This window comes from Mycobacterium sp. NPDC049093, from assembly GCF_040704635.1.
GTDB lineage: Bacteria > Actinomycetota > Actinomycetes > Mycobacteriales > Mycobacteriaceae > Mycobacterium.
The window spans coordinates 398,134-513,476 of the sequence record NZ_JBEZJS010000006.1 but is presented as its reverse complement, the minus strand read 5'-3'; the positions used below and the strand labels follow the sequence as shown (position 1 = coordinate 513,476).

The 115,343-nt window shown below is 67.0% G+C and carries 94 protein-coding genes, 2 tRNA genes and 3 pseudogenes (2 of these 99 only partly in view); 61 read left to right on the top strand and 38 right to left on the bottom strand.

Annotated features, from left to right (window positions below):
* The 7 genes from AB0876_RS25635 to AB0876_RS25605 form a co-directional block, all read right to left on the bottom strand.
* Positions 1–302, bottom strand: the 5' portion of a protein-coding gene (locus AB0876_RS25635; RefSeq protein ID WP_491841307.1) for a rhodanese-like domain-containing protein. The gene continues 295 nt to the left of window position 1, outside the view; the window shows 302 of its 597 coding nt (coding positions 1–302); it begins with the start codon at positions 300–302; its stop codon lies off the left edge, out of view.
* On the bottom strand, positions 302–1,513 hold the full coding sequence (locus tag AB0876_RS25630) for an NAD(P)/FAD-dependent oxidoreductase (RefSeq protein ID WP_526043251.1): 1,212 nt from the start codon (positions 1,511–1,513) through the stop codon (positions 302–304). The genes AB0876_RS25635 and AB0876_RS25630 overlap by 1 nt, the downstream gene beginning before the upstream one ends.
* A gap of 41 nt (positions 1,514–1,554) precedes the next feature.
* On the bottom strand, positions 1,555–2,934 hold the full coding sequence (locus AB0876_RS25625; protein WP_491841309.1) for an MBL fold metallo-hydrolase: 1,380 nt from the start codon (positions 2,932–2,934) through the stop codon (positions 1,555–1,557).
* Between the two features lie 145 nt (positions 2,935–3,079).
* Complete coding sequence (locus tag AB0876_RS25620) at positions 3,080–3,793, bottom strand: sirohydrochlorin chelatase (protein WP_491841310.1); 714 nt, start codon at positions 3,791–3,793, stop codon at positions 3,080–3,082.
* A 7-nt stretch (positions 3,794–3,800) separates the two neighbouring features.
* Positions 3,801–4,502, bottom strand: a complete 702-nt coding sequence (locus tag AB0876_RS25615; RefSeq protein ID WP_491841311.1) for a phosphoadenylyl-sulfate reductase — start codon at positions 4,500–4,502, stop codon at positions 3,801–3,803.
* An 8-nt stretch (positions 4,503–4,510) separates the two neighbouring features.
* A complete protein-coding gene (locus tag AB0876_RS25610; RefSeq protein ID WP_491841312.1) occupies positions 4,511–6,199 on the bottom strand; it encodes a nitrite/sulfite reductase in 1,689 nt (562 codons plus the stop codon).
* Between the two features lie 122 nt (positions 6,200–6,321).
* Complete coding sequence (locus AB0876_RS25605) at positions 6,322–6,426, bottom strand: Ms4527A family Cys-rich leader peptide (protein WP_526043250.1); 105 nt, start codon at positions 6,424–6,426, stop codon at positions 6,322–6,324.
* Between the two features lie 93 nt (positions 6,427–6,519).
* On the opposite strand from AB0876_RS25605, the gene hemW reads away from it, so the two are divergent.
* From hemW to AB0876_RS25590, 3 genes are all read left to right on the top strand, one after another.
* A complete protein-coding gene (hemW, locus tag AB0876_RS25600) occupies positions 6,520–7,692 on the top strand; it encodes a radical SAM family heme chaperone HemW (protein WP_491841313.1) in 1,173 nt (390 codons plus the stop codon).
* A gap of 138 nt (positions 7,693–7,830) precedes the next feature.
* Complete coding sequence (locus AB0876_RS25595) at positions 7,831–9,219, top strand: salicylate synthase (RefSeq protein WP_526043249.1); 1,389 nt, start codon at positions 7,831–7,833, stop codon at positions 9,217–9,219.
* Between the two features lie 240 nt (positions 9,220–9,459).
* On the top strand, positions 9,460–14,652 hold the full coding sequence (locus AB0876_RS25590) for a type I polyketide synthase (RefSeq protein ID WP_526043248.1): 5,193 nt from the start codon (positions 9,460–9,462) through the stop codon (positions 14,650–14,652).
* Here the strand turns inward: AB0876_RS25590 and AB0876_RS25585 are convergent.
* On the bottom strand, positions 14,649–16,730 hold the full coding sequence (locus tag AB0876_RS25585) for a maleylpyruvate isomerase N-terminal domain-containing protein (protein ID WP_526043247.1): 2,082 nt from the start codon (positions 16,728–16,730) through the stop codon (positions 14,649–14,651). The two genes, AB0876_RS25590 and AB0876_RS25585, sit on opposite strands and share 4 nt — an antisense overlap.
* A gap of 133 nt (positions 16,731–16,863) precedes the next feature.
* A complete protein-coding gene (locus AB0876_RS25580) occupies positions 16,864–18,513 on the bottom strand; it encodes a (2,3-dihydroxybenzoyl)adenylate synthase (protein ID WP_491841317.1) in 1,650 nt (549 codons plus the stop codon).
* Positions 18,514–18,607: 94 nt separating this feature from the next.
* Here AB0876_RS25580 and AB0876_RS25575 point away from each other — a divergent pair, with 94 nt between their 5' ends.
* The 9 genes from AB0876_RS25575 (at position 18,608) to AB0876_RS25535 (ending at position 39,451) form a co-directional block, all read left to right on the top strand.
* Positions 18,608–22,123: a non-ribosomal peptide synthetase gene (locus tag AB0876_RS25575; protein WP_491841318.1), complete on the top strand. Its 3,516-nt coding sequence runs from the start codon at positions 18,608–18,610 to the stop codon at positions 22,121–22,123.
* Between the two features lie 94 nt (positions 22,124–22,217).
* Positions 22,218–22,943, top strand: coding sequence for an AMP-binding protein (locus tag AB0876_RS25570; RefSeq protein WP_491841319.1), 726 nt, complete (start codon positions 22,218–22,220; stop codon positions 22,941–22,943).
* Positions 22,940–23,686, top strand: coding sequence for a thioesterase II family protein (locus AB0876_RS25565; protein ID WP_491841320.1), 747 nt, complete (start codon positions 22,940–22,942; stop codon positions 23,684–23,686). The genes AB0876_RS25570 and AB0876_RS25565 overlap by 4 nt, the downstream gene beginning before the upstream one ends.
* On the top strand, positions 23,676–25,016 hold the full coding sequence (locus tag AB0876_RS25560) for a beta-ketoacyl [acyl carrier protein] synthase domain-containing protein (RefSeq protein ID WP_491841321.1): 1,341 nt from the start codon (positions 23,676–23,678) through the stop codon (positions 25,014–25,016). Before AB0876_RS25565 ends, AB0876_RS25560 begins: the two co-directional genes overlap by 11 nt.
* Positions 25,013–28,051 (top strand): mycobactin polyketide synthase MbtD, encoded by a 3,039-nt coding sequence (mbtD, locus tag AB0876_RS25555; protein WP_491841322.1) that lies wholly within the window; start codon positions 25,013–25,015, stop codon positions 28,049–28,051. Before AB0876_RS25560 ends, mbtD begins: the two co-directional genes overlap by 4 nt.
* A 1-nt stretch (position 28,052) precedes the next feature.
* Positions 28,053–33,515, top strand: coding sequence for a non-ribosomal peptide synthetase (locus AB0876_RS25550; protein WP_526043287.1), 5,463 nt, complete (start codon positions 28,053–28,055; stop codon positions 33,513–33,515).
* Complete coding sequence (locus tag AB0876_RS25545; RefSeq protein WP_526043246.1) at positions 33,512–37,936, top strand: amino acid adenylation domain-containing protein; 4,425 nt, start codon at positions 33,512–33,514, stop codon at positions 37,934–37,936. Before AB0876_RS25550 ends, AB0876_RS25545 begins: the two co-directional genes overlap by 4 nt.
* The gene (gene mbtG, locus AB0876_RS25540; RefSeq protein WP_526043245.1) at positions 37,933–39,261 is read left to right on the top strand and encodes an NADPH-dependent L-lysine N(6)-monooxygenase MbtG; all 1,329 of its coding nucleotides are present in this window, start codon (positions 37,933–37,935) and stop codon (positions 39,259–39,261) included. The genes AB0876_RS25545 and mbtG overlap by 4 nt, the downstream gene beginning before the upstream one ends.
* Positions 39,239–39,451: an MbtH family protein gene (locus AB0876_RS25535; RefSeq protein WP_526043244.1), complete on the top strand. Its 213-nt coding sequence runs from the start codon at positions 39,239–39,241 to the stop codon at positions 39,449–39,451. Before mbtG ends, AB0876_RS25535 begins: the two co-directional genes overlap by 23 nt.
* A gap of 13 nt (positions 39,452–39,464) precedes the next feature.
* On the opposite strand, the gene AB0876_RS25530 is transcribed toward AB0876_RS25535, so the two are convergent.
* The gene (locus tag AB0876_RS25530) at positions 39,465–39,779 is read right to left on the bottom strand and encodes a type II toxin-antitoxin system VapB family antitoxin (protein WP_003879636.1); all 315 of its coding nucleotides are present in this window, start codon (positions 39,777–39,779) and stop codon (positions 39,465–39,467) included.
* Between the two features lie 204 nt (positions 39,780–39,983).
* On the opposite strand from AB0876_RS25530, the gene hrcA reads away from it, so the two are divergent.
* The 11 genes and pseudogenes from hrcA to era all read left to right on the top strand — a co-directional run bounded on the left by hrcA (position 39,984) and on the right by era (position 49,047).
* Positions 39,984–41,015, top strand: a complete 1,032-nt coding sequence (gene hrcA, locus AB0876_RS25525) for a heat-inducible transcriptional repressor HrcA (protein WP_064877965.1) — start codon at positions 39,984–39,986, stop codon at positions 41,013–41,015.
* 43 nt (positions 41,016–41,058) lie between these two features.
* Positions 41,059–42,201 carry a molecular chaperone DnaJ gene (dnaJ, locus tag AB0876_RS25520; protein ID WP_491841327.1) on the top strand — a complete coding sequence of 381 codons (1,143 nt, stop codon included), beginning with the start codon at positions 41,059–41,061 and terminating at the stop codon, positions 42,199–42,201.
* A 16-nt stretch (positions 42,202–42,217) separates the two neighbouring features.
* Positions 42,218–42,967, top strand: coding sequence for a 16S rRNA (uracil(1498)-N(3))-methyltransferase (locus AB0876_RS25515; protein WP_491841328.1), 750 nt, complete (start codon positions 42,218–42,220; stop codon positions 42,965–42,967).
* Positions 42,968–43,005: 38 nt separating this feature from the next.
* The gene (locus AB0876_RS25510) at positions 43,006–43,728 is read left to right on the top strand and encodes a hypothetical protein (RefSeq protein ID WP_498887033.1); all 723 of its coding nucleotides are present in this window, start codon (positions 43,006–43,008) and stop codon (positions 43,726–43,728) included.
* 164 nt (positions 43,729–43,892) lie between these two features.
* Positions 43,893–44,603, top strand: a pseudogene (locus AB0876_RS25505) (PhoH family protein); the annotation flags it as partial.
* Positions 44,592–45,422 (top strand): annotated as a pseudogene (locus AB0876_RS25500) (LAGLIDADG family homing endonuclease); the annotation flags it as partial. The pseudogenes AB0876_RS25505 and AB0876_RS25500, both read left to right, overlap by 12 nt.
* A 255-nt stretch (positions 45,423–45,677) precedes the next feature.
* Positions 45,678–46,019: pseudogene (locus AB0876_RS25495) on the top strand (PhoH family protein); the annotation flags it as partial.
* Entirely contained in the window at positions 46,016–46,552 is a 537-nt protein-coding gene (ybeY, locus tag AB0876_RS25490; RefSeq protein ID WP_055115434.1) for an rRNA maturation RNase YbeY, read from the top strand. The pseudogene AB0876_RS25495 and the gene ybeY, both read left to right, overlap by 4 nt.
* On the top strand, positions 46,549–47,841 hold the full coding sequence (locus tag AB0876_RS25485; protein WP_491841331.1) for a hemolysin family protein: 1,293 nt from the start codon (positions 46,549–46,551) through the stop codon (positions 47,839–47,841). The genes ybeY and AB0876_RS25485 overlap by 4 nt, the downstream gene beginning before the upstream one ends.
* A complete protein-coding gene (locus AB0876_RS25480; RefSeq protein WP_491841332.1) occupies positions 47,834–48,151 on the top strand; it encodes a cytidine deaminase-like protein in 318 nt (105 codons plus the stop codon). Before AB0876_RS25485 ends, AB0876_RS25480 begins: the two co-directional genes overlap by 8 nt.
* Positions 48,148–49,047 carry a GTPase Era gene (era, locus tag AB0876_RS25475; protein WP_491841333.1) on the top strand — a complete coding sequence of 300 codons (900 nt, stop codon included), beginning with the start codon at positions 48,148–48,150 and terminating at the stop codon, positions 49,045–49,047. Before AB0876_RS25480 ends, era begins: the two co-directional genes overlap by 4 nt.
* Before the next feature lie 16 nt (positions 49,048–49,063).
* Here era and AB0876_RS25470 read toward each other — a convergent pair whose 3' ends face one another.
* The gene (locus tag AB0876_RS25470; RefSeq protein ID WP_491841334.1) at positions 49,064–50,563 is read right to left on the bottom strand and encodes an amidase; all 1,500 of its coding nucleotides are present in this window, start codon (positions 50,561–50,563) and stop codon (positions 49,064–49,066) included.
* 63 nt (positions 50,564–50,626) lie between these two features.
* Between AB0876_RS25470 and recO the strand changes: the two genes are divergently transcribed.
* From recO to AB0876_RS25450, 4 genes are read left to right on the top strand one after another with little or no spacing between them, the layout of a single operon-like run.
* Positions 50,627–51,478, top strand: coding sequence for a DNA repair protein RecO (recO, locus tag AB0876_RS25465; RefSeq protein ID WP_491841335.1), 852 nt, complete (start codon positions 50,627–50,629; stop codon positions 51,476–51,478).
* A complete protein-coding gene (locus AB0876_RS25460) occupies positions 51,417–52,307 on the top strand; it encodes a decaprenyl diphosphate synthase (RefSeq protein WP_491841336.1) in 891 nt (296 codons plus the stop codon). Before recO ends, AB0876_RS25460 begins: the two co-directional genes overlap by 62 nt.
* A 1-nt stretch (position 52,308) precedes the next feature.
* Positions 52,309–52,755, top strand: a complete 447-nt coding sequence (locus AB0876_RS25455) for a hypothetical protein (protein ID WP_491841337.1) — start codon at positions 52,309–52,311, stop codon at positions 52,753–52,755.
* On the top strand, positions 52,752–53,156 hold the full coding sequence (locus AB0876_RS25450) for an NUDIX hydrolase (protein ID WP_491841338.1): 405 nt from the start codon (positions 52,752–52,754) through the stop codon (positions 53,154–53,156). The genes AB0876_RS25455 and AB0876_RS25450 overlap by 4 nt, the downstream gene beginning before the upstream one ends.
* Positions 53,157–53,233: 77 nt before the next feature.
* Here AB0876_RS25450 and AB0876_RS25445 read toward each other — a convergent pair whose 3' ends face one another.
* Both AB0876_RS25445 and AB0876_RS25440 read right to left on the bottom strand, forming a co-directional pair.
* Positions 53,234–53,632 carry a Fur family transcriptional regulator gene (locus AB0876_RS25445; RefSeq protein WP_491841339.1) on the bottom strand — a complete coding sequence of 133 codons (399 nt, stop codon included), beginning with the start codon at positions 53,630–53,632 and terminating at the stop codon, positions 53,234–53,236.
* Positions 53,629–53,997 carry an ArsR/SmtB family transcription factor gene (locus tag AB0876_RS25440; RefSeq protein ID WP_491841340.1) on the bottom strand — a complete coding sequence of 123 codons (369 nt, stop codon included), beginning with the start codon at positions 53,995–53,997 and terminating at the stop codon, positions 53,629–53,631. The genes AB0876_RS25445 and AB0876_RS25440 overlap by 4 nt, the downstream gene beginning before the upstream one ends.
* A gap of 97 nt (positions 53,998–54,094) precedes the next feature.
* Between AB0876_RS25440 and AB0876_RS25435 the strand changes: the two genes are divergently transcribed.
* Entirely contained in the window at positions 54,095–55,492 is a 1,398-nt protein-coding gene (locus AB0876_RS25435) for a glycine--tRNA ligase (protein WP_491841341.1), read from the top strand.
* Between the two features lie 120 nt (positions 55,493–55,612).
* On the top strand, positions 55,613–57,016 hold the full coding sequence (locus AB0876_RS25430) for an FAD-dependent oxidoreductase (protein WP_491841342.1): 1,404 nt from the start codon (positions 55,613–55,615) through the stop codon (positions 57,014–57,016).
* Here AB0876_RS25430 and AB0876_RS25425 read toward each other — a convergent pair.
* Positions 57,009–58,046 carry an alcohol dehydrogenase gene (locus AB0876_RS25425; protein ID WP_491841343.1) on the bottom strand — a complete coding sequence of 346 codons (1,038 nt, stop codon included), beginning with the start codon at positions 58,044–58,046 and terminating at the stop codon, positions 57,009–57,011. The two genes, AB0876_RS25430 and AB0876_RS25425, sit on opposite strands and share 8 nt — an antisense overlap.
* A 212-nt stretch (positions 58,047–58,258) precedes the next feature.
* Here AB0876_RS25425 and AB0876_RS25420 point away from each other — a divergent pair, with 212 nt between their 5' ends.
* Positions 58,259–58,840: a TIGR03086 family metal-binding protein gene (locus tag AB0876_RS25420; protein ID WP_491841344.1), complete on the top strand. Its 582-nt coding sequence runs from the start codon at positions 58,259–58,261 to the stop codon at positions 58,838–58,840.
* Here AB0876_RS25420 and AB0876_RS25415 read toward each other — a convergent pair.
* From AB0876_RS25415 to AB0876_RS25395, 5 genes are all read right to left on the bottom strand, one after another.
* The gene (locus tag AB0876_RS25415; RefSeq protein ID WP_491841345.1) at positions 58,827–59,828 is read right to left on the bottom strand and encodes a zinc-binding alcohol dehydrogenase family protein; all 1,002 of its coding nucleotides are present in this window, start codon (positions 59,826–59,828) and stop codon (positions 58,827–58,829) included. The genes AB0876_RS25420 and AB0876_RS25415 overlap by 14 nt on opposite strands.
* Before the next feature lie 4 nt (positions 59,829–59,832).
* Positions 59,833–60,333: a DUF302 domain-containing protein gene (locus AB0876_RS25410; RefSeq protein ID WP_491841346.1), complete on the bottom strand. Its 501-nt coding sequence runs from the start codon at positions 60,331–60,333 to the stop codon at positions 59,833–59,835.
* Positions 60,330–61,346: an alcohol dehydrogenase catalytic domain-containing protein gene (locus tag AB0876_RS25405; protein ID WP_055115391.1), complete on the bottom strand. Its 1,017-nt coding sequence runs from the start codon at positions 61,344–61,346 to the stop codon at positions 60,330–60,332. The genes AB0876_RS25410 and AB0876_RS25405 overlap by 4 nt, the downstream gene beginning before the upstream one ends.
* Positions 61,346–62,029, bottom strand: coding sequence for an SDR family oxidoreductase (locus AB0876_RS25400; protein ID WP_055120381.1), 684 nt, complete (start codon positions 62,027–62,029; stop codon positions 61,346–61,348). Before AB0876_RS25400 ends, AB0876_RS25405 begins: the two co-directional genes overlap by 1 nt.
* A gap of 66 nt (positions 62,030–62,095) precedes the next feature.
* Positions 62,096–64,792: a helix-turn-helix transcriptional regulator gene (locus AB0876_RS25395; RefSeq protein ID WP_491841405.1), complete on the bottom strand. Its 2,697-nt coding sequence runs from the start codon at positions 64,790–64,792 to the stop codon at positions 62,096–62,098.
* Between the two features lie 54 nt (positions 64,793–64,846).
* Here AB0876_RS25395 and AB0876_RS25390 point away from each other — a divergent pair, with 54 nt between their 5' ends.
* Positions 64,847–65,302 (top strand): winged helix-turn-helix transcriptional regulator, encoded by a 456-nt coding sequence (locus AB0876_RS25390; RefSeq protein WP_029121335.1) that lies wholly within the window; start codon positions 64,847–64,849, stop codon positions 65,300–65,302.
* Here AB0876_RS25390 and AB0876_RS25385 read toward each other — a convergent pair.
* Entirely contained in the window at positions 65,289–66,110 is an 822-nt protein-coding gene (locus tag AB0876_RS25385; RefSeq protein ID WP_029121336.1) for an alpha/beta fold hydrolase, read from the bottom strand. The two genes, AB0876_RS25390 and AB0876_RS25385, sit on opposite strands and share 14 nt — an antisense overlap.
* A 159-nt stretch (positions 66,111–66,269) precedes the next feature.
* On the opposite strand from AB0876_RS25385, the gene AB0876_RS25380 reads away from it, so the two are divergent.
* The 4 genes from AB0876_RS25380 (at position 66,270) to AB0876_RS25365 (ending at position 69,082) form a co-directional block, all read left to right on the top strand.
* Positions 66,270–67,133, top strand: coding sequence for an alpha/beta fold hydrolase (locus AB0876_RS25380; protein WP_055115387.1), 864 nt, complete (start codon positions 66,270–66,272; stop codon positions 67,131–67,133).
* A gap of 9 nt (positions 67,134–67,142) precedes the next feature.
* The gene (locus tag AB0876_RS25375; RefSeq protein WP_491841347.1) at positions 67,143–67,862 is read left to right on the top strand and encodes a hypothetical protein; all 720 of its coding nucleotides are present in this window, start codon (positions 67,143–67,145) and stop codon (positions 67,860–67,862) included.
* A 124-nt stretch (positions 67,863–67,986) separates the two neighbouring features.
* The gene (locus AB0876_RS25370) at positions 67,987–68,187 is read left to right on the top strand and encodes a hypothetical protein (RefSeq protein WP_491841348.1); all 201 of its coding nucleotides are present in this window, start codon (positions 67,987–67,989) and stop codon (positions 68,185–68,187) included.
* Between the two features lie 64 nt (positions 68,188–68,251).
* On the top strand, positions 68,252–69,082 hold the full coding sequence (locus AB0876_RS25365; RefSeq protein ID WP_491841349.1) for an alpha/beta fold hydrolase: 831 nt from the start codon (positions 68,252–68,254) through the stop codon (positions 69,080–69,082).
* 200 nt (positions 69,083–69,282) lie between these two features.
* On the opposite strand, the gene AB0876_RS25360 is transcribed toward AB0876_RS25365, so the two are convergent.
* Complete coding sequence (locus tag AB0876_RS25360; protein WP_491841350.1) at positions 69,283–71,313, bottom strand: TPM domain-containing protein; 2,031 nt, start codon at positions 71,311–71,313, stop codon at positions 69,283–69,285.
* A 59-nt stretch (positions 71,314–71,372) separates the two neighbouring features.
* Between AB0876_RS25360 and AB0876_RS25355 the strand changes: the two genes are divergently transcribed.
* A complete protein-coding gene (locus AB0876_RS25355) occupies positions 71,373–72,650 on the top strand; it encodes a deoxyguanosinetriphosphate triphosphohydrolase (protein WP_491841351.1) in 1,278 nt (425 codons plus the stop codon).
* On the opposite strand, the gene AB0876_RS25350 is transcribed toward AB0876_RS25355, so the two are convergent.
* The gene (locus AB0876_RS25350; RefSeq protein ID WP_526043243.1) at positions 72,647–73,486 is read right to left on the bottom strand and encodes an alpha/beta fold hydrolase; all 840 of its coding nucleotides are present in this window, start codon (positions 73,484–73,486) and stop codon (positions 72,647–72,649) included. The two genes, AB0876_RS25355 and AB0876_RS25350, sit on opposite strands and share 4 nt — an antisense overlap.
* 73 nt (positions 73,487–73,559) lie before the next feature.
* Between AB0876_RS25350 and dnaG the strand changes: the two genes are divergently transcribed.
* Positions 73,560–75,458, top strand: coding sequence for a DNA primase (dnaG, locus tag AB0876_RS25345; RefSeq protein WP_526043242.1), 1,899 nt, complete (start codon positions 73,560–73,562; stop codon positions 75,456–75,458).
* Positions 75,459–75,520: 62 nt separating this feature from the next.
* Positions 75,521–75,817, top strand: coding sequence for a DUF7155 family protein (locus AB0876_RS25340; RefSeq protein WP_088304415.1), 297 nt, complete (start codon positions 75,521–75,523; stop codon positions 75,815–75,817).
* Here the strand turns inward: AB0876_RS25340 and AB0876_RS25335 are convergent.
* Positions 75,814–76,086, bottom strand: a complete 273-nt coding sequence (locus AB0876_RS25335) for a hypothetical protein (protein ID WP_064877924.1) — start codon at positions 76,084–76,086, stop codon at positions 75,814–75,816. The two genes, AB0876_RS25340 and AB0876_RS25335, sit on opposite strands and share 4 nt — an antisense overlap.
* A gap of 175 nt (positions 76,087–76,261) precedes the next feature.
* On the opposite strand from AB0876_RS25335, the gene AB0876_RS25330 reads away from it, so the two are divergent.
* Positions 76,262–76,334: transfer RNA gene (locus AB0876_RS25330), tRNA-Asn, on the top strand.
* Positions 76,335–76,355: 21 nt separating this feature from the next.
* Here AB0876_RS25330 and AB0876_RS25325 read toward each other — a convergent pair.
* On the bottom strand, positions 76,356–76,670 hold the full coding sequence (locus AB0876_RS25325) for a hypothetical protein (RefSeq protein ID WP_039323062.1): 315 nt from the start codon (positions 76,668–76,670) through the stop codon (positions 76,356–76,358).
* Between the two features lie 134 nt (positions 76,671–76,804).
* On the opposite strand from AB0876_RS25325, the gene AB0876_RS25320 reads away from it, so the two are divergent.
* On the top strand, positions 76,805–77,296 hold the full coding sequence (locus AB0876_RS25320) for an LppP/LprE family lipoprotein (protein WP_491841353.1): 492 nt from the start codon (positions 76,805–76,807) through the stop codon (positions 77,294–77,296).
* Between the two features lie 6 nt (positions 77,297–77,302).
* Here AB0876_RS25320 and AB0876_RS25315 read toward each other — a convergent pair whose 3' ends face one another.
* Positions 77,303–79,225, bottom strand: coding sequence for an acyl-CoA dehydrogenase family protein (locus AB0876_RS25315; protein ID WP_526043241.1), 1,923 nt, complete (start codon positions 79,223–79,225; stop codon positions 77,303–77,305).
* A gap of 97 nt (positions 79,226–79,322) precedes the next feature.
* Between AB0876_RS25315 and AB0876_RS25310 the strand changes: the two genes are divergently transcribed.
* Together AB0876_RS25310 and AB0876_RS25305 are read left to right on the top strand one after the other, a co-directional pair.
* Complete coding sequence (locus tag AB0876_RS25310; RefSeq protein WP_526043240.1) at positions 79,323–80,057, top strand: VIT1/CCC1 transporter family protein; 735 nt, start codon at positions 79,323–79,325, stop codon at positions 80,055–80,057.
* Complete coding sequence (locus tag AB0876_RS25305; protein WP_526043239.1) at positions 80,057–81,118, top strand: esterase-like activity of phytase family protein; 1,062 nt, start codon at positions 80,057–80,059, stop codon at positions 81,116–81,118. Before AB0876_RS25310 ends, AB0876_RS25305 begins: the two co-directional genes overlap by 1 nt.
* 36 nt (positions 81,119–81,154) lie before the next feature.
* On the opposite strand, the gene AB0876_RS25300 is transcribed toward AB0876_RS25305, so the two are convergent.
* The 3 genes from AB0876_RS25300 to AB0876_RS25290 are packed head-to-tail and all read right to left on the bottom strand — an operon-like array spanning position 81,155 to position 83,611.
* On the bottom strand, positions 81,155–81,832 hold the full coding sequence (locus AB0876_RS25300) for a YoaK family protein (RefSeq protein WP_526043238.1): 678 nt from the start codon (positions 81,830–81,832) through the stop codon (positions 81,155–81,157).
* Between the two features lie 54 nt (positions 81,833–81,886).
* Positions 81,887–83,107: an MFS transporter gene (locus AB0876_RS25295; RefSeq protein ID WP_526043237.1), complete on the bottom strand. Its 1,221-nt coding sequence runs from the start codon at positions 83,105–83,107 to the stop codon at positions 81,887–81,889.
* An 18-nt stretch (positions 83,108–83,125) separates the two neighbouring features.
* Complete coding sequence (locus tag AB0876_RS25290; RefSeq protein WP_526043236.1) at positions 83,126–83,611, bottom strand: MarR family winged helix-turn-helix transcriptional regulator; 486 nt, start codon at positions 83,609–83,611, stop codon at positions 83,126–83,128.
* Between the two features lie 97 nt (positions 83,612–83,708).
* Between AB0876_RS25290 and AB0876_RS25285 the strand changes: the two genes are divergently transcribed.
* Positions 83,709–85,754, top strand: a complete 2,046-nt coding sequence (locus AB0876_RS25285; RefSeq protein WP_526043235.1) for an ABC transporter ATP-binding protein — start codon at positions 83,709–83,711, stop codon at positions 85,752–85,754.
* Positions 85,751–86,593 (top strand): energy-coupling factor transporter transmembrane component T family protein, encoded by an 843-nt coding sequence (locus AB0876_RS25280; protein ID WP_491841361.1) that lies wholly within the window; start codon positions 85,751–85,753, stop codon positions 86,591–86,593. Before AB0876_RS25285 ends, AB0876_RS25280 begins: the two co-directional genes overlap by 4 nt.
* Here AB0876_RS25280 and AB0876_RS25275 read toward each other — a convergent pair.
* The 4 genes from AB0876_RS25275 to AB0876_RS25260 form a co-directional block, all read right to left on the bottom strand.
* Positions 86,483–87,448 (bottom strand): DUF4349 domain-containing protein, encoded by a 966-nt coding sequence (locus tag AB0876_RS25275; protein WP_491841406.1) that lies wholly within the window; start codon positions 87,446–87,448, stop codon positions 86,483–86,485. The genes AB0876_RS25280 and AB0876_RS25275 overlap by 111 nt on opposite strands.
* An 88-nt stretch (positions 87,449–87,536) precedes the next feature.
* Complete coding sequence (locus tag AB0876_RS25270; RefSeq protein ID WP_491841362.1) at positions 87,537–88,862, bottom strand: ABC transporter substrate-binding protein; 1,326 nt, start codon at positions 88,860–88,862, stop codon at positions 87,537–87,539.
* Positions 88,863–88,938: 76 nt separating this feature from the next.
* Positions 88,939–89,751, bottom strand: coding sequence for a carbohydrate ABC transporter permease (locus AB0876_RS25265; RefSeq protein WP_491841363.1), 813 nt, complete (start codon positions 89,749–89,751; stop codon positions 88,939–88,941).
* The gene (locus AB0876_RS25260; RefSeq protein ID WP_055115342.1) at positions 89,738–90,610 is read right to left on the bottom strand and encodes a carbohydrate ABC transporter permease; all 873 of its coding nucleotides are present in this window, start codon (positions 90,608–90,610) and stop codon (positions 89,738–89,740) included. The genes AB0876_RS25265 and AB0876_RS25260 overlap by 14 nt, the downstream gene beginning before the upstream one ends.
* Before the next feature lie 187 nt (positions 90,611–90,797).
* Here AB0876_RS25260 and AB0876_RS25255 point away from each other — a divergent pair, with 187 nt between their 5' ends.
* Complete coding sequence (locus AB0876_RS25255; RefSeq protein WP_491841364.1) at positions 90,798–91,580, top strand: cutinase family protein; 783 nt, start codon at positions 90,798–90,800, stop codon at positions 91,578–91,580.
* A 49-nt stretch (positions 91,581–91,629) separates the two neighbouring features.
* On the opposite strand, the gene AB0876_RS25250 is transcribed toward AB0876_RS25255, so the two are convergent.
* Entirely contained in the window at positions 91,630–92,616 is a 987-nt protein-coding gene (locus AB0876_RS25250; protein WP_491841365.1) for an NAD-dependent epimerase/dehydratase family protein, read from the bottom strand.
* Between the two features lie 102 nt (positions 92,617–92,718).
* Positions 92,719–94,386, bottom strand: coding sequence for a sulfatase-like hydrolase/transferase (locus AB0876_RS25245; protein ID WP_491841366.1), 1,668 nt, complete (start codon positions 94,384–94,386; stop codon positions 92,719–92,721).
* 71 nt (positions 94,387–94,457) lie between these two features.
* On the opposite strand from AB0876_RS25245, the gene AB0876_RS25240 reads away from it, so the two are divergent.
* From AB0876_RS25240 to AB0876_RS25225, 4 genes are read left to right on the top strand one after another with little or no spacing between them, the layout of a single operon-like run.
* Complete coding sequence (locus AB0876_RS25240; protein WP_491841367.1) at positions 94,458–95,975, top strand: TldD/PmbA family protein; 1,518 nt, start codon at positions 94,458–94,460, stop codon at positions 95,973–95,975.
* A complete protein-coding gene (locus tag AB0876_RS25235) occupies positions 95,972–97,333 on the top strand; it encodes a metallopeptidase TldD-related protein (protein ID WP_491841368.1) in 1,362 nt (453 codons plus the stop codon). The genes AB0876_RS25240 and AB0876_RS25235 overlap by 4 nt, the downstream gene beginning before the upstream one ends.
* Before the next feature lie 23 nt (positions 97,334–97,356).
* On the top strand, positions 97,357–98,067 hold the full coding sequence (locus AB0876_RS25230) for a YwaF family protein (RefSeq protein ID WP_491841369.1): 711 nt from the start codon (positions 97,357–97,359) through the stop codon (positions 98,065–98,067).
* A gap of 7 nt (positions 98,068–98,074) precedes the next feature.
* Positions 98,075–98,917, top strand: a complete 843-nt coding sequence (locus tag AB0876_RS25225; protein WP_491841370.1) for a carboxymuconolactone decarboxylase family protein — start codon at positions 98,075–98,077, stop codon at positions 98,915–98,917.
* 53 nt (positions 98,918–98,970) lie between these two features.
* On the opposite strand, the gene AB0876_RS25220 is transcribed toward AB0876_RS25225, so the two are convergent.
* Both AB0876_RS25220 and AB0876_RS25215 read right to left on the bottom strand, forming a co-directional pair.
* Positions 98,971–100,011 (bottom strand): threonine aldolase family protein, encoded by a 1,041-nt coding sequence (locus AB0876_RS25220; RefSeq protein WP_491841371.1) that lies wholly within the window; start codon positions 100,009–100,011, stop codon positions 98,971–98,973.
* An 18-nt stretch (positions 100,012–100,029) separates the two neighbouring features.
* A complete protein-coding gene (locus AB0876_RS25215; RefSeq protein ID WP_491841372.1) occupies positions 100,030–100,410 on the bottom strand; it encodes a phage holin family protein in 381 nt (126 codons plus the stop codon).
* A 94-nt stretch (positions 100,411–100,504) separates the two neighbouring features.
* On the opposite strand from AB0876_RS25215, the gene AB0876_RS25210 reads away from it, so the two are divergent.
* A tRNA-Ile gene (locus tag AB0876_RS25210) sits at positions 100,505–100,578 on the top strand.
* Positions 100,579–100,866: 288 nt separating this feature from the next.
* Here the strand turns inward: AB0876_RS25210 and lpdA are convergent.
* Entirely contained in the window at positions 100,867–102,282 is a 1,416-nt protein-coding gene (gene lpdA, locus AB0876_RS25205) for a dihydrolipoyl dehydrogenase (protein ID WP_526043234.1), read from the bottom strand.
* 293 nt (positions 102,283–102,575) lie between these two features.
* Between lpdA and AB0876_RS25200 the strand changes: the two genes are divergently transcribed.
* The 11 genes from AB0876_RS25200 to AB0876_RS25150 all read left to right on the top strand — a co-directional run bounded on the left by AB0876_RS25200 (position 102,576) and on the right by AB0876_RS25150 (position 114,022).
* The gene (locus tag AB0876_RS25200; RefSeq protein WP_526043233.1) at positions 102,576–102,863 is read left to right on the top strand and encodes a DUF8691 family protein; all 288 of its coding nucleotides are present in this window, start codon (positions 102,576–102,578) and stop codon (positions 102,861–102,863) included.
* 81 nt (positions 102,864–102,944) lie between these two features.
* Positions 102,945–103,865: an NADP-dependent oxidoreductase gene (locus AB0876_RS25195; RefSeq protein WP_526043232.1), complete on the top strand. Its 921-nt coding sequence runs from the start codon at positions 102,945–102,947 to the stop codon at positions 103,863–103,865.
* Between the two features lie 23 nt (positions 103,866–103,888).
* Positions 103,889–104,500, top strand: a complete 612-nt coding sequence (locus AB0876_RS25190; RefSeq protein ID WP_526043231.1) for a cupin domain-containing protein — start codon at positions 103,889–103,891, stop codon at positions 104,498–104,500.
* On the top strand, positions 104,497–104,781 hold the full coding sequence (locus tag AB0876_RS25185; protein ID WP_526043230.1) for a hypothetical protein: 285 nt from the start codon (positions 104,497–104,499) through the stop codon (positions 104,779–104,781). The genes AB0876_RS25190 and AB0876_RS25185 overlap by 4 nt, the downstream gene beginning before the upstream one ends.
* Positions 104,782–104,879: 98 nt before the next feature.
* Positions 104,880–105,650 (top strand): SDR family NAD(P)-dependent oxidoreductase, encoded by a 771-nt coding sequence (locus AB0876_RS25180; protein WP_526043286.1) that lies wholly within the window; start codon positions 104,880–104,882, stop codon positions 105,648–105,650.
* 9 nt (positions 105,651–105,659) lie between these two features.
* The gene (locus tag AB0876_RS25175; protein ID WP_526043229.1) at positions 105,660–106,262 is read left to right on the top strand and encodes a GNAT family N-acetyltransferase; all 603 of its coding nucleotides are present in this window, start codon (positions 105,660–105,662) and stop codon (positions 106,260–106,262) included.
* A gap of 159 nt (positions 106,263–106,421) precedes the next feature.
* Entirely contained in the window at positions 106,422–109,226 is a 2,805-nt protein-coding gene (locus tag AB0876_RS25170; RefSeq protein ID WP_526043228.1) for a helix-turn-helix transcriptional regulator, read from the top strand.
* Between the two features lie 559 nt (positions 109,227–109,785).
* Positions 109,786–112,044: a winged helix-turn-helix domain-containing protein gene (locus AB0876_RS25165; protein ID WP_526043227.1), complete on the top strand. Its 2,259-nt coding sequence runs from the start codon at positions 109,786–109,788 to the stop codon at positions 112,042–112,044.
* 308 nt (positions 112,045–112,352) lie between these two features.
* Entirely contained in the window at positions 112,353–112,598 is a 246-nt protein-coding gene (locus tag AB0876_RS25160) for a hypothetical protein (protein WP_526043226.1), read from the top strand.
* A 149-nt stretch (positions 112,599–112,747) separates the two neighbouring features.
* Positions 112,748–113,206, top strand: coding sequence for a DUF5709 domain-containing protein (locus tag AB0876_RS25155; protein ID WP_526043225.1), 459 nt, complete (start codon positions 112,748–112,750; stop codon positions 113,204–113,206).
* A gap of 48 nt (positions 113,207–113,254) precedes the next feature.
* Complete coding sequence (locus AB0876_RS25150) at positions 113,255–114,022, top strand: SDR family oxidoreductase (protein WP_526043224.1); 768 nt, start codon at positions 113,255–113,257, stop codon at positions 114,020–114,022.
* 12 nt (positions 114,023–114,034) lie between these two features.
* Here the strand turns inward: AB0876_RS25150 and AB0876_RS25145 are convergent, their stop codons facing one another.
* Positions 114,035–115,343 carry the 3' portion of an MFS transporter gene (locus AB0876_RS25145; protein ID WP_526043223.1) on the bottom strand. It continues 158 nt past the right edge of the window, so 1,309 of the gene's 1,467 nt are visible here — the last part of the coding sequence; the start codon falls outside the window, past its right edge; its stop codon occupies positions 114,035–114,037.

The window sequence follows — 115,343 nt, the reverse complement described above, 5'->3', positions numbered from 1 at the left end:
GTCTGCCAGGCGGTCATACCGCCGTCGAGGATCGAGACGTTCGGCAGGCCGGCGTCGCGCAGGGTCTGCCCGGCGGTGCCTGCCCGTTGCCCGGAGCGACAGATCAGCACGACGTTCTCGTCGAGGTGCTGGGCGATCTCGTCGCGATGTTCCTGCAGCAGGTCCAGTGGAACGTTGTAAGCGCCAGGGATATGGGCGGTTTCGAACTCGGCGGGCGTCCGGACGTCGATGAGCCGCGGGCCGGGACCGGCCTGCTTGAGCTCGTTGAGTTCGGTGGCGTCGATGATCGACGAGGTGGACATCAGGCAAGACCTTTCAACATCAGGTTCCAGTACAGGGCGGGCAGCCCGTACTTCTTCAGCAACCAGTACGGCCGGTGCGGCTTGACCGGATCGAGCAGGGGGAAGGAGGGTTTCAGCGCGAAGTCGTAGTCGAACTCGGCCAGCAGCATGTCGTGTGCGGACGTGACGATGGGGCAGGACGCGTAACCGTCGTAGGCCCCGGTGAGCGGGCGCCCGCTCAGCACCGCACCGATGTTCTCGACCACCACGGGCGCCTGCTTGCGAATGGCCGCACCGGTTTTCGAGTTCGGTGACGATCCCGCGTCGCCGAGTGCGAACACGTTCGGGTAGCGCACGTGCTGCATGGTGTGCTTGTCGATATCGACGTAACCGTTGGCGTCCCCACCGACATGGCTCGTGGACAGCGGGCTGGACTTGATCCAGTCCGGCGCCGACTGGTGGGGGACCGCGTGCAGCACGTCGTAGGGCAGCGTGGTTTCGATTCCCTCTGCGAGGTTGGTCATCGTCACCTTGCGGGCCGCCGAATCGATGGACCGCACTTCACTTCCTGTGTGCAGGGTGATGCCGTAGTCGGCGATGACCTTGTCCAGATTGTCGGCGATCGCGGGGATGCCGAAGATCCGCGGGGTCGGGACCACCAGGTGCACGTCGATGTTGTCGAGCACACCCTGGCGCCGCCAGTGGTCGCAGGCCAGGTAGGCGATCTTCTGCGGGGCACCGGCGCACTTGATCGGGCCCGACGGCATGGTGAACACCGCCGTCCCGGAGCGGGTGTTGCGGATGAACTCCCACGTGCGCGGCGCGAGGTCGAAGAGGTAGTTCGACGACACGCCGTCCTTACCGAGGGTGTCGGTCAGGCCCTCGGTGCGTTCCCAATCGAGCTGGATACCCGGCGCCATGACCAGAACGTCGTAGCCGTAGGTCTTGCCGTCGGCGCACGTGACCGTGTTGGCATCCGGGTCGACGGCGGTGACCGCACTCTTGATCCAGGTGGCGCCGCGCGGCATGACCGAGCCTTCGGCACGCTCGGTTTCGGCCGCCGTCGCCTGGCCGCCGCCTACCAGGGTCCACAACGGCTGGTAGTAGTGCTTGTCGGACGGTTCGATGATCGCGACGTCGCTGTAGTGCTTGCGCAGCAACCGCGCCGCCACGGTGATACCGGCCGTGCCGCCGCCGATGATCAGGACCTCGTGCTTGGCTGGGGTGGACATACTTGTTGTGTTTTCCTGTCTCTCAGACGATTTGCGCCGGCTCAGACGGCCTGGGTGCTGTCCACCCAGGCGCCGTAGCCACCCAGGATGTCGCTGACATCGGTGAAGCCGCGCTGGCGCAGCAGGCTGGCCGCCACCGAAGAGCGGTAGCCGCCGGCGCAGTAGACCACGGTCGGGCGGGTCGGATCCAATTCGCCGGTCCGGTCCGGCAGCTGGCCGACGGGGATGTTGACCGCGCCGGGGATCGTGCCCGCCTCGGTCTCGCCCGGATTGCGCACGTCGACGATCTGCAGGTCGGCCACCGAGCCGGCTCGCTCACCGAACGCGGCGGCGGTCAACCGTGAGGCGACCGTCACATCGTCTTGATGTTCGAACATGGTCCGCTCCGGGTTGTCGAGGTAACCCAGCACCCGGTCGAACCCGATGCGCGCCAGCCGGTTCTTGCCTTCGCGCTCCTCGCCCGGGTCGGTGACCAGCACGATGTCGGCGTCGGGTTTGACCACTGAGCCCGCGAACTCGGCGTAGCGCCCGGCCAGGCCGATGTTGATCGCGTTGCGCAGATGGCCCAGCGCGAAGTCCTCGGGGCTGCGGCCGTCGATCAGCGTGGCCCCGTCGGCGACCGCTTCGGTGGCCTGACGGTAGTCCAGGGCCTCCGGGTTCGCCTCCTCGTCCAGCAGGGCGCGGTCCTTGCGGTTGAGGATCGCGTCGTAGACGAAGTAGCCGGGGGCGGGCGGCTGGCCTGCGGTGACCAACTCGATGAAGGACTGCTTGTCCGGTGCACGCAGCGCATAGTTGGTCTGCTTCTGCTCACCCATGGTGGACGACAGTTCGGTGGACAGGTTCTTGCCGCAGGCCGAACCCGCGCCGTGGGCCGGGAAGACCCGGGTGGCATCGGGCAGCGGTAGCAGCTTCTCGTGCAGCGAGTGGTAGAGCTTGTCGGCCAGTTCGTCTCGGGTGTAGCCGATAGAGGCCAGCAGGTCCGGCCGGCCGACATCGCCGATGAACAGGGTGTCGCCGGTCAGAACGCCGTAGGGCACGGCGTCATCGGCGTGCTCGTAGATCACGATGCTCATCGACTCTGGGGTATGACCCGGGGTGTGGCGGAACTCCAGCACCACCTCGCCCAGTGAAATGCGTTGGCCGTCTTCGACTCCCAGGTGATCGAACTCGGGCTTGGCGACGGACGAGTACACAATCGTCGCGCCGGTGGCCTCGGCCAGTTCGAGGTGGCCGGACAGGAAGTCGGCGTGGAAGTGGGTCTCGATGACGTGGGTGATCTGCATGCCGAGCTTCTCGGCATCGGTGACGTACTCGGACACGTCGCGCTGCGGGTCGACGACGACGGCGCGCCCCGATGACTCGTCGCCGATCAGGTACGACGCATGGGACAGACAGTCCAGGTAGTACTGGATGAACTTCATTGTTCAACTCCTCGGTGGACGACTTTGTATACCTAGGGGGGTATACCCGATAAGTCCAAACATACCCCAAGGGGTATAGGTGTCAAGCGCATGAAAACGCCCCCGGGGCGTGCCCGGGGGCGTGGTCGGTCGGAAAAGGGTGGGGTCAGGCGGCGAAGCCGGCGCTGCGCGCGGCCAGCGCCTCTTCGTAGCGATCCAGCACCGTGGCCGCCACCAGGCGGTGCGGACCAAGGGGCTCGGCCATGGGAATGCCTGCGGCACAGGCGAATTGGGCTACCCGATCAGTGATGCGACCGTGTGCCAGGAACCAGGGGGCGATCACCAGGCGCCCAGCGCCGCGTCGGCGGAGGCGCTCGACGGCCTCCGGCAGGGACGGGGTCTGACCTGTGGCGAACGCCACCTCGGTGCCGGCCCAGCGGGTGCCTTCGGCCAGCACGCCGGCCAGCGCGGCCGTACGTGCATTGGCGGCGGGATGGGACGAGCCCACCCCGACCAGGATCACACCGAGGTCGGCGTCGAACCGGGACACTCCCACCGCGGTCAGCCGCTCCCGCACCACCTGCAGCAGGCGGGGGTCTTCACCGAGCACATCGGCCTGGGTCACCTCGGCGCCGGCGCCGGCGATCAGCTCGGGAATGTCGATCCGGGCGTGATAGGCGCTGCCCAACAGCAGCGGCACCACGACGGCGCCCGGCTCGACGTCCGGCAGTACGTCGGTGAGGTTGGGTGCGTTCTGTTCACAGAACGCCACCCGCACCTCGGTGTCGGGCAGCAGGCGGCGCAGATGCCCGCCGATGGCGTGCGCGTTCGCCGACGAGCGCGGGTCAGCGCTGCCGTGTGCGGTGAGAACGAGCGTCACAGGTACCTCACGAGGCGTGCAGCCCGCACTCCGTCTTGGCCTGGCCGGCCCACCGGCCGCTGCGCGGATCGGCGCCCTCGGCAGGCTTGCTGGTGCACGGAGCGCATCCGATCGACGGATAGCCGTCGTAGACAAGGGGATTGACGAGGATGTCATTGGCCTCGATGTAGGCCTGCATCTCCTCGTCGGACCAGGCGGCGATCGGGTTGATCTTCACCAGGCCGAAGGCGGCGTCCCAGCTGATCAGCGGGGCGTTGGCGCGCGTCGGGGCCTCCACGCGGCGGATACCGGTCACCCAGGCCGTGTAGCCCGCGAGTGCCTTGCCCAGCGGTTCGACCTTGCGCATGCGGCAGCAGGCCGCGGCGTCACGGGCGAACAGGTCCTTGCCGTGAAGTTCGTCCTGCTGGGCGACCGAAGTCTCCGGGCGAACGTTCACCACGTTGACGCCGTAAACCTGCTCGACGGCGTCACGGGTGCCGATGGTCTCGGCAAAGTGGTAGCCGGTGTCGAGGAACAGTACGTCGACGCCCGGCCGCACCTTGGCCGCCATCTCGACCAGCACTGCGTCCTGCATGTTGGAGGCCACGACGTAATCGCCTCCGAAGTGCTTGTCCGTCCAGCGCAGCAGCTCCTCAGCGCTGGCGTCGGCCAGCTCGGCTGCGCCCTGGGCGACAAGCTCGATCAATTCCGCCTCAGTCAATGTGCTCATCTCGCGATCTACCTCAAGTCCGCTTCGTCGGCCCGAACGGCCCACTGGGCGAAACGCTCACCGGCGTCACGTTGTTTCACGAAATTGCGGACGATCCGCTCGATGTAGTCGCCGAGCTCGGTCGCCAGCACCTTGTGCTGACGCAGCTTGCGTCCGAAGCCGCTGTCCAGGCCCAGGCTGCCGCCGAGGTGGACCTGGAAGCCCTCCTCCGGGCCGTCACCGTCGTCCACCATCTGGCCCTTGAAGCCGATGTCGGCGACCTGGATCCGGGCGCACGAGTTGGGGCAGCCGTTGATGTTCACGGTGACGGGCACGTCGAGCTCGGCGTTGAGGTCACCCAACCGGGCCTCCAACTCGGGTACCAGCGTCTGGGCCCGTCCGCGGGTGTCGGCGAAGCTCAGCTTGCAGTACTCGATACCGGTGCAGGCCATCAGGTTCTGCCGCCAGTGCGACGGCTGCGACTGCAGACCCAGTGCGTCCAGGCCGGCGCGCAGGGCATCCAGCTTGTCGTCGGGCACGTCGAGGATGATCAGCTTCTGATAGGCGGTCAGGCGGGCGCGGTCCGCACCGGCCTCTTCCATCAGGTCGGCGACCTTGGTCAGGATGGTGCCCGAGACCCGTCCGGCGATGGCCGAAACGCCGACGGCGTTCAGGCCGTTGCGAATCTTCTGCACGCCCACGTGGTCCACCGTGTGCGGCACCTGCTCGGGAGCGGGTCCGTCGATGAGGGGGCGCTTGAGGTATTCCTGTTCGAGAACTTCCCTGAATTTTTCGGTGCCCCAGTCCTTGATCAGGAACTTCAGCCGCGCCTTCGAGCGCAGTCGGCGGTACCCGTAGTCACGGAAGATCCCGACGACTCCGGCCCACACCTCGGCGACCTCGGCCAGCGGTACCCACACGCCGACACGCTGCGCCAGCATCGGGTTGGTCGAGAGGCCGCCGCCGACCCACAGGTCCAGGCCGGGACCGTGCTCGGGGTGGTTGACCCCGATGAACGACACGTCGTTGATCTCGTGGGCGACGTCCTGCAGGCCCGAGACGGCGGTCTTGAACTTGCGGGGCAGGTTCGAGAATTCGGGGTTGCCGATGTAGCGCTCTTCGATCTCCTTGAGCGCGGGCGTCGGATCCAGCACCTCGACCAGCGAATCGCCGGCCAGCGGCGAGCCCAGCATGCCGCGCGGGCAGTCGCCGCAGGCCTCCATGGTCTGCAGGCCGACCTCGTCGAGCCGGCGCCAGACCTCGGGGATGTCCTCGATGCGCAGCCAGTGGTACTGCAGGTTCTCCCGGTCGGTGATGTCGGCGCTGTCGCGGGCGAAGTCCACCGAGATCTGTCCGAGGGTGCGGACGGCCTGGGCGGACAGCGCCTTGCCGTCGGTGCGCACCCGCATCATGAAGTACTCGGCCTCGAGCAGGTCGGCGTTGTCGTCGCCGGTGAAGGTGCCGTCGTAGCCCTCGGTGCGCTGGGTGTACAGGCCCATCCACCGGAATCGGCCGCGCAGGTCGTCCTTGGCGATGCTGGCAAAGCCGTCACGCGAGTAGACGTTGAGGATGCGGTCCCGCACGTTGAGTGCGTCGTCTTCCTGCTTGAACTGCTCGTTGTGGTTGAGTGGGTCGCGGCTACCCAGCGCCCATTGACCCTCGTCGCGGGGTTTCTTGGCGGGCCGGTCGGCCTTGGCTGGGGCCTCGGGGGTTGTCACTGTTGAGCTCCTTCGCAAAGGAGCTGGCACTAGAACGCGCAGATCACCGGTGGCTGTCCGGCGGCGCAGATCCGGTGCCAGCTGAAACTATGGGGCGGGCGGGGTCCGAAATCAACGCATGATTAAGGCAGACAGCAACAGCTACATACGCGCTTGAAATCGACATGCCGACGAGCCACCAGCGCAATGCTGGTGGTGCTGTTGTGGGCGGCAGTCACGCCCGACATTCTGCCACGATTGTCGCCACCTGCCCTAACCGGGCCATATTTGCGCTCAGGGTGAGCAAAAGTCCGCGCTGGACAGTCTGGGAAAATAAAACCATGAGCACCCGCACCGCGCCCGTCGACCGACCCCGGTTGGAGCGTGTGCCCGGGCGTGCGTTCGGCATATATATCCACGTGCCGTTCTGTGCCACCCGGTGCGGATACTGCGACTTCAACACCTATACGGCGGCCGAGTTGGGCGGCGCCAGCCCCGACGGCTGGCTGGCCGCGCTGCGCCTCGAACTGGCCTTGGCCGCCACCACGGTCGGGGCTGTGCCGGTGCAGACGGTGTTCGTCGGAGGCGGTACACCTTCGCTGCTCGGCGGCCCAGGCCTGGCGGCGGTGCTGGGCGCGGTTCGGGACAATTTCGACCTGGCCGCCGACGCCGAGGTGACCACCGAGGCCAACCCGGAATCCACCTCACCGGAGATGTTCGCGACGCTGCGGGAGGCCGGTTACACCCGGATCTCACTCGGCATGCAGTCGGCGGCGCCGCAGGTGCTGGCTGTCCTGGACCGCACGCACTCTCCGGGGCGCGCGCCCGCGGCGGCGTTGGAAGCCCGGGCGGCTGGGTTCGAGCACGTCAACATCGACCTGATCTACGGGACGCCGGGGGAGACCGACGACGATCTGCGGCGCTCGATCGACGTCGCGCTGGGCGCCGGCGTCGACCACGTGTCCGCGTACTCGCTGATCGTCGAGGACGGTACCGCCCTGGCACGCCGGGTGCGCCGCGGCGAGATCGCCCGGCCCGACGACGACGTGCTCGCTCAGCGCTACGAGCTGCTCGACAGCCGACTTTCGGCGGCGGGCCTGCACTGGTACGAGGTGTCGAACTGGAGCACCGACGGCGGGGAGTGCCGGCACAACCTCGGCTACTGGGACGGTGGCGAGTGGTGGGGTGCCGGCCCGGGAGCCCACGGCTTCCTCGGCGACACCCGGTGGTGGAATGTCAAGCATCCCAATGCCTATGCGCAGGCTCTTGCTGAAAACCACTTGCCGATAGCGGATTTCGAGGAGCTCGACGACCGCGACCGGCATATGGAAGAAGTGATGTTGCGGGTCCGGGTGCGTGACGGCCTGCCGACGTCGCTGCTCAACGCCGACGAACTGGCTCGGGCTGAGAATCTCTGCGGTGAAGGACTTCTCCTGCGGCAAGGGGAGGCACTGGTGTTGACTGATCGTGGCCGGTTGCTCGCCGATGGGGTCGTCCGCGACCTGCTGGGGTAGAGGGCCTCCCTGCCGGGTGTTCTGTGAAGAACCTGTGAGCCAACTGTGTTCGGTGCCTGAAGCTCATGCGAATGATGTGAATTTCGTAGTAGATACGTAGGTCTGCGCAATGAGTTAGGTGAGGCTACGCTTCGGCAAATGCTCACAACGAATGCCCAAGCCGACTGCAATGACTCGGTTGCGCCCGCCTCGTTCGAGCTGCCCACGGGTGATGACGCGATCGGCCCGGCCGACTGGGTCGCCGAGATCGCCCGTGCCCTTTCCGATGCCGACGGCAGCGACTACTTGGTCTACGAACGCGGAAACCGGTGGCTGCTGGCTTCCGGTGCGCGATGCGGGATCGAATTGGACAGTGACGAGCTGCGACTCACCAGGGACGGCGTCATAACGGAAAGTCGGTCGTGGACCGGCCGGCCCGGCGTCGCGCTCGGCGAAGTCGTGGGCCGGCTGCTCGCCGATGCCGAAGCCGGAATTGACGCCGCGTTCGGTTGGGTCGCATTCGAATTCGGCTCGTTCAAGTTCGGCCTCCAGGACCGGCTGGCGCCGAAGACACCGCTGGCCCGGGTGTTCGTTCCGATCACTCAGATCGAGGTCACCGCCGAGCAGGTCACAGTGCGCGGCGGCGACGGGAGCCATCGCGAGGTGGTGCGGCAGGTGATCGCCGAGGGGCTGTCGCCCGCGGGCACCCCGCGCGCCGTCGACATCCGGCAGGACGGCAGCGCCTACCGCGACCGGGTGGCGGCCGCGATCGACGAGATCACCGGCGGCCGGTACCAGAAGGTCATCCTGTCGCGGCGTTTCGACGTGCCGTTCCGCCTCGACTTCCCGTCCACCTACCGGCTGGGCCGCAGGCACAACAATCCGGCCCGATCATTCCTCTTGCGGCTCGGCTCACTTCGCGCGCTCGGTTACAGCCCCGAACTCGTCGCCGCCGTGCACGGGGACGGCCTGGTGGTGACCGAGCCGTTGGCGGGCACCCGGGCGTTCGGTCGCGGCGCCGCCAACGATCAGGCGGCCCGCGACGATCTCGAATCCAACTCCAAGGAAATCGTGGAGCACGCGATATCGGTGCGCAGCTCCCTCAAGGAGATTGCCGAGGTGGCCGAGCCGGGCACGGCGACCGTCACCGACTTCATGACGATCCGTGAGCGCGGAAGTGTGCAACACCTCGGTTCCACGGTGGGCGCTCGTCTCGACCCGTCGATGGACCGCATGGACGCGCTGGAGGCGCTGTTCCCCGCGGTGACGGCCTCCGGCATCCCCAAGGCAGAGGGGGTCGATGCGATCCTCCGACACGACGAACTGCCCCGGGGTCTGTACTCGGGCGCGGTGGCGATCTTCTCGGCCGACGGCTCCCTCGATGCCGCGCTGGCGCTCCGGGCGGCCTATGAAGTCGACGGGCACACCTGGCTGCGGGCCGGGGCCGGCATCATCGCCGAGTCCACGCCTGACCGGGAGTTCGAGGAGACCTGCGAGAAGCTGGGCACGTTGTCGCCCTACCTCGTCGCGGCGGAGGAGGCCCGCTGACATGTGAGTGAGCTAACACCTGGCCGCGGTCCCGGGCAATGTCGACGACGGTAGGCATTCCGGGCCCATCGAACAGTAAACGCGCACGTCATCACCACTGGAGGGCCTCCCAGTGGATTCACAGGATCGGTTCGGGGTACAACCCCTGATTCGTCGGGCGATGTGCCACTATTGTCCGCATGTCGGCACCCTATTTAGGCAAGGCTATCCAGACTTCGACCCAGTCGGAATCCTGCTGACATGGCAACCGAAGCTTCGACCCCGGAGCCCATCGCCGTCATCGGGCTGGGCTGCCGCGTCGCCGGCAACGTCGCGACCCCGTCAGAGTTCTGGAACTTTCTGCTGGAAGGGCGCAGCAACGTCACCGAGGTGCCCGACGAGCGATGGGAGCCGTACCTGCGGCGCGACCCGCGAAACGCCGCGGTCCTGCGCGAGGTCACCCGGCTGGGCACCTTCCTCGACGACCTGCCCGGTTTCGACGCCGAGTTCTTCGGCGTCGCACCGCGCGAGGCCGAGGTCATGGACCCCCAGCAGCGGCTGGCACTGGAGGTCAGCTGGGAGGCACTCGAACACGCCGGGGTGTCACCGAGGGCACTGGCCGGCAGTGACACCGCGGTGCTGATGGGCGTCAACTCCGACGACTACGGCAAGTTGATCATGGAAGACCTGCCCGGCATCGATGCCTGGACAGGCATCGGAACCTCGCTGTGCGGTATCGCCAATCGGGTATCGCACCTGCTCGATCTTCGCGGCCCGAGCGTGGCGCTGGACGCGGCGTGTGCGGCCTCGTTGGTCGCGGTGCACCAGGCATGTCAGATGCTGCGGGCCGGTGAGACGTCGCTGGCACTGGCCGGTGGCGTCAGCGCGCTGATCGGCCCGGGCCTCACCCGCGTACTGGACGAGGCCGGGGCCACCGCCCCCGACGGCCGTTGCAAGACCTTCGACGCCGCCGCCGACGGATACGGCCGCGGCGAAGGCGCAGGCGTCGTCGTGCTCAAGCGGCTCGCGGATGCACAGCGCGACGGTGACCGTGTCCTGGCGGTGGTGCGCGGCGGTGCCACGGCCCAGGATGGCCGCACCGTGGGCATCATGTCTCCCAACGGCGCCGCCCAGGCGGACATGTTCCGGCTCGCCTGCCGGATGTCGGGCGTCGACCCGGCCGGCGTCGGGTACATCGAGGCGCACGGAACCGGAACTCCCACAGGTGATCCCACCGAGGTCGGCGCACTCGCCGAGGTATACGGCGTCGGACGGGCCGAGACGGACCGGTGCCGCATCGGATCGGTCAAACCCAACATCGGCCACCTCGAAGGCGGCGCCGGTGTGATGGGCCTGATCAAGACGGTCCTGGCGCTGCACCATGAGGCGATCCCGCCCACCGCCGGACTGCGGCAACTCACCGGTGCGGTCGACTGGGCCAACAGCGGCCTGCGGGTGCCCACCGAAGTCGAGCCTTGGAGCCGCACCGACACCCCACGCCAGGCCGCGGTGTGCAGTTACGGCTACGGCGGCACGATCGCGCACATACTCCTCGAAGAGGGCCCGGTGGATTCGGATCCTTTGGAGCACAGTAGTTCTGGTGCACTGATCGTCCCGATCTCCGCACGTTCCGGACAGCGACTGGCCCGCCAGGCCGAAGCGCTGGCCGACCACCTGCGGGCCGGACACCAGGACGTGGCTCCGGTGGCCGCCACCTTGTGGGCCCGGCGCAGTCACGAACCGGTCCGGGCCGCGGTCGTCGCCGAGCACCGGCATGAGTTGATCGCCGGCCTCGACGCGTTGGCCCGCAACGAATCCCTCGACAACCTGGTCACCGGAGCCGTGCCGGGCGGCCAGCCTCGGGATGCGGTCTGGGTCTTCTCCGGGCACGGTTCACACTGGGTCGGCATGGGCCGTGAATTGCTCACCGCCGAAGCCACTTTCGCCCGAGTGATCGACGAGGTCGACGAGGTGTTCGGGCCTGAACTCGGGTTCTCTGCCCGGGCCGCGCTGAGCAGCGAAGACCTCGGTGGCACGGACCGGATCCAGGCGTTGACCTTCGCGATGCAGGTCGGGCTGGCGGCAGTGCTGCGCGAGCGCGGTGTGCGACCGGCGGCGGTGATCGGGCATTCGGTCGGCGAGGTCGCGGCCTGCGTGGTCTCCGGCGTGTTCGACCTGCGCCAGGGTGCAGCGGTGGCCTGCTATCGGGCCCGCGGTTTCCGCGCCGTGATGGGTTGCGGCGCGATGGCTTTGGTGCGGCTGCCGTTCGACCAGGCTGAGCAGCGGCTCGCCGGCCGCACCGATGTGGTGGCGGCCATCAGTGCGTCGGCGGAATCCTGCGTCATCTCGGGTGTCACGGCAGCTGTCGAGGAGGTGTGCGAAGCCTGGGCCGAGCAGGGTGTCGTGGTGCGTCGGGTCAACACCGACGTGGCATTCCACAGTCCCGCCATGGACGACCTGACCGGCGCCCTGGCCGACAACGTCGCAGGCCTCCATCCGCCGCGCGAGGCGGCGATCCCGCTGTACACCACCGCGCTGGCCGATCCGCGTTCCACCGCGCCGCGCGACGCCGACTACTGGGTGCGCAACCTGCGCGGGCAGGTCCGGTTCGCGGAGGCCGTCACGGCGGCCGCCGAGGACGGGCACCGGCTGTTTCTCGAAGTGTCCGCACATCCGGTGGTGTCGCACTCTGTCGTCGAAACCCTGCTGCACCTGGGTATGGACGAGCATGCCGTCATCCCACTGCTACGGCGTAATGCTCCCGAACCGGCCGCTGTCACGACCGCCGTCGCGTCCCTGTACTGCCACGGCGCGGACGTCGAACATGCTGTCGCCCAGGATGATCCGTGGGATGCCGACCTGCCGGTCACCCAGTGGCAGCACCGCCGCTTCTGGCGGGTACCCACCGCGGCCTCCGGCGCGAGCGCGGTGCACGACACCAGCAGTCACACGCTGTTGGGGGGACGCACCGAGGTGGCCGGAACCGTCGCCACCCGGATGTGGCAGACCCGGCTGGACTTCGACACCCGGCCCTACCCCGGCGACCACCCGGTGCAGGGCGCCGAAATCGTTCCTGCCGCAGTGTTGTTGAACACCTTCCTGACGGCGGCCGGCGCGGGCGCCGTATCGGAGTCCGGTGCGGGCGCCGCACTCACCGAGGTGCGGCTGCGCACGCCCGTGGCCCCAGCTCGCGCCCGCGATCTGCAGGTGGTGCTGGCCGATCGCGAGCTGACCCTGGCCTCACGGTTGGCTGATGCCGCCGAGGATCAGGATGGCGGATGGTTGACGCACAGCAGTGCGGTGGTCGGTCATGCCGACGCCGACGAGAAGGTCGAGCTGTCCGTCGACCTGGCTGCGGCCCGGGCACGCTGCCCCGAGCGGTTGGCGCCGCGCCACGTGATCGACACCCTCGCCGCTCTCGGGGTCGCTGCGATGGGATTCGATTGGGACATCAAGGATCTGCACCGTGGTGACGGCGAACTGCTGGCCCGGGTGAGCTCCGCGTCCGACGGCGCGCAGCCCGGCACCTGGGCGTCGCTGGTGGACGCGGCGACCTCGGCCGCCTCGACGATTTTCGACGGGCCGCCGCGGCTGCGGATGCCCGCCCGCATCGAACGGGTCCGGGTGCACGCCGCACCGCCGGCCACCGCGATGTTGTCGGTCCGGCGCCGGGCCGGGACCACCACCACCGATGTGGTGATCGCCGACGAATCCGGGTCGGTTCTGCTGTCCATCGGCGGGATGACCTTCGAGGAACTGGAGAATCCGGGGCGCGAAATGTCGGCCGCGGACACACGCCGGATCGTGCACCGGATGGCCTGGCATCCGGTATCGGCCCGTGACGAGAGGGCACCCAGCGGGGTCGTGTTGGTTGGCGGCGACGTCGACCGGCTGGAAGCCGCGGTCGATGACCTGACCGGTGCCGGGGTGCCCTACCGTGCGTTCGAAGATCCTGCTGAGCTGGCATCGATCGTCGAATTCGGTTCGTTGCCGGCAGAACTCGGCGATTCCGCGGTGGTGCTGGTGTTGCCCCGGGACGATGACTCGCCCGAAGGTGCCGTCGAACTGGTGACCAGAACACTCACGCTGCAGCAGCAACTCGGCCTGTCAGCCCGACTGTGGGCGCTCACCGTCGGCGTGCACGAGGGCGACAACGTGACCCACGCGCCGTTGTGGGGACTGGGCCGGGTCGCCGCTGCCGAGCATCCGCAGCTGTGGGGCGGCGTGCTGGATGTGGCCGACGGACGACTGCCGCTGACGGCGCTGGGATCGCTGGCCGGACACGGCGTCCTGGTGGTCCGCGACGGGGTGGCCCAGGCCGCCCGCCTCGCGGCGTCGAGTTCGGCCGTTGCCACGCAGGCCAACCCGATGCCGTGCACCCCGGGAGGCACCTACCTGATCACCGGTGGCACGGGTGTACTCGGCCTGCGGATGGCCCAGCGGCTCGCCGACCTCGGTGCCCGCCGCCTCGTGCTGCTGTCGCGGTCGGGCCTGGGGGAGCGCTCTTCCTGGGTGGGCAACGAGCAGTCTGCTGCGGTCCGTGCGGTCACCGCACTGGAGGAGCGCGGCGTGTCGGTCACCGTCGCCGCTCTCGATATCGGCGCACCCGGCTCGGCCGATGCCCTGCGAGACCTGCTGCGTCCGCTGCCGCCGGTACGCGGGGTCATCCATGCCGCGGGTGTGGAAGCTGGTGCGCTGCTGATGAATACGACCTCCGACGAGTTCGCCGCGGCCATGCATCCCAAGGTGCACGGCACCCTGGTCCTGCACGAGGTTTTCCCACCGGAACAGCTCGACTGGATGGTGCTGTTCTCCTCATGCGGTTACCTGGCCGGCTTCCCCGGCCAGGGCGCCTACGGCTGCGCCAACTCGTTCCTCGACGGGATGGCCCGGCACCGGCGTGGACTCGGGGACCGCACCACCGCGGTTGCCTGGACCGCGTGGCGCGGGCTGGGCATGGGCTCGGCCTCGGAATTCGTGGCCACCCAACTCGATGCGCTCGGCATGGGAATGGTCGGTGCCGACGATGCGATCCGTGCCCTCGATCTGGCGATGCGTGAAGACACCGCGAACGTCGTGGTGCTTCCGGTCCTACCCGCTGCCGCCGCGGTACCGATCCTGGTCGACGTGGCGCCTGAAGAGGAGCCCGACGACGACTCGTCGCCGTCCACCGCGGGGCAGTACGATCCCGAACAGCTCGCCGCCCACGTATTGACCGCAGTGGCAGGCCAATTGGGGCTGTCGGAGACCGACGTGAACGTCGACCTGCCGTTGGTGGAGCTGGGCGTCGATTCGATCATGACGGTGCGGCTGCGCCGCCAGCTGGAGAAGCAGACCGGGCTGTCGCTACCGCCGACCCTGCTGTGGGAGCATCCCACCGCAGCCGCAGTCACCGCCAGGATCATCGAGCTGATGGCCCCCGCGGTGGAATGCGAAGTTCGGGCCGGGGGCTAGCCGGAGGGCGTCTCGGCCGGTGGAATCGGCTGGTCGTCATGTCGTGGGCCGAAGAATCCGAAGCTTTCGATCATCTGCTCGGTGGGGTCAGGTGTCCATTCCCATGCGGCAATCTGGCGCCGGGAGCGGCGGCTGAAGGACGCGCGAAGCAATTCGTAGCCGTGGCTGTGCAACCGGGTGGCCGGCTGCCCTGAGCCGCAATTCCATTGCTGCCCTCGCTCGTCGTGAATCAGCACGGTCGTGGACTCCCGGAGTCGCCTTCCGAGGTAAAGCATCATCACCTCCAGGAACGGCTGCCAATGTTCACGGTCCACCTGAGGAAACCCCAGCGCTTCACGTAGATCCGCCTCGTGACAGATCGCATCCGCGGCCAGGTTGGGTCCGAAGATCTGGTCGTCTGTCAGGCAGGCGTCAGCTGCCGGGCCGATCCGATCCCATTCGGCAAGAAGTTCGTCAATCGGGTTGTGCCGGCGTTCCTCGACGTGGCGCGCCGTCCATTGATCGCTCGTCACCCCGTCCAACCGTCCACTGGCCGCGTCGGCAGCACATCCGACCAGATGCGCCAACAACTCGTGCACCGTCCAGCGTGGGGTGGCCGGTACCAGCATCAGACACTGTTCGTCGGTCAGCGTGGCGGCCAGGTCACTCACCCGACCGCGGACCGCGCGATAAGCCTGCTCAAGCATTGTCGGTTCGGGTCTCATCGGTAAGCTCCTCGTAGGGTCGGCCGACGGCTTCGGATGCGGATGGCGGAGGTTGAACAGTAGGATCCGCATGAGCAGGGCCGGGTCCTGAAGGCGCGTAGGTGGATCGATCATGCCGCGGACGCGAAAGATCCGTTCGGCCACGACGATGTCGTTGGTCGCGGCTTTCAACGCTGCGTGCTGGGCCCAGCTGCGCAGCCGTTTCGCAGGGTTCCGCTTTCCGCTCGTGGACGTCGCGAGATCGTTGGCTCGGTTCTCCGACCACACCGGCTCGATGAGTTCGGTGGCCAGCCGGTAGAACCGGCCAGGCAGATCGGCACGGCCGGCGAGCAGGCAGTCCCGGAGCGCCAGTGCCTGCAGAGCGGCCATCGTCATGCCTTGTCCGTACAGCGGATTGAGGTGGCACAGCGCGTCACCGACTACCACCAGGCCGCCGGGCAGGCGCGACATCTGGTCATAGCGTCGCCAGGTGGCGGCGGTGCTGCGGGAAATCGAGACCTGCCCGACGGGTGTCGCGTCGCGTAGCCCTGCCATGATCGTGTCGGGCAGCATGTGCTCGGCCGCTTCCAGCATCGCGGTGAAATCGGTTGCGGGGGTGCCGTACCCGTCCGGGCAAGTGGTCGCCAGCATCCAGGTGTCGTGTTCGTAGGCCACCAGTAACAATCCGGGTGACCTGCTGCCTCGGTTGACGAACGCCATCCGCTCGGCGATCCGGCCGGGCGGGACGCGGATCAACTGGCTGGAGTAGCCGCCGACCGAAGGCACGTGCAGTTCGGGTACGGAGCCGAATCCGCAACTCTCCAGGAAACGCGCGGTACGCGCGGCACGCCCCGTCGCGTCGATCACCACATCCGCAGCTAGTGAGGTGGCGATGCCGTTGTCGTGGTTGATGATTCGTGCACCGGTGACGGTGTCGTCCGTGAGCACTGGTTCGACCACCTCGTGGTTGTCGAGGAGGGTGACATTGTCCAGCGCGGCAACGCGTCGGCGAATGTGACACTCCATGAAGGGGCGGCTGGCCTGGTAGGCGGCCAGTGATCCCGGGTCGCTCAGGCGTCCTGCCGGCCTGACGTCATAGCCCACCGCGTGCACGTAGATCCGTGACAGGTCATCGCCATCGTCGACAGCGGCCCCAGCGGCGGCAAGTTCTGCCAAGAGTCCGGGGAAGAGCTCCTCGAGTATCTGGGTGCCGCGACTGAGGAAGTTGTGTAGATGGCGCCCCTGTGGCACGCCCTTGCGCGGTTCTGGGTGATCAGGCAGCGTGTCCCGCTCGATCAGTGTCACCGACGCGTAGAACTCTGCCAGCGCCCGGGCGGTCAACAGGCCGGCGATGCCTGCCCCCAGAACCACGGCATGTGAACGCGATTCGGCCATAACGGTCCCCTCCGTTCCGAGCGCAGATGCGACATCGGCCCCCTGGTACGAGAACCGAGCCTACCTCAATTCTAAGAAAAGTAAGGGAAAATTATGAAAACAATAAGATGGCCGTGCCGAGTCCGGCGGGACCTCACTCGGTGATCGCGGCGATCAGTTTCTTCTTGTCGACCTTGCCGACGGCGGTCGTGGGCAAGGTTGGCATTGCGACCAGTACATCGGGCCGGGCATGGGCGGATGCGCCACGCTCGTCGAGGAACTCGTTGAGCTGAACCAGGTTGATCGGTGCACCCTTGAAAACCACGGCGGCACAGATCTTCTCGCCCAGGTAGTCGTCGGGCAAGGCCACTGCCGCCGCCGCGTACACCGCGGGATGGGTCAGCAGGTGATCCTCGAGGTCGGTGGCCGACACCGTCTCGCCGCCGCGGTGGATGACGTCCTTGATCCGGCCGGTCACCTCGACGTAGCCGGCCCGCGGGCCGTCGGTGAAGATCCGGACACGATCGCCGGTGCGGTAGAACCCGTCGGGGCTGAAGGACCGGGCATTCGCCTCGTCGGCGCGGTAGTAACCGTTGAGGGTGTACGGTCCGCGCACCAGCAACTCACCCTCCTGGCCGGGGGCGACCTCCTGGCCGTCCTCGTCGACCACCCGCATCTCATCGTGCGGCGACATCGGCCGGCCCTGGGTGTTCTCCACCACGTCCGCCGGATCGCCGGGGCGGGTGAAATTCAGCATGCCTTCGGCCATTCCGAAGATCTGCTGCAGTCCCGGGCTCAGGCCTTCGTGGATGAAACGGGCTTCCTCGGGGGACATCCGCGAGCCACCCACCTGGACCACACGTAACGAGGTGGGCAGCACCGGTTCCCAGTCGCAGGCCTGGGTCCACAGCTTGGCCAGGGCGTTGACGAGGCCGGTCACCGTGACGCCGTGGGTGTTGATCAGGGCGAAGGCCGATTCGGGGCTCGGGTCGTCGGTGTAGACCGTCGTCGCCCCGACTGTCATCGAGCCCAGCAGGCCCGGGCAGGCGAACGGGAAGTTGTGGCCGGCGGGCAAGACCGCCAGATAGACGTCGTCATGGACCATTTCGCAGGCCTGCGCGCAGGCCGCGGCGTTGTAGAGATAGTCGTCATGGGTGCGGGGGATCAGCTTCGGCAGGCCGGTGGTGCCGCCGGACACCAGCAGGACCGCGGGGTCACTGGTGTCGACGGCGATGTTCGGTGGTCCTGGGGCGTCGAAATCCTTGAGAGCGGACCAGGATTCGAAGGTGCCGGGGTCACCGTCGACGAGGACGTGGCGCAGCCGGGGGTGTTCGGAAACGAGTTGGGTGGCTAGCTCGCGATAGTCGAATCCGGCGATGGCATCGGGGATCACGAGTCCGACGGCGCCGCTGACGTCGGCGAAGTGGCCCAGCTCGGCCGACCGGTGGCCGGGCAGGCACAGCACCGGGACCGTCCCGGCGCGAAGCAAACCGAAAGCGGCGACCGCGAATTCGCGAGAGTTCGGCAGTTGCACGAGGATGCGGTCGCCCGCCTTGATGCCCCGGGCCGCGAGCGCCGCACCGACACGGTCGGCGAGAGCGTCCAGTTCGGCAAAGGTATAGGTACCCGAGGCGTCGACCACGGCCGGCTTGTCTGGCCAGCGCTGGGCGGCCTCGCGCAGGATGCTGTCGAGTGCTTTGCCCTGCCAGTAGCCCGCCCGGCGGTACACCTCGGCACGGTCCTCGGGGAATCGGGTGAATCCGTTTGCCAGTTCGTCCTGTTCACGGTCAAAACCGGTGGTCATGGGTGTTCTGGCTCCCGTCGGGTGAGTGTGTCGGCAGATCGAATATAGGGTAACCTCCACTAAGTTAGGGCAGCCTTTACTAATTGTTCGGAGGATGGTGAGCGTGGTGGCGACGAGTTCCCAGACGGTCCGCGACGAGGTCGCCGAACTCCTGGGGGTCAGCCCCGACGCCGTCGATCCCGACGCCGACCTGATTGCCTCCGGGCTCGATTCGATCCGGATGATGTCGTTGTCCGGCCGCTGGCGTAAGCAGGGCATCAACGTCGGATTCGCGGCCCTGGCAGCCAATCCCACCGTCGCCGCCTGGATCGAACTGGTCGCCGAGCACGCTCCTGATGTCCCCGCCGAAGAGTCCGTCCCGGACATCGCCGATGCCGAGGGCGACACCTTCCCGCTCGCCCCGATCCAGCACGCTTTCTGGGTGGGCCGCAACCAGGACCAGCAACTGGGTGGGGTCGGCGCGCATCTGTACGTCGAGTTCGACGGAGCCGGAGTCGATCCGCAGCGACTTCGGGTCGCCGCGGAGAAACTGGCCGCGCGCCACCCGATGCTGCGGGTCGAGATCCTGCCCGACGGTACCCAGCGGATCGGCGACCGCCCGCTGCCGGTCACCGTCTACGAACTGGAGGACCTGGATGAGGCTGCAGCGCAAGCACAATTGGAGCTCATCAGGGAATCCAAGTCCCACCAGATGCTGCACGACGAGGTGCTCCAGCTGAGCCTGTCGCTGCTGCCAGGTGGGCGTACCCGGCTGCACGTGGACATGGACATGCAGGCCGCCGACGCGGTGAGCTATCGCAACTTCATGGCTGATCTGGCCGCGTTCTATCGCGGCGTCGACCTGCCGGAGTTGGGCTATACCTACCGCGAGTACCGGGCCCGGCTGACCGCCACGACGCCGCCGCCCCCGGAGCCGGACCGGCAGTGGTGGGCCGATCGGGTGCCGGATCTGCCGGATCCGCCTGCGCTGCCACTGGTTCCGCTGTCCGATCAGCGCAACCCACACCGCAGTATCCGGCTCTGGGAAACCCTCGACGTGCCGACCCGCGACGCATTGTTCGCGGCGGCGCAGCGGCGCGGCATCACCCCGGCGATGGCGGTCGGGGCGTCGTACGCGAACGCGCTGGCGCGCTGGTCGACGCAGTCCAGGTTCCTGCTCAACCTGCCGATGTTCGGCAGGGAGCCGTACCACCCCGACGTGGACAAGCTGGTCGGTGACTTCACGTCCTCGCTGCTGCTCGACATCGACCTGACCGGGGCCGATACCGCCGCGGCGCGGGCCAGGGTGGTCCAGGAGACACTGCACGCCACTGCCGCGCATTCCTCGGTGTCCGGGCTCGATGTGCTGCGTGACGTGAGCCGCCACCGCGGCAGCCAGACCCTGGCCACCATCGTCTACACGAGCGCGCTCGGACTGGGCGACCTTTTCGCCGGTGACGTCACCGATCACTTCGGGGCGCCGGTGTGGACCATCTCGCAGGGACCTCAGGTGCTCATCGATGCTCAGGCGACCCCGCTCGCCGAAGGCCTGATGATCAACTGGGACGTCCGGACCGAGGCCTTCCGGCCCGGCGTTGCCGAGGCCATGTTCGCCTACCACCTGGCCGAACTACGCCGCCTGGCCGCCGACGATGCCGCCTGGGATGCGGCCGATCCGCCGGCGGCCTCCGAGTCGCAACGCCGGGTGCGGGCTGAGCTGAACGCGTCGACGTCGACTCCCAGTGGCGACGTGCTGCACGCCGGGTTCCTGGCCAATGCTGCCGCAACCCCGAACGCGCCCGCGGTGTTCTGCAGCGCCGGGAACCTCAGTTACGGCGAGCTGCACGACAGGGTACTGGCGGTGGCGGCCGCCCTGCAGTCCCGCGGGGTGTGCCGCGGCGAGGTGGTCGCGGTGCTGGGCCCCAAGAGCGTCGAACAGGTCGTCGCACTGCTGGCCATCTCGATGGTCGGCGCCGCATACCTGCCGGTCGGGGTGGATCAGCCCGCTGATCGGGCCGCGCGCATCCTGCACACCGGTGGGGTGGACTTCGCCCTGGTCTGCGGCTCGGGTCCCGACCATCCGGACTTGCCGCACCTGACGGTTACCGACGCCGAGATCATCGGTGACCCAGCACATTTCGAGCCGGTGGCGACGACTCCGGACGACTTGGCGTACGTGTTGTTCACGTCGGGCTCCACCGGTGAGCCCAAGGGCGTCGAGATCACTCACGACGCGGCGATGAACACCATCGAGTTCATCAACGACCACTTCGACATCGGCCCGGCCGACCGGTGCCTGGCGCTGTCGCACCTGGAGTGCGACCTGTCGGTGATCGACGTTTACGGGACGCTGCGTTCGGGCGGCTCGCTGGTGGTCGTCGACGAGGAACAGCGCCGCGATCCAGACGTCTGGGTCACGCTGATCGACGAACACCAGGTGACGGTGCTGCACTTCCTGACCGGTTGGCTGGAGATGCTGGTCGCCGGCGGAGCCGGCGCATCCGACACAGGCGCTGGTCCTTTGTCCTCATTGCGGGTGGTGCCCACCGGTGGCGACTGGGTGCGTCCGGACCTGGTGCGGGCGCTGCGCGCCGCGGCGCCGCGGGTGCGTTTCGCCGGACTCGGCGGGGCCACCGAGACCGCGACGCACAACACGATCTTCGAAGTCGGATTCGACGACGACGCCCTGCAGTCGAACTGGACCTCGGTGCCGTTCGGTGTGCCGCTGACGAACAACTGCTGCCGCGTGGTCGACGCGCGGGGTGCGGACTGCCCCGACTGGGTCCCGGGCGAGCTGTGGGTCGGTGGGCGCGGTATCGCCCGTGGCTACCGTGGACGTCCCGACCTGACCGCCGAACGGTTCGTCGAGCACGACGGGCGTCGCTGGTACCGCACCGGGGACCTGGTGCGGTCATGGCCCGACGGCACGCTGGAGTTCGTCGGCCGGGCCGACCACCGGATCAAGGTCAGCGGATTCCGGATCGAACTGGGTGAGGTCGAGGGCGCACTGTGCCGCGTTCCTGGTGTGGATGCGGCGGTGGCGGTGCTGGTCCCGGTCGAGGGCGGTCACGATCTGCTGGGCGCGGTGGTGCGGGCAGGTCAGCCTGGTCTCGACGCCGGGGTGGTCGCCACAGCGATGGCTGAGTGGGTACCCGCGCACATGATCCCGCAGGTGCTGCTGGTGGCCGACGAGATTCCCTATGCCCGCGGCAAGACCGACCGCGCCGCAGCGGTTCGGATGCTCGCCGCACTCGGTGCTCCGGAGAGCCGGGGTTACCGGGCGCCGTCGGACCCGCTGGAAACGGCCCTGTGCGCGCTCGTCGGCGATGTTCTCGGGCAGTCCGGCGTCGGTGTCGACGACGATTTCTTCGCCCTCGGCGGGGACTCGGTGCTGGGTACGCAGCTGGTGGCGCGGATCAGGGACTGGCTGGACACGTCGACGGTGATGGTCGCCGACGTCTTCGCCGCCCGAACCGTGGCGAAGATGGCTGCATTGCTGGTCGGCCGGGAATCCAACGCGGACCGGCTGCAGCTGGTGTCGGAGCTGTATCTCGAGGTCACGGGCATGGACAGCGCCGATGTGGCCTCCGAGTTGGCACGCACATCCCCAGAACCAGCGTTCGGCAACTAAGGTTAGAGTTACTTCAGTTAGGGCAGGCTTTGCTTATCGTCAGGAGGTCGTTGTGGACGCGGTGAGTCGCACGACTACGCAGACCATGCACGCAGTGGCGACAGAGCCGCTGCACCAGGGGTTCTTCACGCATGCGCAGGGTGCGCCCGACGACATCGCGGTGGTCGGCCCGACCACTCGCTGGACCTACGGGCAGCTGCGTGAGCAGGCGCTTGCGGTTTCCGGTGCGCTCGCGGTTGCCGGGGTACGCGTCGGCGACCGGGTCGCCGTCGTGGGGCCCACCGGCCTGGACACGGTGATCGCCTCACTGGGAATCCTGGCCGCCGGCGGCGTCTGCGTGCCGATCGACACGGCTGCCCCGGCCGAGCCGGTGCTGGAGCACACGGGCGTGCGGATGGCTCTGTTCACCGGTGACGGACCGCCCAACTGGCTGCCGGCGCTCACGGTCTCCGAGGCGCTGCGGATCGGGGCCCGCACCAGTGGCGTCACCCCGGTGCGTTCCGCGCCCGGCGACCCCGCGTTCCTGGGCTCGGTCGACGAGTCGGGGTATGCGGTGGTGACCCACGCTGCCGCTCACGACGCGGTCGTGGAGCTCACCGCCCGGCTCGGCGTCCACGCCGAAGACCGCATCGGTGCGTTCTCGGCTGCGGGCGCCGCGGCTCCGATCCTGATGATGCTGGTCGCACTGACCGCAGGCGCAGGCATCGTCGTTGCCGACGATGCCCCGCGCCGCAACCCCGAGCGGGGGATGAACGGCTTCGCCCTCGCTGTGCGGCATCGGGATGCGGTGGCCGCTCTCGACACCGCTGTGCCGTCGTGACCGGGCCGGATACCCAGATCACCGTCAAGCCCTGGGTCAAGCGTTATCCAGGGTCCCAAAGTTCGACAGCCACACTGGTTTTCCCGCACGCCGGGGGAGCGGCCGTGGCCTACCGGGGATTCGGAGCGGCACTGGCCGCGGCCGGCTCCGATGCCTATGTCATGCAGTACCCGCAGCGCGGCGACCGGCTGTCGCATCCGGCGGCGCCGACGGTGGGTGACCTCGCCAAGGATCTCTTCGACGCCGGGGATTGGGCCGGGATCGGGTCGCTCCGGTTGTTCGGACACTGCATGGGCGCCGTGGTGGCCTTCGAATTCGCCCGGATCGCCGAAAGAAACGGCGTGAGGATCGACGCCCTGTGGGTGTCGGCCAGCGAGGCGCCGTCAACCGTGGCCGCTGCGCCCGCACTGCCGATGGCCGAGTCCGAGATCATCGCTGAGATGGTCGATCTCGGCGGCACCGATGAGGCGCTGCTCGCCGACGACGACTTCGTCGAACTACTGCTGATGGCGGTGCGGGCCGACTACAGCGCCTTCAACCGCTACGCGTGTGACGCCGACGTGACGATCGCCGCGGACATCTACGCACTGGGTGGGGAAAGTGACCACCGCATCAGTGAGGACATGTTGCGGCGCTGGGAAACCCACACCACCGGTGCCTACACGTGCTCGATGTTCGACGGCGGGCATTTCTACCTCAACACCCAGCTCGAGGACGTGGCGGAGCTGGTGAATGAGCTCTAGCCGCCAGCTTCCCGGACCCGACAGCAGTGATCCGGTGGTGATCGTGGGGATGGCCCTCGAGGCGCCGGGCGGAATCGAAACTGCCGACGACTACTGGTCGCTGCTGACCGAGCAGCGCGAAGCCCTCGGCCGATTTCCCGCCGACCGCGGTTGGTCCGTTCGCGAACTGTTCGACGGCTCGCGCCGCGACGGGTTCAAGCGTATCCATGACCTGGGCGGATTCCTCTCCAGTGCAGCGACATTCGATCCCGCCTTCTTCGGGATCTCGCCGCGTGAGGCAGTGGCGATGGATCCGCAACAACGCATCGGGCTGCGGATCGCGTGGCGTGCGCTGGAGAACAGCGGCATCAACCCCGATGATCTAGCCGGGCACGACGTGGGTTGCTACGTCGGTGCATCGGGCCTGGAGTACGGGCCGGCGCTGTCGGAGTTCTCCCACCACAGCGGACATCTGATCACCGGCACCTCGCTCGGCGTCATCTCCGGCCGGATCGCCTACACGCTGGACCTGTGCGGTCCGGCACTGACCATCGACACCTCGTGCTCGTCGGCGTTGACGGCGTTCCACACCGCGGTCGGTGCGGTACGCGCGGGGGACTGCGACATGGCACTGACCGGCGGGGTCTGCGTGATGGGTACCCCCGGGTACTTCGTGGAGTTCTCCAAGCAGCACGCACTGTCCGACGACGGGCACTGCCGGCCGTACAGCGCACACGCCAGTGGCACGGTCTGGGCCGAAGGGGCGGCGATGTTCGTCCTGCAACGCAAATCGGCGGCCGTACGGGACGGTCGGCGAATCCTGGCCGAGGTGCGCGCCACGGCGGTGAACCAGGACGGTCGGACCACCGGTCTGACCGCACCCAGCGGCGCCGCACAGCAGCGCCTGTTCGCCAAGGCGATCGAGCGGGCCGCCGTCCGCCCGGAGGACGTCGGCATGATCGAGGGCCACGGCACCGGAACCCGACTCGGTGACCGGACCGAATTACATTCGTTGGCACAGACATACGGGGCCACCGAGCCCGGGTCCGGCGCGCTGTTGGGCTCGGTGAAATCCAACGTCGGGCACTCCCAGGCGGCCGCAGGCGGGCTCGGCCTGGCGAAGGTGATCCTGGCGGCCGAGCGTGCGGCCATCCCGGCCACCCTGCACGTCGACGAGGTCAGCCGGGAGATCGACTGGGACAGCCAAGGTCTGCGGCTGGCCACCAAGCTCACCCAATGGCCCGCGGTCAACGGCCAGCGCATCGGCGCGGTCTCGGCCTTCGGCATGAGCGGCACCAACGCGCACGCGATCGTCGCGGTGCCCGATGCGGCCGGTGAGGCTGCGGCATGAGCGAAGCTTGCGAGCGAATCATGCTGCCTGAGTGCGAAGTCCACTCACTTCCCGACGGGCGCACACCGGTCCTGCTCAGTGCCCACGCCGAGGAACTGATCGGAACCGACGCCGCGGCCATCCTGCGCTATCTCGACACCCGACCCGAGGTGAGTGCGGACGATGTCGCCACCACCCTGTGGGCCACCCGGCGCCTGCGCCGCCACCGCGCCGTGGTCCGGGCCGCCGACCGCGACGAACTGGCTGCGGGTCTGCGTGCATTGGCCGACGGCACGGACCATCCGCTGGTCACCCGCGCTCAAGGGGGTTCACCGGGATCACGTTCGAGTGCCCGCATCGCCTTTGTGTTCCCCGGCCAGGGCAGTCAATGGCCGTCGATGGGTGTAGCGGCCTACGAGCGGCTTCCTGCCTATCGGGCCGAGGTCGACAGGTGTGCCGCGCAGTTCGAGGCCGCCGGCGCCGCTTCGCCGCTGGACTACCTTCTGGCCGAGCCGGATTCGGCTGCCGTCACCAATGATTTCTCCCAGGTGCAGATCCAGGGCGCTCAGTTCGTCCACGGTGTGGCGCTGGCCCGGGTGTGGCGGTCCTGCGGTGTGCTGCCCGACATCACCGTCGGTCACAGCCTCGGCGAGATCGGCGCGGCCTACGTGGCCGGCACCATCACCCTGCCCGACGCAGTGGCCGTGGTGATCGCCCGCGCCACCGTGTTGGACCGGTTGACCGGGCCCTACCGCGTCGCGGTCCTCGGGATCACACCCGAGGAAGCCTCGAAGGTGATCGACGAAACCCCGGGTTGGCTGGAACTGTCGGTGGTGAACTCCCGCTCATCGGTTGCGGTGTCGGGGGAGACCGAAGCGGTGGCCGCAGCGGTGGCGATCGTGGCCGGGCGCGGAGCGTTCGCCAAAGAGATCGAGATGTGGTTCCCGGCACACACCACTGCGCTGGATGGGTCGCGCGGTGAGCTCGAATCACTGCTTCCCTCAGCAGGATTCACTGAGTCACCGGTGCAGTTCATCGGCTCGGCCACCGCCGACGTGGTGGCGGCCGGAACCGGATTCGCCGACTACTGGTACACCAACCTGCGCAGCACGGTGCGCTTCGACCGCGCCATCGAGATGGCCGCGCGGCGCGGCGCCCGGATCTTCGTCGAACTCTCCGCACATCCGGCGCTGCTGTTCGCCATGGGCGACCTGCTTGACGACGCGGCCGAACTCACCGGCGGGCCGGTGGTGATGGTGGGATCGGGCCGGCGCGACGAACCGGTCCCCGACCGGCTCAGTGCCAACATCGTCTCCGTCGCGATGGCCGACGCCGGCTACCGCTGGAGCGATCTCCCGAACCATGGCGCCGAGTCGCTGCGCGACTTCCCGTTCGCGCCGATGCGTGCCGAACACCTCTGGGCCACAGCACAACCGCTACCACCGGTCGACGGCTTGACGGTGGCCGTCGAGCATTGGCAGAACCACGGCCGTCCCACCGCGCCTGCCGGGCAGCGCCGGATCGCGGTGCTCGATCTGGCAGCCGGACAGGGACCCGCCGCCACGCTGCAACGTGCAGTCGAGGAGATGGACGTAACCACCGCGGTCGCCCCCGCCGACGCCGATCTGCTGGTCGTGGTCGCGCCGGTGGCCGAGCACGACGGTGCCGTGGCCGCGGCAGAATCCCTGAGCCGCCGCGTCGATGAGGGGCTCCTGGGTTATGTCGGGGCGATCTCGCCGGAGACCCGCGACGTCTGGCTGGTCACCGTCGGTGGTGAAACCACCGGCGACGGAGCGCAGCGCCCACGGCCCGAGGCTGCCGCACTGGCGGCGATGCACCGTAGCCTGGGCTACGAACAGCCCGACCAGACCTTCCGCCACCTGGATCTGGCCGAGTCGGTCGTCGACCCCGCCACCGCGGTGACTGCGATCACCGCCATGCTGACCGATGCCGAAGACATCGCCTTGCGGGGCAACGGTTCCGCACTCGAGGTCTGGCACCGTGGGATGCGCGATGACACCTCCGATGCCCGGTCCTGGACCGCCGAATCGGGGGTGTTCGACGAGGTGGTCATCACCGGCGGAGCCGGCGCGGTGGGCCTGCACTATGCCCGTCACCTGGCCGGGCAGGGGGCCCGGCGCATCGTGCTGCTCAGCCGCAGCGGCCTCGATGACACGCAACTGGCCGCGCTGGCCGCCCCCGGCACCGAGATCGTCGCTCCCCGGTGCGATCTCACCGACCCGGCACAGATCGCCGCGACGGTCGCCGAACTCGCGGTCGGCCCGGCCTCGCTGGTGATCCACGCGGCCGCGTCCGCCACGATCGCCGCCGGCGACGAGCTGACCGGGCCGACGGTGCGGGATACTCTTGCGGCCAAGGTGAGCGGACTGGCCAACCTGGCCGCGGCCTGGCCGATGCGCCCGGATGTCCGGATCGTGTTGTGCTCCTCGGTGTCCGGCCTGTGGGGCGGGTATGGCCACGCCGCGTACTCGGCGGCCAACCGGCTGCTCGACGCCCTCGGTGCGCAGCTGCGTGAACGCGGTCGGCACTGCACCTCGGTGCGGTGGGGACTGTGGCCGGGAGACGGCATCATCGATTCGGGTGAGATCAGCCGGGTCGAGCGGTCGGGCCTGCGGGCCATGGCACCCGACCGGGCAGTGGAAGCCGGGCTGCGTGATTACCCGGCCGATCCACTCGTGTTCACGGCCGACGCCGAACGGCTGCGGACCTTCCTCGGTGCAGCGGCCCAACCCGATCCGGTCCTCGACACTGCCGAGGCTCCGCCCGAGGACGCCGGGGAGACGGCCGATGCCACCGGCGCGATGCGGATCGCGCTCGGTGCGGTGTTGAAGCTCGACGACACCACCGGACTGGATCTCGACGCGTCCCTGCTGGATCTCGGCGTCGACTCGCTACTCGCGATCGACCTACGTAAGAAGCTCAAGAAGGCCACCGGCCGTGCCGTGCCGCTGGCCACCATCCTCGGTGGCGCCACCGCCGCCGAAGTGATCGAGCATTTGGAAAGACCTGAAAAGGAAGCATTTTCGCGTGACTGACATGGTTAGTGCCGATTCGGCAGCCCCAAGCACCTCCGACGCGCGTCTGGAGCTGATGCGGCGCAGGCTTGCCGAGCGGGGCCTCGCGTCAGCCTCGGGGGAGTCCGGTCAGGGGGACGCAGGCGCCGCGAGCGCGCCGGTCGATCCCACCGTGCTGTCGGACGGGCAGCGGCGGATGTGGTTCGTGCAGGGTTTCGATCCGAGCGGGGTCCTGCTCAACATCTGCCTGTCCTACCGACTCGACGGCGTGATCGACGCCGAGCGCCTGCACGACGCGCTGATTGCGGTGGCACAACGGCACCCGATCCTGCGCACCACCTACCGGGCCGACGAGAACGGCGAGCCGACGGCGACGGTGCAGGACGACCTGACCCCGGGGTGGACGGTGCACGACCTGTCCGACAAGTCCGAGCGGGCGCGCAAGCTGCGCCTCGAGGTGCTGGCTCAGCGTGAATTCGGCACCGCCTTCGACCTGGGTAGCGATTCGCCGCTGCGGATCACGTTGATCAAGACCGGCCCGAGCGAACACGTGATGCTGCTTGTGGCGCATCACATTGCCTGGGACGACGGCTCGTGGCGGGTGTTCTTCGCCGACCTGACCCGGGCGTACAGCGGAGCGCAGCTCGCCGAGACGCCGCGCGTCACGGTAGCCGAGGCTCCGGACGGTGACGCGGACCTGGCGTACTGGCGCGAGGTGCTGGCCGCTCCGCCGGAGCCTCTGGAGCTCCCTGGACCCGCGGGTTCGGTGGTGCCCAGCGGGTTTCGTTCCCAGCGCAGCACGGTCCGGCTGTCCGCCGAGACCGTCCGGCAGGTGGCGGCACTGGCCCGCGACACCGGGGCCACCCCCTACATGGTGTTGCTCGCGGCGTTCGGTGCACTCGTCCACCGCTACACCCACACCGACGACTTCCTGGTCGCCACGCCGGTTCTGAACCGCGACACCGACGAAACCATCGGCTACTACGGCAACACGGTGGCGATGCGACTGCGGCCACAGGCCACGCTCGGATTCCGAGGACTGGTCGAGGCCACCCGCGACACCGCCATCGGTGCCTTCACACATCAGCGGGTCAACCTCGACCGCGTGGTGGCCGAACTGAACCCGGACCGGCGCCACGGCGCCGAGCGGATGACCCGGGTGAGTTTCGGGTTCCGCGAGCCCGACGGCGGCGGGTTCCGCCCGGACGGTGTGACGTGCGAACGCGCAGAGCTACGCGGCCAACACACCCAGCTGCCGTTGGGTTTCATGGTCGAACTGGACGCCGAGGGTGCGGTGGTGGAGGCCGAACATCTCACCGAGGTGCTGGATGCCGACCTCGCCGCCCAGATGCTGCGACACTTCGGGGTACTGCTCGACAGTGCGCTCGCCGAGCCCGACCGGCCGCTGGCCGCGCTGGACCTGTTCACCTCCGAGGACACCGAGTGGATGCGTTCGGTGTCGACGGGTGAGCAGTTCGACACGCCCGCAACCACATTGGCAGCACTCGTCACCGAGCAGGCCGCTCGTACCCCCGATGCCATCGCGGTGGTCTACGAGGGCCGCCACTACAGCTATCGCGAGATCAACGAGTCGGCTAACCGGCTGGCGCACTGGCTGATCGAGCAGGGCATCGGCACCGAGGACCGGGTGGCGGTGCTGCTGGAGAAGTCGCCCGAGCTGGTCATCACGGCACTGGGCATCGTCAAGGCCGGTGCGGTGTACCTGCCGGTGGACCCGACCTATCCCGAGGACCGGCTCACCTACATTCTTTCCGACTCCGACCCGAAAACCATTCTGCGCGAGCCGGTCGACGGGCTGGAGAACTATCCGGCCACCGATCCCACCGACGCCGAGCGGATCCGCCCGCTGCGCCCCGACAACACCGCATACCTGATCTACACCTCGGGATCCACCGGCCTGCCCAAGGGCGTGCCGGTGCCGCACCGGCCGATCGCCGAGTACTTCGTCTGGTTCGGCGGCGATTACGAGGTCACCGAGGACGAACGCCTGCTGCAGGTGGCCTCGCAGAGCTTCGACGTGTCGATCGGTGAGATCTTCGGCATGCTCGCCGCGGGTGCGCGCCTGGTGATCCCGAAGCCCGGTGGCCTGGGCGACATCGGCTATCTCACCGACCTGCTGCGCAACGAGGGCATCACCTCGATGCACTTCGTCCCGTCGTTGCTCGGGCTGTTCCTGTCGCTGCCCGGTGTCAACGAGTGGCGCACGCTGCAGCGCGTGCCGATCGGTGGCGAGGCGTTGCCCGGGGAGATCGCCGACAAGTTCCTCGCCACCTTCGATTCCCTGCTGCACAACTTCTACGGACCCACCGAAACGGTGCTCAACTGCACCCGTTACAAGGTGGAGGGCAAGCAGGGCTCCCGGATCGTGCCGATCGGCACGCCGAAGATCAACACCACGATCCACCTGCTCGACGACGCGCTGCAGCCCGTTCCGGTCGGCGTGATCGGCGAGATCTACATCGGTGGAACACATGTCGCGCACGGGTATCACGACCGCCCGCGACTCACCGCGGAACGGTTCGTCGCCGACCCGTTCAATCCCGGCGGACGGATGTACCGGTCCGGTGACCTGGCTCGGCGGAACGCCGACGGTGACATCGAGTTCGTCGGCCGCGCCGACGAGCAGGTCAAGGTCCGCGGCTTCCGAATCGAACTGGGCGAGGTCTCCTCGGCCATTTCCGTCGACCCGTCGGTGGGGCAGGCCGTGGTGGTCGTCAGCGACCTGCCGTCACTGGGCAAGAGCCTGGTCGCCTACATCACGCCGGCCGCCGGCGCCGAACGGGTCGAGATCGACCGCATCCGGGCCAGGGTGACCGCCGCACTGCCCGAGTACATGATCCCGGCAGCGTTCGTCGAGCTGGCCGAGATCCCGATCACTGCGCACGGCAAGATCGATCGGCGGGCACTGCCAGAACCGGAGATCCGTTCGGCCACCGAATTCCGCGCACCGGACACCGAAACCGAACACGAGATCGTCGCCCTGTTCGGTGACCTGCTCGAGCGAGACGGTGTCGGCGCCGACGATTCGTTCTTCGATCTTGGCGGTCACTCCCTGCTGGCCACCAAACTCGTTGCCGCGGTACGGGCCCGGTTCGGGGTCGACCTCGGGGTGGCCGACGTGTTCGAGAACGCCACGGTGGCGGGTCTGGCCGCTCGGGTCGACGAATTGCAGGCCTCGGGTACCGGCGTCGGCCTGCCCCCGATCGTGGCCGCACAACACAGCGGACCGTCGCAGATGTCGCCGGCCCAGCACCGGCAGTGGTTCCAGTTCCGCATCGACGGACCCAACCCGGTCAACAACGTGCCCTTTGCGGCCCGGCTGACCGGACCCTGCGACGTCGAGGCCCTGGCAGCGGCGGTCAGCGATGTGGTTTCCCGACACGAGATCCTGCGCACCACCTACCGCGAAATCGACGGTGTCCCTTACCAGGTCATCCATCCCGCGGCCCCGGTCACGGTCCGCCGTGCCGACGGCTCCGGTGAGGACTGGTTGCAGAGCGAACTCGATACCGAGCGGCGCTACTGCTTCGACCTGGAGAACGAGTGGCCGATCCGCGCGGCGGTGCTGTCCACTCCGGGTGCGCACGTCCTGTCGCTGATCGTGCACCACATCGCCGCCGACCACTGGTCGGGCGCGGTGCTGTTCACCGATCTGATGACCGCCTACCACGCCCGCCGCGCCGGCACGGCACCTTACTGGGCGCCGTTGCCGGTCCAGTACGCCGACTTCGCGGACTGGCAGGCCGAAGTGCTTTCGGGCGCCGACGAGCGGATCGCCGAGCAACGCGACTACTGGACAAGGCAGCTGGCCGGTCTGTCGGCCGACCATGATGTCGAGAACGGCCTGCAACCGGACTTTCCCCGCCCGCCGGTGCCGACCGGCGAGGGTACGGCGCTCGATTTCACCATCGACGTGGGCGTCCGGGACAAGCTCGTCGAACTCGCCCGTGAACTCGGCGTCACCGAGTTCATGGTGCTGCAGGCCGCCGTTGCGATCGCCTTGCACAAATCCGGGCAGGGCACCGACATCGCGCTGGGCACACCGGTGGCCGGACGCACCGCACCTGAGCTCGACGCGCTGATCGGGTTCTTCATCAACATCGTGGTGCTGCGCAACGACCTGTCCGGCAACCCGACACTGCGGGAGGTGCTGCGGCGTTCCCGTGACATGGCGCTGGCCGCGTACAAGCACCAGGACCTGCCGTTCGACCGGGTGGTCGACGCGGTGAGCCCGGTGCGCTCGCTGGCACGCAACCCGCTGTTCGGCGTGGTGGTGCACGTGCGTGAGGACCTGCCGGCAAGTCAGGTCATCGATACCGGTGCCGACGGTGAAACCCTTTTCACCGCACTGGAACCCACGTTCGACGTGGCCCATGCAGATCTGTCGCTCAATTTCTTCGCCGAAGCCGGTGCCGGATATCGGGCCACCGTCATCTACCGCACCGAGCTCTACGAGGCGGCCACCGCAGAGCGTCTCGTGGACTGGCTGCACCGCATCGTCGGGGCATTCGCCGGTGATGCCGACCAGACGGTGCGCGACATCGCGGTGCTCGATGCGGCCGAACGCGACCTGCTGGTCGATGACTGGAGCCGCAAGGCGGCGCCGCCGGCCGGGCTGCCGCAGACCGAGGGCGCAGATCGCGTCTACCTGCTGGACGAATGGCGGCAACCAGCGGCCATCGGTGTCGTGGGTGACGTCTACTACGCCGGCGGTGCGGTGGACGAGGCAGCCGGCGCGGCCACCGGCGTCGGTGCCGATCGCTTCGCGCCCAACCTGTTTGGGGGCGGGCGGTTGTATCGCACCGGAGACCGGGCCCGCTGGACCGTCGACGGCCGGCTGGAGCCCATCACCACCGGTGAACCGCGTCTGCAGGCTGTCCTGGAAGGGCTCGACGGGGTGGCTGCCGCGGCGACCCGGCATTGGGAGACCCGCGGTGCCACCACCCTGGCCGGCTACGTGGTCCTCGAGCCCGGAACCGTCGACACCGAGACCGTCCTGGAGACCGTGCGAGCTGCGCTGCCAGAGGAATTCGTCGGGGCGGTGCTGACGGTCGTCGAGAGCATCGAGCCCGCCGGGCTGACCCGTCCGCGGATCACCACGACGGCGCCCGCCGAACCGCCGGCCACTCCGACCGAGGTGACGCTGGCGGCGATGCTGGTGACCCTGCTCGGTGCCACCGACGTGGGCCGGTACGACGACTTCTTCACTCTCGGCGGCGACAGCATCCTGGCCGTGCAACTCGCGGCGCGGGCCCGCGATGCCGGCGTGGCGATGACGGCCCGCATGGTGTTCGAGTATCCCGGGCTGGCCGACCTGGCCGCCGCGATCGACGGCGCCGGTGACGACGGCGACACCGTAACTGCTGACGTGCATCATGAGCCGATGTCCGCCTCGGGCCTGTCGCCCGACGAACTCGCCGCGTTGACCGCGGGATGGGGACAGGACCAGGGGATCTCGACATGACGACCACCGGAACGCCACCGGGCGTCGAGGATGTCCTTGCGCTGAGCCCACTGCAACAGGGGCTGTACTCCCTGGCCGGTCTGACCGAGGGTGACGAGGGGGCGGACCCCTACCTCATCGCGATGGCCGCCGACATCGACGGGGCAGTGGACGCCGAGTTGCTGCGGGCCTGTGCCGAGGCGATGCTGGTGCGCCATCCCAACCTGCGGGCCAGCTTCTTCCAGGGAAACCTGAGCCGCCCGGTCGCAGTGGTCCCGTCGGCCGTCGAACTGCCGTGGCGGCATGTGCAGGCCGATGACGCGCAGACGCTCGTCCTGGAATCCGAGGAACGTGCCCGGCGCTTCGACCTGGGTCGCGGGCCGCTGATCCGATTCCTGCTCATCGAAAAGCCTGGGCAACGTTGGCGTCTGGTGATCGTTGCCCATCACATCGCGATCGACGGCTGGTCGTTGCCGGTGTTCGTCGGTGAGCTGATCGCGCTCTACGGGGCGAAGGGGGACGCGACCGCGTTGCCCTCGGCGGTGCGCCCGTATCGCGACTACATCGGCTGGCTGGCCGGGCGCGATCAGGCGGACAGCCGGGCTCGGTGGCAGGCGCATCTGTACGACATGGACGCCCCCACCTTGTTGTCGCCGGCGTTGTCCGGACGGGCGGCCGAGCCGGGTCTGCCGGCTCGCACCGAGGTGACCCTCGACGAGCAACAGTCCGCTGCGATCTTCGAGGCCGCCCGGAAACGTGGCGTCACAGTCAACACCCTGTTCCAGATGGCTTGGGCGACAATTCTTTCGGTCTTCACCGACCGTACCGACGTGGTGTACGGCGTCACGGTGTCGGGCCGCCCGGACGAGCTGGCCGGCGTCGAGTCGATGGTCGGCCTGTTCATCAACACGGTGCCGCTACGGGTCCGGGTCGACCCCGGCCTTCCTGTCGGCGGTCAGTGCCTGGCGCTGCAACGCGAAGCCGCCGAGCTGCGCGAGCACAGCTACCTCAGCCACACCGAGTTGCGTTCACTCGGTGGGATCGGCGAGCTGTACGACACGCTGCTCGTCTACGAGAACTTCCCGCCCGGGGGGCTGGTCGGCAGCGACGAGTTCGCTCTCGGTGAGGCCGTGTTGCGGCCCGCGGCGTTGGAGAGCCTGTCCCACTTCCCGGTCACCATCGCCGCGCATCCGACCCATGGCCGGCTCACGGTGCTCGTCGAAACCCTCGACGGGGCACTGGGACAGCTCGATCCGCGGGCTCTGGGACTGCGGGTGCTGACCGTGGTCCAGCGGCTGTTGGACAGCTGGGAGCGTCCGCTGCGCGAAGTAGCGGTCACCCTCGATGACGAGCCTCGGCCCGTCGGTGCGCCACCGATCACCCAGCGCGACGGTGGTTTCCACACCAGTTTCAGCGAGACCGCCGCCGAGCGCCTCGGTTCGGTGGCACTGAGCTGGGACGGGGGAGAGCTCAGCTATCGCGAACTCGACGAGGCGGCCGACCGCCTGGCTGCCGAGCTGGTCCGCCGTGGCGTGTCCGTCGAGATTCCGGTCCCGATCCGGTTGCGACGTGGGCCCGACTACGTGGTGGCGATGCTCGCGGTGCTCAAGGCGGGCGCGCTGATCGTGCCACTGGATCCGGCCATGCCCGACGAGCGGGTTGCCGAGATCCTCCGCCAGATCGGCTCAGGCCGTCACGCGCTGGTCGTCGACGAAACCCTGCTGGCATCTGTCGATTCCGGAGCGGACACCGACTACCGGCCCGCACCGGTGTATCCCGAGCAGGGCGCCTACATCGTGTTCACCTCGGGGACGACCGGAAAACCCAAGGGCGTCATCGGAACCCATCAGGCGCTGCTGGCCTATTGCGCCGACCATGCCCGTCAGGTGCTGCGGCCGGCGGCCGAGCGCCTCGGTCGTCCGCTGCGCGTCGCCCACGCGTGGTCGTTCACGTTCGATGCGGCTTGGCAGCCGCTGGCAGCCCTGCTCGACGGGCACACCGTGCACATCGTCTCCGACGAGGTGCAGCGCGACGCCGAGGCTCTGGTGGAGACCATCGGGCGCTTCGCCATCGACATGATCGACACCACGCCGTCGATGTTCGCATCCCTGCGGGCCGCCGGCCTGCTCACCCAGGTGCCGTTGGCGGTGCTGGCGCTCGGCGGCGAGGCCATCGACACCGTCACCTGGCAGGGGATCCAGGCCGAATGCGAGCGCACCTGGATGTCGGCCCACAACTGTTACGGCCCGACCGAGACCACGGTGGAAGCCGTCGTCGCGTCGATTGCCGAATATCCGCAGCCCGGTATCGGACGTCCCACAGAGTCGACCGCGGCTTACGTCCTCGACGGCTGGCTCCGCCCGGTCCCTGACGGCGTGTGCGGCGAACTGTATTTGGCCGGTGGCCAATTGACCCGCGGCTACCTCGGCAGGCCAGGGGAGACGTCCGGACGGTTCGTCGCCGATCCGTTCACGCCGGGTGCCCGGATGTACCGCACCGGTGACGTGGTGCGCCGACGGGTCGACTCGAATGCCCTCGAGTTTCTCGGCCGCAGCGACGATCAGGTCAAGATCCGTGGTTTTCGGGTGGAGCCCGGGGAGGTGGCCGCGACGCTGCACGCCCATCCCGGGGTGCGGCATGCCCATGTGGCGGTACGGCAGCACCGCAGCGGGCCGCGCCTGATCGCGTATGTGGTCACCGACACCCCGGTCACCGAGTTGCGGGGGATGCTGACCGACACCCTGCCAAGGCATCTGGTGCCCCACCACATCGTGGCAGTCGACGAGATTCCACTGACCACCAACGGCAAGGTCGACGACGCTGCGCTGGCGGCGCTGGGTACCGGCGGCCGCTCCGAAGGGGCCGAGCACCCCGCCACCGACACCGAGCGGCTGCTGGCTCAGGTGCTGTCCGAGGTGCTGGGGACTACTGACGGCGCGGGCGTGGACGTCACCGCCGACTTCCTCGATCTCGGGCTGGACAGCATCGTGGCCCTGTCGGTGGTGCAGGCTGTGCGGCGCCGTGGCGTGGCCTTGCGTGCCCGCCTGATGCTGGATTGTGCGACGGTCCGCGAGCTCGCGGCCGCGATCGATGCCGATGCCGACGCCGTCGCGCAGGACCGAGATGCGGCCGACCACGCCGTACCCGAAACCACCCCGATCCCGCTGCTGCCCAATGGGCGCTGGCTGTACCAGTACGGCGACCCTCGTCGGCTGGCCCAGACCGAGGTGTTCCGGCTGCCCGGCGGGATCACCCGGGCTCAGCTGGAAACCCTGCTGCGCAATGTGATCGACGGACATGAGGTGCTGCGCACCCGTTTGGACCTGGAGACCCTGACGCTCGTCCCTCATGAGCGCGGTGAGGTGCTCTCGGAGGCGACCGGCTCGGGTGAGCTCGATGCCGCGGTGGCCGAACAGGCCGACCTCTCGGTGCAACGCCTCGATCCTGAGAACGGGTCGATGCTCGATGCGGTGTGGCTGCATCACCCGCAGACGCAGGGTGGGCTGCTGATCCTCACCGCCCATGTGCTGGCACTGGACCCCGCATCGTGGCGGATCCTGGTCGGTGAGCTCGAAAATGCCTGGCATGCACTGGCTTCCGGGAGAAAACCGCTGCCGGTGAGGGAACATACCTCGCTACGGCAGTGGTCCCGGCTGCTGTCCGAGCGCGCTGCCACGCTCGACACCTGCGGCTTCTGGGAGCGGCAGTTCGATGGTGACGACCCGGACATCGGGGCGCGCCGGGTCGATCCGGCCTCCGACCGGATGGCCGGTGTGACCGTCAAGATGGCCTTCGCCGAACCCGACGTGACGGCCCGACTGCTCACCGGCGCAGTGCCGGTGACCGAGGTGCTGGCCGCGGCAACCGCTCGGGCGCTGACCGATTGGCGCCGCCACCGCGGCCAGCCGACCTCGGCGCCACTGTTGGCGATGGAGACCCACGGCAGGTCGGATGCGGTGGTGTCGGACCACGACGAGGTGGACACCGGCGATACCGCCGGGCTGCTCAGCATGATCTACCCTTTGCGTCTGAGTGCCGATGACGCCCACGGGGTGGCCGCGCAGGTGGCGGCGATCCCCGGCGATGCCATCGACTACGGGCTGCTGCGTTACCTGCGCGACGACACCGCCGAACGACTGGGTTCTCATCGGGATCCGCAGGTACTGCTCAACTATCTGGGCCGGATCGAACTGGATGCATCCGATCACGCCCTGCTGCAGGACCGGTCGTTGGTGACCGGCGTAACCCCGATTCCGGAACCGAATGTCGCTGTGCGCCATGAGCTGACGATCATGGCCGCGGTGATCGACCGCGACGGGTCGGCCGTGCTCGGCACCCAGTGGCGGACCGTGCCCGACATTCTGTCCGCCGAGGACATCGCCACCCTGCAGGAGATGTGGTTGGACGCGTTACGAGAGGTGTTGCGAGAGGTGACCCCATGAGTACCCCATCGGCCCCCACCCTGGCCGTCATCGGTGCCGGTCCCAAGGCCATCGCGGTGGCGGCCAAGGCCGCCGAACTGCGCGCGATGGGCGCGCCGGCCCCCGAGGTCGTCGTCGTCGAACGTGCCGGGGTGGCCGCCAACTGGCAGGCCGTCGGTGGTTGGACCGATGGCAACCATCGCCTCGGCACCGGTCCCGAGAAGGACGTCGGTTTCCCCTACCGGTCATCTCTGGTGTCGCGGCGTAACGCCGAACTCGACGAACGGATGACCCGGCACAGTTGGCAGGCCTACCTGATCGCCACAGGCGGATTCGCCGAATGGGTCGACCGCGGCCGGCCCGCACCGACCCACCGGCGCTGGAGCCAGTATCTGGGCTGGGTGGCCGAGGACGTCGGGATGAACGTGGTTCTCGGTGAGGTGGAACAGATCTCGGTCGACGGTGACGCCGGCGGTGCCGGTAGTTCGACAGGTGCGCACCGCTGGGTGCTGCGCACCGCCGAGGACTCCGTCACCGCCGACGGCCTGATGATCACCGGACCCGGTCAGGCCGAACGTTCGGTGCTGCCCGGTAATCCCCGGGTGATGTCGATCGCCCAGTTCTGGCATCAGGCCGGCAAGCACGAGATGATCACCGCGGAGCGAGTCGCCGTGATCGGAGGCGGCGAGACGGCCGCTTCGATGCTCAATGAGCTTTTCCGCCACCGGGTTTCGACAATCACCGTGATCTCGCCGACGGTCACCCTGTTCACCCGCGGTGAGGGATTCTTCGAGAACACCCTGTTCTCGGATCCGACCGGATGGACCGGGCTGACCATGGCAGAGCGTCGGGATGCCCTGGCCCGCACCGATCGTGGGGTGTTCTCGGCGCGGGTGCAGGACGCCCTGCTGGCCGACGACCGGATCCGCCACCTGCGGGGCCGGGTCGCACATGCAGTGGCCCGCGACGAGCGGATCCGTCTGACGCTGTCGACCAACACCGGCGGCGAAGCGGTCGAGACAGTCCACGGCTTCGACCTCGTGATCGACGGGTCCGGTGCCGACGCGTTGTGGTTCGCCCCGTTGTTCAGCCAGGACGCGCTCGACCTGCTCGAGCTCGGCCTCGGCGGTCCGCTGAGCAGTGATTCGCTGCAGGAGCACATCGGCCATGACCTGGCACTGACCGATGTGTTCCCCAAGTTGTTCCTGCCGGGACTGGCCGGCCTCACCCAGGGCCCCGGCTTCCCGAACCTGAGCTGTCTCGGCCTGTTGTCCGACCGGGTACTGGGTGCGAACCTGGTCCACCCCTCGATGAGGAGACTCGATGAGTTCCAATCCGTTCGATGACGAGAACGGCGCGTTCTGCGTACTGGTCAACGATGAGGACCAGCACAGCCTGTGGCCGGCATTCGCCGAGGTGCCCGCAGGCTGGCAGGTGGTCTTCGGTGCGGCCGGTCGGGCCGAGTGCCTGAGCTACGTCGAGCAGAACTGGCCCGACATCCGGCCCCGCAGCCTGCGTGAGGCGCTGGCCGGCTAGCGGGTAACTGGACTCACACCGGGTTCGGGGCGAGCGCGTCCATGTCGAACAACCGGGCATGCAGGATGGTGCGGTTCCGCAGGGCCGAACGCACGGCCCGGTGCAGTCCGTCTTCCAGGTAGATGTCGCCGCGCCACTTCACCGCGTGCGGAAACAGGTCGCCGTAGAAGGTCGAGTCTTCGGACAGCAACCGATCAAGGGCGAGCACCGTGGTGGTCGTGACCAGCTCATCGAGGCGCAGCTGCCGCGGCGGGATGCGGGACCAGTCCCGGTGGGAGAGCCCGTGCTCCGGGTACGGTTTGCCCTCTTGGACGCCCTTGAAGATCATCGCCGGCCCGCCTCCGTCGCAGTAGCGCGCGGTGTTGCCATCGGCATAGTTGCCTAGGTTAATACGCTTGTGGGTAAGCGCCCGCGCCGGTGTCGCCCGGCGTGCTGGTGTGGACCTGTCACCGCAGAATCGGTAAACCTGCTGCTGGTCAGTAAAATGAACCGAGCTAAATGCACGTCGCTGCTGCGAAGGGTAGGTGAACAGGTGGGGAGTGCCGACGAGCGTCGTTTCGAGGTGCTACGCGCCATCGTCGCCGACTTCGTGGCCACCAAGGAGCCGATCGGCTCCAAGACGCTGGTGGACCGTCACAACCTCGGCGTATCGAGCGCCACGGTCCGCAATGACATGGCGGTGCTCGAAGCCGAGGGCTACATCACCCAGCCGCACACGAGCTCGGGCCGGGTGCCCACCGAGAAGGGCTACCGCGAGTTCGTCGACCGGATCGACAACGTCAAGCCGCTGTCCTCATCGGAGCGCCGGGCGATCCTGTCCTTCCTGGAGTCCGGGGTCGACCTGGACGATGTGCTGCGGCGCGCGGTGCGCCTGCTGGCGCAGCTGACCCGGCAGGTCGCGATCGTGCAGTACCCGACGCTTTCGACGTCGTCCGTGCGCCACCTCGAGGTGGTGGCACTGACGCCGGCCCGGTTGCTTCTGGTGGTCATCACCGATTCGGGCCGGGTGGATCAGCGCATCGTGGAACTCGGCGATGCCATCGACGAGCATGAGCTGTCGAAACTGCGCGAGATGCTGGGGCAGGCGCTGGAGGGCAAGCCACTGACAGCGGCGTCGATCGCGGTGAGCGATCTGGCCACTCACCTCAACGGCCACGGCGCACTGGCTGATGCCGTCGGCCGATCGGCGACAGTTCTGGTCGAGACGCTCGTCGAGCACACCGAAGAACGACTGCTGCTGGGCGGCACCGCCAACCTGACCCGCAACACCGCCGATTTCGGCGGATCGCTGCGGTCGGTGCTGGAGGCGCTCGAAGAGCAGGTGGTAGTACTGCGGCTGTTGGCGGCCCAGCAGGAAGCGGGCAAGGTAACCGTGCGGATCGGTCATGAGACCGAGGCCGAGCAGATGCTGGGAACGTCGGTGGTGAGCACCACGTACGGCAGCTCGGGCAAGGTGTACGGCGGAATGGGTGTGGTCGGTCCCACCCGAATGGACTACCCGGGAACGATCGCCAATGTTGCGGCGGTTGCTCTTTATATCGGCGAAGTCCTAGGTACTCGGTAAGGCAGCCGGTCGATCCGGCACAGAAAGGTCAGGCAAGGTCAGCGTGGCACGCGATTATTACGGCTTGCTCGGAGTGAGCAAAGGTGCGAGCGATTCAGAGATCAAACGTGCCTATCGGCGTTTGGCGCGTGAGCTGCATCCCGACGTCAATCCCGACGAAGAAGCCCAGAGCCGGTTCACCGAGATCCAGGTCGCCTATGAGGTGCTGTCGGATCCGGAGAAGCGACGCATCGTGGACATGGGCGGCGACCCGATGGAGTCGGTCGGCGGCGCGCCCGGTGGGTTCAGCGGGTTCGGCGGGCTCGGCGACGTGTTCGAGGCGTTCTTCGGTGGCGGCACCTCGTCGCGCGGACCGATCGGCCGGGTCCGGCCCGGCGCCGATTCACTCCTGCGCATGCGGTTGGACCTCGCGGAGTGCGCCACCGGCGTGACCAAGCAGGTTGCCGTGGACACCGCGGTCCTGTGCGACCTGTGTCAGGGCAAGGGCACCAACGGCAATTCCAAGCCGGTCGCCTGCGACACCTGCGATGGCCGCGGCGAGATCCAGACCGTGCAGCGCTCGCTGCTGGGACAGGTGATGACGACCCGCCCGTGTCCCGTGTGTGGGGGTATCGGTGAGGTCATCCCCGATCCGTGCAACCGCTGCGGTGGCGACGGCCGGGTGCGTGCCCGCCGTGAGATCAGCGTCAAGATCCCGGCCGGGGTCGGCGACGGCATGCGGGTGCGACTGGCTGCCCAGGGTGAGGTCGGACCGGGCGGCGGGCCGGCAGGCGATCTGTACGTCGAGGTCCACGAGAAGCAGCACGAGACGTTCGTCCGTGACGGCGATGACCTGCACTGCACGATCTCGGTGCCGATGGTGGACGCTGCGCTCGGCACCACGGTCACCGTCGACGCGATCCTCGACGGGGCCACCGAACTGACCGTGCCCGCCGGTACCCAGCCCGGTGCGGTGACCACACTGCGTGGGCACGGTATGCCGCATCTGCGGTCCGGGGTCCGCGGTGACCTGCATGCCCACATCGAGGTGGTGGTGCCGTCGAGGCTCGACAGCACCGATACCGACCTGCTGCGCAAGCTGAAGGAGAACCGCGCCCGCGACGTCACGGAGGTGCGTTCGACGCAGTCCTCCGCGAGTTCCAGCGGTTTGTTCAGCCGGTTGCGCGAGACGTTCACCGGCCGCTGACGCCGCGGGCTGTTACGTGAGCTCAGCGCTTTTCTACGTCGACGCGCTACCGGGCGCGGGGGAGCTCGCCGTCGTCGACGGCGACGAGGGCTTTCACGCGTCCAACGTCCGACGCATCCGGGTCGGCGAACCGATAGACCTGAGCGACGGTGCCGGAACACTTGCCCACTGTGTCGTCGAGGACACCGCCAAGGGCTGGTTGTCGGCGCGGGTGACCGAGCGGGTCGACATCGCGGCCGCACGCCCGAGTGTCACCGTGGTGCAGGCGCTGCCCAAGTCCGATCGTTCCGAGCTGGCCGTCGAGCTGGCGACCGAGGCCGGCGCCGACGGGTTCGTCGCCTGGCAGGCAACTCGGTGTGTGGCCCGCTGGGAAGGCCCGAAGGTGGACAAGGGCCTGCGCCGCTGGGAAGCGGTGGTTCGCTCCGCGGCCCGGCAGTCCCGCCGTCCTTACATTCCGTCCGTCGAGGGCGTGGTCTCGACGGCAGCGCTGACCCGGCGCGTGGCCGACGCCGTGTCCGCCGGGGCAGTGGTGCTCGCACTACACGAATCCGCCACCGAACCGCTGGCCGAACTGCCTCTGGCCCAGGCGAGTTCACTGATGCTGATCGTCGGGCCCGAAGGCGGCATCGCCGACGAAGAGATCGCCGCTTTTGCCGCAGCCGGCGCGAAAGCTGTCCGGTTGGGCCCGACCGTCCTGCGGACGTCGACGGCTGCGGCCGTCGCGCTGGGCGCGATCGGTGCGCTGACGGGACGCTGGGCGATTTAGCGCCGACGGTCAGCCCGGCCGGGCATTACGCTCCACTGGTGAGTTTTCCGCCGCAAGGCCCGCCGCCGTACGGTCAGCCCCCCTTCGGGCAGCAGCCCCCATACGGGCAACAGCAGCCGCACTGGGCGCCCTATCAGGGGCAGCCATGGCAAGTTCCTCCGCCTCCGCCTCCGTCGAGTCGTTCGGGACTCATCGTCGGCGTCGTGGTGGTTGCCGTCATCGCTGCGTTCGGTGCCTTGCTGCTCATCGTGAAGATGTCAAAGAGCGGAAACGGTGCAGTGAGCGATGAACAACGCGCGGCGAACCCGACGACGGCCGAATGGCCGAGCGATTTCAAGATCGTGTGTAAGGACGGCTCGGTCAGCAACGCCGCGTCCTATGCCCAGCCGTACAAATACATCGGGTTTTTCCAGGGCATGCAGGATGGTTCGTGGTACGAGGTTGCCGACCAGCGTGGTGAGGAGCTGTCGGAGATCAACATTGTCGCCTGCCTGTCACGCAAAACCGACACCGAGGTGAAATCGGGGCAGTGCGAGTCGAGTGCGTGGGACAAGCCGGTCACCATCGACCATTACTCCGTCCAGTACGAGATCGAGGTCCGTGAAGCCAGGACCGGTAGGTTCATCAAAAGCCTGGGCACGGTGGACGGCCCGGCCGGTGAGTGCCCGTCGGTCAGTTTCTTCGACTGGGTTCCCGACAAGCTCTACGGAGAGCCGGATGGCACCGAGGTGGAGGCAAAGATGACGGAATTCGCCGGTTGACCTGCGCGTTCACCCGGCCGGCCAGCCGGGGCCGCTAACCGCGCAGCTCTGATCGGCGTCAGCCCGCTTAACCATTGGGGCGTGTCGTTGACCAGCGGTAAACTGGCCACAGTACGACGGCAGCCGGCCGTCAGGAAAACACGGAAAGCAGGCACAAACTCCACGTGACGCCCCGCGACACGACCGCTGACTCGTCGGCCACCGCATCGGAATCGGTCCGCAGCAGCATCACTGTTCCGCCCGACATCATCGTGGGCCTGCTCGGCTCGGCTGATGAGAATCTGCGGGCACTCGAAAGACTTCTGACTGCCGATATCCACGCGCGCGGCAATGAGATCACCTTCACCGGCGAACCAGCCGACGTGGCACTAGCCGAGCGCGTGGTCGCCGAGTTGATCGCCGTAGCCTCCAGCGGCCAGGCGGTGACCCCCGAGGCGGTGCGACACAGCGTCGCCATCCTCACCGGCGCCGAGGACGAGTCCCCGGCCGAGGTGCTCACGCTCGACATCCTGAGCCGCCGCGGCAAGACCATCCGGCCCAAGACGCTGAACCAGAAGCGCTACGTCGACGCAATCGATGCGCACACCATCGTGTTCGGCATTGGCCCGGCCGGTACCGGCAAGACCTACCTGGCGATGGCCAAGGCGGTTAGCGCCTTGCAGACCAAGCAGGTCAACCGGATCATCCTGACTCGCCCCGCGGTGGAGGCAGGTGAGCGCCTCGGCTTCCTGCCGGGCACGTTGAGCGAGAAGATCGACCCGTACCTGCGGCCGCTGTACGACGCACTGCACGACATGATGGATCCCGAGCTCATTCCGAAGCTGATGAGCGCCGGGGTAATCGAGGTCGCGCCGCTGGCATATATGCGGGGACGAGCGCAGCCGTTGTTCGCAAATGTGTTGACGCCCAATGGATTCCGTCCGATAGGCGAGCTGAAAGTCGGCGACTTCGTGATCGGCTCTGACGGGTCACCGACAGAGGTAACGGGTGTCTACCCTCAGGGTTTCAAGGAGATCTACCGGGTCTTCACCCAGGACGGTGCATCTACCCTTGCATCCGGCGATCACCTGTGGGCGGTGTACACGGCTTCGGACCGGCGCCGGAACAAGCCGGCCCGCGTGCTCGAGACAAAAGAGATGATCGGGAATCTTCGTGCGGCTCATGCCCACCGATACGAGCTTCCGTTGTTGAGCTCGCCGGTGGAGTTTGAGCGACGGTCCGTGCCGATGGATCCCTATGCCCTTGGGCTGCTGCTGGGTGACGGATGTTTCTCGTGCCGAGCGACGCCCACCTTTGCGACCAAAGATCCGGAGTTGGCGGACGCGTTGGAACGCCTGATACCGGGCATCACGGCGCGACGTAAGACCGACATCGACTATGTGCTGAACCGGATCACCACGCCCGGCGAGGTCGTCACGATCGAGAACCCGGTGACCGGTGTCGTGCGGCAGCTCGGCTTGTCCGGCAAGAAATCGGACACCAAGTTCGTTCCGGTGGACTACCTGTTCAATACGGCGGAAGTCCGCTTGGCTGTGTTGCAGGGTCTGCTCGATACCGATGGAGGTCCGGTCACACAGGGCGGCCGGACGTGTCGTGTCCAATACACGACCGCGTCCGACCAGTTGCGTGACGACGTCGTCTTTCTCGTCGAGTCGCTGGGCGGTGTGGTCTATGTGCGGACGCGGAAAGCTGCGGGGCGTAAACCCGGGTTAGCCCGGGGGCGCGAGGTTCATCATCGTTGTGATGCCCATATTCTCGATATTCGCCTGCCCGAAGGTGTGGCACCGTTCCGACTGACCCGTAAGGCGGCGAAGTACGACGAGACCGGTGGTGGTCGGCCAATGCGATTCATCGATCGGATCGAGCCGGAGGGTACCGAAGAAGCCGTCTGCATCAGCGTGGCGGCGGCGGACTCGCTCTACATCACCGAGGATTTCCTTCTCACCCACAACACCCTGAATGACGCGTTCATCATCCTCGACGAGGCGCAGAACACCACCGCTGAACAGATGAAGATGTTCCTGACCCGTCTCGGGTTCGGATCCAAAGTCGTTGTCACCGGCGACATCACGCAGGTGGATCTGCCCGGCGGCAACACCTCCGGCCTGCGGGCGGCGATGAACATCCTCGACGGTATCGACGACATCCACTTCGCCGAACTCACCAGTGCCGACGTGGTCCGACACCGCCTGGTGTCCGAGATCGTGGACGCCTATGCCCGACATGAGGAGCCGGCATTGCTCAACCGTGCCCAACGCCGTTCGTCGAACGGACGGCCCCGTCGATCATGAGCATCGAGGTATCCAACGAGTCGGGCATCGATGTGTCCGAGGACGAGCTGATCAGCGTCGCACGCTTCGTCATCGCCAAGATGGATGTGAACCCGGCGGCTGAGCTGTCCATGGTGCTGCTGGACAGCGCGGCGATGGCCGACCTGCACATGCGGTGGATGGACCTGCCCGGTCCGACCGATGTGATGAGTTTCCCGATGGATGAGCTGGAGCCCGGGGGTCGGCCGGATGCGCCCGAGCCGGGACCGGCCATGCTCGGTGACATCGTGTTGTGCCCGGAGTTCGCCGAGCAGCAGGCGGCCAAGGCGGGGCACTCGCTCGGTCAGGAGTTGGCCCTGCTGACCGTTCACGGTGTGCTGCATCTGCTCGGCTACGACCACGCCGAGCCGGACGAGGAAAAAGAGATGTTCGCGCTGCAGCGTCAGCTTCTCGAGGAGTGGGTAGCTGATCAGGTCGAGGCGTACCACGCCGACCGGCAGAGCGAGAAGGACCAGCGGCTGCTCGACAAGTCCCGATATTTCGACGAACCGTGACGGGCTTACTTCCGCTGCTAGGTGCCGTGGTGCTGGTCGCGTTCGGTGGCCTGTTCGCCGCCATCGACGCCGCGCTCTCGACCGTGTCGATCGCGCGCATCGAAGAACTGGTCCGCGAGGAACGTCCGGGTGCGGCCCGGCTCAGCCGGGTGGTCGCTGAACGGCCTCGCTACATCAATCTTGTTGTACTGCTTCGGATCACGTGCGAGATCACCGCGACCGTGCTGTTGGCGTCCTTCCTGGACGGGCATCTCGGTGTCGGATGGGGTCTGGTGGCTTCTGCCGCGATCATGGTGGTGACGAGTTTCGTGGCCATCGGTGTCGGCCCGCGCACGGTCGGCAGGCAGAACGCCTATTCCATCGCGCTGATGTCGGCGTTGCCGCTGCAGGCGATCTCGGTGCTGCTCACTCCGATCAGCCGCCTTCTGGTGTTGATCGGTAACGCCTTGACTCCCGGCCGCGGTTTTCGCAACGGCCCGTTCGCGTCCGAGATCGAGTTGCGGGAGGTCGTCGACCTGGCCCAGCAGCGCGGCGTCGTCGCCGACGAGGAGCGCCGGATGATCCAGTCGGTGTTCGAACTCGGCGACACGCCGGCCCGTGAGGTCATGGTGCCGCGTACCGAGATGGTGTGGATCGAGAGCGACAAGTCGGCAGGCCAGGCGACGTCATTGGCGGTCCGCAGCGGGCATTCCCGCATCCCGGTGATCGGTGAGAACGTCGACGACATCGTCGGCGTCGTCTACCTGAAAGACCTTGTCCAGCAGACCTATTACTCGACCAACGGAGGTCGTGACACCAACGTGGCGCAAGTGATGCGCCCGGCGGTGTTCGTCCCGGATTCCAAGCCGCTGGACGAATTGCTCAAGGAGATGCAGCTCGACCGCAACCACATGGCGCTGCTGGTCGACGAGTACGGCGCGATCGCCGGCCTGGTCACCATCGAGGACGTGCTCGAAGAGATCGTGGGCGAGATCGTCGACGAGTACGACGCCGGCGAGGTCGTTCCGGTGGAGGACCTGGGTGAGCGCCGGTACCGCGTGTCGGCGCGGCTGCCGCTCGAAGACCTCTGCGAGCTCTACGAAATGGAGCCCCACGAGGATCTCGACGTCGACACCGTCGGTGGCCTGGTCGCCTTCGAACTGGGTCGGGTGCCGCTGCCCGGCGCCGAAGTCACCTGGGACGGTCTACGGTTACGCGCCGAGGGCGGTTCCGACCACCGTGGTCGGGTGCGGATCGGCACAGTTCTGGTCGCCCCGGCCGAACCGACGAACAAGGAGAGCGATGACTGAGCTCGACGCGGAAGACAGCAAGCTCGTCGTGCTGGCCCGCGGCGCGATGGGCCGCGCCGAGGCCCCCGCCGGTGCGGCGGTACGCGACCAGGACGGTCGCACCTACGCCGGCGCCCCGGTGACCCTCGCGGCGCTGCAATTGACCGCCCTGCAGGCGGCAGTGGCCGCTGCGGTGTCCAGCGGTGCCACCGGAATCGAGGCCGCGGTGCTGGTCGGCGGCTCCGCCGACGACGCAGGTGTCGCCGCGGTGCGGGAGCTGTCCTCGGACGCCGCGGTGATCGTCACCGATCGGGCGGGAAACCCATCATGACCGAATTCCGTTCCGGCTTCGTCTGTTTCGTCGGCAGGCCCAACACCGGCAAGTCGACCCTGACGAATGCGTTGGTGGGCCAGAAGGTCGCGATCACCTCGAACCGCCCGCAGACCACCCGGCACACCATCCGCGGCATCGTGCACCGCGACGACTTCCAGATCATCCTGGTCGACACCCCCGGCCTGCACCGTCCGCGCACCCTGCTCGGGCAACGGCTCAACGACCTGGTCAAGGACACCTACTCCGAGGTCGACGTGATCGGTCTGTGCATTCCGGCCGATGAGCGCATCGGCCCAGGGGACCGCTGGATCTATCAGCAGATCCGCGCTGTGGCGCCGAGGACCACCCTGATTGCCGTCGTCACCAAGATCGACAAGGTGCCCAAGGATCGTGTCGCCGAACAGCTGATGGCCGTAAGCGAACTCCTGGGGCCGGATGCCGACATCGTGCCGGTCTCGGCCACCGCGGGCGAACAACTCGATGTGCTCACCGATGTCCTCGTCTCCAAACTGCCGCCGGGGCCTGCCTATTACCCGGACGGCGAGCTCACCGACGAGCCCGAGGAAGTGTTGATGGCCGAGCTCATCCGCGAGGCCGCACTGGAAGGTGTGCGTGACGAGCTGCCGCACTCGCTGGCTGTTGTCATCGAGGAAGTCGAAGAGAGAGAAGGCCGTGACGATCTGATCGACGTCCACGCGATCCTCTACGTCGAGCGTGACAGCCAGAAGGGCATCGTGATCGGCAAGGGCGGGGCGCGCCTTCGCGAGGTCGGCACGGCCGCCCGCACCCAGATCGAAAAGCTGCTCGGCACAAAGGTTTACCTCGACCTGCGGGTCAAGATCGCCAAGAACTGGCAGCGCGATCCGAAGCAGCTGGGCCGGCTGGGCTTCTGAGCCCTCGCCCTTCGAACTACCCGTCGAGCGCGTTGATCGCGGCGGCAGCCTGGGACGCATCGGTCTGCGACGGGGCGGTCCACCAGATGTCGGGTTGCTCGGCGGCCCAGCCGGTGATCGCCTCCAGTTCGGCGGCCAGCGAGATCAGCAACGGCTCACTGTCGGCCGGCCCCATCAGTTGGACGCCGATCGGCAGCCCGTCGGAGGTGAAGCCGGCGGGCACGTTGATCGAGGGCCAGCCCAGCAGGTTCCACGGCCAGGTCACCGGGCAGGCGGCGATCGAGGCGCGTTCGGTGGCAGACCAACCGCGGCGGTCGAATTCGTGTGTGAGCGGTGGTGGTTGGGCCGTGGTCGGCGCGATGATGACGTCGACGAGGTTGAAGATCCAGGAGATGCGGCGCTGCGCGGCGACCTCGTGTGCCCGGGCCTTGCGCAGAATGTCCTGTGACAGCAGCCGGCCGATCCTCATGTTGGTGGCGGTGCGCTCGTCGTAGACCACGTCGCCCAGGCGGTCGGCCCAGTCCAGAAGGCCGGAGGTGGAGCGGGCCAGGAAGTCCCAGGACATCCGCAGGCTGTAGTTGGGGTCTTTTTCCTCCACGGTGTGACCGAGCTGACCGAGGTGGTCGGCGGTGGTCTGCAGCGCCTTGCGAATCTCTGGGTGCAGTGTGGCCCGGAAGCCGGTGAACGGGAACTTCGTCGACATCGCGATCCGCAGGGGCCCGGGGGCGCGGCCGACGTGTTCCGCGGCCTGTATCGGCGCGGGCTTGTGCAGATCACCGTCGGCGTTACCGGATGCGGCGTCGAGCACGAGGGCCGCATCGGTGACGGTGCGAGCCAGCACCCCGTTGACGGTGATGCCGTTGAACGCCTCGGGCAGAGGCCAGGTGGAGATGCGTCCGCGCTGCGGCTTGATGCCGACCAGATGCGTCCACGCGGCGGGGATGCGGACACTGCCCGCGCCGTCGGATCCGATGGCCGCGGCCACCAGGCCCGCGGCGACGGCCGCGGCACTGCCGCCGGAGGATCCGCCCGGGCTGTGCTTGCGCGACCACGGGTTGCGGGTATGGCCGAACCCCGGCCCGCCGGTGAACGGCCACTGTCCGAGCTCGCAGGTATTGGTCTTCCCGACGATCACCGCGCCGGCAGCCTTCAGCCGGCGCACCACCTCGGCGTCGTCGGTGGCGACGCGGGTAGAGCCGTCGGTGCCGAACCGGGTGGGCACCCCGGCGACGTCGACGTCATCCTTGACCGCGATGGGGATTCCCAGCAGTGGGAGTTGTTTGCCGGCTGCGCGAGCCGTGTCGGCCTTGGCGGCGTCGGCCAGCGCCTGCTCGGTCAGCACGACGCGGAATGCGTTGAGGGTGGACTGGCTCGCGGTGATGGCGTGCAGCGACTCCTGTACCAGTTGCTCAGAAGTGACTGCGCCGCTGGCGAGTTGATAGAGCTGATTGGTCAGGGTGGGGAACCGGGCGGGGGGCTTGCGGGAAAAAGGAGCAGAAGTCGCAGATTTGGCCATCACTTTCGAGGATATCGGCGATGCGTAACGGAACCTGTCCGGCCATGGTGCGACACTGTCACGATGCGGCTGTACCGGGACCGGGCGGTGGTGCTGCGCCAGCACAAGCTCGGCGAGGCCGACCGGATTGTCACCCTGCTCACCCGCGACCATGGTTTGGTGCGCGCGGTGGCCAAGGGCGTTCGGCGTACCCGCAGCAAGTTCGGCGCGCGGCTGGAGCCGTTTGCCCATATCGACGTGCAGCTGCATCCGGGGCGCAACCTCGACATCGTCACCCAGGTGCAGGCCATCGACGCGTTCGCCGCCGACATCGTCAGTGACTACGGCCGCTACACGAGTGCGTGCGCGATGCTGGAGACCGCCGAGCGGCTGGCCGGGGAGGAGCGGGCACCGATGCCCGACCTGCACCGGCTCACGGTGGCCGCACTGAGGGCCGTCGCCGACGGTCGCCGGGCCCGCGAGTTGGTGCTCGACTCCTATCTGCTGCGGGCGATGACGATCGCCGGGTGGGCGCCGGCGCTGACCGAGTGCGCCCGCTGCGCCACGCCGGGCCCGCACCGGGCATTTCACGTCGCCGCCGGCGGCAGTGTGTGCGTGCACTGCCGGCCCAGCGGATCCAGTACTCCGCCCCAACCCGTGCTGGAACTGATGTCGGCGCTGCACGAGGGTGACTGGGAGTACGCCGAGGCGTCCTCATCGACGCATCGCAGCCAGGCCAGCGGGCTGATCGCCGCGCACCTGCAGTGGCACCTGGAGCGCCAGCTGCGGACATTGCCTCTGGTCGAGCGGGTGTACCGGATCGATCGGACAGTCGCCGAGCAGCGCGCCACGCTGGTCAGGCAGGATATGACCCATGGCTTTGAAGCGGGACAAGCAGGGCAAAACAACCTACCCACAGCTGCCCCCGGCGCCTGAGGACTATCCGGTCTTTCCGGACACCTCGACCTGGCCCGTCGTCTTCCCCGAGATTCCGGCCGGCACCAACGGCCGCTTCGCCCGCCCGCCCCAACACACGTCCAAGGCCGTCGCGCCTCGCATCCCGGCGGATCAGGTACCCAACCACGTCGCCGTGGTGATGGACGGCAACGGTCGATGGGCCACCCAGCGTGGTCTCGGCCGCACCGAGGGCCACAAGATGGGCGAGGCCGTGCTGATCGACATCACCTGCGGTGCCATCGAACTGGGCATCAAACACTTGAGCGTCTACGCCTTCTCCACCGAGAACTGGAAGCGCAGCGCCGAAGAGGTCCGGTTCCTGATGGGGTTCAACCGGGAAGTGGTGCGTCGCCGCCGGGAGAATCTCAACGCCATGGGCGTGAACATGCGCTGGGTGGGGTCGCGGCCCAAGATGTGGCGCAGCGTCATCAAAGAGTTCGACATCGCCGAGCAGATGACCGTCGGTAATGACGTCATCACGGTCAACTACTGCGTCAACTACGGCGGTCGCACCGAACTCGTCGAGGCCGCGCAGGCGCTGGCCACCGAAGCTGCCGAGGGCAAGATCAACCCGAGCCGGATCACCGAGGCGGCCTTCGCCAAGCATCTGCACCGCCCCGACATCCCAGACGTGGATCTGTTCATCCGGACGTCGGGGGAGCAGCGGGCCAGCAACTTCCTGCTGTGGCAGTCGGCGTACGCCGAGTTCGTGTTCCAGGACAAGCTGTGGCCGGACTACGACCGACGCGACCTGTGGGCGGCCTGCGAGGAGTACGTGAACCGCAACCGTCGCTTCGGCAGGGCCTGACATGCCCGGCCTCCTGCAGCAGTTGTCCTCGGCGCTCGGCGAGGTGATGTCGGTCGTCGAGGAAGACGACGACGCGCTGACCGTGACGGTCGACGGTTCGGTGGCCTCGGTGCGGGTCGTGGCCATCGCCGAGGACCTGGAGATGGTCTCGCTGACTCAGCCGTTGGCATGGGATCTGCCGCTTGACAACAAGATTCGCGAACGCGTGTCCGACCATGCCAGTAAGACCATGCTGGGCACCGTGGTGTTGGTGGAGAAGCTGGTCGACACTCCCACCAACGGCGCGACGCCCAAAGGTGCGGCACGTAAGCGGCCGGCCAAGAAGGTGGCCGACGTGATGCTGCGCTACAACTTCCCGGCGGCCGGGCTCACCGACGACGCACTGCGCACCCTGATCCTCATGGTCCTGGCCACCGGCGCCGACGTGCGTCGGGACCTGATGTCGTGAGCCGGCCGGTCATCCGCATCGTCGCGGCCGTGGTGCTCGGTGAGGACAACCGGCTACTCGTGGTCCGCAAACGCGGTACGACGGCGTTCATGCAGCCCGGCGGAAAGATCGAGCCGGGGGAGCAGCCGATCGAGGCGTTGGCCCGGGAGGTTCGCGAGGAGCTCGGCGTCGGTTTTGATGTTTCGGCGGCCGAAGAACTCGGCCACTTCACCGCACCCGCCGCCAATGAACCCGGCCACGTGGTCGATGCGTGGCTCTACCGGGTGAGCCTGGACGGCGAGCCGCGGCCGCAGGCCGAGATCGACGAGATGACCTGGATCGACCCCCACGCGCCCGGTGACGTCGAGTTGGCGCCGCTGACCGAGCACGCAGTGCTCGAGCTGGTGCGCGATCGGGCTTAGCGCGTGCCGCGTGTGAAGCGCTGTGGCGAAAAATTGTCCCTGCGATCGCCGCCACGCTTCATACGCGGAAAGTCGGATCAGTTGGCCTCGTCGCCGCAGCCGCGGCACATGCCGAAGATCTCGATCGTGTGGCTGACGTCGGAGAAACCGTGCTCACGTGCCACGTCGGCAGCCCAGACCTCGACCTGGCCGCCGGAGATCTCGACGGTCGCGCCGCAGGCCCGGCACACCAGATGGTGGTGGTGGTCCTCGGAGCATCGCCGGTAGACCGACTCTCCCGTGTCGGTGCGCAACGTGTCGACGTTGCCGGTGTTGGCCATCGACTGCAGGGTGCGGTACACCGTGGTCAGTCCGATGCCCTGGCCGCGGCGGCGCAGCTCGTCGTGCAGTTCCTGGGCCGAGCGGAATCCGTCGGTCTCGTTGAGCAGGTCGGCGATGGCCGCACGCTGCCGGGTGGACCGGACCGCGCCGGTCACCGGTGGTCCTCGCCGGCGTGGGCGACGGCGTCGGCGACGATGTGGGCGAGATGGTGGTCGACCAACTGGTAGAGCACTTCACGTCCCGCGCGCTCGCTGGACACCACTCCGGCCTGCTTGAGGATCCGCAGATGCTGGCTTACCAGCGGTTGCGGCACGTCGAGCGAGTCGACCAGTTCGTGCACACAGCGCGCCGACTGCTGCAGCTGCAGCACGATCGCGATCCGCAACGGGGCGGCCAGCGCGCGCAACAGCTCGCCCGCGGTGTCGAGGACCTCGCGCGAGGGCAACTCCGGCGCCGGCGCGGTGCTGTGCCCGCGTGCGTCGTCGTGGTGATTCGCCGTGAAATTGGAAATCGTTTCCATTACGGGCCAGGATACATGCGCGATATTGCATGTCAACCGCTCCGCCGGCCGCGGCGGATTATCGCTGCCGGCGCGCTGGTCGCTACTCTGATGCACCGTGGCATCCATCATCGACACCGTTGCGAACCTGGCGAAACGCCGCGGCCTGGTCTTCCAGTCCGGAGAAATCTACGGCGGCACCAAGTCCGCGTGGGATTACGGCCCACTCGGTGTCGAGCTGAAAGAGAACATCAAGCGCCAGTGGTGGAAGTCGATGATCACCGGCCGCGACGACGTCGTCGGCCTGGACAGCGCGATCATCCTGCCGCGCCAGGTGTGGGTGGCCTCCGGTCACGTCGAAGTGTTCAACGATCCGCTGGTGGAGTGCCTGAACTGCCACAAGCGTCATCGCCAGGACCACATGCAGGAGGCGTACGCGGCGAAGAAGAGTACGCGCGACACCGCCGTGGATCCAGACACCGTGTCCATGGACGAGATCGTCTGCCCCGACTGCGGCACCAAGGGGCAGTGGACCGAGCCGCGCGACTTCAACATGATGCTCAAGACCTACCTCGGACCGATCGAGTCGGAGGAGGGTCTGCACTACCTGCGCCCGGAGACCGCTCAGGGCATCTTCGTGAACTTCGCCAACGTGGTCACCACCGCGCGCAAGAAGCCGCCGTTCGGCATCGGCCAGATCGGCAAGAGCTTCCGCAACGAGATCACCCCGGGCAACTTCATCTTCCGCACCCGCGAGTTCGAGCAGATGGAGATGGAGTTCTTCGTCGAGCCGGAGACCGCGCCGGAATGGCACAAGTACTGGATCGAGACGCGACTGCAGTGGTACGTCGACCTCGGCATCAACCGGGACAACCTGCGCCTGTACGACCATCCCAAGGAGAAGCTGTCCCACTACTCCGACGGCACGGTCGACATCGAGTACAAGTTCGGTTTCGCCGGCAACCCGTGGGGTGAGCTGGAAGGCATCGCCAACCGCACCAACTTCGACTTGTCCACGCATGCAAAGCATTCCGGTGTCGATCTGTCGTTCTACGATCAGGGCGCCGACACCCGCTACGTGCCGTACGTGATCGAGCCGGCAGCCGGCCTGACCCGCTCGCTGATGGCGTTCCTGGTCGATTCCTACACCGAGGACGAGGCCCCGAACGCCAAGGGCGGTGTGGACAAGCGCACCGTGCTCAAGCTCGACCCGCGCCTGGCTCCGGTCAAGGCTGCGGTGCTGCCGCTGTCGCGCAATGCCGACCTGTCACCCAAGGCCCGCGACCTGGCCGCCGAACTGCGCAAGAGCTGGAACGTCGAGTTCGACGACGCCGGTGCGATCGGCCGCCGCTACCGCCGTCAGGACGAGATCGGCACGCCGTATTGCGTGACAGTCGATTTCGACACCCTGGAGGACAACGCGGTCACCATCCGCGAGCGCGACGCCATGACCCAGGAGCGCATCGCGCTGGACAAGGTGTCGGACTACCTGGCGGTGCGGCTCAAGGGCGCCTGAATCTGTCGCCGGCGTGCGTGTCTGGCAGTGACACACCGGGATTCGGCCGATCACCACATCGCTGGAATAAGTCATCGTACGGATACCTGATCGCACTGCACCTGGGCCAACATCTTCGGCATGGAACCGAGTTCAGCACAGAAACGTATCGACGCCGACCTTCTGGTCATCGGCTTCGGCAAAGGCGGTAAAACCCTGGCCGCCGATATGGGCAAATTCGGCCAGCACGTGGTCCTGGTCGAGGAGTCGGCCGCGATGTACGGCGGCACATGCATCAACACGGGGTGCATCCCGACCAAGTCGATGGTCTATCACGGCGAGCAGCGTGTGCCCGGCGTGTCCGGCGCCTCAGCGTATGCCGACGGGGTCGCGTCGGTGGAGCGCCTTACCGCGGGCTTGCGCGCCGTAAACCTGGCCTCCCTCGTGCGCACGGCGACGGTGCTGACCGGAAGGGCGCGCTTCGTCGACGCCCACAGCGTGGTCGTCAGCACCGACACCGGACCCGTAGTGGTTACCGCTCAGAGGATCGTCATTGGTACCGGGTCGACGCCAGTGATTCCGGACCTGCCGGGGCTGCACGACTGTCCGGTGGCGGTCACCAGCGCGGAACTGCTGCGGCTGGCCGCGCGGCCGGACCGGTTGGTGGTGCTGGGCGGCGGCTACATCGGACTGGAGTTCGCATCGATGTACGCCGGGTTCGGTAGCGCTGTCACTGTGCTGGAACAACGTCCAGCGGTGCTGGCGAACGAGGACTCCGATGTCGCCGGCGCAGCCCGTTCACTGTTGGGCGATCGTGGGGTTGACATCATCACGGAGGCGAGTGTGGTTGGGGTACAGACGATCATGCGTCCTGGCGGTCCGCCGGCGGCGCGAGTGGAGTATCTGATCCACGGCCGTTCCGCCACTGTCGACGCGGACAACGTACTCGTTGCGCTCGGCCGCAAACCCAAGACCGCCGATTTGGGGCTCGACCTGGCCGGGGTGGAGATTACCGACGCCGGCGCGATCGTGGTCGACGATCACCGCCGCACCAGTGCACCGCACATTTTCGCCGTCGGCGACGTCAATGGTGGGCCGCAGTTCACTTACATCTCTCTCGACGACTATCGCATTGTTCTCGATCAGCTCACCGGTGCCGCCGCGCCCCGGAGCGCCTCACAGCGGGTTGCGGTACCCAACTGCCTATTCCTCACGCCACCGCTGGGCCGGGTCGGTCTGACCGAATCCCAGGCCCGCGCCGCAGGTTACGACATCCGCGTCGCTGCGAGCCCCGTGGTCGAGCTGGCCACCGTGGCCCGGGCCCGCATCGTCGGCCAGACCGCCGGGATGATGAAGGTGGTGGTCGATGCTGCCACCGACCAGATCCTGGGTGCCGCTCTGCTGTGCCACGATGCCCAGGAGATCATCAATCTGGTCGCGCTGGCGATGCGGCATGGGATCACGGCAGCCGCTCTGCGTGACGAGATCTACACGCACCCTTCGATGGCGGAGTGCTTCAACCAACTCCTGGGGATGCTCACCTAGCATTCGCAGAGTCCGCCATCGTGAGCACGACCCGGAAACGCGCCTTGTTTTGCATCATCCGGTCGTATCCGGCGGCGGCGTCGCTCAGTGGCATCGGCTCAACCCATGGCCGGATCCCGTGCAGGGCAGCGAATTCGAGGGTGTCTTCGGTGTCGGCCGCGACGCCCGCGGGATGTCCGTGCACGGTCCCTGAACTGTTGATCAGTTGCAGTGGTGTGACATCGAGCGCCTCGTCCAGCACGGCCAGCGTCAGCAGTTCCCCATGCGGGGCCAGACCGTCGACTGCGGCGTTGATCGCCGCCCGATTCGTGGCGGTGGCGGCGACGACCCGGGCGCCGCCGAGCTTGCGCAGTTCCGCTGCTACATCGGCTTCGGTGGCGTCGATGTAGTGATGTGCACCGAGTTGGCGTGCCATGACCTCCTTTTCGGCACCGCGGGCGATGGCGACAGTTTCGAATCCCATCCGGGCCGCGAACTGCACACCGAGGTGTCCCAGCCCCCCGATGCCCAGGATCGCGACCAGGTCGCCGGGCCGCGCACCCGTGTGCCGCAGCGAGTTGAACATCGTCACGCCGGCGCACGCCAACGGTGCGGCCTCAATAGCGCTGAGAACATCGGGAATTCGCGCCAGGCCCGACTGGTGCACAATGAGCGTCTCGGCATAGCCGCCAGGGAAAGCAGCCCCGGTGATCTTGGACCGCTGGCAGTGTACGAAGTCGCCGCGCCGGCAGCGGTAGCAGGTTCCGCAGTAGAAACCGAACCAACCGATGGCGACCCGATCGCCGAGGTGCCAGTCGATGACGCCCGGACCGATCGCCTCGATGTGACCGGCAACTTCATGCCCCGGTGTCACCGGGAACACGGTGCCGGGCAGATACCCTGCGGCGATCTGCGAGTCCGAATGGCACACCCCGCAGGCCTCGACCCGTACCCGGACCTCACCGGTGGCCGGCTCCGGCACCGGCCGATCCACGAGGTGCAGTGCGCCGCCGGGTTCCACGACCTCAACAGAACGGTAGGTAGCAGACATCGTTTCAGTGCCTCTCGGTTGATTGAGCGTCTAAGCCACCACGTCACCAGATCTCTGACGGACGCGGTATGAGCACATTGACGGTTGTTCGGCGGACGTCGACTTCCGTGCGGCCGTCACCGATCCCGGCTGGCAGAGGCGGGTTTGAGCCTGCGAATTGCAGTCAGGTGTCCTATGCCGGGAAGGACACGGACCGACAAGAATTCCTTGGCATGGACGAACTATCGAGCGCCGAGGTGGCGTTGGCGGCACTGGTGCCGGTACTCGGCACGATCACCGTCGACATGCTGCACCTACCCACTCCGTGTGAGGGTTTCGATGTGGCCGGTCTCGCTGATCATCTGGTCGGAACCGTGACGATGGTGGGTGATTCGGCGGGCGTGGACGTTTCGGTGACGGATGGTCGGCCGATCGACGTTCGCGTCGCAGACGCGGCCGAAACCACGATCGAAGCCTGGCGGCGTCGGGGTACCGATGGTGACGTAGTCTTCGCCGGCCATGTCACGGCCGCCCGCCTGGCGCTGGGTGTACTGTCGATCGAACTCGTGGTGCACGGATGGGACTTCGCTCAGGCATTGCACCGCGCACTGCCCATCACCGCCGCGCATGCCGACTTCGTGCTGGGCCTGGCCCGTCAGATCATCACTCCCGACAGTCGCCTCACCGCCGGGTTCGACGAACCCGTGCCCGTCACCACCGATGCGGCAGCACTGGACAGGCTTGTCGCGTACACCGGACGGCACCCGCAATGCGAGTGCCGCCCCGCGTCGGATCACAGAGTCAAGAACGGGTGACCACGACCTTGCCCACCATACGGCCCGACTCGACATCACGGTGGGCTTCTCGCAGCCCAGCCGCGTCGAAGCCGTCGATTGTCTTGGTCGCCGTGCTGCGAATGGTGCCCTCGTCGACCAATTGTGCTGTGCGAATGAGCAACTGCTGCTGATAGGTCATGTCGTACTCGAACAGGGGCCGGGTGAACATCAGCTCCCAGTGCCAGGCGATGCTCTTGGCTTTCAGTGCCCCGAGGTCGAGGCCAACGGGATCGTCGATGGCGGTGATGTGTCCGAACGGACGCGTGATCTCGGCATAGGTGTCGACGTTGCCCGCTGAATGCGGTGAGAAGAGATAGTCGATTCCGTCGGGGGCGACGGCCAGTGCCTCGTCGCGTAGGCGGTGGTGGTTGATCACCACGTCCGCGCCCAGAGTGGTTGCCCAGGACCGGGATTCGTCCCGGCTGGCGGTGGCGATGACCCGCACACCGGTCAATGCCTTGGCGAGCTGGACCATGATCGAACCCACGCCGCCGGCCGCGCCGAGCACCAACAGGTCGCCGGTGGAGTCGGCGGTCAGAGCGAACCGCTCAAACAGCGCCTCCCAGGCTGTGATGGTCGTCAGCGGCAGCGCCGCCGCATCGGCGAACGACAGCGATGCCGGTTTGCGCGCCGCGATGCGTTCATCGACCGCGTGGAACTCCGCATTGGTGCCCGCACGGCTGACATCGCCCGCGTACCAGACCTCGTCGCCGACGGCGAGTGTGGCAACTGCCGGCCCGATCGCCTCGACGATGCCTGCGGCGTCGTAGCCGAGGATTGTCGGGACATCCGAGACCTGCAGCGCGGCTCGTCGTTTGATGTCGACCGGGTTCACCGAAACGGCAAGCACCCGAACCAGGATGTCGTGCGGCCGCAGGGTGGGTAGTTCGACGGTGATGTCCTGCAATGATTGTGGGTCGTCGATCGACAGTCCCGCGAAGGAGCCGACCGCGGACATGGTGTTCATATCGTCACCTGCTTTCGGTACGAGGCAGCTTGCCGCCTAGCAGTTCGATCAGATTCGCCAGTAGACCGTCGAGTTCTATTCCGACAGCTGCGATCTCGGGTTGGCCGTAACTGCCGAACAACAGGCTGGGCTGGTCGACTGCGAAGACAGTGCCGTGCCCGGCGTCGTACAACAGCGTGCGCAGCGGAGCATGCAACATGACGCCAGGGTCGTACCGGTACATACGTTCGGCGATGGTGTGATTACCCATCAGGTACTCGCTGCACGTCCATGCCGATGCTGAGCCGCTCATCGCCGGTGCGACTTCGGTGCTGAAGTACCGCAGAAAGCCGTGTGGTGCTTGCCGTTTTGCCTCGGAAAGAACGTCGTCCCAGTTGGTCGCATTGGTGAACGCCGCGAGATTTACTGTGGGAACCAGTGTTTCGTAGCGATCGCGCGCATCCTCATAACTGTCGGGAAGGCTGATCAGCAGTCGACGGCTCAGATGTTCGACGAAGGTGCTCACCTTGCGATCTCCAGGACCACCCGGAACCGGGCCTTGCCGCTCATCATGCGGTCGTATGCTTTCGGGGCATCCTCGAATGGGACCGGCTCGATCATCGGCGCAATGCCGTTGGCAACGCTGAACGCCAGATTGTCCTCGTTCTCGGCAGCCGATCCGGTGAGGCTGCCGACGATGCTCCGTCCCCCGAAGATCAGCTCCGAGGTGCTCACTTCGATCGGATCCGGTGCGGCGCCGACCACGACGAGCTGCCCGCGGGGAGCCAGCCCGGCTACCAACGGGCTCATCGAGGCCCCGCTGGCTGCGGTAGCTACTACAGCGGCGGCTCCGCCGAGCGCGGTTAGCGCAGCGCCCGGGTCTTCGGCAGCGCTGTCGATGTAGATGTCCGCGCCGAGATCGGTTGCCAGTTGAGCTTTTTCAGGTCCGCGCGCGATCGCCACGACCCGGAACCCCAGTGCATGAGCGTATTGCACGCCGAGGTGGCCCAGTCCGCCCAGGCCCTGGACACCGACCAATGCACCCGGCGCAGCCGGAACGTGACGCAGCGCGTTGAACGTGGTGATTCCTGCGCACAGCAGGGGAGCGGCCACCGACGCGTCGAGAGCATCCGGTACCCGCACCAGTCCGGTGGCACGTGCGTAGACGATCTCGGCGTACCCGCCGTCCACGCTGGTGCCGGGCGTCGGCTGATCGGTGCAGTTGACGAAGTCCCCGCGGCGGCAGAACTCACACTCATTGCATTGCCCGCCGAGGAATCCCAGGCCCACTCGGTTGCCGGGCACCCAGGTATGGACACCGTCGCCGACGGCATCGATGACGCCGACGATCTCGTGACCGGGCACCACCGGTTGCTGCGGGTCGGCACGCAGGCCCTCGACGGCCAGCACATCGCTGTGGCAGACACCGCAGCTGTGTACCCGGACCCTGACGTGGCCAGGTGCGGGTGGGACAATCTCACGTTCGACGAGTGCGAATTGCCGTTGTCCGGTGACTTGGTAGGCGCGGTAGGCGGACATTAGGCGACCGGGAACATGGGTGCGTGTACCTGACGGGTGAGGTCGTCGGCCAGGACTTCCGGTACGCCAGAAATGATTCCGTCGACGATCTGGCGAGCCACATCGTCGGGGGAGTTCTTGGGGACATCGAGATCGGCGATCATGTCGGTGTCGGTGTAGCCGAGGTAGGCTCCGATCACGTTGGTGCCCTGCTCTTTCAACTCCTGTCGCACCGAATTCGTCGCCGACCACAGCGCGGCCTTGGACACACCGTACGAACCGTAGCCGGGTAGCCAGGACAGGACCGAGGCGATGTTGACGATGGTACCGCCCTTGCCGGCAAGGAGCGGTGCAAAGGCCTGCGTGACCCGGATCGCGCCGAAGAAGTTGGTTTCCAGGACCGCGCGGATATCGTCGAGGTCATCGCGTACCAGGGACTGGCCACCGAGGGTGCCGGCGTTGTTCACCACGATGGTGGCGTCGGCGGCGACCCGCGCCAGGTGCTTTACGGACTCGGTCTCGGTGATGTCAGCCTGCACCACGACCACCCTCGGGTCATCGCTGCTTCCGCTGCGGCGGCTGGTCGAATACACCTTGGCTGCGCCGGCTTCCAGCAACGCAGCGACGATCGCCTTACCCAGGCCTTGCTGTCCGCCGGTTACCAGGGCGACCGCACCCTTCACCGGGGTCCCTGCTGTTGTCATGTCGATCTCCTTTGGGTTGTCCTCAGCACACATCGAAGGTGGGCGTCGTAGGTATCGGTGAAACGACTACTGTTCGTCCAGCACGGTATGCAGTTGATTGCGGTTGGTGATGCCCAGTTTGGGGAACATCTTGTAAAGGTGGGCCGCGACGGTGCGGTGTGAAACGTAGATGCGGTCGGCGATCTCCCGGTTGGTCAGGCCGGCGGCGGCTAATTGAGCGATGTGAAGTTCTTGGGAGGTCAGGCTGGAAACCGGCCCCTGGCGGGGCGTACCGGCAATGGCCACGCCCGCGGCACGCAGCTCGGCGGCGGCCCGGTCGGCGAACGGCGCCGCGCCGGCAGCGTCGAACACGGCCAGCGCCGACGACAGGTGGGTGCGAGCCTCGGTGATCCGGCGTTGTCTACGCAGCCATTGCCCATATGCCAGATGCGTTCGGGCCGTTTCGAGTTCGGCAGCCGCGTCATCGCCAGCGGCCAGAGCTGCCAGGAAATGCTCTTGTGCCTCGGCATCGGTCTGTGCCAGGAGCGCGTGTGCACGATGCGCGAGCATCAATTCCAGGCCTGTTCCCAGCTGTCGGGCTTGATCCTCGATGTCAGCGAGCAGCGGCCGCACCAGGTCGGCACGGTCATTTCCGGCCGCAGCCTCGGCGAGATCGGCGATGGCCCACCGCCGCGAGGTCCGGTGCCCAGTCATCTTCAACAGGTGTCCCAATGCGTCGGCTGGGTCGGCGGTGCAGAGCGCCAGCAGACCCGCCGCCCAGTGCGCATCGTCATGCCACAGGATCGCCGGGTCGGGCGCCAGCAGCCGACGCGCCGTGGCAACCGTCTCGCGGGCCTGATCGAACCGGCCCTGCCATACCTGCACCCGGGCGAGAGTGGCCGCCGCCGAGGCCGCGGTCATCGGCAGGTTGATGTCCTGAGCCAGCCGCAGCGCATTCTCGGCAGCGATTGCCGCGGCCTGGATGCGGCCCTCTCCCAACAGCAGTTGCGCTGCACCGCGTTGACTTTCGCATTCGTCGGCAGCTGACCCTGATTTCCTGGATAAGCTCTGCACGCGGTTCCAGCACTGCAGCGCATGTATGCGGTCGGCGACCGCCTCGGCGGCGAACCCCAGCGCCATCAGCAACAGGGGGTCGTCGGCAACTTCGTCGATCAGCCGGGGCAGGCGTGTGCGCAGGCCCTGACCGGCGCCGGTGTCGTCCACCAACGCCAATGCCATGCGCACCACCGGATCGTCTGCGCCGTCATCGAGGTGGCGAAGGGCCGCAACGACGTCGCGACGGGGTTCCTCGGCGAGGCCGTGCAGGCGGCACTCGATGGCTGCAGCCCACAGCAACCGACGCTGTTCGATGTCGCCGTCACTGAACTTGCCGGCGAGCGCGACGAGTTCGGTGGCCGACTGGCCCGGTATCGCGGCGGTGACGTTGAGGACGAATCGGGTGAGCACCAATTGCCCTGTGCTGCAATGCTGGTCACCCAGACTCTCGGCTTCGCCGAGAATGCTGATGGACTCGGCGGTCAGCCCGGAGCTACGGGCGATCTCGGCAGCTTCGGCCAACCGCCGCACCCGGGCGGCGGGATCGGGGGACAATACGGCTGCCCGGCGCAGGGCGGCGGCGGATTCGGCGCCTGCACCGCGCGCATGGGCCTGGCGGGCGGCGGCTTCGAGGTCCGTGGCCACCTGCTCGTCGGTGCCGAAGGTGGCTTCGGCGCGGTGCCAGGCTGCACGGACCGGGTCGACCGTCGCATCGGCGAGTGCCCGGTGAACGACGGTCCTCGCGGCCAGTGGGGCCGAGCCATAGACCGTCGACCGAATCAGCGGATGGCGCATGTGGAGCCGGCCGCCGCTCGCTGTGATCAGACCCGCCCGCTCCAGCGGGGCCAGTTCATCGGTGAGTGCCAGGCCGAGAAGATCGGTTGCGACGTCGATGTCACGCAGCTGCCCATCACTGGACGCGATCAGTAACAGCAGCAGGCGACTGTTGTCGGTCAGCCCGTCGAGCTGGGACAGGAAGGCCCGTTCGACCCGGCGGGTGGTGGGCAGCGGCTCACCGGAGAAAACCGCGCTGTTGCCGCGCTCGTCGACGGCGCCGGACAGCTCGATGACTGCCAGCGGGTTGCCACCCGCCTGGTCGAGCACCCGCTGCTGCAGCAAGGTGTCCGCGTGCTGTGCGGTGGTGTTCAACAGTTGTCGGGCGTGTTCGGGAGCCAGTGGGCCCAGTGACAATCGAGGTAGACCGTCCAGATACGGTGCGGCGCCGTCGAGTCCCGTGCGTTCGGCACACAACATCATCAGCGGTGCGTTACCGAGTCGGCGCGCGACGAACGCCAGAACCTCCAGTGAGGATTGGTCCAGCCACTGCACGTCATCGATGATCAGGATGATTCGGCGTCGGCTGGCGGCTTCTTCGAGGAGACCGAGCACCGCGAGACTGACCAGCAACCGGTCCGGTGTCGGACCGTCGTCCAGCCCGAAGGCGGTCAGCAGGGCCGTGCGTTGGCGGGGTGGCAGTGCTGCGGTGTGGTCGAGCACCGGGTGGATGAGTTCGTGGACGCCGGCGAAGCCCACCTCGCTCTGGCTTTGCAGGCCCGAACAGCCAAGTCTGCGGTAGCCGTTGGCCACCGCCCAGTCGGCGATCGCCGATAGCAACGTGGACTTGCCGATGCCGGCCTCACCATCGACGACCAGCGCTGTGCCGGTGGTGGAGATCGTGGCGAGCGTGTCGGTGACGCTGGCCAACTCGGCTGACCGACCGATTATCACCCTGGCCAAGTTAGCAGGCTGAATTGGCATTGCCAACCCAGGTAGAGTGTGAGGATGCGCACCGACCCGTGGTCCGACGACGCCTGCCCGATCGCCCGCACCATGGCGGTGCTGGGGCAGCGGTGGGCCATCCTGATCATCCGTGAGGCATTGCTGGGCCGGTCCCGGTTCTCCGAGTTCCGGGAACGGCTGGGGGTGGCCTCCGATGTGCTGAGCGCGCGACTGGCCGAGCTGGTGGACGCCGGCATCCTGGCGGTCGAGGATTACCGGGAGCCCGGCGAGCGAACGCGCAGTCGCTACGTGCTCACCGACGCCGGGCATGATCTGGTGCCGGTGCTCGCCGCGATGGGGCAGTGGGGTCACAAACACCGGGCCACCACCAAACGCCGCAGCTACCGGTTCATCGAGAAATCCACCGGTGAGCATGCACTGGTGGTATTCCGGCGGCGTGACGGCGTCGGCGTAACCACCCGGGACGTCACCCTCATCGACACGCTCAACTCCGGATGAAGTCCAGCAGGTCGCGACCCAACTGCTGCTGATAGTCACCGTGAATCCCGTGCGAGGCACCCGGATACACGCGTAGGGTGCCGTACCGCACCAGCTCGATCGCCTTCGACGCTGCATCGTGGATCGGGACGATCTGATCATCGTCACCGTGGGCAATCAGGATCGGCACATCGAGGGCTCGAAGGTCCTCGGCCAGGTCGGTCTCCGAGAACGCTTTGACACAGTCGTACGCCGATGCCAGCCCTGCCTGCATGCCCTGCAGCCAGAAATGGTCGATCAATCCCTGTGAGACAGCGGCACCGTCCCGGTTGAAACCGTAGAACGCCACCGCGAGTTCCCGCCAATACGCGGACCGGTCGGCCAGGACCCGGGCCCGGATGTCGTCGAACACCGACAGCGGTGTGCCCTCAGGGTTTTCCGCTGATGCCAGCATCACCGGTGGTACCGCGCCGACAGTGATCACCTTGCGCACCCGGCCAGTGCGGTGGCGCGCTGCGTACCGCACCACCTCGCCACCTCCGGTGGAATGCCCCACCACGACGACATCGGACAATCCGAGTCCGTCGATCAGAGCCGCCAGGTCTGCGGCGTAGGTGTCCATGTCGTTGCCCGACCACGTCTGCTCGGACCGGCCATGCCCCCGCCGGTCATGAGCGATGGCACGGAAACCGTTGTCGGCAAGCAGTTTCAGCTCCACATCCCAGGCGTCGGCACTGAGCGGCCAGCCATGACTGAAGACCACCGCCGGCCCGCTGCCCCAGTCCTTGTAGTACAGCTGCGCCCCGTCGGAGCCCTCCATATACGGCATGGCTGCAAGTCTGACCTCAAGCACCCGATTGGGTCATCCGTCAAACGACCATCGCCAGGTGCTACCGCGTCCTCTCGGCTGCGTGGTCAATTGACGGATACCCACGGAGGGTCGAAGGTCCCGAGGCTGGTGTCATCGACAACGGCAGGGAGATTCCAGATGACGGACGTCGTCACCGCGGTGGGCGCCGCACACGCACTCAACCTCGACATCGAGGTCGACGGCGAACGGTTCGCATATCGGCGCGTCGGTAACCCATCAGCCACGGTGCCCCCATTGGTGCTCCTCCAGCATTTCCGCGGCAACCTCGACTACTGGGACCCGGCACTGCTCGACGTTCTGGCCGCCGACCGTGAGGTGATCACCGTCGACCTGCGCGGTGTCGGTGGCTCCACCGGGACCACCCCCGACAACGTCACGGATATGGCGCGCGACGCCCTGAAGTTCATCGATGCGCTGGGCATCGCCACGGTGGACCTGCTGGGCTTCTCACTCGGTGGCCACATCGCCCAGGAGATCGCCCTGGTGCGCCCGCGGTTGCCGCGCCGACTGGTGCTCGCGGGCACCGCGCCGCAGGGTGCCCCCGATCTGCACCGCTGGTCCGAGGACGTCTACACATACGCCTGCGCCGACGAGATCACCGCCGAGGGATTCATCGCGCTGTTCTTCTCCGGCTCCGACCAGAGCGTCCAACGAGGCCGGGAGTACCTGGCCCGCACCCATGCCCGCGACACCGACCGTGACCCTGAAACCAGTCTGGCCTGCCGTGATGCGCAGTACCAGGCCCTGATGACCTGGGGTATCCCGGAATCGTCAAAACTGGAGCGGCTTTCGGCCATCACCCAGCCGACGCTGGTCGCCGACGGCGACAACGACACCATGATGTCCACCAAGAACAGCTACCTGCTGGCGGAGAAGATCCGCGGCGCCCAGCTGCGGATCTACCCCGACGCAGGCCACGGATTCCTCGACCAGTACCCGGCCGAGTTCGGCCAGCACATCCGCCAATTCCTCGGCCGTTAAGGAGAACTCATGACCGACCTGCTCACCACTGTCCTGAACACCTACGGCGGAGTCGACCGCTGGCGCGAACTGACCTCGGTCACCGCACACAAGCGGTTCGGCGGCGCCATCTGGGACATCAAGGCCGTCCCCGGGATCGTCGACGACGGTGAGATCACCGTCTGGATCAAAGACCAACGCACTTCGCTGGGGCCCTTCACCGCGCCGGATCTGAAGACCGCCTACACCCCGCAGCGGGTGGGTATCGAGAAAACAGACGGGGACGTGGTGGAGGTACTCGACGACCCGCGCGCGTCATTTTCCGGACACACCCTCGAAACGCCTTGGACCACATTGCAGTTGGCGTACTTCACCGGGTATGCCATGTGGACCTACACCGCCGAACCGTTCAACCTCACCTTCCCCGGAGTGCGTGCCGAAGAAGGTGAACCCTGGACCGAGGACGGGCAGCGGTGGCGCACGCTGCACGTCGACTATCCCGACACCATCGCCACCCACAGCCCGCACCAGATCCTCTACGTCGATGCCGACGGATTGATCCGGCGACGCGACTACCAGGTCGACATTGCCGGGGGATCCCCGGGCGCGCACTACATCTCGGATTTCGATGAGATCGACGGTCTGGTGATCCCACGTACCCGGATGATCTACGTCCGCGACGCCGACAACCACCCGGTCCCAGAGCAACTCGTGGTGTCCATCGAACTGACTGACCTCACCTTGGGCTGAGGGCTGACATGTTCACGCGCCTCATCGCACTGAAACTCCGCGGCAACGGATCGTCCGGGTCACCATCGCCGACGGCTCCATCACACCGATCGTCACCGGGCTGGCCACCTTCCCGGACGGCATCGTGGTGGACACCGACCGGCGCCACATCTACTGGACGAACATGGGCGCTCCGGGCCTGCCCGCCGACCACCCGCTGCAGGGGGAGGGCGATCTCGACTTCTGGCTGCGACGGCGGCGGTGTGCTCGATCAACCGCGTCGTCAGAATCCTGCGGCTCCTGCTCGGCGCCGCGGTGGAAAGCCACGGTGGTGATGGTCATTTGACGGATACCGCACCAGACCGCCCGATGTGAACGTCGAATGAGATTCCAACCAGAAGGGAACCACGATGCCATACCTGTCCGATCAGGCCGACGACCGTTTCGTCGGTGGGCCTGAGGGGGAACGCTTCCACTACCGCCGCTTCGGTAGGCCCGGGACGGTTCCGCTCGTGCTGTGCATGAGGCTGCGCGGCACGATCGACCACTGGGATCCGAAGTTGCTCGATGAACTGGCCGCCGAACGTGAGGTCATCGTGTTCGACAACCGGGGGACCAGCGCATCCAGTGGACCCGCGCCCACCACTATCGACGGCCTCGCCGACGGCGGGATCGCGTTCATCCGCGCGTTGGGCCTGCCCCAGGTCGACGTGCTCGGCTGGTCGCTGGGTGGGATTGTCGCGCAGGGCATCGCATTGCGGGCCCCGGAGCTGGTGCGCCGCTTGATTGTTGCGGGCAGCACCCCGGCCGGGGTGCCCGAGCAGCCGGCGCCCGGGCCTCGGGTCGGCGAAATCCTCGGTCACGCGGTCAACGATGACGAGGACTACTTGTATCTCTTCTTTCCGGAGACCGACGAGGGTCGGTCGGCGGGTATGGTGTCGTTGCGTCGTTTGGACACTCGGCTCGGGCACTCGCATGCTGCGGTCCAGCCGGACACCTACCGCGCGCAGCTTGGCGCCATCGCCGCATTTGGCGGGTACTATGACCAGCTCGCCGAGCTGAAGCTGCCGGTGCTGGTGGCCAACGGTGCGCACGATGTGATGATCAATTCCTATGCCAGCTACGCGATGTCGCAGCGGCTGCCCGATGCCAAGGTGTTGCTCTACAGTGATGCCGGACATGGATTCCTGTTCCAGCACATCACCGATTTCGCCCAGGACATCAACCGGTTCCTGGGCTGAGCGTCACGAAAGCCATCAGTCAAAACGAACTCGGTGGACTGAGGTACTGCACGACGTCGACGTCGACGTCGACTGCGCCGAACCGGGTCTGGGCCAGTTCCGGCAAGGTGGTGCTCACCCCCTGACGCCGAGCAGACGCGCGGGTACCCGATTCCGCGCGCTCCGGGGTACCGGCACGTCTGCTCGCCAAGGAAACGCGATCAGAACCGGCCGCCACCGCCGCTGTAGCTGCGGCCCGAAGAATGTGACGAGCCACCGTAGGACGTCGGGCGCCCCATGCCGCGGCCGCCCCCGTACCCTCCGCCGAAGCCGCCACCGAAGCCGCCGCCACCGCCGCGCAGGATGTTGCCGATGAGGATGCCGCCGAGCACGGCGCCCATGTCAGAACCGCCGCCCCCGCCGTACTGCGAGGTGTAGGACCGTTGTGCGGCCCGCACGTCGTCGTTGGCCAGGCCCTGAGCCTGTGCAGCCAGCGTCGACGCCCCGTTGGCATGCGCCACCGCCTCGTTGGCATTCTCGATGCGCTTGGCTTCGGCGGCCTGAAGTTGCCGTTGCGCCTCGGCCAGTCGGGTGCGCGCCTCCGGTCCGACGCTGCCGCGCCGGGTTTCGATGAAGTCCGACACCGCCTTGATCCGTGACTGGGCGGTGAACAGCGCCTGCTCCAGCGCGCGGGCCAGCCGCTCGGCGGCTTCCTGTTGTTCGTGCACTCCGGCCAGCAGCTGATCGAGTTCGGCGTCGGCCTTGGTCAGCCGGGTAAAGGTGCCCAGCGGGTCGGCCTTGCCGCTGGCTGTCGCGTCATCGGCTGCTTTCTTCGCTGCGTCACGTGCCGCACTCAGTTTGTCGGCCTGCGGCGTACCGGACTGCCCCAGAAGCGAATTCGCCTGGTCGATTCCGGCTTGAATATCCGTGATCGCCGCGGGAAGACCGGCCAGGGCCCGGTTGATGTCGGAGGCCGCGCTGTCCACGGCGTCGAGCAGGGTCCGGGTCTGATCGAGGGCTGACTCGGCCGAGCGCACCGCGTCCACCAGCTCGGTCTGATCGGTGGCCGGCCGGGATACCAGGTTGCGGGCCGTGGTGATGTTGCGGTCGGCGAACGCCAGGCGTTCCTTGGCGGTGTCCACATTGGTCGACACCGAACTCAGTGCGGTGGAATCGAATTGGGTGTGGAGATTGTCCAGTTTCTGGCTGGACGGCTCGATGCGGGCGGTCAGGTCGACCATCTGCTGGGTCATGGCGTCCAGCCGCGTCGGGGCGTTGATCACCAGATCGCGCAGCTGCTCGAAGGCCTGGCTCTGGGCATCCAGTTCGCGGTCGGCCCTGGCCGCCGACACCACGACCTTGGTCAGCAGATCTCGTTGTTGCAGTGGGGTCTCGGGGACGTCGTCATCGAGCGTCTGGCGCACGTTGAAGGCCTGGGCCAGAGCCTTTTTCGCATTCTCCAGGGCCGCGCTGAACGGCTCGGTGCGCTTGGCGCCGAACTCCTCGACGGCCAGTTCGAGCTCGGCCTCACTGGTGCGCACGGCATTGTCGACGTCGACGACGATCGAGCGGGACAGCTCGTCGAGCGCCTCCAGTGGCACCGACGCCAACGCGTCGGGGTCGGTCGGATCGACCCGCTTGGCGGCCTCGAACTCGGCGTGGCGGCGCTTGGCCCGGCGCCGGCGCGACCACCACCACAGCAACCCGGCCAGCACCACTATCACGCCCAGGGCGATCAGCATGCCCGGCCACGAGATGCCGGGCGCGGCAGGGGATGCGGCGGAGGATTCGGGTGCGGAATTCAGCCCGTTGGCCGCAGCGATGGCCGCGCCCGCCCAATCCTCACGGCGCAGGGCCGGGGTGATGCTGTCGCGCCGGATGTCGTTGGCACGCGCCGCGCCGGTCACCGTGGAGGGCACCCGGAAGGCGAAGGCCCGGTCTACCGTGGCGACCGCGAGCAGTGCGTCGTCGTCACCGAAATCGCTCAGCCGCATGGTGTTCGTGGCCCAGTCGTCCTGGCCCTGACCAGAGAAATCCTCGACGAAGATCACCCATAACTTGATGTGGCGATCGTCGTAGAGCCTGTCGATCGCGCGCTGCACATTGCCACGCTGGGCCGCCGACAACGCCCCGGCGTTGTCGGTGAGTTGGGTGGCCAACCGCGACGGCGGCTCGGCTGCGGCGCTGGGGGCAACCAGCAGGCCGGTCATCAGGATCGCGAGCAGCATGGACGGCAGACGGGCGATACGCATGACCGTCAATCTAGTGCGCCGCGGGGTTGGCGCGTCGGTTCCTGGCAGACTGTGCGTCGGTGAACGGGGATACGCAGGCCTGGTATGACGACTTCGACCGGCAACGTCTGGTGGTCGAGTCGGCCAAGGGTGCCGCGCTGCCCGGGACCGACACCGAGCACCGCACTGACTTCGCCCGTGATCGGGCCCGCGTGTTGCACAGTGCGGCGCTGCGGCGGCTGGCCGACAAGACCCAGGTCGTCGGGCCACGCCATGGCGATACCCCGCGCACCCGGCTCACCCACTCACTCGAGGTGGCCCAGATCGGACGCGGCATGGCGATCGGGTTGGGCTGTGATCCGGACCTGGTGGACCTGGCCGGGTTGGCCCACGACATCGGGCACCCGCCGTACGGGCACAACGGCGAGCGCGCGCTCGACGAGATCGCGAAACCTTTCGGCGGGTTCGAGGGCAATGCCCAGAACTTCCGGATCCTCACCCGGTTGGAGCCCAAAGTTCTTGATGCCGAGGGGCGTTCGGCCGGGCTCAACCTGACGAGGGCCGCGCTGGACGCGGTGGCGAAGTATCCGTGGCCAAGCTTCGGTACCCGTAAGAAATACGGCTTCTACGACGACGACGCAGAGGCCGCCGAGTGGGTACGCGCCGGCGCGCCCGCCGAGCGGCCGTGCCTGGAGGCCCAGGTGATGGACTGGGCCGACGACGTCGCCTATTCCGTGCACGACGTCGAGGACGGCGTGATCTCCGGGCGCATCGACCTGCGGGTGCTCGGCGATCCCGATGCGGCCTCTTCGCTGGCGGACCTGGGTGCCAAGAACTTCCCCAGCGTCACCCACGACGATCTGCTGGCCGCCGCTGAGCGGTTGTCGCAGGTTCCGGTGGTGGCCGCGGTGGGGAAGTACGACGGAACCCTTGCTTCGTCAGTCGCGCTGAAGACCCTGACCAGTGAACTCGTCGGGCGCTTCGCCAACGCGGCGATCACGCAGACCCGGGCGGTTGCCGGGGCGGGACCGCTACGTCGGTTCGATGCGGACCTGACCGTCCCGCCGCTGGTCCGCGCCGAGGTGGTGCTGCTCAAGATGCTGGCGCTGCAGTTCATCATGTCCGATCACCGGCACCTGCAGATCCAGGCCGATCAGCGCACGCTCATCCACGAAGTGGCCCTCGCATTGTGGGCGCAGGCGCCGGGCAGTCTGGACCCGCAGTTCGCGCCCGAGTTCGACCTCGCGGCCGACGACGGCGCCCGGCTGCGCGTGGTGGTCGACCAGATTGCGTCCTACACCGAGAGCCGGCTGGAGCGAGTGCACGAGGCACGCTCGCCCAGGCCGATGTCCGACTAGGTTCTCAACCGGCGCAGCACCAGATCGGGGTACGCCCACAGCAACGCGCCGCCCACACCGTCGACGACGGTTCGACTGGCTCCGGGTATCCGGCCGGCCAGGGTGATGCCGAGATCGGGGGAGTGCACGGTGTCGTCGCTGCCCAACAACAACTGCACATCGGTGGCGGGAGTCAGCAGATGCGCCGGCCACGGTGTAGTCGCCAGCACGGTGTCGCGGGCGTATCCGGCCGGCCCCTGGGCGAATCCGTCGACAAGGGCCGCCCGCAACATGGTGCGAAAGCCGGGATCGTCGTAGACGACGCGGTCGGATACCGGATAGTCGGTCATGATCATGTCGAAGAGTGCGGTAGCGGTGTAGCCGGAGAGATCGTGCTCGGCGCCGTCCGGATCGGCGGCGATCGCCGTCACGAATTCGCGGTGTGGCGGGGTCAACAGCGCGGTCACCGGCGGATAGCCGAGATCATCGATCGGCGATACCAGCACCAGTCCGTCGATCCGCCCGGTCTCGGCCAGGGCGAGCGCGAACGGTGCGCCCTGAGAGTTGGCGACAACCGGCACCGGGACGCCCGCGACGGTATCGATCACCGCGGCCAAGTCCGCGGCGACACTGTCGAAAGTCTTGTCCGGGTCGGGACCAGACGCACCGATCCCGGGCCGGTCCACCGAGATCAACCGCACGTGGTGGTTCTCCAGGTGCTGTTCGCCGAACCTCATCAGCCGGCCGCATCCTGCACCGGCGATGAACAGCACCGGCATCCCGGAGTCGGGCCCGTAGGCGGTGAAGGCGACCCGGCGGTCGTCGCGTTCGATCCAGTCGGGTGGGAGTTTTGTCACCGCAGTTCACATCCTTCCCCAGGTGGCGGCGAACCCGGTCAACGCCGCCTCCGGGCACGCATAGACTAGGCCGGTGGCCGGCCGGATTTCAGATCGCGATATCGCGGCCATCCGTGAAAAGGTCCGCATCGAGGATGTCGTCGGTGATTACGTCCAGTTGAGGCGGGCCGGGGCCGACTCGATGAAGGGTCTGTGCCCGTTCCACGACGAGAAGTCGCCGTCGTTCCACGTGCGGCCGAACCACGGTCACTTCCATTGCTTCGGTTGCGGCGAGGGCGGCGACATCTACGCCTTCATCCAGAAGATCGAGCACGTCACGTTCGTCGAGGCGGTCGAGTTGTTGGCCGACAAGGTCGGCTACACCGTCACCTACACCGGCTCGTCGACGACCAATGTCCAGCGGGACCGGGGCAGCCGCAGCCGGTTGCTGGCCGCCAATGCCGCCGCCCAGGAGTTCTACGCCGAGGCACTGGCCTCGGATGAGGCCGCCGAGGCGCGGAAATACCTGACCGAGCGCAACTTCGACGCCGCCGCGGCCGCCCAGTTCGGGTGCGGGTTCGCGCCGTCGGGGTGGGACAAGCTGACAAAGCATTTGCTGCGTTCGGGTTTCGAGTTCAAGGAGTTGGAGGCGGCCGGGCTGAGCCGGGAGGGCAAGCGTGGGCCGATGGACCGGTTCCATCGACGGCTGCTGTGGCCGATCCGGGTGTCCTCGGGCGAGACCATCGGCTTCGGCGCGCGTCGGTTGTTCGACGACGATCAGAACCAGGCCAAGTACGTCAACACCCCCGAGACGGTGCTCTACAAGAAGTCGCAGGTGCTGTTCGGACTGGACCGCGCCAAGCGCGACATCGCCAAGGGGCACCAGGCCGTGGTGGTCGAGGGCTACACCGATGTGATGGCCATGCACCAGGCTGGGGTGACCACCGCGGTGGCCTCATGCGGCACCGCGTTCGGTGAGCAGCACCTGTCGATGCTGCGCCGGCTGATGATGGACGACAACTTCTTCCGCGGCGAGTTGATCTACGTGTTCGACGGTGACGCCGCGGGCCAGGCCGCCGCGGTGAAAGCCTTCGAGGGCGAGCAGAACCTGTCCGGTCAGTCGTTCGTGGCGGTGGCTCCCGACGGGATGGATCCGTGCGATCTTCGGCTGCGCTCCGGCGACGGCGCGGTGCGCGATCTGGTGGCACGGCGAACTCCGTTGTTCGAGTTCGTGATTCGCAGCGCACTGGCCGAGCATGACCTCGACAGTGCCGAGGGCCGGGTGGCCGCGCTGCGGCGCTGCGTGCCGATCGCAGCCCGGATCAAGGATCAGACACTGCGCGACGAGTACGCCAGGCAGCTGGCCGGCTGGGTCGGCTGGGACAACGTCGCCCAGGTGATCGGCCGGGTGCGGGAGGACGCCAGCGGTGGCCGCAAGGATTCGCGGCGCCAGCCGGCGCGGCAACAGGCCAAACCTGCGGCGGCTCCCGTGTCGCGCCCCAATCCGGCCGATCCGACGCTGTGGCCGCAGCGCGAGGCCCTCAAGGCTGCCCTGCAGTATCCCGCGATCGCCGGGCCGGTGTTCGACTCGCTGACCGTCGAGAGCTTCACCCATCCGGGGTACGCCGCGGTGCGTTCGGCGATCGAGTCGGCCGGCGGCATGGCGTCGGGCAAATCTGGGGCCCAGTGGATCGAGGCCGCGCGTGAGCAGACCACATCTCCGGCGGCAGCCAGCCTGGTCAACGAACTGGGCGTCGAGGCCATCAACGTCGAGGACGACGAGCACCTGCCGCGCTACATCAGCAGCGTGCTGGCCCGCCTGCAGGAAGTCTGGGTGGGCCGCCAGATCGCCGAGGTGAAGTCCAAACTGCAGCGCATGTCGCCGGTGGAGCAGGGAGACGAATATCACGCCCTGTTCGGTGACCTGGTGGCCATGGAGTCCTACCGGCGCAGCCTGCTCGAGCAGGCCAGTGGCGACGACCTGACTGCGTGATCAGACACATCGCGATAGGGTAAGGCGCAGTCGGGCATCTTCAGGCGAGAGAGGCAGACCTGGTGACACTGTTCAGCACGCGGACGCGACGGTTGGTCGCAGTTGGCGCATTTGCGCTGGCCACGGGGGCCGCAGCGGCGGCCCCGGCGTTCGTCGCGACATCCACATCCGGTTCCGAGGTCACGGCCCAGCCGGCCTGCCTGGCCTGGTTCGGCAACAAAGAGGACGGCAAGTGCCTGTCGTACTCCAATGGCATGCCCGCCAACATCGGCACGCCGTGGGTCGGCGCAGGCGGCAATGGCGGATTCGTCACTGGGCCGCTGCTGCCCGGAACGTCGATCAATCAGGGGATCGGCTAGCCCCTACCAGCTACTTTTCTTGCCGAACCGTCGGTGCTCTCCTTCGTGGCGAGCACCGACGTTTCTGCGTCTATAGGGGTCAGGGTGAGGAACTGCGGATCCGGAGACACCTGCTTGGCGATCTTGCGTCGTCCGGCGTCGATCACCGCCTTGGTGGCCGGATTGGCCGTCACCGCGCGGTAGGTGCTGGCGATCTGCTCATAGCGACGTCGCCCGGCCTTGGCGCCCAGCACGTAGCCGACGGCGATCACGGCGGCATAGCGGATCACTGAATACCTCCCAAAGCGACGGACCTCCCAATGCGGCGTGCCCCCAGAGAACCAACATCTGTGCTCCATCCTGCCTCACCGCCGCCGCGGCGCGCCCGTCTGGGAGCGAGTTGGCGGCAGCGGCGGTCCGTACGCTAGAGTCAACGCTCGGCCGCGGAGCTTCCGCGGAAGGTAGTCCCCTGTAGCTCAATTGGCAGAGCTCCCGACTGTTAATCGGGCGGTTATTGGTTCGAGTCCAATCGGGGGAGCAAGTTCTCCAAACCCCAGTCCTAGGACTGGGGCCGGGCCTGGGCCTGACGGGCCGCCTGGGTAAGCGCCTCCACCAGCGGATTGGACGCCGACGCGAGAGCTTTCCGCTCCTCTTCGGACAGTTGGTAGAACGTCCACACGCCCCAAGCCGCCGGCCGCACGTACACCGTCACCTGTTGCCGGTTGTTGGCCAACACGGCCGGAACGGGGACCGCACGATCGAGGGTGGCTGCGCTGGACATCTCCTCGGCGAGTTGTTGGACGTTGACTGATTCCTGCAGTTGGTAGAGGACGGCCTTGTTGGCAGGGCCTTCCATGGCGAGGAACCAAGCCATCTGTGTCTCCTTGGGTAATGGTCGTGAGCGGTGGTCCGCCGTCGGATCGCCGGTCGGATCGCAAACAGTGTCACCTATCGACGCGCCGTCGTCAGCCCACTCGCTCAGCCGGGTTGATTCGCTACCCTCGGGGTGTGTACCCACGGCTGATCGCCATCGTCGCCTTCATCGGTCTCCTCGCGGTTGGTTGCGGCTGGAAACCGTCATCCGCGCCGCCTCCGAAGCCCGATACCTGCGCACCGACCGACGGCCCGAGCGCCGACGCGGTCACTGATCAGATCGCCAAACTTCCGGCCCCTGAAGCGGGCAGGCAGTGGACGCAGATCGGCTCCGGCCACACGAGCAATTGCCGGCTGTACTGGGTCCAGGTGGGTCAGACCAACCCCGAGCCCAACAGCACCGGGCAACTGCTGTTCTTCGACCGGCAGACCCCGCTCGGCACGGCCACCCCGGAACCCCGGCCCTACATCAACGTGGTCACCAATGCCGATGACACGGTGGTGGTGAACTACCAGTGGCAGCAGGGCCATGATTCGCCCACCGCGCCGACCGGCATCGCCACCGTGCGGTTCCGGATCGGGGACGACGGCAAACTGGTTGCCGTCGACCCGATTCCGAAGCCCTGAGGCGCCTCAGCCGTTGATCAGCTCGGCGGGGTCGAGCATCGCCGCGTAACGCAGTTGCTCCGGGATGCCGAACCCGTCGACGAGGATCTCGATGTGCGGGCGCAGTGAGCGGCAGCGTTCGTTGATTCCCCGGGTGACGGCCTTGGCGCGTTCGGTGGACAGGAACCGGTGCTCGATGAACCAGGCCTTGTCGCCCTCGATCACCGACAGCGCGTACAGGTCGCAGACATCTTGGAGAAGCTCGCGCGCGGTGTCGTCCTCGCAGGCGTCGATACCTGCGACGAACGCCTCCAGGATGACCCGGTCGATGTGCGCCTGCGCGGCGTGCAGTACGTGATCCTGCACGGCGTTGAAGGCGTCGAACGCCGACATCTCCTTGGCCTTGCCCTGCAGCCTGCGCGCCACCGAGGCCAGCATGTACTCCTCGCGGTCCTCGAACATCTTGACCTGGGTACCGCGGTTGAACAGGCTGCCTTCCTCCTCGTTGTCCTGGCGGGTGTCGAGGACGGTCTGGATGATGGTCTCGGCGGCCGTGCGTTTGAGTACCCGCTCGCCGGCGTAGTTGGCTGCGAACCGGACCCATTCGACCGGGCTCATGCCCTTGATGTCGTCGGCGTAGGCGGTCAGCAGTTCCTTGGCGACCAACTGCGTGAGCACATGGTTGTCGCCCTCGAAGGTGGTGAACACGTCGGTGTCGGCGCGCAGGGCGATCAGCCGGTTCTCGGCGAGATAGCCTGCACCGCCGCAGGCTTCACGGGCTTCCTGGATGGCGCGGCTGGCGTGCCAGGTGTTGGCGGCTTTCAGGCCGGCCGCGCGGGCCTCCAGTTCGCGTTGCTCCTCGGCGTCGGGATCGTCGGAGGTCTGAAGCTCATGGCATTTGGCCACCAGTTCGTTCTGCGCGAACTGCAGCGCGTAGGACTTGGCGATCAGCGGCAACAGTCGGCGCTGGTGCACGAGGTAGTCCATGATGAGGACTTCCTCGGTGCTCTTGGGGGCTTCGAACTGCCTGCGTTCCAGCGCATATCGGGTGGCGATGTCCAGTGCCACCCGCGCTGCCGCGGCGGCGCTGCCGCCGACGGTGACCCGGCCTCGGATCAGCGTGCCCAGCATCGTGAAGAACCGCCGGCCCGGGTTCTCGATCGGTGAGGTGTAGGTGCCGTCGGGGGCGACGTCGGCGTAGCGGTTGAGCAGGTTCTCCCGTGGGACCCGGACGTGGTCGAACACGATGCGGCCGTTGTCGACGCCCGGGAGCCCGCCCTTGTAATGACAGTCCGACGTGGTCACGCCGGGCAGGTCGTTGCCCTCGTCGTCGCGGATCGGCACCACGAAACAATGCACGCCGTGGCCCTCGCCGTCCGGAGTGATCAGCTGCGCGAAAACAGTTGACACGCGGGCGGTTTCGGCGGCTCCACCGATGTAGTCCTTGCGCGCGGTGGGCGTGGGGGAGTCGATGACGAACTCCTGTGTCGCCGGATCGTAGGTGGCGGTGGTCTCCAGCGACTGCACGTCGCTGCCGTGGCCGGTTTCGGTCATCGCGAAACAACCCAGCAGGTCCAGGTCGATCAGTGGTCGGACGTAGGCCTTGTGGTGGCGTTCGGTGCCCAGGTTCTCGATGGCGCCGCCGAACAGGCCCCACTGGACCCCGGCCTTGACCATCAGGGAAAGGTCGCTCATGGCCAGCATCTCGATCTGGGTGATGGCGGCGCCGACGTCGCCGTTGCCGCCGTGTTCCTTGCGGAAGCCGTCCTCGGCAGCCCCGGCTGCGGCCATGATCTTGAGCTGCTCGCCGACCTTGGCCCGGGCGATCACCGTGTTGGGGGTGTAGTGCGGTCGGAAGATCTCGTCGGACAACCTGGCCCGCATGGCGTTTTTGACGTCGCGCCAGCGGCCGTCCAGCGCGTTTCGCAGATGTTCGGCAGTGGAGGTCATATCCCGACCGTACGTGCGTGGCGGCCCGGGCGTGGCGGTTGGAACGAAGGACAGCCTTCCTGGACAAGCATCACCCCTCCGCGAAAGACTGGCGAACATGCCGGACTCGATCGGTAAGTCGCTGTCTCCCACGGGCTTGCCGCATGTCAGCTATCACCGCCATGCCGATGTCACAGGCGGCTGGCTCCGCGCCGCGACGTTCGGTGCGATGGACGGTCTGGTCAGCAACACCGCGTTGATCGCCGGTGTCGGGGCCAGCGCCTCGGCTCAGACCGTGGTGCTCAGCGGCGTGGCCGGCCTGTTGGCCGGGGCGTTCTCGATGGCGCTCGGCGAGTACACCTCGGTGACGACCGCGAACGAGCAGGTCGACTCCGAGGTCAAGGTCGAGCGCAAATCATTCCGCAAGAACCCGGAGGCCGAGCAGGCCGAGCTCGTGGCGATGCTCCAGGAAATGGGGATGACGCCCGAAACAGCCGTGAAAGCCGGCGAGGAGATCCACCGCGACGAGAGCCGGGCCCTGAACTTTCACCTCGTGCAGGAGTTGGGTGTGCACCCCACGGAGAAGCCGTCGCCGTGGGTGGCGGGCGGATCGTCCTTCGTCCTGTTCGCGATCGGTGCCATCATCCCGCTCATCCCGTATCTGCTGGGCTTCGAATCCTTGGGGGCCGGGCTGGCCTGCGGCGGGGTCGGCCTGTTGATCGTGGGTGGCGCGGCAGCGCGGTTCACCCGCAAGCCGGTCGCCCTCGGTGGGGGGCGGCAATTGCTGTTGGGTGCCGTCGCCATCGCGGCCACCTACGGCGTGGGCATCCTGGTGGGCGCCGCCGTCACCTGATGCGGACCCGAATCCTGGCGGCCGGCCTCCTGCTGCTGGCCGGATGTACACCCGCGCGCGCCGTGGCGGATTTCGAGTTTCTCGGCCAACGGCAGATTGCCTCCGCGGCGATATTCGATGGCACCGTCGTCGGCGGATTGTCGGGAATCAGCTACGACCCGGCCGCGGACCTGTACTACATCATCAGCGACGACCGCTCCGCCAAGAGTTCGGCGCGTTTTTACACCGCGCGGATCAACGTGTCGGACAACGGTATCGGTGACGTCGAATTCGTCGGCACCCATCCGTGGCGCGATCGTGACGGACAACCGTTCCACCCGTTGGACGTCGACGCGGTGCCACCCGTGGTCCCGCCGGACCCCGAGGCGATTGCGTTCGACACCGGCAGACAGCGGTTGTACTGGACCAGCGAGGGGGAGCGGCGGACCGAAGGGCCCGGGGCACCGATCCTGCTGGATCCGTGGGTGCGGTCCGCCGGACTCGACGGCAGCTTCCTCGGCGAGTTCACGCTGCCCGAGGACCTGCGAATGTCGGCCGGCGAGCACGGCCCGCGCCGCAACAGCACGTTGGAGGGCCTCACGCTGACGCCCGACGGGCGCCAGCTGTGGGCGGCGATGGAGGGCCCAGGCTACGAGGACGGCCCGCCACCCGACGCGCAGCACGGCGTATGGACCCGCGTGTTCCGATTCGATGCGGACTCCGGTGCGCTCGACGGGCGGTACACCTACCCGCTGGATCCGGTCAGTGCCGGGCCGGGCGGCATGAACGGCTTGTCCGACCTGGTAGCGCTCGACGACAGGAACTTCCTGGTGATCGAGCGTGGCTTCGGCACCCATGTGGCGGTGCGGATCTACCGCGCGAGCCTGGTCGACGGGTCCACCGAGATGACGAAAACGTTGCTGGCCGACCTGACCACCACGCCCGGTCTGAAGCCGCTGGACAACATCGAGGGAATCACGTTGGGGCCCAAGCTGCCCGACGGCCGACAATCGGTGATCGCGGTCAGCGACGACAATTTCTCGCCCACCCAGGTGACGCAGTTCCTGCTGTTCGCGCTCTGAGAATTGCCGGACGCTTCGAGATCGGCTCCTTGCCCGCTACTTCAACAACGCGTGGCGATCGAAGAAGAAGTAGGTGTAGCTCGCGGTGACTGCGCAGACCAGGGTGGCCACCAGCAGCATCTGGGATCCGCTCACCACCACGCTGATGAAGCCACCGATGATCGCACCACCGGCGAATCCCGCCCACAGCAGGAAGTATCCGAGCCAGTCGCTCACATCGCCGCCACTGATGTGACGTTCGATGCCCTGGCCCATCTTCACGAGCGTCCCGGTCACGTAACTCAACGGGATGGACACTTCGCCGTCCTTCACGAACGACGTATTCAGGGCGCCGATACCGAAGGCCACGAACAGGATTGGGACGTACGGAACATCGCGGGCCGTCCAGCCGCGCTCGATGAGGTCGACGACGGTGGACACCACCAGCGCAAGCGTCGTGAGCACCGTCGCGCCGTGGGGATGATTGACCCAGAGGTGCCTGCGGCACAACGATGCGATCACCACTCCGGCGACGAAGGCGAGCAACAGCAGTGCGGCACCGATCGCCAGCCATTCCTCACCCTGGAACAAGCCGAGGAACGCCCGCTCGGTATTGCCCGTCATGAAGGTGACGAAGTAGCCCGCGGAATGGGTGAACGCCGCGGCGCCCAGTACTCCGGCGAGGCCGGCCAGAATCCAGGACAACCGGGCCTCGCCGTCGAGTTGCTGCGACATTCACCCATTGTGGGGAGCCCGGTGGACGCTGGGGCGGATTTCTTCCCCGTGGTGTCAGCTGTCGCTGCCGACGGTGACCGCAGTCGCCTCGTCGCTGAGCTCGTCGAGTTCGGTTTCCGCCGCGTCTTCCTCGTCGATGTGAACAAGGTGCGGACGCGTCAGGAACAGCACACCGGCACCGGCCAGCACGGCCCCCGCGCCCACCCAGTACGGCAGGTGGACACTGATCTGTTCGCCGAGAACCCCGGCCAGCCACGGTGCGACGGCAGCGCCACCGAAGCGCAGGAAGCTGTAGGCCGCTGAGGCGACGCCGCGTTCGACCGGGGCGGCCTTCATGACGGTCTCGGTGATCAGTGTGTTGTTGATGCCGATGAACAGACCGGCGATCACGACGCCTGAGGCAAGCACGGTCTTGGAATCCGTCCACACCGCCATCGCGGCCAGCACTGCGGTGAAGGCGATGAGGTTGAGGATGAGCACCCGGACGGTGCCGAAACGGTGCTGGAGCCGTGGTGCGACCACCACTGAGGTGAATGCCAACGCCAGACCCCAGCCGAAGAAGATCAACCCGATCTGATGAGCGGTCATGTCCAGCGGGAATGGTGTGAACGCCAGCAGGGTGAAGAAGCCGAAGTTGTAGAACAGTGCTGTGACCGCGACACCGAGCAGCCCGCGGTGGCGCAGTGCGCGGAACGGATCGGCCAGCGTGGTGGCGCGTTCGGCCCGCGGGGTGGCCGGCAGCAGGAACGCGGTGATCACCAGGGCGAAGGCCATCAGCGCCGAGACACCGAAGAAGGGGCCGCGCCAGGAGATCGAGCCGAGGACCCCGCCCACCAGTGGGCCGATGGCGATGCCCAGGCCGAGTGCCGCCTCGTAGAGGATGATCGATTGCGCCACAGAACCTTTCGCGGAGTTGACGATGGTGGCCAGCGCGGTCGCGATGAACAGTGCGTTACCGAGACCCCACAGTGCGCGCCAGCCGACGATCTCCATCACGGTGTCGCTCATCCCGGCCAGACCGGCGCCGGCGATGATGATCACCAGGCCGAGCAGCAGCGTGCGCTTGGGGCCGATGCGGCTGGACACCACACCCGTGATCAGCATCGCCACGCCCATCACCGCCATGTAGCTGGTGAACAGCAACGACACCTGCGATGCCGAGGCATTGAGGTTGTCGGCGATCGGTTTGAGGATGGGATCGACCAGTCCGATGCCCATGAAGGCGACGACGGAGGCGAAAGCGACGGCCCATACGGCCTTGGGTTGGCGCCACATCGGGGCGTTGACTCCTAACTAGTTCTTGTGCGACAGCGGATGCTCGTCGACGTCGGTGAGCAACCGGCGGATGATGCCGACGGAGGCGGCCAGCGTCCGGCGCTCCTCTGGGGTGAGCCGTTCGAGCCTCGGGTTGATCGCCGCGGCGCGGTCCGCCCGGGCTTGCTCCAGGGTCTGCCGCCCCTGCTCGGTGATCCTGATCAGCACGGCGCGGGCATCACCGGGATCGGTGGTGCGCGACACCAGTCCGGCGTCTTCGAGGCGGCGGACCTGGGTGGTCATGGTCGGCTGCGAACAGTGGTCGAGGTAGGCGAGGTCGGAGATGCGGGCCTCGCCCTGATCCTCGATCGTCGACAGCAACCGGGCCTGAGCCCAGGGGAGCGGCAGTCGGGTGCGTTGGGTGGCCAGTCGGTTCAACCGGGCGACGACCGCCAGCAGGTCGGCGCCAAGCTCGGTTTCGTCGGTTACCGTGACATCCTCGGTCGGGGTCGGCATACCCACCATATTTACATAGATTTGCTATGTAGTCTACCTGCTCGGCGTGCGCTCGCTCACACAACGGGCAGCCGACGCCGGCGATCGCGGCTGGCAGAATCGAACGATGACCGCGATACCACCGGCGACGACGCCTCGGCGCGGCCTCACTCCCGGCGAGCTTGCGCAGGCCGCGGTGATGGCTGCGCTGTGTGCGGCCACTGCGATCATCGCCGTGGTGGTGCCGTTCGCGGCCGGCCTTTCAGTGCTGGGCACCGTGCCGATGGGCCTGCTGGCCTACCGCTACCGACTGCGCGTGCTCCTCGCGGCCACTGTCGCCGCCGGCACGATCGCCTTCCTGATCGCGGGCATGGGCGGGCTGATGACCGTCGTCGACTGCGCCTACATCGGCGGGTTGACCGGTGTGGTCAAGCGCCGGGGGCGCGGCACCGCCATGGCATTCGGAGCCTCGATCGTGGCCGGGGCGGTATTCGGGATGGCCGCAGTCGTCGCACTGTCGGTGCTGTCACGGCTGCGCAATCTGGTCTTCGACTCGCTGACCGCGAGCGTCGAGGGCCTGGCCAAGGTACTGGATCGCATCCCGGTGCTCGACGTGATCGCCGAACCGCTCAGGACCACCGTCGCCACCATGATCGACTACTGGCCGCTGCTGATGCTGGTGCTGGGCATCTTCACCATCACCTCGATCAGCATGGTCGGCTGGTGGGCGCTGTCGCGGATTCTGGCGCGGCTGCTGGGCGTGCCCGACGTGCACAAGCTCGACGCCGAGGCTGCGGACGACTCTGCCGTGATCGCACCGGTTCCGGCCCGGCTGACCGACGTACGGTTCCGCTATCCGGGGATCGATCACGATGCCTTGGGTCCGGTGTCCATGGAGTTGCAACCCGGTGAGCATGTCGCAGTGACCGGGCCGAACGGCTCGGGAAAGACCACTCTCATGCTCATGTTGGCCGGTCGCCAACCCACTTCGGGCAGCATCGAGCGGGCCGGTGGGGTGGGACTGGGCCGCATCGGCGGCACCGCCGTGGTGATGCAGCACCCGGAAAGCCAGGTACTGGGCACCCGGGTGGCCGACGATGTCGTGTGGGGATTGCCCGTCGGCGCTACCGCCGACGTCGAGCGACTGCTGTCCGAAGTGGGGCTCGACGGGCTGGCCGAACGCGACACCGGGGGATTGTCCGGTGGCGAACTGCAACGCCTGGCAGTGGCCGCGGCGCTGGCCCGAGAGCCCTCGCTGTTGATCGCCGACGAGGTCACCAGCATGGTCGACCAGCAGGGCCGCGACACGTTGATGAATGTGTTGTCCGGGTTGACCGATCACCACGACATGTCGCTGGTGCACATCACGCACTACAACGACGAGGCCGATTCTGCCGACCGCTCGGTGCAACTCAGCGGCAACGGCGGCACCGCCGACAACACCGACATGGTGCAGACCTCTGCGGTGCCCGTCAGCGACGCGGCTGCCAACCACCAGGGCGCGCCGGTACTCGAACTGACCGGCGTCGGGCACGAGTACGCCAGCGGAACACCTTGGGCGAAAACGGCTTTGCGCGACCTCACGTTCACCGTCAACGAGGGTGACGGAGTACTGGTGCACGGCCTGAACGGCTCGGGCAAATCGACCCTGGCCTGGATCATGGCCGGGCTGACGGTCCCGACGTATGGCGCGTGCCTGCTCGACGGCGTGCCGGTGTCACAGCAGGTGGGTGCGGTGGCGATCTCGTTCCAGGCTGCCCGCCTGCAGTTGATGCGCAGCACCGTCGGCCGTGAAATCGCCTCGGCCGCAGGCTTCTCCCGGCACGAGGCCGACCGGATCGCGGCCGCGCTGGAAATGGTCGGACTGGATGCGGCGCTGGCCCAGCGGCGCATCGACCAACTCTCGGGCGGTCAGATGCGTCGTGTCGTACTGGCCGGATTGCTGGCCCGGTCGCCGCGCGCGTTGATCCTTGACGAGCCGCTCGCCGGACTGGACGCCGCCAGCCAGCGAGGCCTGTTGCGGTTGCTGGAGGACCTGCGGCGCAACAACGGACTCACCGTCGTCGTCATCTCGCACGATTTCACCGGTCTGGAGAATCTCTGCCCGCGCACCCTGCACCTGCACCACGGCGAGCTGGCGCTTGCCCCGACGACTGCCGGAGGTGCGCGATGACCGCTCCGACGCGGGGACAACGCAAACCGGTCGTGCTGTTGCGTCCGGTCCCCGGCGACACCGTCATCCATCGGCTGTGGGCCGGAACCAAACTGCTCTCCGTGGCGGGAATCGGCGTGCTGCTGACGTTCTATCCCGGCTGGGTGCCGATCGCCGCCGTCGCCGTGTTGGTCCTGGTGACCGCGCGGCTGGCCCACATTCCGCGCGGAGCGCTGCCCTCGATCCCGTTCTTCCTGTGGATCCTGCTGGTGTTGGGCGGGGCGCTCGCCGCAGTGGCCGGCGGGTCCCCGTTCATCGACATCGGTTCGGTGCAGATCGGTCTGGGCGGGTTGCTCAACTACCTGCGCATCACCGCGCTGGCGATCGTGCTACTGGGACTGGGCGCACTCGTTTCCTGGACGACGAATGTCGCCGACATCGCCCCGGCGGTGGCCACCCTGGGCCGTCCGTTGCGCGCGCTGCGCATCCCGGTGCACGACTGGGCGGTGACGATTGCGTTGGCGCTGCGGGCTTTCCCGATGCTGATCGACGAGTTCCGCACCCTGTATGCGGCGCACCGGTTGCGGCCGGTCGAACCCGCGGAGACGTTCCGGGCGCGACGTCGACAGCGGGTGGCGAATTTGGTCGATCTGTTGGCCGCCGCGGTCACCGTGGCGCTGCGCCGCGGCGACGAGATGGGCGATGCCATCACCGCACGCGGTGGCGCCGGCCAGATCTCGGCCGCGCCGTCAGGTCCCCGGGCGCGCGACTGGATCGCCTTCGCCATCCTCGTTCTGGTCTGCGGCACTGCCTTGGCGCTGGAGCTCACCGTCCTGCCGACCAGCCTCCCGCGGCGCTGACCGCTGCCCGGTCCGCGACCGGGTCAGCCGGATGACGGCGAAGATGAGGGCGGCCGCGATGACGACGACCGCCAGCCAGGGCAGTAGCAGGCCGAACAACATGACGAGCCCGGAGGCCGCCGACACCAGCCCGTGCCAACCACGCTCGACCTGCCCCCAGAACCCCTGATATTGCGGTGCCGGGCCGCCGATCTGCTCGGCGGTGATGTCGAGATTGACGGTGCTGTAGTCGATCTGGTCGCCGAGTTGGGTGCGCTGGGCACGCAGGCTGTCCAGTTCGGCCTGGCGCTGCGACAAGGCGCCCTCGGCCTTGATCAACGCCTCGGGGTCCTTGGCGTCGCGCATGATCCCGAGCAGTCGGTCCACCGAAGTCTGCAACGCCTTGATGCGGGCGTCGAGATCGACGCGCTGCGAGGTCACGTCGTCGGAGCGGACCTCGACGGTCTGCACCGTGCCCAGCTTCTTGAACTCGTCGAGGGTGCCCTCCAGCTCGGCGGCGGGCACGCGCAGCGACAGTGAGATGCGCGCGCGGCCGGAACTGGAGCCGGCATCCTCGGAGCGGCTGTCGACCCGGCCGCCGGCATCGGTGGCCAGAGATACGGCTTTGTCCGCCACTGCGCCCGGGTTGCCCGTGGTGATCGACATCGACGCGGTTTTGACGATGTCCCGCTTGACGTCGGCGGGTATCGGCGCTTCTTTCAGCCCTGCACCGCTTTCGGGTACCGGTGCGGGTGCGGCTGGGGCGAACCCGGCATCGCTCTGGGTGGCCGCCGGTGCCGAGGAATTGGGCGAGTGACCGGCCGCGCAGGCCGGCGCGACGGCCAACATGGCCGCGGCAAACAGTGCCACCGTCATGCGGCGGTGACGGGATCCGCTGGTTTGCTTGCGCATCAGCCCAATGTAAGCGACCGGCCGGCGTTCCCGGGCGGCAATATTCCGGCGGTCAGCGCGCTGCGGCCGTGTTGGCCGCCCACTGAGCGTCGGCCAGCGACTTCTCCACATCGCGACGTCCCAGGAACATCTCGTCGAAATAGGGCTTGAGTGCCTGAAATCCGGCCGGGAAGCCGGCCGCGCCCGGCGCCGGGATCCGCGGCCCCCGCAGCACCCGGAAGAACGGGCTGACATCCACGCCACGCGCCTTCCAGTAGTCGTGGTAGACGGGCTGGGCTGCCAGCACGGCGGGGATGGCCGCACCACCGGCGCCGAGGAATTCGTTGCCGCGTTTGCTGCCCATCCAGTTCAGTACCTCGCGCACCGCGGCAGGATGATGGGTGGCCGAGTTCCCGGCTGCGGCAATGCCATTGGTGACGCTGACCCGTCCCTTGGGTCCGGCGGGGAGCATCGCCACGCCCCACCGGAACCGGGCCTGGTTCGCCACTGCGGCCAGGTTGTAGGTGCCGGACTGAAACAGCGCCATCCGACCCTGCAGGAACATGTTGCGCGAGAAGTCGCCGTTGTTGTTGGTGGCCGCCGCCGGCGGGGCGACGTGATCGTCGTTGATCATCCGAACCAGGTAGGTGAACGCCTCGACGGCCTGCGGGTTGTCGAACGCGAAACGATCGCCGATGGTGAAGATGCCGCCCGCCGAGCCGATGTAGTTGAGGTAGATGCCCTGAAGATCATTGGCGGCGTTGTAGCCCCACTGCCGGATCCGGCCGGTGTCGAAACCCTCGGTGCCGGCCGCGCGGCCCTGCTCGTCGACGGTGAGCCGGGCTGCCAGTGACCGCAGTGTGTCGTCAGGTCCGTTCGACCACCGCATGGTGGTCAGGTCGGCGAGGTCCACCCCGGCGGCGTCGAGCAGGTCGGCGTTGAAGTACACCGCGATGCCGGCGTCGGTCAGCTGCGGAACCGCCCACAGGGAGTCGTTGCGGGTGAACTGGTTGACCACCGAGGGCTCCCAGGCCCGGGCGGCGTTGGCGCCCAAGGTCTGTCCGATGTCCAGCAGCCGGCCGTTGTCGGCATATCCGGCCAGGTAGGCATTGGACAGCCAGAAGATGTCATCGGCGCTGCCGCCCGCCACATCGGTGCGCAGGCTGTCGAAGTAGGCCGAGTAGGCGACGGTGTTGACCCGGACCTCGATGTCGGGGTGTTCCCGAGTGAACTCGGCGAAGGACTGCCGGTAGGCGGCCGCGACCTGCGAATCCCACAGCCGCACGGTGACCACGGTGCGGCCCTCGGGTTCGGACGTGTGGCCCAGCAGCACGGCGGCCACCAAGAGAACGGCCATGGTCAGTGCCAGGCCGATCGCGGTCGTCGTCGAGCGCCTCATGACCGCTTCCTGTCGCGAGATCGACGTGAGGGTCGTTGTGGCCGCGGATTCGCAGCCCTGGTGTAGATCTCGACGATCACTTGATCCCCGTCACCACGATCGAGCGGACGATGTTGCGCGAGAACGCGATGAACAACACGATCAGCGGGACGATCGCCACCGTGGTCGCCGCCATCACCAGCGTCCACTGCGCGTTGTACTGCGTCTGGAGGCCGGCCGTCGCGACCGTGATCACCTGCCACTTGCTGCCGCTGGTGATCACCAACGGCCACAGGAAGTTGTTCCACTGACTGACCACGGTGATCAACGCCAGGGTGACCAGGATCGGTCTGCTGGCCGGCACCACGACGTGCGTGATCACATCCAGGGTATGGGCGCCGTCGAGGCGCGCCGCGTTGATCAGTTCGCCTGGAATCGACCGAAAGTACTCGCGCAACAGGAAGATCGCATACGGCGAGCCGAACATGAACGGAAGCACCAGTGCCCAGAAGGTGTTGCGTAATCCCGCCTCGGCCATCATCAGATACAGCGGCACCACGGTCACGGTCGCCGGCACCATCAGCGTCGCGATGTAGACCCAGAACAACGCGTCGCGGCCGGGAAACTGCAGCCGCGCGAAGGCATAGGCGGCGAGCACCGAGAACACCAGTTGCCCCAGCAGGATGACCGCCGTCATCAACGCGGTCACGACGATGGCCCGGCCGAATCCGGCGTCGGCGAGCCCGACGTAGTTCTCCAGGGTCGGGGGCGCGGGCAGCGACAGCGGGGGATCGGTCGCGAACTGCTCGGCCGAGGTGAACGAGGTGAGCAGTCCGAGTCCGAAAGGCAGCAGCGTGATGACCGCGCCGAGGAGCAGGCCCGCGTAGATCAGTGCGTTACGTGAGGTCATAGCTGATCCTGCGGCGGAAGTAGAAGTGCTGGACGAGCGTGATGCCGACCAGGATGGCGAACAACACGATCGCCATCACCGAGGCCCGGCCCACTGCCGCGGCGCCGAATGCCTCGGCATAGATACGGTGGGCCACCAGATCGGTGTGGCCCTGCGGCCCGCCCGCGGTCAGCGCGTACACGGTGTCGAATACCTGCGCGGCGCTGACGATTCCGGTGACCAGCACGAAGAACATGGTCGGCCGCAGCATCGGCAGGGTGATGTGGCGGAACCGCTGCCAGTCCGTCGCGCCGTCGGTGCGGGCAGCGTTGTGGACGTCGGCGGGGATGTTCAGGATGCCGGCCAGGAAGAACAGCGTCACGTAGCCGACGTTGGTCCACACCACCACCGCGGACACCACCGGCAGGGCGAGTCCCGGGTCGGTCAGCCACTCGACCGGCCGGCCGAGCACGGTGCTCAGCGCCCCGTCGGTGGGGGCCAGGATCCATTTCCACAACACCGCGATGGCCAGCGGCGCACAGATCCACGGCAGCACGTACACGGTGCGGAAGAATCCGGTGCCCGGAAGTCCCCGAGCCAGTAGCGACGCGGCGATCAGGCCCAGCACGGTCTGCGTCGGCACCACCAGCAGCACGAACAGCAGCGTCACCGCCAGCGAGGTGCCGAACGACGAATCGGTGAGTACGGACGTCCAATTGTCCAGTCCCACATACTCGATCGGGCCGAGCAGATCCCACCGCTGCAGACTCAACCAGAGCACCACCAGCATGGGCAGCAGCAGGAAGGTGACGACGCCGAACAGGCTGGGTGCGACAAGCGCGTACCCCAGTGCGGTCGTGCGGACACGCGAGGTGGCCATCGGGCTATTAAAGCGGTTCGTGGCCTGCGGCCGCCACGGCGGGCAACCTCAACGCCCAAATGCCGGGCTCTCATCCCCGTCGGCGAAATTTGCTCAGATGACGTACATCACTTGACCGCTGCGGAATCGAAGTCCGGACTTCGCGCTTGTAGCTGGTAACAGCAACAGAAGGACCGGGGGTTATCTCATGAGCGCAGCGCAGCCAGCCCGAAAGGGCAGCGTGATCTCCACGGTGGCACAGTCCGCGATCTTTACTGCATTCGCGCTGACCGCGCTGGTCTTCGGTTCTCTGGCCGGCCCGATCGCCTCGGCCAATGCCGCCGACGGGTGTGCCGACGTCGAGGTGGTGTTCGCCCGCGGCACCAACGAAGCGCCGGGCGTCGGCGCCACGGGGCAGGCGTTCGTCGACGCACTCAGTGCCGATCTGCCCGGTAAGTCGGTGGATGTGTACGCGGTCAACTACCCGGCATCGCTGAACTTCGGTCAGGCGACCGACGGCATCGCCGATGCGAGCAACCGGATCCAGTCGATCGCAGCGACCTGCCCGGCGACCAAGATCGTGCTCGGTGGTTACTCGCAGGGCGCCGCGGTGGCCGGTTACACCACCTCGAGCTCCGTGCCCGCCGGATACGTCCTGCCCGCCGGCATCAGCGGTCCGATGCCCGCATCGGTCGCCTCGCACGTCGCGGCGGTGGCGTTGTTCGGGACCCCCGACGAGTGGGTTCTGGGCCTGGCCGACCGCAGCGCACCGCCTATCGCGATCGGCGCGCCGTACGTCGCCAAGACCATCCAGCTGTGCGCCCCCGGCGATCCCATCTGCTTCCCCGGCGGTTTGAACCGCGCCGCCCACAGCTCCTACAAGGACAACGGAATGGCAATTCAGGCAGCCGATTTCGCGGCCCGGCAGTTGGGCGGCAGCACTCCGGCAGCCACGATGGTGCAGACAGCGGGTGAGGTCACCGGAAACTGACGCGGACTGGACCAAAGCCGACGGCCGGAAGCGACTGAGCTTCCGGCCGTCAGCTGTTGAGGTCTCGGAATCCGGCGACGGTGTCGGCCAATGTGATTCGTGGATCCCGGTAGGTGACGCCGAGGTCGCGTTCGCTCGGTGAGTCGTCGGAAGCGGGCATCTGTGTGTAGTACTGCATCCCGGCTTCGGTGAACGGCGTCTGGAACGGCAGGAACGGCCCCATCCGGTCGAGCACCTGCCCGGCGATGCGCAGCACGGTGTCGGGCACCGGGACGGCGAACATCGTCTTGTTGCCGACCTCGGTGAGCAGCTCGGCCAGCTGGTCCACCGGGATGCGGTGACCGCCGGCCATGTAGCGGCGGGGGCCACGTCCAGGTTCGAGCAGCGCGACGTGCAGGTCCGCCAGGTCTCGACCGTCGACGATGGTCCAGGCGGCGCTGCGGCCAGGGATTGCGCCGAGTTGCAGTGCGGCGGCCACCCCCTCGCCGGCTTCCCCGAACTGGTTGCCGACCGGGGGCCCCATGACCATGCCGGGATAGGTGATGTTCACCGGTGCGCCGGCGTCCTGCATTCCGCGGGCGTAGATCTCGACCTGCGCCTTGGATCGCCCGTAGCCGTCGGTTCCGCCGAACACCGGCAGGTCGGCTTCCAGTGTGTCCACATCGGGATTGAACAACGCGGTGATGCTCGACACGTGGATGATCGGATCCAGGCCGAGTTCTGCGGCGCCGCCGAGCACATTTCGTGCACCGTCCATGTTCGTGCTCATCATCTGCGCGGTCTGGCTCGGGTCGGTGGCGACCAGAGCAGCACTGTGCAGGACAGCGTCGCAGCCCTCGAGTGCGCGCAGAACCGAATCGCGATCGGTGATGTCGCCGACGGCGTGATCGGAGACATCGACTCCGAGCTTGGCAACGCTGGTCTGTAGCCGGTCTGGATTGCGCACCAGGAACCGGACCGAATGTCCCGCATCCGCAATCGCTTTCGCGCTCCAGCCGCCCACAAATCCGGTACCGCCGGTGACCAACACGCGCATGACGCCAACCTCCTAGCAAGCGACGACCGTCGCTAGGACGCTAGTACGTCTTACGCCGCCGGGAAGCGGTTTCGGCTCAGCCTCCGTGCTGGTTGGGTCGGCTCAGCCTCCGCGAAGCGTCGCGAGCTCCTTCATATTCGCCAACCCCTGCTCCTGCGCCTCATCCAGGAAGCTGGGCAACGGGGCCCGAAGCTCGGGAAGCACCTGATGGTCGAGCAGCGCCTGCAGATCGGCCTGCTTCGGGCTGCGACCCGCCTGATTGTCGAGCTCCTGCACACCGGGATCGGTTGCGTAGTCGTACAGTTCGTGATGGATGGGCCGTGACGTGTCGATGTCCATGGTGCCGGGTTTCCAGTACGTGTACATGCCGAGCTTGGCCTCGGGGGTACGCACGGCGACGATGTGGCTGGGCGCCGACGTCGGGATCTCCATCGGCGGGCCGGAGGCGCCGAAGAACTTCTTCGCCAGTGGGGATTTCATCAACGCCGCCATCTCCTCGACCGACATGTCGTCGGTGGCGTGCGCGATCCACGGCCGGCCCGGTGTGGCTGCGTCGGCGGCCATCCCGGCGATGTCGGCACGCTCGGACAGGTAGGAGTAGCGGGAGTCGGAGCGCCAACCGGCGCCGCCGTGGGCGATGGTCATGAGCAGCGCCGCCAGGTCGGCGCTGGACGTCAACTGCGTACGGGTATCACCGGGTCCAGGTGTCAGATGACCGGACGGGTCACGGATGTAGAGCGGCACCCGGATGCTCTCCTCGTACACCGCGGCGCCCTTGCCGCGCAGGCCGTGCGACCCCGCGTACTCGCCGTGATCGGAGGTGAAGACCACCACGGTGTTGTTGTCGATGTCCGGCCTCGCGGCGAGAGTGTCGAGCACCCGGCCGATCTGGGTGTCCACCTGCTGATGCAACCACAGGTACATGTCCAGGCACCTGGCCCACTGCGCGGCGGCGTCGGGTCCGGTGTAGTCCATCGCGCCGGTCATGAGCGGGGACATGAAGTTCATGTAGTCGATCTGCAGCTGGGGCTTGCCGCGGCGACGCAGATCGTCAGCAGTCTCGAAGTTCACTGGCTTTGCGCTGAATACGTGCGGAACATTCTCCGGCAGCGGGTTTTTCGGCCACCAGCAGATGTCGTGCGGGTTGACCAGGGACACGGTGGTGCACCACGGGCCCTCGTTCGCGTGGGCATCGAACCACCCGGTGAACTGATCGACGATCGAGGGGTCTTGCTGCAGACCCTGGTTCGGTGCGCCGTTGGGCGATGGGTAGGTGCCACCGGAGAAGCCGTGGACGTCCAGGCCGTCGGGGGTGTTGTCGGCCGCGCTGCCCAGGTGCCACTTGCCCCACCACCAGGTGCGGTAGCCCACGTCGCGCAGCATCGTGCCCCAGGTGGGGAAGCGGGCCGCCAATGTCGACTCGGTGGGGCCCTCGCCGGTGTAGAGGCACCCGGTCTGGTGTGAGTACAGCCCGGTGGTCAGTACCCCGCGTGACGGCGTGCACATGTTCGATGCGCTGTAGTGCGAACCGAACGAGGTGCTCCGCGTCCGCAACCGGTCGAGGTTCGGCAGCAGCGCACCCAGTTGCTGTGTATCGGGGAACCACTGGGGCGCCCGCATCTGGTCGACGATGACGACGAGGATGTTGGGCTGACCGGCCGCGTCCTGGGTCCGTCTGCCCAGTAGTTCATAGCCGCCGAATCCGACCGCGGCCGCGCCGGCGGCCACTGCCGCGCCACCCAGAACCGTCCGCCTGCTGAGCTCCGCCATTTAGTCAGGCTATGGGTTCTTGCTGTGCGCAGCATGAGTTTGGTGACAAGCACCCTTTAGTGTGGGGAATCATGACCGCTCAACGACGCGTGGACGCCGATTTTCTGGAGCTGCCCCGGTCCGAGTTGGCTGACGCGGCACTGTCCGCGGCAGTCGCAGCCGGCGCCAGCTATGCGGATCTGCGGATTCACCGCATCACCACCGAGATCATCCAGCTGCGCGATGGTGAGCTGGAGATGTCGGTGGTCAACCGCGAGGTGGGTCTGGCGGTCCGGGTGATCGTCGACGGTGCGTGGGGGTTTGCCTCCAACGCCGAACTGGCGCCGGAGGTGGCGGCCGAGACGGCTCGCCGCGCCGTGCAGGTGGCGACGACACTGGGGCCGCTGAATGCCGAGCGCATCGAGTTGGCCGCCGAGCCGGTGTATACGGATGTGACCTGGGTGTCCGATTACGGTGTCGACCCGTTCGCGGTCCCGGCGTCCGACAAGATCGCGCTGCTCGGCGAGTACTCGGGCCGGTTGCTGGCCTCCGACGGTGTGGACCATGTGTCGGCCGGGGTGCATGCGGTCAAGGAACAGACCTTCTACGCCGACACCTTCGGATCGTCTCTCACCCAGCAGCGGGTGCGCGTGATGCCGACGATGGAGGCGGTGGCCGTCGACTCCGCTGCCGGGTCGTTCGAGACGATGCGCACGCTGGCGCCGCCGACCGCACGGGGCTGGGAGGCGCTGGCCGGTGATGACGTGTGGGACTGGACCTCCGAGCTGGCGGAGCTGCCGACGCTGCTGGCCGAGAAGACGAAGGCTCCGTCGGTCGTCGCCGGTCCCACCGACCTGGTGATCGACCCGTCCAACCTGTGGCTCACCATCCACGAATCGATCGGGCACGCCACGGAATACGACCGGGCCATCGGCTATGAGGCGGCCTATGCCGGCACGTCGTTCGCCACCCCGGACAAGCTCGGCACCATGCGCTACGGCTCACCGGTGATGAACGTGACCGCCGATCGCACCGTCGAATTCGGTTTGGCCACCGTCGGTTTCGACGACGAAGGGGTGCGGTCCCAGAGCTGGGACCTGGTGCGCGACGGCGTTTTTGTCGGCTACCAGTTGGACCGGGTTTTCGCGCCGAGGCTCGGTCAGACCCGTTCCAACGGCTGCTCATACGCCGATTCGCCCCACCATGTACCCATCCAGCGGATGGCCAATGTTTCGCTGCAGCCAGGTCCGGAGGATCTCAGCACGGACGACCTGATCTCGCGGGTGTCCGACGGCATCTATATGGTCGGCGACAAATCCTGGTCGATCGACATGCAGCGGTACAACTTTCAGTTCACCGGCCAACGTTTCTACCGGATCCGTGACGGCCGTCTCGACGGGCAGTTGCGCGACGTGGCGTATCAGGCCACCACGACCGATTTCTGGGGTGCGATGGAAGCCGTTGGCGGACCGTCCACCTGGCGCCTCGGCGGGGCGTTCAACTGTGGCAAGGCGCAGCCCGGGCAGGTGGCGCCGGTCAGCCACGGCTGCCCGAGCGCGCTGTTCCGCGGCATCAACGTACTGAACACCCGGACGGAGGGCGGCCGATGATCGGCGCACAGCAGGTCGTCGAGATCGCCTTGGGCGCTGCAGATCCAGGCGTGGAAACGATGGTGTTGGTGACCGACCGGTCCGACGCCTCGCTACGGTGGGCCGGCAACTCGATGACCACCAACGGCGAGTCGGTCAGCCGCACCATCACCGTGATCTCGATCGTGCGCCGCGGGGACAAAGCCCATGTCGGGTCGGTGCGCTCCACCGAGGTGGACCCGGCGGTGATCCCGGAGTTGGTTCTCGCCGCGCAGCGGGCAGCGGTGTCCTCGCCCGAGGCGCGGGACGCGGCACCGCCGCTGCCGCGCTCCGTAGTGCCGGTCGACTGGGATGCACCGGTGGCGGGCACGGGGGCGCAGGTGTTCACCGGCATCGCCGATGACCTGGCCAAGGGTTTCGCCGGGTCCGACCAGCTCTACGGATACGCCCGCCACGTCCTGGAGACCACGTTCGTGGCCACCTCGACCGGTCTGCGTCGTCGTTACACCCAGCCGACGGGGTCGGTGGAGATCAATGCCAAGCGCGACGGGGCCAGTGCCTGGGCAGGGGTGAGCACCGCGGATTTCGCTGATGTGCGGGTGGATTCGCTGCTCGACGAGTTGTCGCTGAAGTTGGGCTGGGCGGAGCGGACCGTGGAGCTGCCGGCCGGCCGGTACGAGACACTGATGCCGCCCTCGACGGTGGCCGACATGATGATCTACCTGACCTGGACCATGGATGGCCGCGGCGCGCAGGAAGGGCGCACTGCACTGTCGGCGCCCGGGGGGACCAGGGTGGGAGAGAAGCTCACCGATCTGGGGCTGACGCTCTACTCCGATCCGCTCGCCGACGCGCTGGCCTGCCAACCGTTTGTGGCGGTGCCGAGTTCGTCGGAGCGGGTGTCGATCTTCGACAACGGCATGGACATCGGTCGGGTGGACTGGATCCGCGACGGTGTGGTCAATGCACTGGCCTATCCACGGGCGGTAGCCGCCGAATACGGCACACCCGTCGCCGTGCCCGCCGACAACCTGTTGATGACCGGTGGTGCAAAGGATTTGGCGGACATGATCGCCGGCACCGAACGCGGGCTGCTGTTGACCACGCTGTGGTACATCCGCGAGGTGGACCCGACCGTGCTGCTGTTGACCGGGCTGACCCGTGACGGCGTCTACCTGATCGAGGACGGCGAGGTGACCGCCGCGGTGAACAACTTCCGGTTCAACGAGAGCCCGCTGGACCTGCTGCGGCGCGCCACCGAGGCGGGCATCAGCGAGGTCACCCTCCCGCGCGAATGGGGTGACTGGGCGACGCGCGCGTCCATGCCGACGCTGCGGATCCCGGATTTCCACATGTCCTCGGTGAGCCAGGCGCAGTGACCTAGGGGGCCGACGGCAGGCGAATGACCACGGCGCAAAGGCAATTCACGGCCTACGGCCCGTCGCACTGGGCCGTGATCGCCGTGTTTGTCGTCGGGGCCCTGCTACTCGTCTGGCTCGGCCGCCGCCAGACCGAACGCCAATCCCGGCTTTGCGGCCGCATCCTCGGTGCGTCGATGGCCGCGATCTATGCCGCGATCCTGGCCTACACCCTGATCCCACCGTCGATCGGGCGGTCGGTACCGCTGCAGTTGACCGATCTGGCGACGGTCGCCGGTGCGTATGCGCTGTGGTCGCAGCGACAGTGGGCCTTCGTGCTCACCTACTACTGGGGTCTGGTGCTGAGCGCGCAGGCACTCATCTCGCCGGCGCTGAAGAGCCCGGACTTCCCGCACTACGCATTCCTGGCGTTCTGGTCGATCCATCTGCTCGTCGTGTGGGCCGCGATCTATCTGACCTGGGGTCGTGGGATGCGTCCGCAGTGGCGTGACTATCGGTTCGCGGTGGTGGTGACCGTGGTGTGGGCGGTGGGAACCATGGCGTTCAACGGCATGGCGGGCACCAACTACGGCTTCCTCAATGCCAAACCCGCCACCGCCTCGCTGCTCGACCTGATGGGGCCATGGCCGGTCTATGTGCTGGTGGCCAGTGCCTTGGTGGCGGGTGTGTGGGCGCTCATGACGTGGCCATGGGAACGTCGAGAACGGAGTCGCCCACAGTCAGCTGCCCGGTAACCCCACGATGCGGGACGCGGTGGAGCATACTGCCGGTGTGTCTGCCGATCTGCTCAATGAGTTGACGCACCTGGTCGCGTTGTCTCCACCAAAGTTGGCCGCTATCAACGCCGATGTGCGTGAGGTGTGCGCGTCGACGCTGGGTTTGCCGCCCCTGCCCGCGGAGACCTGTGGCGGCGCGGTCGACCCCATGGTCACCGAGTTCGCCGAGCAGTTCAGCATCGACGTCACCGGTATCACCACCGCCCAGCGGGCGGCGTTCTCCGATCTGCTCGGGGCCGACGTGTTCACCGTGACAACGTTGATCTATGTGGCCGACTTCGTGCCTCGGATGCGTGCCGGGCTGACCGCACTGGGAGTGGACTGGCCGGATGGTCCAGTCATGTGGGACCACGAAACCAATCCCGCCGACTACGTGCTCGACACCTTCATCCCGGCCGTGGGGCGGATGCGCGCGCTGGACCCGGTGACCTCCGAGATCGTGCGGTTGCGCGGGGCCCGCCAGCACAACTGCCGGCTGTGCAAGTCGCTGCGGGAGGCCTCGGCCTTGGAGGCCGGTGCCACCGAGTCCGACTATGACGGTATCGACGACTTCGAGAACTCCGAGCTGTCCGATCGGCACAAGGCCGCGCTGCGCTACGTCGACGCGCTGATCTGGACGCCTTCTCAGGTGTCGGGTGAGGAACTGCGCCAACATTTTTCGCAAGAAGAAGCTGTCGAGCTGACCCTCGATGTCATGCGCAACGCCTGCAACAAGGTGGCCGTCGCGTTGGGCGCCGACGCGGCACGCGTCGACGAGGGCACCGAGGAGTACCGGCTGGGCGCTGACGGGCAGCCCATCTATAGCTAGGGTCTCGCCCGGCGTGCGCCGTTTTCTACCTGGGGGTCGTCGCCGCGCCGAAACTACCGCTCGCAGGTAGAAATCGACGACAGGAGCCGCAGAACGTCGTCGACTTCGGATTCGGTGGTCGCCCACGAGCAGACAAACCGCACGGTGGGCCCCAACACATCGGGGCGGTGCACGGCGTATCGCGCCGAGACCGCGGTGTAGGCCGCGGGTTCGAGGTCGACGAACACCTCGTTGGCCTCGGTGGGGGAGGCCAGCCTCAGGCCGCACTCGTGGAAGCCCGCACTGAGCCGGGCGGCCATCCGGTTGGCGTGGGCCGCGGTCTGCAGCCACAGTCCGTCGTGCAGCATCGCCTCGAACTGGGCCGCGACGTAGCGCTGCTTGCTTGCCAGCTGGCCGATCTGCATCTGCACGAACCGAATTCCGTCGAACAAGTCGGGGCGGCGCACCAGGATCGCATCGCCCATCAGCATCCCGTTCTTGGTGCCGCCCACGGAGACTATGTCGGCGTCGGCGATGGCCTCGTGGGGAGAGGTGCCCAGGGCGGCAATCGCATTGGCGATCCGCGCGCCGTCGATATGGACCAACAGGTCGAGATCGTGGGCGTGGTCGATGAAGTCCTTGACGGACTGCGGGGTCCAGACCCGGCCGTTCTCGGTGGACTGGGTGATGCTGACGATCCGTGGGTGTGAGTGGTGTACCGGCCCTCGGCGGGCCACTGCGGTGTCGAGCGCGGCAGGGTCGATCAGGCCGTCATCGCTGGACAGCTTCGTCAGTGGGGCGCCCGAGAGCCGGCCCGGTCCGCCTGCCTCGTCGAGCAGCGAGTGCGCGATGTCGCTGCACAGGATCTCCTGCCACGGCCGCACCGCCGAGGCCAGCGCGATGATGTTGGCGGCCGTGCCGGTGAGCGCGAACAGCACCTCGGCGTCCGGGGAGTCGAACACGGCCTTGATGGCGTCGGCGGCGCGTGGCGTGGCGAGGTCGTTCCCGTAGGACGCGACGGAGTCGTGGTTGGCTGCGACGATCGCATCCACCACCTTCGGGTGGGCGGGCGCGGCATTGTCGGAGGCAAACGCATGAGACAGCACCTTCGCCATGATCCCTACCGGCGATGGCTACGTCGAGGTGGCCTTCTTCTTGAGGAACAGCGCGGGCAGCGCCACCGTGGCCACCGCCGTCACCAGCCAGACCACCACGGTGGCCGCGATCCAGGAGCCGATTCCGCTGATGCTGAGCCCGCGAGTGAACACCGAGGCCAGGACCAGCGCGACCAGGGTGGAGACCAGTCCGATACCGCCGAGGAACGCCGACGCGTAGCGGCTTGCCATCTTCAGGAAGAACGGCGACAGGATGGCCTGCGCGACCGCGAAGATCACCACCGCCGCGATGAAGCCCCACGCCGACACCGAGACACCGGGTACCAGCCACGCGGCGACCAACAGACCGAGGGCCGATGAGGCCAGGAAGATCGCGATACGCAGCAGAAAGCGGACCATGCGGTGAGCGTAACCGCGACCGGCCTGCCTGCGGCCCCTCATTGGCGTCTGTGTCTGCGCTGTGTGCGACCATATTGCGGCGCAGATGCGCCCGGGGGCGGTAGCTCAGTTGGTCAGAGCTGGGGACTCATAATCCCTAGGTCGCGGGTTCGAGCCCCGCCCGCCCCACTTCAGCGGTTGTATGACGTCGGGTGATGCTTGACGTTTGGTCTCCGGTTGATGGCTGACAGTGTTTCGGCTGATGCTTTACACCTACTTCGGTTGATCCTTGACCCTCCCTGGATGAGGGAGTTGAGCGTGGTGGAGCAGAGGTAGCGGGCCGTGCCGGCGGTGATCAGCAATGGGTTGTCAATCTCGCAGGCCGCACAGAAGGCTGAGTGTGGCCTTCGCCCTCCGTGGGTGTCTTTGGGAACTCGTGCGGCGACGGCAGCTGAGAGGCCGGTGCAGTATCTCCAGCTAGAAGTTGATCATCTTTCCGGTCAGGCCGTGAAACGCTTCCTGCAGCGCTTCCGACAAGGTCGGATGGGTGTGGACGTTGCGAACCAGCTCTTCGACTGTCAGATCCCACCGTTGGGCCAAGGTGAGCTCGGGCAGTAGCTCGGCGACTTCGGCTCCGACGAGGTGCGCGCCGAGCAGTTCCCCGTGCGCGCTGTCGGCAATGACTTTGGCAAATCCGGTGGGATCGCCATAGCCGTGGGCTTTTCCATTGGCGCGGAACGGGAACTTGGCGACATTGATACTGCCGCCACGCGCAGCGGCATCAGCGCGGGCCTGGGCTTCGGTCAGTCCAAAACTGGCGACTTGCGGTTGGCAGAATGTCACGCGCGGCATCATCGTGTAGTCGCTCACCCCCAGCGTGGGCGCCCCCGCGATGGTCTCCGCGGCGATCACTCCCTGCGCCTCGGCCACATGGGCAAGCATCAGCTTGGCAGTGACGTCGCCGATGGCGTACACGCCCGGCACGGTGGTTTCCATGAGGTCATTGACCACGATCCCGCCGGTGTGGGCGTCGACGGCCACACCCAAGGTTTCGAGTCCGTAGCCGTTGGTTCTCGGTGAGAATCCGATGGCCTGCAACACGACATCGACGGTGAGAGTGTCCGCGTCACCTGCGCTTTGCTCGCGGTATGTGAGGGTCACGGCGTCGGCGGTTTCGACCAACCGCTCGATGTGAGCCCCGACCAGAATGGTGATGCCGAGTTTGCGGTACGCCCTGGCGATCTCTTTGGAGACATCGATGTCTTCATTGGGCAGCACCCGCTCCAGGCTTTCGATCAAAGTGACATCGACGCCGTAATTGGCCAGCAGATAGGCGAATTCGATGCCGATCGGCCCGGCGCCGATGATGGCGATTGACGACGGCAGCTCGCTGGCCATGATTTGTTCTTCGAAAGTGCGCACCCGGGGACCGCGGCTCGTGTGCGGCAGCAGCCGTGGGGTGGCGCCGGCGGCGATGATCACCGCATCGAAGTTGATTCGGGTGTCGATGTCCTGGCCCGTAGTGCGCATGCTGTGGCGGTCGAGGAAGGTGCCCTGGCCCTCGTACTCGTCGATATTGTTCTTGCGCATGAGGAATCTCAGTCCGCGCACTCTCTCCTCGGCGACCTGCCGGGAGCGTTCGAACGCCGCGAGATAGCGCATTGTCGTGGCGCCTTCTATGCCGAATTTATCGGCGTCGAACCTCAGCAGGTGGGCTATCTCGGCATTGCGCAGCAGCGCTTTGGACGGGATGCAACCAACGTTCAGGCACACTCCGCCCCAGTAATGAGCCTCGACAATCGCGACTGACAACCCCAGCTGCGCGGCCCGGATGGCGGCGACGTAACCTCCTGAACCCGCGCCGAGCACTACGACGTCATACCGCATGGTCATCCCTTTTCGTTGATATCCGCTGTTGTGGAAGTGGGCCTATCGCGACCGCATAGACCTCTGAATGCTGGTATCGGTGCACACCGGGGGCCACGGGTCTGCACCTGCCTGGCGGCAACCATCCCGCGCGAGAAACACGAGCCGGCACCATGCTACAAGGCCGCGGTGCGTTGTCGAAAGCTTTCTGGACGGGTGATCCTGAAGAGCCACAATGATATTCGGCAACTGGGCAAGATTGATTCTTCACCCGGGTGAATTGGCCCGCCGGGTGATGACGCCTCACCCTCCGCCGTTGAATGCTGGCTCAGCAGATGGCGAGCGGAGGGCACATGCACCCGACGATGTACCAGATCTGCATTCGCGGACGCCTGACCGAGCGGCTCGGGTCTGTACTGGAAGGGATGCGCCTTGAGCCAGGTACGACGGAATCAGTGTTCGTCGGTGAAATACGTGACCAGTCGCAGCTTTACGGATTGCTCGATCGCGTCCGCGATCTAGGTCTTGAGCTCGTCAGCGTACAGCTGCTACCTCCCGGAGCCGACGAGCCGATCGACGACGCCGCTCATGGAGATTCACCGAAATGACGAGCGCGTCATGAAGAGGAAGACCGCAAATAGATAAAGACGAGTTGTCGGAATCCACAACTAGGTTCAGAAAGGTTTGTGATGCAAGCTATTACCGTTTCGGATCGTGACGCGGGCGTGGCCGGTCTCTCGTTGTCGGAGCTGCCTTATCCCGTGGTGTCGGAGAACGATGTAGTGGTGCGGGTCCATGCCGCCGGTTTCACACGTGGCGAGCTTGACTGGCCGGATACGTGGACTGATCGGGCGGGTCGTGATCGCACACCGAGTGTTCCGGGTCATGAGGTGTCGGGTGTGGTGGTTGAGTTGGGGACTGGGACCACCGGTTTGACTGTCGGTCAGCGGGTGTTCGGGTTGACCGACTGGGCCCGTAACGGTTCGTTGGCGGAGTACGTCGCGGTGGAGACCCGTAATCTTGCGCCGTTGCCTGTCGATATTGATCACACGGTGGCCGCGGCCTTGCCCATCTCTGGGTTGAGTGCCTGGCAGGGTCTGTTCGACCATGGTCGGCTCGCGGCCGGCCAGACCGTGTTGATTCATGGCGCTGCGGGCGGGGTTGGGTCGATCGCGGTCCAGCTTGCGCGCGAGGTGGGTGCGCGGGTGATCGGCACCGGACGGGCTGCGGATCGAGATCGGGCGTTGGCGTTGGGTGCTCATGTCTTCTTGGATCTGGAGGCCGAACGGTTGGAGGATGCGGGGGAGGTCGATGTGGTCTTCGACGTAATCGGGGGAGATGTTCTGACTCGGTCGATTGCGTTGGTGCGGGCCGGGGGAACATTGGTCACCATCGCCGAGCCGCCGAAGGCTCAGCCGGCGGATGGTCGGGCGCTCTATCTTCTTGTCGAGCCTGATCGCGCTCGGCTGGTCGATCTGGCTGCACGGGTGCGGGATGGGCGACTCAAGCCTGTGGTGGGCGCCGTGTTGCCGTTGGCCGAGGCTGCTGCCGCGTTCGCCCCCGGCGAGCGCATCCCTGGCAAGACGATTCTGCGCGTCGCAGAAGACTGACGACAACCCCAAGAGAGACAACGATGTTCCAAGCGGGGGATGACTCCGGATCCTCGACATTCACCGTGGTGCAACAGGTACGGTCACCCGTGATACCTGACGACGCCCAGGTAACGACAGTTCTCGTCAACCATCCGCCGGGCGCGCCTGGGTACCCGCCACATCGCCTTCCGGGCGGTCCGGCATTCGGATACATGATTGCCGGCGAGATGGTGTTCGAGCTTGAGGGCGAAGCTCCACGAGTCCTCCGCGCGGGAGATGCGTTCTGGGCGCCGGGCGGTGACCTGATCCACTATCAGGACGCAAATCACCGAACTGACATCCCGTGTAGCTTCGTTCTCACAATTCTGTGCGCGCCTGGGCGCCCGATGCTCGAACGGGTCAGCGAAGCAGAGCTTCGCGGGCGGAGAGCGCTGGGTGCCACGCACACCGGTGTCGGCGCAACGGCAGGTAACAACTTCGAAGCCGAGCGCCGAGACCATTGGCGCGAGGCCACCAACGAACTGGTCCTGGCCGGGGCAACAGCTGTGGCCACGACTGGCCGACCTCAAACGGACGGTTCGATCTCGATCACCCTGACCGGCCAGGCATTGTCGACCGACCTGTTGCTCGCCGATATCGGCAGCATCGAATGACATCGATCGGCAACCACGCAGACACACGCATCCATTCGATGCGCGTGGTGCCCATGCGGCTCGACGCGCTCTCCAATCTGCCCGTCGTGCACGTGTCGGGACGTGACCTGACCGAGCCGACGCAATTGGGGCTGGTGGTCGAATTGACCGCGCGTAACCCGCACACCGGCACCACTTCAGTGATGACGTGTGAATTCGAATCCGTCTGCCTCGACCCTCAGACGCCTGCGGCGTTACTGGATTTTCAGCTGCAGCACGTGTCGCGTCAATCACCCGGGTGACCGGGTGGCTGGGGTGATGACAGCCCACCCGTCGTGGTCGCAGTCTCAATACCACAAAGCGCAGGGCCTAAACGAGAACGATGGAAAGACTGGCGAACATGCATTTCGAGGCCAAGAAGGTCATTGTTGTCGGCGGTAGTGCCGGCATAGGGCGACAGGTGGCAGTCGATGTCGTCGACCACGGCGGCAGGGCGGTGATCATCGGACGCTCGGAAGCCCGTGTCCTCGATACCGTCACTGAGCTGACAAGTCGGGGTGGCGAGGCCTGGGCCATCGGCGCAGAGTTGACCGACCGTGCCGCGGTCGATGAGGTGCGGCGCACGCTTTTCGCGCAACACAGCGACGCGACACTACTGGTCAACGCGGCCGGTTTCTTCATCCCAAAACCGTTTCACGAGTACGACGCCCAACACTACGACGCGTACATGGAGCTCAACTATGCCTTGTTCTTCCTCACCCAGACCGTCGTTGCGGGCATGGTCGCGCGCGGAGACGGTGGCTCCATCGTCAACATCGGCAGTATGTGGGCACATCAGGCCATCGGCATAACTCCCTCGTCTGGGCACTCCATGCAAAAAGCCGGGCTGCACGCGCTCACCCACAACCTGGCCATCGAGCTGGCTGGGCACAAGATCCGCGTGAACGCAGTGGCGCCGGCCGCCGTGAAGACCCCGGCCCTGGAACGGTGGGTTCCCAAAGACGAGATCGACGCCAGGCTCGACACTTTCGCGCCTCTTCACCCTCTTGGACGTGTCGGTACCGCCGCCGACGTTGCCAACGCCGTCACCTATCTGCTGTCCGACCGCGCCGACTGGATCACCGGCGCGATTCTCAACGTGGACGGCGGCATCATGGCCGGCCGCAACTAGGTGGCCCGCATGGTTGAGCATCGCCACGTCGAACTGGACCCCGAGACAAAGCGCATCGAGACTCACCGGCTGGAGCTGCGGCCATGGCGTCTCGACGACGACGGTGCGGCGTGCGCGATCTACGGCGCACCGGAGGTGGCCCGCTGGCTGTGCCCGACATTGCCCGGTGCGGGCGACCGCCGCGACATGCGACACACGCTGGGCTCCTGGATGGCCGAGAGTGACGCTGCGGGATTACCACTGGGGCGCTGGGCGATCACCGACAAGGAATCCGGAGAGGTGATCGGGGGAGTGGCTCTGCTGCCGTTGCCGCCCGGACACAACGACCTGGAGATCGGATGGCAGGTGGCCCCCGCGAATTGGGGCCACGGGTACGGCGCGGAGGCCGGTCACGCCGTCGCGCACCAGGCCTTCGAGAATGCCGGTCTCAGTGAGGTTTTCGCGGTGATGCGGCCGGGCAATCGCCGTGCGGTGGCCACCGCACGGCGCGTGGGAATGGAATGGGTCGGCGAGACCACCAAATATTACGGGCTGTCGCTGCAGGTCTATCGACTGTGGAAGGCGGACTTGGACCTGCCCGAACCGGGTTGCGGCGATCCCCAGACGCCGTGACCGGACGATACGGCTGAGCCGAACCCCAACTGCTGTTGCCGACAAGCTGTCTCATGTGAGGGCGGCAGGCAGCGTATGCCGGAGTGAACGTCACGATCGGTTTACACTGTCCTGAACTGCAGTGGCAGCAGTCCAGTAAAACTGGAGACAGGACACCCGGTGGGGCCTTCAACCGGCTTTTCTGACCTCGGCGGCGAGCGGCTGGTAACGCCGCCGATTCGAGGGCGGGCGGATGAGCTGAAGGTGGTCCGTGAGCTGATCACCGCCGTCGCTGCGGGGCACGGGGGCGTACTGGTCATCGAGGGGCCCCCAGGGATCGGGAAGAGCCGCTTGCTGACCGAGGTGTTGGCGGTCGCCGAGACGGCAGGTACTCGGGCATTGTTCGGTGAGGCGTTCGAGTATCAGCAAACGGTGCCATTCTTCTCGCTCTTCATGGCGACATTGCGCGCGGAACCCCCGATCGGAGATGTTGAGGCGCTGCGCGAACTTGGCGGCTCGGCGGACCTGCGCTACTGGGTTGTGCACGATCTGTACAACGCGATTCATGCGGCCGCTGCCGAGACCCCTCTCGTGATTGTTTTGGAGGACATTCACTGGGCAGACAATGGCACATTGCTGGCGCTGCGGTCGCTGACCGCTGCGACCGATGTCGCGGTGTTGTGGGTGTTCACCGCCCGCACCGGGGCGGGCGGGCAGGCGGTACACGAGACGTTGTCGGGGCTGCAACGCACGAATGCCACGTTTCTGCGATTGACGGCGATGAAGCCGGACGCGGTCGCCGACATGGTCCAAGACGCTGTGCGGGCGAGGGCGGACGCATCGCTGCTGAGCCTGGCCGCCAAGGCACACGGCAATCCGTTCTTGGTCAGTGAATTGGTTGCTGGTCTCGGCGAGGAGGGTCGGCTCGAGTTTACCGATGGGTGCGCGGCGGCTACCGGACACGCGTTGCCGCGGCGCCTGGGCGCGACCATGCATCAGCGGCTCGACCTGCTCTCCGAGGGTGCCTCAGAGGTCGTCCGGGTGGCAGCAGTGCTGCCCGACCGGTTCTCGGCGGGCCTGTTGGCGGCGATGCTGGAACGATCACCGACGTCGTTGCTGTCCGCGCTGGAGGAGGCGGTGCGCGCGGACCTCTTCATCGACGACGGTGAGCGGTTGAGGTTTCGGCACGACCTGCTGCGGGAGGCCACCAGGCAGTCCTTGCCGCAGTCGTTGCGGCGAGCGATGGAGCGCCAATCCGCGTCGGTCATGCTGGGGATGGGTGCGGCGCCGGCCGAGGTCGCCACTCAATTGGCGCGCAGCGCCGAATCAGGGGACCGGGAAGCTATCGAGGCTCTGGGTCAAGCCGCGCAGGCGGTTGGCCGTGGCGACGCGAGCGCGGCCGCGGACTTGAGCGCGCGTGCGTTGCAACTGTTGCCCACGGACGACGCCGACTATGGGTCCCTGGTCGCGGAAACGGTCGGGTGGCTCAACCGGGCCGGTCGTCATGGCGAGGCCGAGGAATTGGCCGGAGTGGCGCTCGCGGAGGCGGGATCGCCCGAAGTGGAGGCCGAGATCAGGCTCAGGCTCCCGGCACACACCAAGCACACCGACCAACAGCGGGTGGCGGAGAATCGGCGGGCGCTCAAGTTGAGCGGCATCAGCGAGGTCACTCGTGCCCGGCATCTGGCGTGGCTGGCGTACAACCTGGTGTTCGACGAAGGTGGGCAACGGCGCGCAGCTGCCGACGAAGCTGCCGCGGCCGCGGTGGTCACCGGCGATCTAGAGGCCCGGATCATGGCCGAAGTCACCCACGCTTTGCTCGATGCAGGTGAGGGGGAGACGTCGCGCGCACTACGCCGTTTCGACGAGCTTCGCCCACTGGCGCACACGAACGAAACGGCGTTGGCGCATGCCTATGGCGGAATGTACAACGCAAACCTGCTCGCAGTGGTCGGCAGGGTGGACGACGCCACGGCCCGGGTCGCCGACGGCATCGAGCAGGCCGGCCGGGAAGGCAACGCGATGACCCTCGCCATGTGGGCCGTCTTCAGTGGGCTGGTCCACCTCGCTGCCGGACGGCTGTCGGCCGCGCGCGACGCGACCGAGCATCTTCCGCGCCCACAGCAGACGGGGGCAACCGAGCATGACGTACTCCGCACTGTGATTCTCGCCGAGGTGGCGGCGCACACCGATGACCGGAACTTGCTGCAACAGATGGTCAATGATGCGCGCGATGCCCATTCCACCGGTTCCGCCGGGATACGTCGGGGATCGGCGTATGTGCTCGCGCGGGCGGCGTGGCAGCGCGATGATGTTCATGACGCGATGCACTGGCTCGGTGACGTCGTCCTACTGGCGACACCGTTCTTCCCCCATGCGCTGGTTCGGCTGATCTTGGGGGCGCGGGTGGCGTCTGTCGCCGGTGACGCCGGTCTGCGGGCGCGGGTGTTGCAGGCAGCCGAGGTGCTTGAGCGTGAGCAGCCTGCGGTGCCGCTGCTGGCGTCGGTGGCCGGGTATGCCCGCGGGATCCTGGAACACGACGCCGAGGCATTGGTGGACGTGGCGGAGGTGCTTCGCGTCTCTTCGCGACCGCTTCTTTACGCCAGCGCTGCCGAGGATGCCGGCAGAGAGCTGAGTTGCACCCACCGCGAGGGCGAGGCGATCGACCAGCTCAATGCGGCGTTCGACATCTATAGCGCGTGCGGGGCGACGGCCGACGCCCGCCGCGTCGGCCGTGCTATGCGCCGATTGGGTGTGGAACGGCGCCTGGTCACGCACCAACGGGCCAGGACGGGCTGGGACAGCCTGACAGGTTCTGAGCTTGCGGTCGTCCATCTCATCGCCCAAGGCGCGACCAACCGAGACGTCGCGCAACGACTGCATCTGTCTCCACACACGGTCAAGACGCATGTTCGCAACGCGTTTGCCAAGCTTGGCATCACCTCTCGGGCTCAACTCGCGCAATTCATACGCCGCTCGGACTGAACGCTCCGCCGCGATCAAACCAAGCGACTACGTATACGCCGACCGCGGGCTATAAATCACCCTCCGGGCGATGGTGACGAGGTTCCCGCGCTGCCAATGTAGTCATCGGACCCCGGGCCACAGTGTGGTGAAAGTGGATGTTGGTGCCGGTGGTGTTCGTCGGCGGCCAGGTCCGCGGGCACCGAAGTACGCCGGAGACGAAGTCGAGGAGGTCATTTCTAGACATCAATTTGCAGCTGGCACAGAGAGATTGAGAAATCATGATTGACACGGTAATTGGAATGCTGATGATGATCCCCGTGCTGACGGGCGTCACTGGGTACATCTTGGTGTCACGCCTGCCATGATCATGCCGAGTGCGCAGCGCCGGCGCGAACTGGTCGCAACCGCGGAGAACGCATCTGTTTCAATGGGATCACCGCGATCGCCGCAGATAAGGACCCTGGGGCTCCCCGCGGAAAACAACTGTGAAACCGAGACGCGTGCGCGGACGAAGTGCGCGTCAAGGCCGAGCGTTCGAGCCGGGACGCTCGATTCAACTGATTCGCGGAGTTCGGACATGGTCGCCTCAGATGAACGCAGCGAGCGGGAGCGTGCAGTTCTGCTCGCGACCAAATTGCATGTGCCGGCCGTTGCCGGTGAACTCGTTCATCGGAGTGCGCTGTTGGATGCGTTGTCGGTGGGCTCTCGCTCGAAGTTGATCTTGCTCAGTGCTCCGGTGGGGTGGGGTAAGACGACGTTGTTGGCGCAGTGGGCTCTGGGAGCGGACAAGGAGCAGCGGTTCGGGTGGTTGTCACTGGATGCTTCTGACAATGACCCGGTGTGGTTCTGGATGTATGCCATTGCGGCGCTGCAGAAGATCAGCCCGGGGGTGGGTGCTCGAGCTGTTGAACTGCTGTCGATGGGGGCCGATCCTGTTCAGGTTGTTCTTCCGATCCTGCTGAACGATCTGGATGCGATCGCGCGTCCGATTGTGCTGATTCTTGACGACTACCACATGGTGGTGAATCGAGCGGTGCACGAGCAGATGGCTTTCGTCATCGACCGGATGCCGGCGAATCTTCATGTGGTGGTGGCTACGAGGTCTGATCCGATGTTGCCGTTGGCTCGGCTGCGTGCCAGTGGTGAGCTTGTCGAGATGCGTAGTGATGATTTGCGTTTCGAGGTTGCCGAGGCGGGCTGTCTGCTCAATGATGCGCTCGGGTTGGACTTGGCCGAGGGGGATGTCCGACTCCTGCACCAACGTACCGAGGGGTGGGCTGCCGGGCTCTACTTGGCTGCTCTTTCGCTTGCGGGTCGTTCTGAGGTCGGGGCTTTCATCAGGACGTTCGCCGGCGATAACCGCCATGTCGTCGACTATTTGATGGCTGAGGTGCTCGACCGTCAATCGCCGCAGATACGCAGCTTTCTTCTGCGTTCCTCGATTTTGCGACGTTTCAGCGGTGCGCTGTGTGACGCGGTGCTGCAGAGTGCGGGCTCGGCATTGGTGTTGGAGAAGATTGAGCGCGAAAACCTGTTCATGGTGCCGTTGGACATGTCGCGGCGGTGGTATCGGTATCACCATTTGTTCGGTGAGTTGCTGCGTGCGGAGTTGTACCGCAGTGAGCCGGAACTGGTCGCGGGGCTGCACCGACGGGCCGCTGCCTGGTTTGAGGGCGAGGGTCTCGTCGATGAGGCGGTGCGCCATCTGGTCGCTGCAGGAGACCTTGACAAGGGCGCCGATCTCATCGTCGCCGATTGGGTCAACGAGTTCAATGGGGGTGGGCTGTCCACCGTCTCGGGCTGGCTTGATCTTCTGCCTGAGGAGACAGTGGCAGCCGATCCACGACTGTGCATCATCCGGGCCTGGATCGCGTTGAATGTCGGCCAATTCGATGAGGCGCGCCTGTGGATCGAGGCGGTCGAAGCCGGGTCCGCGGACGATGCCGTCCTGCCTGGCGGCATCAGCGCACAACTCGTCGCCTTGCAGGAGGTGCACGCGTTCAAGACGGGTGACGTCGCGGCGGCCCTCGATGCGGCTCGTCACGCCAACACCCTCGACTTCGGTGCGGCACTGCAGGCCCGCTCGGCTGCGCGTGTTACCCAGGGAGCCGCTCTGTACTACTCCGACCGACTCGACGACGCCCGCACAGCCCTCCAGGACGCCGTGCAGTTGACTGAGAAGATCGGCGATCGGCGTCATCGCACCTATGCACTCGGATATCTTGCGCTGATCGCCGCCGAATCCGGTCAGCTCACCGACGCCGAGCATCAGATTCGGCGGGCCACCGGAGTCGGCAACAAGCCGACCAGCTCCGAACACCTCATCGATGCAGCGGTAGCGCTGGCGGTTGCTGTCGTCCTCGATGTCCGTGGGGATCAGGCTTCCGCCGCGGACGCGGTCCAGCTGGCCGTCGAGTTGGCTCGCAAGGGTGCGGGAATTCTCGAGATCGCCAAGGCGCTGTCGGTCAGAGCCAAGATCCTGGGAGACCTCGGTGATTACGACACTGCGGCGGCAAGCAGAAGCGAGGCCGACGCGTTGCTGCGCAGTTGTGCGAACGCCGGCACCGCGCAAACCATGCTCACGACGACGGGGCGCGGCAGCGGCGTAGCCGTGACCAGGCGGAGTGAGAGGTGCGCCGTTGTCGAGGAGCTCACCTCGAAGGAACTCGAGGTCCTTCGTCTGCTGGCGACCCGGCTGTCACGCCGGGAGATCGGTGAACGGCTCTACGTCTCGCTCAACACGGTGAAGACCCACCAGCGCGCGCTGTACCGCAAACTCGGCGTGGACAGCCGCGACTCGGCGGTCGCCCGAGCCCGCGAACTCGGCCTGCTCTGACCGACACCACAGTGATCACCCGGGTGAACAGGCGCTGAGGGTGATGACCGCTGGCCCGACCCCCGGAAAACTGAAGCAGCGGCCATCGGTCGGTGATGACAGCCGGCGCCAACGAAGTCGAGGCCGGGAAGAGATAGGACATGCATTCAGACATCCAACCCAGATCGGCCGAGCCGGAGCGGCTTTCGATCCTAGCCGAACCGACGAGCCGTGCGGCCATACTTCGCGACGTCATCGGTCACGGCGACATTGCAACGCGATGCGAGCTGGGGTTCCTGGACAACGGGTTTCGCTGCGCTAGGACGGCGGTGGCTTACGTGGAATTCCACATGGTCGGCCACTGCAAACGTTTCGACTGCGATGCCCACGGCAATGCCTGCGGTTTCGTCTGCGCCGAGCATCGGGACGCGCTGGAGTACACCGCGCAATGCGTCGTGGCAGAGATGGAGCCGACCGGGCTGCGGCGACTGTTCAATCGTGTCGCTCGATGCCCGACATGTGGGAGAACGCTTCTGGGCGAGTCCGACGTCCTGCAGGTCGTGGTGTCGGTGTGACCCCGATGCTCCGTCAACCGTCCGTGCCAGGTCGCCGCTCACCCGGGGTGAAAGACGCAGGGGCGATGACAGCTCACCCTCGAGTGCGGCAGGCTCACAGCAATTAGGAGCGAGGCGCGCCTAACCGCATAGGAACGGGGACCGCACTGATGGGGATTTCTGAATTCGATGACATCGCAAGTCATCTGCTCGAACCTGAGGAAAGCCTGGATTCGGAACAGACCGGTATCGATCTGGACGAAGGTTATTCACCACCGGAAAGTCCGCAAGAACTGGGAGCCTGGGGAATCACGGAGCGGGAGGCGCGTACCCACGAGAGTTTGGCGCGAAGGCTGGCCCGTGAGCTGCCAGACGTCACCGACCGGTGGGATGGTGACGGTATCGGTGACAGTGCCGACAGCGACGGCGAGCCCATCGACGATCAGGTCGGCGGCCTCCGGGCCGGCCGGCTCCTCGCCTTCGACATCGACCCAACGGATGCCACCGCCGATTACCGCGCCTACGACGTCGGGATCGACGGTGGCGCGGCATCGGCCGAGGAATCGGCCGTACACATCGTGGCCGCCGACGACCTCATCGCAGGCGAACGATGGACGCTCTATGACTGACCGGCGTACATCTCCCGCTCAACCATCAACTGTCGAAAGGTTTCTGGCATGAAGATCGTGGTTATCGGCGGTCGCGGGCTCATCGGTTCGAAGGTGGCCGCCAAGCTTGGTCAACAGGGGCACGACGTGGTCGCCGCCTCACGCCGCTCCGGAGTGGATGCGGTCACCGGAGCGGGCCTCGCCGCCGCTGTCTCCGGCGTGGATGTCGTGGTGGACGTTGCTGATTCACCGTCGTTCGACGACGAGGCAGTGATGCGGTTCTTCACAACCACGACCACCAATCTGCTGGCCGCTGAACGGGAAGCCGGAGTCGCACATCATGTCGCGCTGTCGGTTGTCGGCGGCCACAACATGCCCGATAGTGGCTACAACACGGCGAAGGCCGCTCAGGAAAACCTGATCATGAATTCGGGCCAACCCTTTTCGATCGTCCGCGCGACGCCGTTCTACGAATTCGCGGTCGGCTTGGCAGATTCGGCAACAGAGGGGGATGTTGTCAGGCTGCCGCACGCGTCGTTCCGCCCCATCGCTGCGGATGATGTCGCGACCGCCGTTGCCCATGTGGCGTTCGGACGTCCTATCAACGACGCCACCGAGATCGCCGGACCAGAGGCGATGGGAATGGACGACTTCGTCCGCACCAGCCTTGCGGCCATTGGTGACCAACGGCGAGTCGTCACCGATGCCAAGGCGCCGTACTTTGGCGCGGTGATCGACGACCGCACTCTCGCACCCGACGAGAACGCCATCATCTTCGCGACTCGATATGCCGACTGGATCGATGCGAACCTCACGCCCGACAAAAGAGAGTTGTGAACTTCGGCGATATCACTGCGGCGGTGCCCGATCGGCCGTGGTTGCGGGCCTGCTGGCCAGGGCGGGTTGCACACCGGGTCGGTCGCGGCACAACGCCGCGATGTCACAGAGCACCGGTTCGCACCTGGCGGAGGCGTTGGAGATGAACAGCGCGGCGCACAACGCGGCCACGACGAACAGGGCGGCGGCGACCGCCAACACGTCGGCGAATCCGCCGGCGGTCGCGCCTACGTTGATCAGTCCCATCGAGCCGACAGCTACCAGCGCAGCCAGGCGGGAGACGGCGTTGTTCATCGCCGACGCCAGGCCGCTGCGCTCGGCCGGCACCGCGGCCAGCGCCGCCGACGTCAGCGGCGTGACAGTGGCGACAAGCCCGAGCGCAAGTACCGTCATGCCGGGCAGCAGGTCGGTGATCACGTGGAATCCATGATCTTTCGGTCGGATCATCAGCAGCCCGACACCTGCCAAGGCAGGGCCCATGGTCAAGAACACTCGTGGCCCCACCCGTGCGGCGATCACGCCGACTCGGCGGGCGAACGCGAACGACATCACCGGAATGGGCAGCGTGGCCAGGCCGGTGGCGGTGGCTGAGTAGCCACCGATCTCTTGTACATAGAGGGCAATGGCCAGCGTTGCCAGTGCCAAAGCGCTATAGACGAACGCGGTGACGAGGTTGGCGGCAGCGAAGTTGCGGGACGTGAGCAGCGTCAACGGAAGCATCGGACTGCTGCTGTGCTGCTGCCAGCTCACGAACCCCACGAGGGCGCAAACACCAAGCACTGCTGGGGTGAAGACGATTGGGTCGGTCCAGCCATACCGTTGCGATTCGATCAACGCATACACGGTGGCGGTCAGCCCCAGGACTGACAGGCCCACTCCGACGGTATCGACACGTGCGCCTTCGAGCCGTCCCGACAACGGGCACAGCCAGAACGTCAACGCATACCCGGCCACCATGGGAATCGCTGACAATACGAAGATCCAACGCCAGCCGAGAAGGTCGACGCATAACCCGCCCAGCAGGGGACCCAACGCGAAGGCAGTACCCGTCCACGCGGTCCAGACCCCGATGGCCGCGGACTGGCGTGTCTTGTCGAAGACCGTATTGATCAGCGCCAGCGAGCCCGGCACAAGGAATGCCGCACCGAGGCCCTGGATCAGCCGTCCGGCAATCAATATGGCCGCCGAGGGGGCAATAGCGGCCAGCACCGAACCTGCTCCGAACGCCAACAGCCCAAAGCGCATCACTCGCACCCGGCCGAACAGATCCGATATGGAACCGCCGGGCAGAATCGCGACCGCCATCGTCAACAGATAGCCG

Coding starts and splice junctions, on each gene's coding strand:
- AB0876_RS25630 (WP_526043251.1), bottom strand. CDS start 1,513: ATGTCCACCCCAGCCAAGCACGAGGTCCTGATCATCGGCGGCGGCACG.
- AB0876_RS25625 (WP_491841309.1), bottom strand. CDS start 2,934: ATGAAGTTCATCCAGTACTACCTGGACTGTCTGTCCCATGCGTCGTAC.
- AB0876_RS25615 (WP_491841311.1), bottom strand. CDS start 4,502: ATGAGCACATTGACTGAGGCGGAATTGATCGAGCTTGTCGCCCAGGGC.
- AB0876_RS25605 (WP_526043250.1), bottom strand. CDS start 6,426: ATGTCGGGCGTGACTGCCGCCCACAACAGCACCACCAGCATTGCGCTG.
- hemW (WP_491841313.1), top strand. CDS start 6,520: ATGAGCACCCGCACCGCGCCCGTCGACCGACCCCGGTTGGAGCGTGTG.
- AB0876_RS25595 (WP_526043249.1), top strand. CDS start 7,831: ATGCTCACAACGAATGCCCAAGCCGACTGCAATGACTCGGTTGCGCCC.
- AB0876_RS25590 (WP_526043248.1), top strand. CDS start 9,460: ATGGCAACCGAAGCTTCGACCCCGGAGCCCATCGCCGTCATCGGGCTG.
- AB0876_RS25585 (WP_526043247.1), bottom strand. CDS start 16,730: ATGGCCGAATCGCGTTCACATGCCGTGGTTCTGGGGGCAGGCATCGCC.
- AB0876_RS25580 (WP_491841317.1), bottom strand. CDS start 18,513: ATGACCACCGGTTTTGACCGTGAACAGGACGAACTGGCAAACGGATTC.
- AB0876_RS25575 (WP_491841318.1), top strand. CDS start 18,608: ATGGTGAGCGTGGTGGCGACGAGTTCCCAGACGGTCCGCGACGAGGTC.
- AB0876_RS25560 (WP_491841321.1), top strand. CDS start 23,676: ATGAGCTCTAGCCGCCAGCTTCCCGGACCCGACAGCAGTGATCCGGTG.
- mbtD (WP_491841322.1), top strand. CDS start 25,013: ATGAGCGAAGCTTGCGAGCGAATCATGCTGCCTGAGTGCGAAGTCCAC.
- AB0876_RS25550 (WP_526043287.1), top strand. CDS start 28,053: ATGGTTAGTGCCGATTCGGCAGCCCCAAGCACCTCCGACGCGCGTCTG.
- AB0876_RS25545 (WP_526043246.1), top strand. CDS start 33,512: ATGACGACCACCGGAACGCCACCGGGCGTCGAGGATGTCCTTGCGCTG.
- mbtG (WP_526043245.1), top strand. CDS start 37,933: ATGAGTACCCCATCGGCCCCCACCCTGGCCGTCATCGGTGCCGGTCCC.
- AB0876_RS25535 (WP_526043244.1), top strand. CDS start 39,239: ATGAGTTCCAATCCGTTCGATGACGAGAACGGCGCGTTCTGCGTACTG.
- AB0876_RS25530 (WP_003879636.1), bottom strand. CDS start 39,779: ATGATCTTCAAGGGCGTCCAAGAGGGCAAACCGTACCCGGAGCACGGG.
- ybeY (WP_055115434.1), top strand. CDS start 46,016: ATGAGCATCGAGGTATCCAACGAGTCGGGCATCGATGTGTCCGAGGAC.
- AB0876_RS25480 (WP_491841332.1), top strand. CDS start 47,834: ATGACTGAGCTCGACGCGGAAGACAGCAAGCTCGTCGTGCTGGCCCGC.
- era (WP_491841333.1), top strand. CDS start 48,148: ATGACCGAATTCCGTTCCGGCTTCGTCTGTTTCGTCGGCAGGCCCAAC.
- AB0876_RS25470 (WP_491841334.1), bottom strand. CDS start 50,563: ATGGCCAAATCTGCGACTTCTGCTCCTTTTTCCCGCAAGCCCCCCGCC.
- recO (WP_491841335.1), top strand. CDS start 50,627: ATGCGGCTGTACCGGGACCGGGCGGTGGTGCTGCGCCAGCACAAGCTC.
- AB0876_RS25460 (WP_491841336.1), top strand. CDS start 51,417: ATGGCTTTGAAGCGGGACAAGCAGGGCAAAACAACCTACCCACAGCTG.
- AB0876_RS25455 (WP_491841337.1), top strand. CDS start 52,309: ATGCCCGGCCTCCTGCAGCAGTTGTCCTCGGCGCTCGGCGAGGTGATG.
- AB0876_RS25440 (WP_491841340.1), bottom strand. CDS start 53,997: ATGGAAACGATTTCCAATTTCACGGCGAATCACCACGACGACGCACGC.
- AB0876_RS25430 (WP_491841342.1), top strand. CDS start 55,613: ATGGAACCGAGTTCAGCACAGAAACGTATCGACGCCGACCTTCTGGTC.
- AB0876_RS25425 (WP_491841343.1), bottom strand. CDS start 58,046: ATGTCTGCTACCTACCGTTCTGTTGAGGTCGTGGAACCCGGCGGCGCA.
- AB0876_RS25420 (WP_491841344.1), top strand. CDS start 58,259: ATGGACGAACTATCGAGCGCCGAGGTGGCGTTGGCGGCACTGGTGCCG.
- AB0876_RS25415 (WP_491841345.1), bottom strand. CDS start 59,828: ATGAACACCATGTCCGCGGTCGGCTCCTTCGCGGGACTGTCGATCGAC.
- AB0876_RS25405 (WP_055115391.1), bottom strand. CDS start 61,346: ATGTCCGCCTACCGCGCCTACCAAGTCACCGGACAACGGCAATTCGCA.
- AB0876_RS25400 (WP_055120381.1), bottom strand. CDS start 62,029: ATGACAACAGCAGGGACCCCGGTGAAGGGTGCGGTCGCCCTGGTAACC.
- AB0876_RS25390 (WP_029121335.1), top strand. CDS start 64,847: ATGCGCACCGACCCGTGGTCCGACGACGCCTGCCCGATCGCCCGCACC.
- AB0876_RS25385 (WP_029121336.1), bottom strand. CDS start 66,110: ATGCCGTATATGGAGGGCTCCGACGGGGCGCAGCTGTACTACAAGGAC.
- AB0876_RS25380 (WP_055115387.1), top strand. CDS start 66,270: ATGACGGACGTCGTCACCGCGGTGGGCGCCGCACACGCACTCAACCTC.
- AB0876_RS25375 (WP_491841347.1), top strand. CDS start 67,143: ATGACCGACCTGCTCACCACTGTCCTGAACACCTACGGCGGAGTCGAC.
- AB0876_RS25365 (WP_491841349.1), top strand. CDS start 68,252: ATGCCATACCTGTCCGATCAGGCCGACGACCGTTTCGTCGGTGGGCCT.
- AB0876_RS25360 (WP_491841350.1), bottom strand. CDS start 71,313: ATGCGTATCGCCCGTCTGCCGTCCATGCTGCTCGCGATCCTGATGACC.
- AB0876_RS25325 (WP_039323062.1), bottom strand. CDS start 76,670: ATGGCTTGGTTCCTCGCCATGGAAGGCCCTGCCAACAAGGCCGTCCTC.
- AB0876_RS25315 (WP_526043241.1), bottom strand. CDS start 79,225: ATGACCTCCACTGCCGAACATCTGCGAAACGCGCTGGACGGCCGCTGG.
- AB0876_RS25310 (WP_526043240.1), top strand. CDS start 79,323: ATGCCGGACTCGATCGGTAAGTCGCTGTCTCCCACGGGCTTGCCGCAT.
- AB0876_RS25305 (WP_526043239.1), top strand. CDS start 80,057: ATGCGGACCCGAATCCTGGCGGCCGGCCTCCTGCTGCTGGCCGGATGT.
- AB0876_RS25300 (WP_526043238.1), bottom strand. CDS start 81,832: ATGTCGCAGCAACTCGACGGCGAGGCCCGGTTGTCCTGGATTCTGGCC.
- AB0876_RS25295 (WP_526043237.1), bottom strand. CDS start 83,107: ATGTGGCGCCAACCCAAGGCCGTATGGGCCGTCGCTTTCGCCTCCGTC.
- AB0876_RS25290 (WP_526043236.1), bottom strand. CDS start 83,611: ATGGTGGGTATGCCGACCCCGACCGAGGATGTCACGGTAACCGACGAA.
- AB0876_RS25285 (WP_526043235.1), top strand. CDS start 83,709: ATGACCGCGATACCACCGGCGACGACGCCTCGGCGCGGCCTCACTCCC.
- AB0876_RS25280 (WP_491841361.1), top strand. CDS start 85,751: ATGACCGCTCCGACGCGGGGACAACGCAAACCGGTCGTGCTGTTGCGT.
- AB0876_RS25275 (WP_491841406.1), bottom strand. CDS start 87,448: ATGACGGTGGCACTGTTTGCCGCGGCCATGTTGGCCGTCGCGCCGGCC.
- AB0876_RS25270 (WP_491841362.1), bottom strand. CDS start 88,862: ATGAGGCGCTCGACGACGACCGCGATCGGCCTGGCACTGACCATGGCC.
- AB0876_RS25265 (WP_491841363.1), bottom strand. CDS start 89,751: ATGACCTCACGTAACGCACTGATCTACGCGGGCCTGCTCCTCGGCGCG.
- AB0876_RS25260 (WP_055115342.1), bottom strand. CDS start 90,610: ATGGCCACCTCGCGTGTCCGCACGACCGCACTGGGGTACGCGCTTGTC.
- AB0876_RS25255 (WP_491841364.1), top strand. CDS start 90,798: ATGAGCGCAGCGCAGCCAGCCCGAAAGGGCAGCGTGATCTCCACGGTG.
- AB0876_RS25250 (WP_491841365.1), bottom strand. CDS start 92,616: ATGCGCGTGTTGGTCACCGGCGGTACCGGATTTGTGGGCGGCTGGAGC.
- AB0876_RS25245 (WP_491841366.1), bottom strand. CDS start 94,386: ATGGCGGAGCTCAGCAGGCGGACGGTTCTGGGTGGCGCGGCAGTGGCC.
- AB0876_RS25240 (WP_491841367.1), top strand. CDS start 94,458: ATGACCGCTCAACGACGCGTGGACGCCGATTTTCTGGAGCTGCCCCGG.
- AB0876_RS25235 (WP_491841368.1), top strand. CDS start 95,972: ATGATCGGCGCACAGCAGGTCGTCGAGATCGCCTTGGGCGCTGCAGAT.
- AB0876_RS25230 (WP_491841369.1), top strand. CDS start 97,357: ATGACCACGGCGCAAAGGCAATTCACGGCCTACGGCCCGTCGCACTGG.
- AB0876_RS25225 (WP_491841370.1), top strand. CDS start 98,075: ATGCGGGACGCGGTGGAGCATACTGCCGGTGTGTCTGCCGATCTGCTC.
- AB0876_RS25220 (WP_491841371.1), bottom strand. CDS start 100,011: ATGGCGAAGGTGCTGTCTCATGCGTTTGCCTCCGACAATGCCGCGCCC.
- AB0876_RS25215 (WP_491841372.1), bottom strand. CDS start 100,410: ATGGTCCGCTTTCTGCTGCGTATCGCGATCTTCCTGGCCTCATCGGCC.
- lpdA (WP_526043234.1), bottom strand. CDS start 102,282: ATGACCATGCGGTATGACGTCGTAGTGCTCGGCGCGGGTTCAGGAGGT.
- AB0876_RS25200 (WP_526043233.1), top strand. CDS start 102,576: ATGCTGGCTCAGCAGATGGCGAGCGGAGGGCACATGCACCCGACGATG.
- AB0876_RS25195 (WP_526043232.1), top strand. CDS start 102,945: ATGCAAGCTATTACCGTTTCGGATCGTGACGCGGGCGTGGCCGGTCTC.
- AB0876_RS25190 (WP_526043231.1), top strand. CDS start 103,889: ATGTTCCAAGCGGGGGATGACTCCGGATCCTCGACATTCACCGTGGTG.
- AB0876_RS25185 (WP_526043230.1), top strand. CDS start 104,497: ATGACATCGATCGGCAACCACGCAGACACACGCATCCATTCGATGCGC.
- AB0876_RS25180 (WP_526043286.1), top strand. CDS start 104,880: ATGCATTTCGAGGCCAAGAAGGTCATTGTTGTCGGCGGTAGTGCCGGC.
- AB0876_RS25175 (WP_526043229.1), top strand. CDS start 105,660: ATGGTTGAGCATCGCCACGTCGAACTGGACCCCGAGACAAAGCGCATC.
- AB0876_RS25165 (WP_526043227.1), top strand. CDS start 109,786: ATGGTCGCCTCAGATGAACGCAGCGAGCGGGAGCGTGCAGTTCTGCTC.
- AB0876_RS25155 (WP_526043225.1), top strand. CDS start 112,748: ATGGGGATTTCTGAATTCGATGACATCGCAAGTCATCTGCTCGAACCT.
- AB0876_RS25150 (WP_526043224.1), top strand. CDS start 113,255: ATGAAGATCGTGGTTATCGGCGGTCGCGGGCTCATCGGTTCGAAGGTG.